The sequence below is a fragment of the Streptomyces sp. NPDC048288 genome (assembly GCF_043201555.1).
Classification (GTDB): Bacteria; Actinomycetota; Actinomycetes; order Streptomycetales; family Streptomycetaceae; genus Streptomyces.
Genome location: NZ_JBICZD010000006.1, coordinates 173,015 through 288,357, shown reverse-complemented (window position 1 = coordinate 288,357; position 115,343 = coordinate 173,015). Strand labels below are relative to the sequence as shown.

The following is a 115,343-nucleotide window of genomic DNA, read 5'->3' as shown; positions in this document are numbered from 1 at the left end:
CAGCAGGGTCGGACCGAGCAGGATGCCGGCCAGGATCTCCCCGATCACCGCGGGCTGTCCGGCCCGGGCCAGCAGCGAGCCGAGCGTCTTGGCCACCACCAGCACCAGGGCCAGTACCAGCAGCAGCGTGACACTCTGTCCGGAGGTCACTCCGTCTCGACGGCCGGTTCGGCCAGCCGCCGGATCCGCAGCCTCGGCTGCAGTTCGAGGTACAGCCCGCCCACCGCCTTGTCCGGCGAGGCCGGCATCGAGTTCATCGCCTCGTTGTGTCCGGCGAGGATGCCGCCCTGGGTGTCGAGATCGCCCTGGGAGCGGATGCGGTCGGCCACCTTGTCCAGCGCCCCGGTGCCGTCCTGGGTGTCGTCCAGGTCCTCGACACCGGTGACGATGTGCAGGAACGACTCGTACAGGTTGAGCATGTGCCGTTCGCGCCGGGTGAGTTTGTCGGCCTCGAAGAACTGCGACTGGCGGTTGTAGCTCTTGTAGAAGAAGGACACCACCACCAGCAGCCGTTCGTACGCCTGCCGGTACGCCTTGGCGAAGAACGAGGTGGCCTCCTCCTCGGACAGGTCGCCCGACACCACGGCGGAGATGGACGCGGCGGCCAGCAGCGCGCTGAACGTGGCCAGGTGCACCCCCGTGGACAGCAGCGGGTCCAGGAAGCAGGCCGCGTCGCCGATCATCAGGTATCCCGGTCCGGTGAAGCGCTCCGAGATGTACGAGTAGTCCTGCTCGACCTTGAACTCGGACTGCCGCTCGGCGCCTTCCACCATCTCGGCGATGCGCGGGCACTGGGCGAGGGCGTCGAAGTAGACCTGCTCGATCCCGCCGAGCCGCTCCCGCTCCTCGGCGAACGTGGTCCGCTTGGCGACCAGTCCGACGGAGTGGGTGCCGTCGTGCAGCGGGATCGCCCAGAACCAGCCGTAGGGCACCGAGCAGACCGCGATCGCGCCGGCCGGCCCCTTGTCCAGCGGCTTGACCCCGCGCCAGTAGGACCACACCGCGACGTTCTTGAAGGCCTCCTGGTAGTGGCGGTTCTTCAGGTACTTGGTCGCCATCACCCCGGACCGGCCGGACGCGTCCACCAGGAAGTCGAAGCCGATCTCACCGGTGACCGACCGGTCCCCGGTGGCGGCCCAGCGGGCCTTGACCGGCCGGCCCTCGGTGAACTCGATCTCGGTGACCCGCACCCCCTGCCGCACGTCCACGCCGAGCTCCGCGGCGTTGTCCAGCAGGATGTGGTCGAACTCGGACCGCACCACCTGGTAGCTGTACCCGCCGGCACCGGTCAGATGGTTGAAGTTGAGGTCCCAGTTCTCCGGTCCCCACTCGAAGTACGCGCCGTCCTTCCGGACGAAGCCGTGGTTGTCGATCTTCTCCCGGACGCCGAGCAGGTCGAGTACCGGAAGCACCGAAGGCAAGATCGACTCACCGATGTGGTAGCGCGGGAAGGTCGAACTCTCCAGCAGGGTCACCTGGATGCCCTGCCGGGCCAGGAGTCCGGCGGCCGTGCTGCCCGCCGGTCCGCCGCCGATCACCAGTACCTGGGTACGTTCCCCCATTACCGATTCCTCGTCTCGGGTTGACGTCCAACTTCAGACGCGGGAGACGCTAGATTTCGGCCGTCGGTACCCGCAACAACCGGAAGAGGGTGGCCACATGTGGCCACCCTCCACTTCTTCCGGCGCCGCCGTCCGGCCCGGATCCGTGGTTAGGGTGATCGGCGCCGATCGGTACGGCAGCGGGTGACCCGCCACCGCGACGGGCATTACGGCCGACCACTTCCCGCAATTGCGAGGGACCGCCGCCTCTTCGGGATCCGGGCGGCACCGACCCGGTGCCGGGCGTGCGTATCCGGAAAGGATCAGCATTTTGACCGCACACGAGAATGCGACGAAGCCGGCCCTGGTGAACACGGCCTCGGGTGTTGTCGCGGGCAAGGTCCACGACGGTGTCGTGTCGTTCAAGGGAATCCCGTACGCGGCGGAGCCCTACGGCGACAACCGTTTCAAACTGCCGCAGCCTCCGCAGCCGTGGGACGGGGTGCTGGAGGCATTCGAGTTCGGCCCCTGCGCCCCGCAACCCCATACCTATTCACTCGTGGACGCCACGCCCCTCTATCCCTGGGGGACGGACTGCCTGAGCGTCAATGTCTACACCCCCGATCCGGGGGCGGTCCGGCTGCCCGTCATGGTCTGGATCCACGCCGGCGGATACATTTCCGGCAGCGCCGCCACCCCCCGCGCCGACGGGTCGGTCTTCGCGCGCGAGGGCGTCGTCGTGGTCGCGATGAACTACCGTCTCGGAGTCGACGGATTCCTCTCCGTGCCGGGCGGCATCCCGAACGCGGGAATGCAGGACGTCGTCGCCGCACTGCGCTGGGTGCGCGAGAACATCGCCGCCTTCGGCGGCGACCCGGACGCCGTCACCGTCTTCGGCAACTCCTCCGGCAGCGCCATCATCGCGGCGATCGCCAGGACCGTCGCCGCCGAGGGGCTCATTCACCGGGCGATCCTGCAGAGCCCGTGCCCCTCGCTGGTCGTCGAGGCGGAGGAGGGACGCGCGGTGGCCGCGCGGGTCCTCGCCGACCTGAACATCGACGCCGACCCGCGCGACATCCCGCTCAAGGAACTGCTGGGCCGCCGCCAGCGTGCCCTGGACGTCCGCTTCCGCGACGCCGCCCGCTGGCACCCGTACACCTACTGGTTCAGCCCCTACATGCCGGTCGTGGACGACAGCCTGTTCACCGATTCCGCGCTGGGCGAGCGCATTCCGCCCTCCGTCGACCTGCTGATCGGCACCAACCGCGACGAGGCCCGCTACTTCCTGATGCGCAACGGGCAATTCACCTCCGGCACCGAACAGGACCTCCTCGACGCACAGCAGGCGTACGACGTGCCCGAGGCCTGCCGCAGCGCCGCCGCGTCCCTCTACGGGCATCTTCCGCTCGGCGAACAGCTCTCCCAGACGGTGACCAACTGGATCTGGCGCGGCCCCACCATCGAACTCACCCAGCTGCACGCCAAGTCCGGCGGTAACACCTACGCCTATGAATTCGCCTGGCGGGAATCCCCCGCCTTCGACGGATGTTACGGTGCGGCCCACTTCCTCGAAGTGCCGTTCCTCTTCGACCAGCTGGACGATCCCGCCTTCGCCCCGCAGGTCGGTCCCGACGCCCCCGTCGAACTCGGCCGCGCCCTGCGCGACGGCTGGATCCGGTTCGCCACGACCGGCGATCCCGGCTGGCCGAGCTACGACGAGGAAAACCGCCGGGTCATGGTTTTCGACACCTCCTGCCGTGTCGAGACGGACCCCCGCGAACACCACCGCGCCGCCTGGGACACGCGATCCGCCGTTCCCGCCCCGTAGGTGACCATGCCGACGCCGCATTCCGACGACCCGTCTGGAAGTATTCCGATGCGCAGCCTGATCATCGACAATTACGACTCCTACACGTTCAATCTCTTCCAGCTGATCGCCGAGGTGAACGGACGGGAACCGGTCGTCCTCAAGAACGACGATCCCGTGCTCACCACGCTCGACCTGACGGAATTCGACAACGTGGTGATTTCGCCCGGCCCCGGAACCCCGCAGGCGGCACGCGACCTCGGACATGTCGGGGAGATCCTGGCCAGGGCGGAACTGCCGGTGCTCGGAGTCTGTCTCGGCCATCAGGCGATCGCCCACGGCGCCGGGGCTACGGTCGACCGCGCGCCCCGGCCGCGGCACGGTCATCTCACCAAGGTCCGGCACCGGGGCGAGGACCTGTTCAGCGGCATCCCGCAGGACTTCACCGCCGTGCGCTACCACTCGCTGTGCGCCGAGGAGCCGCTGCCCGCGGAGATCGAGGCCACGGCGTGGGCGGAGGACGGCGTCGTCATGGCGATCCGGCACCGCACCCGCCCCCAGTGGGGAGTCCAGTTCCACCCCGAGTCCATCGCCTCCGAGTACGGCCGCGAACTCCTGGCCAACTTCCGGGACATCACCCTCGCCCACACCGGGACCGCCGCCCGCGGGGATTCCGGCCAGTCCTACGACCTCCTCGAACTGACGGTCCCGGGCGTCGTGGACACCGAGGCCGCCTACACCGAGCTGTTCGCGCGGTCGGAGTACGCCTTCTGGCTGGACAGCAGCAGGGTCGAGCCCGGCCTGTCCCGGTTCTCCTTCCTGGGCGACGCCTCGGGTCCGCTCAGCGAGGTACTGACCTACCGGCTCGCCGACCGGGCCGTGCTGGTGCGGGACGCGGCGGGCGAGCACACCGAGCACGGCACCGTCTTCGACGTCCTGGAGCGCCGCCTCGCCGAGCGCCGACTGGCCGACCCCGGGCTGCCGTTCGACTTCAGCGGCGGCTATGTCGGCTACTTCGGCTACGAGTTGAAGGGCGACCTCGGCTCTCACAACCGGCACCGGGCCGAAACCCCCGACGCGGCCTGGATGTTCGCCGACCGCCTGATAGCCGTAGACCACGAGCGCGAGCTCACCCATGTGATCGCGCTGCACCGCGGCGACCCGCCGACCAAGACGTCCGCGCAGGAGTGGATCGACGGCACCGCCGCCACCCTGGTCTCGCTGCTCGGCCGGCCCGGTACCGGGGGGACCGCGGCCGGGGCCGCGGCCCGGGCGGCCGACGACACCGTCGATCCGCTCCCCGCGCTGTCCCGGGACGCCGAGGGCTACCTCAAGGACATCGAGGAGTGCCGGCGCCAGCTGGTCGCCGGCGAGAGCTACGAGATATGCCTGACGAACAAGGTCAGGATCCCCTTCGACGACGACGATCTGGCGTACTACCGCAGACTGCGCGCCTCCAACCCGGCGCCCTACGCGGCCCTGCTGCGGGTCGGCGAGGTCACGGTCTTCAGCTCGTCCCCCGAGCGCTTCCTCAGGATCGACGCCGAGCGGGTCGTGGAGACGAAGCCCATCAAGGGCACGGCGCCCCGCGGGTCCGGCCCGGCCGAGGACGCGGAGCTGGCCGCGGAACTCGCGAGCAGCGCCAAGACCCGGGCGGAGAACCTCATGATCGTCGACCTGCTCCGCAACGATCTGGGCCGCGTCTGCGAGATCGGCAGTGTCCGCGTGCCGCGCTTCATGGCGGTGGAGTCCTACGCCACGGTGCATCAACTGGTGTCCACCGTACGGGGATTGCTGCGCCCGGAGATCAGCGCCGTGGAGTGCGTGCGGCACTGCTTCCCCGGCGGTTCGATGACCGGGGCGCCCAAGCTGCGCACCATGGAGATCATCGACGGACTGGAGACGGAGGCGCGGGGGATCTACTCGGGCGCGCTCGGGTACCTCGGGCTGACCGGCACCGCCGATCTCAGCATCGTGATCCGTACCGCCGTCCGGTACCGCGACGAGCTGAGCGTCGGTGCGGGCGGTGCCATCGTCCTCGACTCCGACCCGGAAGCCGAACTCGACGAGATGCTCCTCAAGGCCGGTGCCTCCCTGCGGGCCCTGCCACCGCTGCCCTCGTACACCGGCCGGCGTCCGCTGTGACCGCCGACGGCCCCGCCGCCCCACGCCTGCGCTGGTCCGAGGCGGACGGCACCTTCGCCGCCGTACCGACGGGCGGACGCGTGGACGTCATCGACTCCTGGCTGGTGACCGACGGCAGGACGGTGGCGCCCGACGCGCACACCGACCGGTTCCGCACCGCCTGCGCCACGCTGTTCTCCGTACCGCCGGAACGCACCTCCGCCTTCCTGCGGGCGGCGCTGCGCCGGATCCCGGCCACCGGCCGCTGGTTCCCCCGGCTGGAACTCACCGTCCAGGACGGCCGGCCGGGATTCGGACTGTGGCTCCGGCCGGCGCCGGAGCGCGGCGCGACCGTTCGGGTCTGGGTGTACGACGGCCCCGACACACGGCTGCATCCGACCGTGAAGGGGCCCGACCTGGAGTGGCTGACCCAGGTGCGGTCGGCCGCCCGGGAGCGGGGCGCCGACGAGGCGGTGCTGTGCACCGAGGACGGCCGGCTGACCGAAGGGACCACGACCGGTCTGCTCTGGTGGGACGGCGACACCCTGTACGCCCCCGACACGACCCGTCTTGATCTGCTGCCGAGCGTCACCCGGAAGACCCTCCTGCGGATCGCCGCCTCCCTGGGGACCCGCGTCGCCTACGCCTGTCCCCGCCCGGCCGACCTGGCCGGGCTGGAGACCTGGGCGGTCAACGCGCTGCACGGGATCCGGCCGGTACGGGAGTGGACCGGTTCGGCGTTCGCGGCCGGGCCGGCACCCCGCGCGCCGATCTGGCAGGCGCGGCTGGACGCGCTGGCGTCCGGCCGGCGTCAGGAGCCGGCCGGGCGGTGAGCCCGGGCGCGGGCCGTCGTATGTGACCTATGGGTGAACAGTGCAACGGGTTGATAGTTCGGTCGTCCCGAACTATCGAACTGTGTGCTACTGTCACCGATATGCGACTGCTACCCGAGCCTGCACCCGAGACGCTGACCCTGGCATCGGTGCTTGACGCGCTCGGTGACCCGGTCCGTCTGGAGCTGGTGCGGCGAGCCGCCGTCAACCCCGGGCTGACCTGCGCGGTCGAGGATCTGAACGTGCCGAAGTCGACGCTGACCAATCACTGGCGGACCCTGCGTGAGGCCGGGGTCGTCAGGATGGCCGTCGACGGCCGATATCGGCGGATCTGGCTGCGTACCGACGATCTGGGAGACCGCTTCCCGGAGTTGCTCGATCTGATCCTGCGTCTGGGTGCTGCCGAAAGCGCCGCGGAGCCCGTCGCGCTCAGTGGCCTGACCTAGCGGTAGCACTGCGCCTGCGCCTGCCTTGCAGGACTTTACGGGGGTTTTGCTCATGGAATTTGCCGAGTTAACAGCCACGGACCAGCGCGATCATGAACCGGACTGGCCAGAGGCGTCCGAGGTGCGCCGGGCCCGCGGCGCACTGGCCCGGGCGGCACCCCTGGTGCAGGCCTCCGACATCCGCCGATTACAGGCCCGGCTGGCGGAGCCGGCCTTTCTGCTGCAGGCCGGCGACTGCGCCGAGACCTTCGCGGACAACACGCGGACCTCGGTGGCGAACAGGGTCTCGCTGCTGCGGGCCATGTCCGACGCGATCGAGGCGAGGTCCGGCCGCCCGGTCGTGACCGTCGGCCGGATCGCCGGCCAGTACGCGAAGCCGCGTTCGACGCCGACGGAACGCCGCGCCGGGCTCGCCCTGCCGTCCTATTTCGGCGATGCCGTGAACGGCGCGGACTTCACGGCGGCCGCGCGCACCCCCGACCCCCGGAACCTGGTCCGCGCCCACGAGGAGTCCGCCAGGACCCTCGCCCGCCTGGCGGGATCGGGCGTGTTCAGCTCCCACGAGGCGCTGCTCCTCGACTACGAGCGGCCACAGACCCGCCGTGCCACGGACGAGAGCAGGCTCTACGACCACTCGGCGCATCTGCTCTGGATCGGCGAGCGCACCCGGTCGCTGACCGGGCCCCACATCGACTTCGCCGCCGAGATCGCCAACCCCGTCGCCGTGAAGATCGGCCCGAGCGCCACCCCGACCGTTCTGACGGGCCTGCACGCCGTGCTCAACCCGGACAACGTCCCGGGCCGGCTGGCCTTCATCTTCCGGATGGGCCACCACCGGGCCTACGACCTCGTCTACGCCATGCTGAGCCGCATCCTGGCCGAGGGCTGGGTCGACCGGGTCGTGTGCGACCCGATGCACGGCAACACCGTCGTCAGCCCGGCCGGCGTGAAGACCCGTGTGCTCACCGCGGTCGAGGACGAGGTGCGCGCGTTCTTCGGCGCCTGCAACGACACGGGAATGACTCCGGGCGGCATCCACCTGGAGGTGAGCGGCGACGACGTCACCGAATGTGTCGCCACGCGGGTGGACGACGGATATCTCGCCGTGAACTACCGCAGCGCGTGCGACCCCCGGCTCAACCCGGAACAGGCTTCCTCTCTAGCGCAGCTGGTCGGCGCATTGCTGGTGCCGCACGGGGACTTCGGTCCACGGCGGGAGATGGCGATGTCGGGCCGATAGCGGCTGCCATGTCAGATCCCGCCTCCCCCGGCGGGATTCATCGAGATCGGTAGGGATAAAAGAGGTTCCCCCGTGTCCGCAGAAGTTCGTTCAAGTCGGTCGGTCGTTCTCGCCATGGCCTGCGCAGGGCAGTTCATGGTGCTCCTCGACAGCACCATCGTGGGTGTGGCGCTCCCCGATATGCAGGACCGATTGCACACCAGTCTGTCCGGTCTGCAATGGATCGTCGACGCCTATGTCCTGCTGGTCGCCATGCTGTTGCTCTCCGGCGGCGTCTTCGCCGACCGTTTCGGTCGCAAACGCGTCTATCTCTCCGGTGTGGTGGTGTTCACCCTCGCGTCCGTGCTGTGTGCCTTCGCGCCGTCGCTCGGCTGGCTGATCACCGGGCGGGTGCTCCAGGGCATCGGCGCCGCGGCGCTGAGTCCCGGCTCGCTGGCCCTGCTGGCCGCCGCGTATCCCGTACCGCAGGAACGGGTCAAGGCGATCGGCCTGTGGGCCGGTATCAGCGGTATCGGCCTGGCGGCGGGACCACTGGCCGGCGGCCTCCTGGTGAACGCGTTCGACTGGCGCGCCATCTTCCTCGTCAACGCGCCCATCGGTGTGGTCCTGCTGCTGGCCGCGCTGCCCACCCTGAGCGAGTCCCGCAACCCCCACGCACCCGCCATCGACGTCCCGGGAACGGTGCTGTCCATCCTGGGAGTCGGGGCGCTGACCTACGGGCTGATCGAGGGGGGCGCCAAGGGCTGGACCTCGGGGCCCATCCTGGCCTCCTTCGCCGCCGCGGTGGTGGTCATCGCCGCGTTCATCGTCGTGGAGGGACGCACCCCCACGCCGATGATGCCGCTCAGGCTGTTCCGGAACCCCCTGTTCACGGTGTCCAACGGGGCCATGGTCATGGTCGGGTTCGCGCTCATGGGCTCGGTCTTCTTCTTCTCGCAGTTCTTCGTCACCGTGCAGGGCGCCTCGATCCTGGACTCCGGTCTGGAGACCCTGCCCATCTCGCTCGGCATGGCGCTCGTCAGTCCGTACGCGGGCCGGCTGGCCGCGCGGTACGGCTTCCGGATCGTCGTCACCTCCGGCATGGCGCTGGCCGGGGTGGGGCTGCTGACCCTGGGCTTCGTGCACGCGGAGACCAGTTACTGGAACGTGTGGTGGCGGCTGGCGATCACCGGTGCCGGGTTCGCCCTGTCCATGTCACCGCTGACCGGCGCCGCCATCCAGTCGGTCAGCCCGCAGGAGGGCGGACTCGCCTCGGGCATCAGCAGCACCGCCCGGCAGATCGGCGCGGTGCTCGGCGTGGCGGTGCTCGGCGCCATCGTCACCTCCCGCGAGTCCGGTGGCGCGTCCTTCGAGGCCGGCCTGAACAGCGCCTTCGTCACCGCCGGGGTCGCGTCCCTGCTCACCGCGGTCTGTACCGGCCTGTGGCTGGTGAAGGCGAAGCCCACCGCGGCCCCGGCCCCGGAGCCGCGACCACAGGCGCAGACGGCCGACTGACCTCGGTCGAGCCGTCCTGACACTCCCGGCTCCGCCTCGGCGGCCAGGGCGGCGGACCTCTTCACCGAACCGCCGCCCACCGGCCGCCGCCCAGGGGGCAGCACGGCCCCCCTATCGTACTGACGTTCGAAAATGGTCGTTGGAGGATGCCCGGCCCGGGAAACACGTTCACGGTCAGAGGACTCCAGGTGCTGCGACCCCTCACCGACGGCCGAAGCCGCACATCGGCCGCCCGCTCCCTGAGTATCTCCAGAAAGGCGTCACACGTCCGATGAGTAATGTCATGGCGAATCCGGACCGTCGCAACCGCACGTCGGCCGCACTGTGTGCACTGCTGCCAAGGCTCATCAGGAAGGGAAGTCAGACCGACGACGTTCCCGGGCGGTGTCGGATATGACGCAGGACTCCGCCGTCGCCGCAACGGTGGACCTGGCCGCCCAGGCCGGGCCCCAGTACGCCGATACCGAGATGGACGACGAACTGGTCGTCCGCGTCTACGAATTCACCCTGGCCCACGAGTCCGCCACCCTCTCCCAGGTGGCGACAGCGCTGCGGATCCCGGTGGCCGACGTCAGGCAGGCCGTCGACCTGCTCTGCGAGCTGCGGCTGCTCCGGTTCTCCGAGACCTTCGGCAGCCTCAGGGCAATGTGCCCCGAAGCCGCGCAGAACGAACTGGTCATTCCCCTACAGCAGGCGGTCAACGACAAGCGCAGGGAGCTGGCGGGCATCCACCAGCGACTCCACACCCTCTCCGGCATCTTCAGCACGCTGCGCCGGTCCCGGCAGCCCGATGACAAGGTTGTCTCCCTGCTCGACCCGCAGCAGGCCTGGATGCACCTGGCCGACTCCCTCCACCACTGCACCACGGAGGTCCTGGCCATGCAGCTGTTCGACGGCGGGCCGCGCCAGAGCTTTCCGCCCTGCGAGCTGGCCAAGGCGTCCAACGGGCTGCCGTTCCGGCTGCTCTGCCCGCACTCGGCCCGGGCCAGGTCGACCAGCAGGACCCGGCTGCGTCAGATGGCGGACACGGGCGTCCGGGTCCGCACGACCAACCACGTCTTCGACGACCTGGTCCTCGTCGGCGACGACGCGGCGTTCGTCTCGCACCAGGGACAGGGCGAGGACGTGCCCAGCATCATCGCCGTCTACGAGCCGATGATCATTTCCTTGCTGCACCGCCTGTACGAGTTCGCCTGGCAGTCCGGCACGGACTTCGAATCCGCCGCCGTGTCGTACGGGGAGACGCTGAACGATCTCAACGCCGGCATCCTCAACCTGATGGCACAGGGACTCAAGGACGACGTCGTCGCCCGTCGTATCGGCGTGGGTTCCCGGACCTTCCGCCGCCATATCTCCAACATCATGGACAAGCTGGGCGCCTCCAGCCGGTTCCAGGCGGGGGTCGCCGCGGCCCGGGCCGGGCTCGTCGACGGGCGGCCGCTGGAGGGCTAGCGGCGCGCAGGGCGATCCACGCCGCTGAGCGGGCAACAGCGGAGCTGCTCCGCTGTTGCCCACGGTCACGCCTGGTTACCATGGTTCCTTCACCCAGGAGACCGGAAGCGGACGAGGATGCTGAGAGAGGTCACCGCCACTCGCTACATCGAGCCTCTACGGTCCGGCGGCTCCGTCCCCGGCATCGTCGAGGCCGACGACCTGGGCACCTACGTCGTCAAGTTCACCGGGTCCGCGCAGGGCCGCAAGGCGCTGGTCGCCGAGGTGATCGTGGGGGAGCTGGCGCGGGCGCTGGGCCTGCGCTTCCCCGAGCTGGTCCTGGTGCACTTCGACCCGGCGATCGCCGGGCACGAACCCCACCAGGAGGTGCGGGACCTGCACGTGGCCAGCGGCGGGGTGAACCTCGGCATGGACTTCCTGCCCGGCGCGCGGGACCTCACCCCGGACATCGCCGAGATGTTCCCGGTGCACCCGCTGGAGGCCGGCCGGATCGTCTGGCTGGACGCGCTCACCGTCAACGTCGACCGTACGGTCCACAGCTCCAACCTCATGGTCTGGCCGACCCTCGGCGTCGCGCCCCCGCACCTGTGGCTCATCGACCACGGCGCCGCCCTCGTCTTCCACCACCGCTGGGACACCTCGGCACCCGGGAAGGCGTACGACTTCCGCCATCACGCCCTCGGCCGGTACGGCCCCGACACCCGGGCGGCCGACGCCGAACTCGCCCCCAGGGTCACCGAGAAGCTGCTCCGGGACATCCTCGCCGAGGTCCCGGACGCCTGGCTCACCGACTTCCCGACCCCCGACGAGATGCGCGAGGCCTACGTCGGTTATCTGCTGGCCCGGGTGCGGTCCTCCGCCGAGTGGCTCCCCACCGATTTCCCGGGCCGCGACCAGCTCGCGGCCGAGGAGGCCGCCCGTGCGGCCAGGACCCGACAAGGACGCCCGGGCTGGCTGAAGCAGGTCCCCGACCTGCACGGCAAGCCCGCGGCCCGACAGGATTGGTCGGTGCACCTCGGATGAGCGACAGCGGGCGCGTGGAGATCGAGTACTGCACCCAGTGCCGCTGGCTGCCGCGGGCGGCCTGGCTGGCGCAGGAACTGCTGACCACCTTCGAGACCGAGCTGACGGAGCTGGCGCTGAAGCCGGGCAAGGGCGGCGTCTTCGTCGTCCGGGTCGGTGACGAGGTGGTGTGGGACCGGCGCGACCAGGGCTTCCCCGAGCCGACGGCCGTGAAGCAGGCCGTACGCGACCGAGTGGCCCCGGGAAGGTCCCTGGGCCACTCGGACAAGCCTGCTCCCTGAGGACTCGGCGGGGCTCAGCCCCGCAGCTGCTGGTAAGCGGGCAGCGTCAGGAAGTCCGCGTAGTCCTCGTCGAGCGAGACCTGGAGCAGCAGGTCGTGGGCCTGCTGCCAGTGGCCGGCCGCGAAGGCCTCCTCGCCGATCTCCGCGCGGATGGCGGCGAGTTCCTCGGCGGCGACCTTGCGGGCCAGCTCGGGCGTGGCCTTCTCGCCGTTCTCGAACTGCACCCCCGCGTTGATCCACTGCCAGATCTGCGAGCGGGAGATCTCGGCGGTGGCCGCGTCCTCCATGAGGTTGAAGATGGCCACCGCGCCGAGCCCGCGCAGCCACGCCTCGATGTAACGGATGCCCACCTGGACGGCGTTGACCAGCCCGGGGTAGGTCGGCTTCGCCTCCAGCGAGTCGACCGCGATCAGCTCGGCGGCCTCGACGTGCACGTCCTCGCGCAGCCGGTCCTTCTGGTTCGGCTTCTCGCCGAGGACCCGGTCGAAGGACTCCATGGCGATCGGGACCAGGTCGGGGTGGGCGACCCAGGAGCCGTCGAACCCGTCGTTCGCCTCACGGTCCTTGTCGGCGCGGACCTTCTCGAAGGCCACCTTGTTGACCTCGGCGTCCCGGCGGGACGGGATGAAGGCCGCCATGCCGCCGATCGCGTGCGCGCCGCGCTTGTGGCAGGTGCGGACGAGGAGTTCGGTGTACGCCCGCATGAACGGGGCGGTCATCGTCACGGCGTTGCGGTCCGGCAGCACGAACCGGGGCCCGCCGTCCCGGAAGTTCTTGACGATGGAGAACAGGTAGTCCCAGCGCCCGGCGTTCAACCCCGAGGCGTGGTCCCGCAGTTCGTAGAGGATCTCCTCCATCTCGTACGCGGCCGTGATCGTCTCGATCAGCACGGTGGCGCGGACGGTGCCCTGCGGGATGCCGACGTGGTCCTGCGCGAAGACGAACACGTCGTTCCAGAGCCGGGCTTCGAGGTGCGACTCGGTCTTCGGGAGGTAGAAGTACGGCCCCTTGCCGAGGTCGAGCAGCCGTTGCGCGTTGTGGAAGAAGTAGAGCCCGAAGTCCACGAAGGCGCCCGGCACCTGCTCGCCGTCGACCTCGACGTGCCGCTCGTTCAGATGCCAGCCGCGCGGCCGCATCACGACCGTCGCCAGCTCCTCGTCCGGGCGCAGCGCGTACGACTTCCCGCTCGCCGGGTCGGTGAAGTCGATGCTCCGGCGGTAGGCGTCGATCAGGTTCAGCTGGCCCAGGACGACGTTCTCCCAGGTCGGCGCGGAGGCGTCCTCGAAGTCCGCGAGCCAGATCCGGGCGCCCGAGTTGAGGGCGTTGATCGTCATCTTGCGGTCGGTGGGGCCGGTGATCTCGACCCGGCGGTCGTTCAGGGCCGCGGGGGAGGGGGCCACCTTCCAGGAGTCGTCCGCGCGGATCGCGGCGGTCTCCGGGAGGAAGTCGAGCGTGGAGGTGCGGGCGATCTCGGCGCGGCGCCCGGCACGGCGGGCGAGGAGTTCGGCACGGCGCGGCGAGAACCGCCGGTGCAGCTCGGCCACGAAGGCGAGCGCCGCGTCGGTGAGGACCTCCTCCTGCCGGGGCAGGGGCTCGGCGTCGACGATGGCCAGCGGAGACGGCGCTGGTGCGGACATGAGCTGTCACTTCCTTCAGCGGTGGCACCGGGTGCCAGTCGTTCCGGGTAGAGCGAAGCGCACCCGATCAGGGGCCGGGTGCTTCTGAACAGTGGATACTAGTTTCCTCATTGTGGAAGTTCAATGGTTTGTTGATGTCGAGATTCTCCGGGTCGAGCGAAGGTGGCGCCCGGTGCCACCCCGCTCACTCAAGGTGGCCCAGGTCGGCCTCGGTGTCGATGTCGTACGGCTCGGCGACGTCCCCGCACTCGACGAGCGTGATCGCCTCCTCGTGGGCCTTGAGATAGGCGCGGGCGCCCCGGTCGCCGGTCGCGCTCGCGGCGATCCCCGCCCAGTGGGCCGAGCCGAACAGCACGGGATGCCCGCGCACGCCGTCGTACGCGGCCGACACCAGCGAGTTCCGGTCCCGGTAGCCGCCGAGCACCCGCGCCACGGCCGCGCCCCCGATCCCCGGCTGGTCCACCAGCGAGACGACCACGGCCGGCACCCCGGCCCCCGCCAGCGACTCCAGCCCCACCCGGAGCGAGGACCCCATCCCCTCGGCCCAGTCCGGGTTCTCCACGACCACGCAGCCGTCCAGCCCGGCCCGTTCCCGCACCTCGTCCGCCCGCGCCCCCAGAACCACGTGGACCGGCCCGCAGCCGCCCGCGCGCAGCACCCCGACCGCGTACTCCACGAGCGGCCGCCCCCGGTGCGTCAGCAGGGCCTTGGGCCGCCCGCCGAGCCGTCTGCCACCGCCGGCGGCGAGCAGCAGCCCGGCGATCTGGTCATGCGTGTCCGTCATGCGTCCTGCATACCCGACGCCGGACCGGGCGGCGGGTTCCGCAGGGCTGAATTTCGGTCCGTGCTGTAGCGCTCTCCGTACGTGAGGGCGTTTACTGACCCGCGTCCCCAGGCGCCCGACCAACGCCACGGGACACCTGGCGAGGGGGGAGAGCTGTGTTGCGGAGCTTGGGACAGAGGCCAGTGACCGGCAGCGACGATGATCCGAGGGTGACGGAACTACGCACGGCGGTCTCCCGCCTGCGCCGTGAACTCGCCGCACACCCGGCCGAGTTCCCGGACCGCGTCATAGCGGAGGACGAACTGGCCGCCCTCGCGGCCATGGCCACCGGCGGCATGCCCGAAATCCCCCGCCTGCGCCGCTCCCTGTTACTGATCGCGGGCGCCATCGGCTCCGTCAGCGCCCTGTCCCGCGGCCTCTCGGACGTACGCGAGGCGGTCGACCTGTTCGGGGAGACGCCGAGGACTTGAAGGCGAAGGGCGCGGTCATTCACCTAGGGGCGCGGGGCCCCTGTCGACATGCGGCTCCGCCGCGTGGGCGCGACCAGCCACGCACAACCCGCACCCGCCAACGGTGAACCGGCCCCTACCCCTCAGGCCCCCGAACTCGCCAACGCCTGGGACAACTCCACAGCCACCTGCTGCAGCACCGGCACGATCTTCTCCGTCGCCGCCTCCGTGACCCGCCCCGCGGGCCCGGAGATCGAAATGGCCGCCGCGGTGGGCGAGTCCGGCACGGACACCGCCAGGCACCGCACCCCGACCTCCTGCTCGTTGTCGTCCACGGCATACCCCAGCCGGCGCACCTCCTCCAGCGCGCCGAGGAAGCCGTCCGGTGTCGTAATGGTCTTCTCCGTCGCCGCAGGCATCCCCGTCCGCCCCAGCAACGCCCGCACCTCGGCGTCCGGCACGTTCGCCAGCAAGGCCTTCCCCACCCCGGTCGAGTGCGGCAGCACCCGGCGTCCCACCTCGGTGAACATCCTCATCGAGTGCTTCGACGGCACCTGCGCCACGTACACGATCTCGTCCCCGTCGAGCAGCGCCATGTTCGCCGTCTCCCCGGTCTCGTCGACCAGCCGCGCGAGGTACGGCCGCGCCCAGGTCCCCAGCAGCCGGGACGCCGACTCGCCGAGCCGGATCAGCCGGGGCCCGAGCGCGTACCGCCGGTTGGCCTGCTGGCGCACATAGCCGCAGGCGACCAGCGTGCGCATCAGCCGGTGGATCGTCGGCAACGGCAGCCCGCTGCTCGCGGACAGCTCGCTGAGGCCGACCTCGCCGCCCGCGTCCGCCATCCGCTCCAGCAGATCGAAGGCGCGCTCGAGGGACTGGACCCCGCCGCCGGACTTGGCGGAGTCGGTGGTGCTGGCGCTGGACGTCGGCACGGCGCGTTCCTTTCGGGACTGACAGGAAGGGCAGCAGCCTACCCGGCAGTCGGTTGACTCCCCGGTCGTACATAGCTACGTTCTGCTTGCCGGAATTGTAATTCCGCTTTGTGGAAACGTCCAGAGTGGACGCCCGCGTGGCCCCGAGAAGCAGTGTGCCCTTGACGGCGCGGGGGCGGGAGTGAAGACTCCTTCAACAGAACGTTGAATTCCATTACGTGGGTGTAAATCCCGTTTCCTGGAAGTAAAACGGCGGCAGAGAGAGGGGTCCGGGTGTCCGACGCTGAACTGGTGCTGCGCTCGACGCGCGTCATCACCCCGGAGGGGACACGGGCCGCCTCGGTCACCGTGTCCGCCGGGACGATCACGGCCGTACTGCCCCACGACGCCCCCGTCCCGGAGGGCGCCCGCCTGGAGGACCTCGGCGACGACGTCCTGCTGCCGGGCCTGGTGGACACCCACGTCCACGTGAACGATCCGGGCCGTACCGAGTGGGAGGGCTTCTGGACCGCCACGCGCGCGGCGGCGGCCGGCGGCATCACCACCCTCGTCGACATGCCGCTCAACTCCCTCCCGCCGACCACGACCGTCGACCACCTCCGGGTCAAACAGGAGGTCGCGGCCGACAAGGCGCACATCGACGTCGGCTTCTGGGGCGGCGCGCTGCCCGACAACGTCAAGGAGTTGCGCCCGCTGCACGAGGCCGGCGTCTTCGGCTTCAAGGCGTTCCTGTCGCCGTCCGGCGTGGACGAGTTCCCGCACCTCGACCAGGAGCAGCTCGCCCGGTCGCTGGCGGAGATCGCCTCCTTCGGCGGCCTGCTGATCGTGCACGCCGAGGACCCGCACCACCTGGCAGCCGCCCCGCAGCACGGCGGCCCGAAGTACGCCGACTTCCTCGCCTCCCGCCCGCGCGACGCCGAGGACACCGCGATCGCCCAGCTGATCGCCCAGGCGAAACGCCTCGACGCGCGCGTGCACGTCCTGCACCTGTCCTCGTCCGACGCGCTGCCCCTGATCGCGGCGGCCAAGGCGGAGGGCGTCCGGCTCACCGTCGAGACCTGCCCGCACTACCTCACCCTCACCGCCGAGGAAGTCCCCGACGGCGCCAGCGAGTTCAAGTGCTGCCCGCCGATCCGCGAGGCGGCCAACCAGGACCTGCTCTGGCAGGCACTGGCCGACGGCACCATCGACTGCGTGGTCACCGACCACTCGCCCGCCACGGCCGACCTGAAGACCGACGACTTCGCGACCGCCTGGGGCGGCATCTCCGGCCTCCAGCTCAGCCTCGCCGCCGTGTGGACGGAGGCCCGCGGGCGCGGCCACGGTCTGGAGGACGTGGTCCGCTGGATGTCGGCCCGCACGGCCGCGCTCGTCGGCCTCGACGACCGCAAGGGCGCCATCGCACCCGGCCGGGACGCCGACTTCGCGGTCCTCGCGCCCGACGCGACCTTCACCGTGGATCCGGCGGGCCTGCAGCACCGCAACCGGGTCACCGCGTACGCCGGCAGGACCCTGTACGGCGTCGTGAGGTCGACCTGGCTGCGCGGCGAACGCATCGTCGCGGACGGCGTGTTCACGCCCCCGACGGGCCGCCTCCTCACCCGTACCCCCTGACCTTCCGCTCCCTCCCGCACCCGCAGCGGCCGACACCCGAAAGGAAGACCTTCTTTGACGGCCATCCCGAGCTTCACCGGCGACGCGCACCCCTACTCCGGCGGCGACCCGTACGCGGACTACCGCACCGCCGACTTCCCCTTCACCCGGTACGTCGACCTCGCGGGCAGGCAGCTCGGCGCCGGTGTCATCGCCGCCAACGACGAGTTCTTCGCCCAGCGGGAGAACCTGCTGGTGCCCGGGCGGGCCGAGTTCGACCCCGAGCACTTCGGGCACAAGGGCAAGATCATGGACGGCTGGGAGACCCGCCGCAGGCGCGGTGTCTCGGCCGAGCACCCCTGGCCGACGGCCGAGGACCACGACTGGGCGCTGGTCCGCCTCGGCGCCCCCGGTGTCGTCCGCGGGATCGTCGTCGACACGGCCCACTTCCGCGGCAACTACCCGCAGGCGGTGTCGGTCGAGGGCACCTCGGTCGCCGGCTCCCCGTCCCCGCGGGAACTGCTCGGCGACGACGTGAAGTGGACGACCCTCGTCCCCCGCACCCCCGTCGGCGGCCACGCGGCGAACGGCTTCGCCGTCTCCGTCGAACAGCGCTTCACCCACCTGCGCGTCAACCAGCACCCCGACGGCGGCATCGCGCGGCTGCGGGTGTACGGCGAGGTTGTCCCGGACCCGGGCTGGCTCGCCGCGCTCGGCACGTTCGACGTGGCCGCCCTGGAGAACGGCGGCCGGGTCGAGGACGCCTCCGACCTCTTCTACTCCCCGGCCACCAACACCATCCAGCCGGGCCGCTCCCGCAAGATGGACGACGGCTGGGAGACCCGCCGGCGCCGCGACCGGGGCAACGACTGGATCCGCTACCGGCTGGCGGCCCAGTCCCAGATCCGCGCCGTCGAGATCGACACGGCGTACCTGAAGGGCAACAGCGCGGGCTGGGCGTCGGTGTCCGTCAGGGACGGCGAGGACGGCACCTGGACGGAGCTCCTCCCGCGCACCCGCCTCCAGCCCGACACGAACCACCGCTTCGTCCTGGCCGCCCCGGCCGTGGGCACGCACGCGCGCGTGGACATCTTCCCGGACGGCGGCATCTCCCGCCTCCGCCTGCACGGCTCGCTCACCGAGGCGGGCACCGCCGAACTCGCCGCCCGCCACCAGGAACTGGGCGGCTGACCCCACAAGGCGCACCGGCCCCCGGCGCCGGTGCGCCTCGCTGTGGTTGCTCCCGTCGGCATCGACGAGGCGGGGGCATCCGATGGGCGTGCTGCTGTACTACCCGACGGTGAATCCGCCCACCGGGATCCTCCAGGCCCACCGGGATCCTCCAGGCCGAACGGACCGAACGGACCGAACGGACCGAACGGACCGAACGGACCGAACGGACCGAACGGACCGAACGGACCGAACGGGCCGAACAGGCCGAGCCGGAGGCGCCCGGCTCGGCCCGCTGAACGTCGGCGTCAGGCCGCGTGGCCGCCGTCCACCGCGAACTCCGCGCCCGTGACGTAGTCCGCGCCGGCGAGATACGCCACCGTCGCGGCCACCTCGTCCGCCGTGCCGAAGCGCCCCAGCGCCGTCATCGCGGCCTGCCCGGCCGCGTAGGGGCCGTCCGCCGGGTTCATGTCGGTGTCGGTCGGCCCGGGGTGCACGATGTTCGCGGTGATCCCGCGCTCCCCGAGCTCGCGCGCCAACGCCTTCGTCAGGCCGGCCAGGGCCGACTTGCTGGTCGCGTACAGGGTTCCGCCGGGCCCCGGCACCCGGTGCGTCATGCAGGTGCCGATCGTGATGATCCGTCCGCCGGCCGTCATCCGCGCGGCCGCCGCCTGCGAGGCCAGGAACACCCCGCGGACGTTCACCGCCAGGACCCGGTCGACATCGTCGAGCGACAGGCCGGACAGCGGCCCGAGCACGCCCAGGCCGACGTTGTTCACCAGCACGTCGAAGCCGCCCAGGGCGGCGGCCGTACGCTCCACCGCGCCCGCCGCCTCGTCCGCGTCCGAGGAGTCCGCGCGCAGCGCCACCGCCCGCCGCCCCAGCGCCTCGGCCCGCCGTACGACGTCCTCGGCCGCCTCCTTGCCGTGTACGTAGGTGACGGCCACGTCCGCGCCCTCGCGGGCGAGCCGCAGCGCCGTCGCCGCGCCGATGCCCCGGCTGCCGCCGGTCACCAGGGCCACCCTGCCGTGCAGGGATCCGTAAGTCGTTGTCATGGATCCATCCCAGCGGCCGGGGCACCGGGGTGCTGGCGGGGAACCGACGCCGAGTTCGGGAGACGGGCGAGAGCGCGGGCCGGTGGAACTCTTCGGACCGGTTCCGGCGTTCTTCCCTCGTGACCCTTCAGCAAGAGATCGTCGGCAACGCCATGCAGATGGCGGTCGTCAACCTGTACCCCGGCCAGACCGTGTACTGCGAGGCCGGCAAGTTCCTGTTCAAGACGGCGAACGTGACCATGGAGACCCGGCTCGGCGGCCCGAACGGCGGCGGGCAGCCGCAGGGCGGCGGTGGCGGCGGCATGGGCGGCATGCTGCGCCAGGCCATGGGCACCGCCATGCAGGTCGGCCAGCGCATGCTCGCCGGTGAGTCGCTGGCGTTCCAGTACTTCACCGCCCAGGGCGGCGAGGGCACCGTCGGCTTCGCGGGCGTGCTCCCCGGCGAGATGCGCGCGCTGGAACTGGACGGCACGCGCGCGTGGTTCGCCGAGAAGGACGCCTTCGTGGCGGCCGAGTCCAGCGTCGAGTTCGGCATCGCCTTCCAGGGCGGCCGCACCGGCATGAGCGGCGGCGAGGGCTTCATCCTGGAGAAGTTCACCGGCCGCGGCACGGTGATCATCGCCGGCGCGGGCAACTTCATCGACCTCAACCCCGCCGACTTCGGCGGCCGTATCGAGGTCGACACGGGCTGTGTCGTCGCCTTCGAGGAGGGCATCCAGTACGGCGTCCAGCGCATCGGCGGCCTCAACCGCCAGGGCCTCATGAACGCCGTCTTCGGCGGCGAGGGCCTCTCCCTGGCCACCCTGGAGGGCCACGGCCGGGTGATCCTGCAGTCGCTCACCATCGAGGGCCTCGCCAACGCCCTGAAGAAGGCCCAGGGCGGCGACAAGCAGGGCCCGACCGGCGGGCTGTTCTCGACGCACGCGGGATGAGAAGCCGGGGCGGCGACCGATGAGTCGCGGGCGCCGCGGGGGTCTGAACCGATGACAACGGACCCCGTCCCAGGAAGCAGGAACCCGCCATGGGCAAGCTCGTCTCCACCATGTTCGTCACCCTCGACGGCGTCTACCAGGCGCCCGGCGGCCCCGAGGAGGACCCCAGTGGCGGCTTCACGCACGGCGGCTGGAGCTTCCACTACGGCGACGAGGACTTCGGCCGGTTCGTGACCGAGGTCTTCGACCGGGCCGGCGCCTTCCTGCTGGGCCGCCGTACGTACGACATCTTCGCCGCCTACTGGCCGAAGGAGACCGACCCGGCCGACCTGGTCGCCGCCAAGCTGAACGCCCTCCCGAAGTACGTCCCCTCCGCGACCCTCACCGACCCCGGCTGGTCCGGCACCACGGTCCTCGGCGGCGACCTCGCCAAGGAGGTCACGACGCTCAGGGAGCGCACCGACGGCGAGCTCCAGGTGCACGGCAGCGGCGCCCTGGTCCGCTCCCTGCTGGACCTCGGCCTCCTCGACGTCCTCCACCTGGTGACGTTCCCGGTCGTGCTGGGCTCCGGCCGCCGTTTCTTCCAGGAGGGCGCCGTGCCGACGAAGTTCCGGCACACCGACGGACGGGTCACCGGGGCGGGCGTCTCCATCCAGTCGTACGAGGTCGCGGGCCGCCCCGCCTACGGCTCGTACATCGCGGAGCAGCGAGCGGGGCGGCGAAACGCCTAGTCGCAGGTTAACTCCCTGAAAACGAAAGGGACTTGACGGGAAATTCTTCGGACTTGTCATTGACATGCCACTGTCTACGCGCGTCATCATGGAGCCATGAGATTCCCCCCACGAATCACCCGCATCGGCGCCGCCGGCGCCCTGCTGTCCGCCCTCCTGGTCGGCGGCACCGTCACCGCCGCCACCACGGCGGACGCGGCTGCCGCCTCGGTCGGCAGCATCTGCTACAGCGACCTGCCCTCGCAGGCGTACGACACGCTCGACCTGATCGCGTCGGACGGTCCGTTCCCGTACTCGCAGGACGGGACCGTCTTCCGCAACCAGGAGGGCGTCCTGCCGAGCCAGCCCAGCGGCTACTACCACGAGTACACCGTGAAGACGCCCGGTTCCTCCACGCGCGGCGCACGACGCATCGTGACCGGCGAGGAGTACCAGGAGGACTACTACACGGCGGACCACTACGTCACGTTCGACCTGATCGACTTCGGCTGCTGACACGCTGACCGAACCGACCGGTCGACCGCCAGGAACGGCGCGACCAGCCGGAGGTCCGGTCCGCGTTCAGCCGGACCTCCGGCTCTCCGCGACGGCGAACAGCGCGCACGCCGGCACGATCAGCGTGACGCTCGCGTACACGCCGTAGCCGTCGAGGAGGCCCAGCCGGCGCAGGAGGCCCACCCGCCAGTGGGTGAACTCGTGCAGCAGGCCGAGCACACCTTGCAGCAGAGCGACGAATCCGAGCACTTCCAGCAGCTGTCTCACGGCACGACCCTCGCCCCACGGCTTCCCCCCATGCCATCGGCCGTGGGGCGAGTCGTCGCCGTCACAAGGCCGCGCCCTCGCGCGCGTGGTCCGTCGAAAGTCCACGCGCGCACGACTTTGGTCGACGATCCCGTGCGCGGGGCGGTCCCGCGGACCGGGCCTGCGTAGATTTGTCGACCGTGAGCGGTGACATCCCAGTACGGACGTTCGAGGGCCGACGGTGGCTCTTCCCGTCCTCCGTGCTCCATGAACTCGATGCCGACCCCGACCGGGCCGGACGGCGCCCCCGCCGTACCGCGCGGGACTGGCTCGTCGACTTCAGCTGCTTCCTGCTGGCCGTCCTGGTGGGCGCGGCCGGCGCGAAGACCGTCCGGCAGGAGACGGACCTCCCGCACGCCTTCGCCGTCGCCGACCTGCTGATCGGCGGCCTCGCCTGCGGCGCGGTCTGGCTGCGCCGCCGCTGGCCGCTCGGCCTGGCGCTGGCGATGATCCCGGTCAGCTTCGTCTCCGCCACCGCGGGCGGCGCCTCCATGGTCGCCCTGTTCACGGTGGCCGTGCACCGCCCCTTCCGGCACCTGGCCTGGATCACCGTCGTCAACCTCGCCCTGGTCCCGCTCTTCTACTGGCTCCGGCCCGACCCCGACCTGCCCTACCTCGTGGTCGTGGTGCTGGCCTCGCTGATGACCCTGCTGGTGGCCTGCCTCGGCATGTTCGTCCGCACCAAACGGCAGCTGATGCTCACCCTGCGCGACCGCGCCCGGCGGGCCGAGACCGAGGCCGGGCTGCGCGCCGAACGGGCCCAGCGGCTGGCCCGGGAGGCCATCGCCCGCGAGATGCACGACGTCCTCGCCCACCGGCTGACCCTGCTCAGCGTGCACGCGGGCGCCCTGGAGTTCCGGCCCGACGCGCCCCGGGAGGAGATCGCCCGCGCCGCCGGGGTCATCCGGGAGAGCGCCCACGAGGCCCTCCAGGACCTGCGCGAGATCATCGGCGTGCTGCGCGCGGCCGACGGCGACGAGGCGGGCGGCCGCCCCCAGCCCACCCTGGCCGCACTGGAGGCGCTGGTCGCCGAATCGCGCGGAGCCGGCATGAAGGTGGTGCTGGACAGCCATGTCGGCGACCCGGCGGCGGTCCCCGCCTCCGTCGGCCGCACCGCCTACCGCATCGCCCAGGAGGGCCTCACCAACGCCCGCAAGCACGCCCCGGGCGCCGAGGTCACCGTCCGCGTCACCGGCGCCCCCGGCGACGGCCTGGACATCACCGTGCGCAACCCCGCACCCGAGACCGAGGCCCCGCACGTCCCCGGCTCCGGCCAGGGGCTGATCGGCCTGACCGAACGCGCCACGCTGGCCGGGGGACGCCTCGACCACCGGGCCACCGAGGACGGCGGCTTCGAGGTACGGGCCCGGCTGCCCTGGCCCGCGGCCTGAACGACCCCGTGATGCCCTGCCCGCGTGATTACGTTGGAGCCATGACCGCCGCCACCGCCATCAGACTGCTGCTCGTGGACGACGACCCGCTGGTGCGGGCCGGGCTGTCCCTCATGATGGGCGGCGCCGAGGACATCGAGATCGTCGGGGAGGGCGCCGACGGCGCCGAGGTCGAGGCACTCGTCGACCGCACCCGGCCGGACGTCGTCCTGATGGACATCCGGATGCCGTCCGTGGACGGTCTCACCGCGACCGAGCGGCTGCGTGCCCGCCCGGACGCCCCCGAGGTCGTCGTCCTGACCACCTTCCACGCCGACGAACAGGTGCTGCACGCCCTGCGCGCGGGAGCCGCCGGTTTCGTCCTCAAGGACACCCCGCCCGCCGAGATCGTCGACGCGGTCCGCCGGGTCGCGGCCGGCGACCCCGTCCTGTCGCCCGCCGTCACCCGGCAGCTCATGCGGCACGCGGCGGGCGCCCGGGCCGACACCCGGCAGGCACGCGCGCGTGACCGGCTCACCGCCCTCAACGACCGCGAACGCGAGGTCGCCGTCGCGGTCGGCCGGGGCCTCGCCAACGCCGAGATCGCCACCGGCCTCTTCATGAGCGTCGCCACCGTCAAGACCCATGTCTCCCGCATCCTGGCCAAGCTCGGCCTCAACAACCGCGTGCAGATCGCCCTGCTGGCGTACGACGCCGGGCTGCCGGAGGGCGAGGGCACCAATTGAGGGGCCGGTGCGTTGCGGTAGTACCAGGATGACTTCGGGGGACGCGTCCTGAAGGGGGCAGCGCATGACGCGAGTGATCGACCTGAGCGAGTTCGGCGACGGCTTCCGCACCGATCCGCACCCGGTGTACGCCCGGCTGCGCGAGCGCGGCCCGGTGCACCGGGTCCGGCTGCCGGCCGCCGACCAGTACCACGAGACCTGGCTGGTCGTGGGGTACGAGGAGGCGCGCGCGGCGCTCGCCGACCCCCGGCTGGCCAAGGACACCGGCAGGATCGGCTTCCGGTTCATGGACGAGGAGCTGATCGGCAGATACCTGCTGGTCGCCGACCCGCCCCAGCACACCCGGCTGCGCTCCATCGTCACCCGCGCCTTCACCGCCCGGCGGGTGGCCGAACTGGAGCCGCGGATCCAGGAGATCACCGGCCGGCTGCTCGACGAGATGCTCCCGCGCGGCCGCGCCGACCTCATCGACGCCCTCGCCTACCCCCTGCCGATCACCGTGATCAGCGAACTGCTCGGCGTCCCCGAGCTGGACCGCGAGCGGTTCCGGAAACTCTCCAACGAGGTCGTCGCGCCCAGCGATCCGGGCAGCGAGTACGACTCCTTCGTCGCGCTCGCCGAGTACCTGAAGGAGCTCATCGAGGACAAGCGGTGCGCGGGCCCCGGCGGCGACCTGCTCAGCGACCTGATCCGCACCACCGCCGAGGACGGCGACCGCCTCTCCGTCGAGGAACTGCGCGGAATGGCCTACGTCCTGCTGATCGCCGGCCACGAGACCACCGTCAACCTCATCGGCAACGGCGTCCTCGCCCTGCTCACCCACCCGGACCAACTCGCCGATCTGCGCGCCGACATGAGCCTCCTGGAGGGCGCGGTCGAGGAGGTGCTGCGCTGGGAGGGCCCGGTGGAGAACGCGACGTACCGGTACGCCGCCGAGCCCCTGGAGATCGCCGGCGCCGCCGTCGGCCGGGGCGAACCCGTGATGATCGGCCTCACCGCCGCCGACCGGGACGGCGCCCGCTATCCCGAGCCCGACCGCTTCGACATCCGCCGGGACAACCGCGGCCACCTCGCCTTCGGCCACGGCATCCACTACTGCCTGGGCGCACCCCTGGCCCGCCTGGAGGGCCGCATCGCCCTGCGCGCCCTGCTGGAGCGCGCCCCGCACCTGTCCCTGGACGGCCCGCAGGGGGAGTGGCTGCCGGGCACCCTGATGAGAGGCGTGCGGCGACTCCCCGTCCGCTGGTAGCCCCGTCCGCTGGTGGCCCTGTCCGCTGGTGGCCCTGTCCGCTGGTGGCACCCCGGTCCGCCCCCCTGCGCCGCCGGTCAGGCCAGGCGGTCCGGGATCTCCGCCAGTGCCACCGGTCTTCGCTCGTGCCGGGAGAGTTCGCAGGCCTCGGCGATCCGCAGCGCCTGGAGGGCCTCGCGGCCGTCGCACGGGTTGGCCAGGGCGCCGCGGACCACGTCGACGAAGGCGCACAGCTCGGCCTCGTAGGCGGGCCCGAACCGCTCCAGGAAGCCGGGCCAGGGCTTGTCCGCGGGCGGCGGCCCGGTCGGCTCGGTCGAGGCCACCGGCGTACGGTCGTCGAGGCCGACCACCACGGTGTCGCGCTCGCCGGAGAGCTCCATCCGCACGTCGTACCCGGCGCCGTTCAGCCGGGTCGCCGTCGCCGTGGCGAGCATGCCGTCGTCCAGGGTGAGCACCGCCGCGCCCGTGTCCACGTCCCCGGCCTCGCGGAACATCGCGGGCCCGGCGTCCGAGCCGGTCGCGTACACGTCGACGACCTCCCGGCCGGTCACCCAGCGCAGCACGTCGAAGTCGTGGATCAGGGTGTCCCGGAACAGCCCGCCGGACAGCGGCAGCCACTCCGGCGGGGGCGGCGACTGGTCGGAGGTGAGCGCCCGCACGGTGTGCAGCCGTCCGAGCCGGCCCGAGCGCACGGCCTCCCGGGCGCCGATGTACCCCTTGTCGAAGCGCCGCTGGAAGCCCATCTGCAGGACCGTGCCGGCCTTCTCCACCTCGGCCAGGGCGTGCAGCGTCCCCGGCAGGTCGAGGGCGATCGGCTTCTCGCAGAAGACCGGCAGCCCGGAGCGCGCGGCCCGGCCGATCAGGTCGGCGTGCGCGGAGGTCGCGGTGGTGATCACCACGGCGTCCACGCCCCACTTGAAGATCTCGTCGGTCCCCGGTGCCGCCGTCTCCCCGAGGCGGTGTGCCAGATCCTGGGCCCGCGCCGGGTCCACGTCCGTCAGGATCAGCGATCCGACCTCGCGATTGCGGCTGAGCGTGTTCGCGTGGATGGTGCCGATGCGGCCCGTACCGATGACCCCGATGCGCATGGGAACAAGGTGCTGGTGGACCCCGTGCGCTGTCAATCCGTATGTCCGGACAATCGAACTACACAACTTCCCGTCAACCCGTCACGGAGATACGCTCGGGCCCGTGCCGAAACCAGATGTGGACCCGACCGTCACGCTCGACCTCAGTGTGGACCGGAGCTCGCCGGTGCCGTTGTACTTCCAGCTCGCGCAGCAGCTGGAGGCGGCCATCGAGCACGGCTCGCTCACCCCCGGCAGCCTGCTGGGCAACGAGATCGAGCTGGCCGCACGGCTCGGCCTGTCCCGCCCGACCGTCCGGCAGGCCATCCAGTCCCTCGTCGACAAGGGCCTCCTGGTCCGTCGCCGGGGTGTCGGCACCCAGGTCGTGCACAGCCAGGTGAAACGCCCCCTGGAACTCAGCAGCCTCTACGACGACCTGGAGTCGGCCGGTCAGCGTCCCGCGACGAAGGTGCTGGTCAACACGGTCGTCCCGGCCTCCGCCGAGGTCGCCGCCGCGCTCGGGGTGGCCGAGGGCACCGAGGTGCACCGGGTCGAACGGCTGCGGCTGGCGCACGGCGAGCCGATGGCGTACCTGACCAACTACCTGCCGCCCGGACTGCTCGACCTGGACACCGCGCAGCTGGAGGCGACCGGCCTCTACCGCCTGATGCGGGCCGCCGGGATCACCCTGCACAGCGCCCGCCAGTCGATCGGCGCGCGCGGCGCCACCGGCGCCGAGGGCGAGCGGCTCGCCGAGCCGGAGGGGGCCCCGCTGCTCACCATGCAGCGCACCACGTACGACGACACCGGCCGCGCCGTCGAGTTCGGCGACCACATCTACCGGCCGACCCGCTACTCCTTCGAGTTCCAGCTCCTCGTACGGTCCTGAACGCCGCCCGGAATCCGACATTCCGTCAGTCGTAATGTCCGGACAAATTCACGGTGGAGTGCACCCACCCCTGTCAGGGGTGTACCCCGTGTTCGATACTGATGCTTTTGGGGCAGGCGAGGTCGCCGTCGGTGGTCACCCACGGTGAGCTCGCCCGCCCCTCTCGCACGTATGAGCACGGCAAGAAGGGCACGGCCTCGTGGCACGGTTTCGGACCTGGGTGGGCATCGCGGTGGCGGGGGCGCTGAGCGTCACCCTCGCCGGCTGCAGCAGTACCGGCGGCAAGCGGGCGGAGGACGCCCGCGACGCGGCGGCGGCCCAGGGCAGGGCGGCGGTGAACACCCCCCGCTGGACCTTCGCGATGATCACCCACTCGGGAGACGGCGACACCTTCTGGGACATCGTGCAGAGCGGCGCCGAGCAGGCCGCCCGCAAGGACAACATCCACTTCCTCTACTCGCACGACGACGAGGCCCAGCAGCAGGCGCAGCTCGTGGACGCGGCGGTCGACAAGAAGGTCGACGGCATCATCGTCACCCTCGCCAAGCCCGACGCCCTCAAGGCGGCCGTGGCCCGGGCCGAGAAGGCCGGCATCCCGGTGATCACGGTCAACTCCGGTTCCGCGGAGTCCAAGGCCTTCGGCGCCCTCACGCACATCGGCCAGGACGAGACCATCGCGGGCCAGGCGGTCGGCGACGAGCTGAACCGGCGGGGGAAGAGGAAGGCCCTGTGCGTCCTGCACGAGCAGGGCAACGTCGGCCACGAGCAGCGCTGCGCGGGTGTCGCCGAGAACTTCTCCGGCACGGTCGAGAACCTCTACGTCAACGGCACCAACATGCCCGACGTGCAGTCCTCGATCGAGGCCAAGCTCCAGGCCGACAAGTCCATCGACGCCGTCGTCACCCTCGGGGCGCCGTACGCCGACACCGCCGTGAAGGCGAGGACGGACGCCGGCAGCGAGGCCGAGGTCGACACCTTCGACCTCAACGCCAAGGTCGCCGCCGAACTGGAGAACGGCACCCTCGGCTTCGCCGTGGACCAGCAGCCGTACCTCCAGGGCTACCAGGCGGTCGACCTGCTGTGGCTCTACAAGTACAACGGCGACGTCCTCGGCGGCGGCCGGCCGGTGCTCACCGGTCCGCAGATCATCACCAAGGACCAGGCGGGCGCGCTCGCGAAGTACACCGAGCGGGGCACCCGATGAGCGCGACGCTGGACCAAACTCCTGAAGAGACGTTGGGCGAAACTCCTGAAGAAAGGATTCTGCAGACCTCGGTCCCGCGGAAGCTCCTCTCCCGTCCGGAACTGGGCTCGGTCGTCGGCGCGGTCGCCGTCTTCCTCTTCTTCGCGGTGGCCGCCGACGGCTTCCTGCGCGCCCCCAGCATCAGCACGGTCCTCTACGCCTCCTCGACGATCGGCATCATGGCCGTCCCGGTGGCGCTGCTGATGATCGGCGGCGAGTTCGACCTCTCGGCGGGCGTCCTGGTGACCTCGTCCGCGCTGGTCTCCTCGATGTTCAGCTACCAGATGACGGCGAACACCTGGGTCGGCGTGGGCGTCTCCCTGCTGGTCACCCTCGCCGTCGGCGCCTTCAACGGCTACGTGCTCACCCGCACCCGGCTGCCCAGCTTCATCGTCACCCTGGGCACCTTCCTGATGCTGACCGGCGCGAACCTGGGCCTCACCAAGCTCGTCGACGGCACGGTCTCCACCAAGACCGTCGCCGACATGGAGGGCTTCGCGTCCGCCCGCGCGGTCTTCGCCTCCACCGTCACGGTCGGCGGGGTCGACTTCAAGATCACGATCCTGTGGTGGCTCGCCCTGGTCGCCATGGCCTCCTGGATCCTGCTGCGCACCCGCACCGGCAACTGGATCTTCGCGGTCGGCGGCAACCAGGACGCGGCCCGCGCGGTCGGCGTCCCCGTCGCCAGGACCAAGATCGGCCTCTACATGGGCGTGGCGTTCGGCGCCTGGATCTCCGGCCAGCACCTGCTCTTCTCGTACGACGCCGTCCAGTCCGGCGAGGGCGTCGGCAACGAGCTGATCTACATCATCGCGGCCGTCATCGGCGGCTGCCTGATCACCGGCGGCCACGGCAGCGCGGTCGGCTCGGCGGTCGGCGCGCTCCTCTTCGGCATGACCAGCAAGGGCATCGTCTTCGCCGAGTGGAACCCCGACTGGTTCAAGTTCTTCCTCGGAGCGATGCTGCTCCTCGCGACCCTGCTCAACACCTGGGTCCGCAAGCGCGCGGAGGCCACCGCATGACCCTCGTCCGGCTGACCGACGTCAGCAAGCACTACGGCACCGTCCGCGCCCTGGAAGGCGTCTCCCTGGAGGTCCACGCGGGCGAGATCACCTGCGTCCTCGGCGACAACGGCGCCGGCAAGTCCACGCTCATCAAGATCGTCGCGGGGCTGCACGGCCACGACGGCGGCACCCTGCACATCGACGGCGAGGAGACCACCCTGGCCTCCCCGCGCGACGCCCTCGACCGCGGCATCGCCACCGTCCACCAGGACCTGGCCGTGGTCCCGCTCATGCCGGTCTGGCGCAACTTCTTCCTCGGCTCCGAGCCCCGCAAGGGCCTTCTCAAACGCCTCGACGTCGACTTCATGCGCCGCACCACCCACACCGAACTCCTCCGCATGGGCATCGACCTCCGCGACGTCGACCAGCCCATCGGCACCCTGTCGGGCGGCGAACGCCAGTGCGTGGCCATCGCACGGGCCGTGTACTTCGGCGCCAAGGTCCTGATCCTCGACGAGCCCACGGCCGCACTGGGCGTGAAGCAGTCAGGTGTGGTCCTGAAATACGTGGCGGCGGCACGCGACCAGGGCCTGGGTGTTGTGTTGATCACCCATAACCCGCATCACGCGTACCTGGTGGGGGACAGGTTCGTGCTGCTCAGGCGAGGCACGATGGTAGGGAGCCACACACGTGAAGCGATCACGCTGGACGAGCTGACCCGCCAGATGGCAGGCGGAAGCGACCTCGAGTCTCTACGCCACGAACTGCAGCGGACCTAGGGGCGCGGGGAACTGCGCGACCAGCCACCGACCACCCGCACCAGGCGACGCACGCGCACCCCCCTTTATGTCCCCCGAACGGCACTCGGCGTCGGCGTGCGGCAGAATCGAGCCCGATGAGCACCTACCGCGACCTCACCGCCCCCATCGGCTCCCGCCGTGCCCCGGTCCTGCGAACCGTCGGCACCCGGGAACGCCGCTCCCACCTGACAGCACCCCGTGTGCCAACGGTGGGCATCGACATCGGCGGCACCAAGGTCATGGCGGGCGTCGTGGACGCCGACGGCAACATCCTGGAGAAACTCCGCACGGAGACCCCGGACAAGTCCAAGAGCCCGAAGGTCGTCGAGGACACGATCGTCGAGCTGGTCCTGGACCTGTCCGACCGGCACGACGTGCACGCGGTCGGCATCGGCGCGGCCGGCTGGGTCGACGCCGACCGCAACCGCGTCCTGTTCGCCCCGCACCTGTCCTGGCGCAACGAGCCGCTGCGCGACCGCCTCGCCGGCCGCCTCGCGGTGCCCGTCCTGGTCGACAACGACGCCAACGCCGCCGCCTGGGCGGAGTGGCGGTTCGGCGCCGGCCGCGGCGAGGACCACCTGGTCATGATCACACTCGGCACCGGCATCGGCGGCGCGATCCTGGAGGACGGCCAGGTCAAGCGCGGCAAGTACGGCGTCGCCGGCGAGTTCGGACACATGCAGGTCGTGCCCGGCGGCCACCGCTGCCCGTGCGGCAACCGCGGCTGCTGGGAGCAGTACAGCTCCGGCAACGCGCTGGTCCGCGAGGCCAAGGAGCTGGCGGCGGCCGACTCCCCGGTGGCGTACGGGATCATCGAGCACGTCAAGGGCAACATCAACGAGATCAGCGGCCCGATGATCACCGAGCTGGCCCGCGAGGGCGACGCGATGTGCATCGAGCTGCTCCAGGACATCGGCCAGTGGCTCGGCGTCGGCATCGCCAACCTCGCCGCCGCCCTCGACCCCTCCTGCTTCGTGATCGGCGGTGGCGTCAGCGCCGCCGACGACCTGCTGATCGGCCCCGCGCGCGACGCGTTCAAGCGCCAGCTCACCGGCCGCGGCTACCGCCCCGAGGCCCGGATCGCCCGAGCCCAGCTGGGCCCCGAGGCCGGCATGGTCGGCGCCGCCGACCTCGCCCGGCTCGTCGCCCGCCGGTTCCGGCGCGCCAACCGGCGCCGGGTGGAGCGGTACGAGCGCTACGAGCGGTACGCGGAGGCCCGCCGTACCCGGGACACCGCATGACCGCTTCGCTGCCCCGCCAGGCCGCGCCGCCCGACGAACCGCACCGCCGTCCGTCCGAGACCCCGGGCCACAAGGCCCGCCGCCGGACGCTCACGCTGCTGATCATCGTGCTGCTCATCGGCGTACCGGCCGGCTATCTGGTGATCTCCGCCAACCAGAGCCGCAACAGCGGCAAGGACAAGGAGTCCAAGTACTCGGCGACCGGCCTCACCGAGGGCTGGCCGTCGAAGGTGCAGCGACGCCTGTACCAGGTGCCGGTCCCGCACCCGGCCGACACGATCGCGTACTACGAGACGAACAACTGGAAGACCAGCCGTCTCTACGTCCAGTTCCGCACCAACAGCGCCGGCCTGGACAGCTTCCTGGAGGGCATGGGCGTCAACCGGGACGCCCTCAAGAAGGACGACATCAGCATCAGCGCCCGCGACCAGAAGATCACCGGCTGGAAGTTCACCGGTCCCGGCGCCTGGTCGGGCCTGACGCACAAGCAGAAGAACCCGGCGCCCACCCAGGACGTGGTCGTGAACACGGCCGACCCCGACTACCCGATGATCTACGTGGTCTCGCGCACCGTCCCGTAGTACCCGGCCGTGGCCGTGGCCGTGGCCGTGGCCGTGGCCGCGGCCGGTCGCCAGGGCCGATTGTCAGACCCCGCCCGTACAGTCGGAGACGTCTGATCCGACAACCGGGCGGGAGGTGGCAGAACGTATGAGCGGCACGGTGACCGAGACCCCAGACGGCGTGCCCGTGCGCCTCGCCGCGATCTATCTGCCCGCCGACCTCCCACGCCACGGCCGGATGGCCTTCTGGGACCCGGAGGGCGCCCCACTGCCCGCCGCCGCGACCGGTTCCGCGACCGAGGACCTGACGGTCGTACGACCGCACGGTGCCGGTGTCCGCCGCCGGCAGGTGCCCGCGCTGACCCTGCCGCTCGCCGAGGCCCTCCCGCTGCTCGTCCGGGCCCGCCGCGACCCGGCCGCCCACCCCGCCACCGCCTGCTGGGGAGCCGCCGCCCAGCACGCGCTGCGGCTCGCCGCCCGAGGCCGCCTGCTGCCCGGCCTGACCCCGGCCGGGCACGACGCCTGGCGGGCCGGCCCGCTGGAACCCGCCGACATCGCCCACCTGCGCGCGGTCGCCGCCGCCCTGCCCGCCGAGGGCCACGCCGTCCCGCTGCCCGGCCCCGGTCCGCTGCTGCTGCCCCGGCCGGAGGCGCTGATCCGCTCCTTCCTGGACGCGGTCGCCGACACCCTGCCCCGCACCCCGGCCGCGCCCCACACCTCGGGCAGGCCCTTCGCCGCCCGCGAGGCACAGCGGCTGCCCGACGCCCGAGAGTGGGCCGCGGAGGTCGCCGCCGGCATGGACGCCGGCGTGCGCATCTCCCTGCGCCTGGACCTCTCGGCGTACGACCTGTTCGACGACGGCGAGGGCGCGCCCCGCGCGGGAGCGGCGATCGTCCAGGTGCACAGCCTCGCCGACCCCACCCTGGTGACCGACGCGGCGGCGCTGTGGGCGGGGCGGTCCGACGCCGCCTTCGGCCCCCGCGCGCGCGTGGACGCGGCACTGGCCGTGCGCCGGGTCGCGCGGGTCTGGCCACCGCTGGACCGGCTCGCGGAACAGGACGTGCCGGACGTGCTCGCGCTCTGCGAGGAGGAGCTGGGCGAGCTGCTCGGGGTGGCGGCGACCAGGCTCTCGGCGGCCGGGGTCGCCGTGCACTGGCCCCGCGACCTGGCACAGGACCTGACCGCCTCGGCCGTCATCCGCCCCGCCCCCGGGTCCGCGACCGACGGCACCGGCTTCTTCGAAGGCGAGGAACTGCTCCAGTTCCGCTGGCAGCTGGCGATCGGCGGCGACCCGCTCAGCGAGGCCGAGATGGACGCGCTCGCCGAGGCACACCGGCCGGTGGTCCGGCTGCGGGACAGCTGGGTACTGGTCGACCCGGCCCTGGTCCGCAAGGCCCGCAAACGCGAACTGGGCCTGCTCGACCCGGTCGACGCGCTCTCCGTGGCGCTCACCGGCGAGGCCGAGGTGGACGGCGAGACCGTCGAGGCGGTCCCCGTCGGCCTCCTCGCGGCCCTCCGCGACCGCCTCACCGCCGGCATCCACCCGGCGGAACCGCCCGCCGGACTGCACGCCACCCTGCGCGACTACCAGCTCCGTGGCCTGGCCTGGCTCGACCTCATGACCTCCCTCGGCCTCGGCGGCTGTCTCGCCGACGACATGGGCCTCGGCAAGACCATCACCGTCATCGCCCTGCACCTCAAGCGGGCCCGGACCGAACCGACCCTGGTGGTCTGCCCGGCCTCCCTGCTGGGCAACTGGCAGCGGGAGATCGCCCGGTTCGCGCCCGGCGTCCCGGTCCGCCGCTTCCACGGCCCCGACCGCACCCTGGACGGCCTCGACGGCGGCTTCGTCCTCACGACCTACGGCACCATGCGCGCCACGGCCGCGCGGCTCGCCGAACAGCCCTGGGGCATGGTCGTCGCCGACGAGGCGCAGCACGTCAAGAACCCCTACTCGGCGACCGCCAAAGCCCTGCGCACGATTCCGTCCCCGGCGCGCGTGGCCCTCACCGGCACCCCCGTGGAGAACAACCTCTCCGAGCTCTGGGCCCTGCTCGACTGGACCACCCCCGGCCTCCTCGGCCCGCTGAAGTCCTTCCGCGCCCGGCACGCGCGTGCCGTGGAGAACGGCGAGGACGCGGAGGCCGTGACCAGGCTCGCCCGCCTGGTCCGCCCCTTCCTCCTCCGCCGCAAGAAGTCCGACCCCGGGATCGTCCCCGAACTCCCGCCCAAGACCGAGACCGACCACCCGGTCCCGCTCACCCGCGAACAGGCCGCCCTGTACGAGGCGGTGGTGCGCGAGTCGCTGCTCGCCATCGAGACCGCGGAGGGCATCGCGCGGCGCGGCCTGGTGCTCAAGCTCCTCGGCGCCCTGAAGCAGATCTGCGACCACCCCGCGCTGTACCTGAAGGAGGACGGCCGCCCGGACACCCTGGCCGCCCGCTCCGGCAAGCTCACCCTGCTCGACGAACTGCTGGACACCGTCCTCGCCGAGGACGGCTCGGTACTGGTCTTCACCCAGTACGTCGGCATGGCCCGCATGATCACCGCGCACCTCCAGGCCCGCGCGGTCCCGGTCGACCTGCTGCACGGCGGCACACCGGTCCCGGAGCGGGAGCGCATGGTCGACCGCTTCCAGGCCGGCGCGACCCCGGTCCTCGTCCTCTCCCTGAAGGCCGCGGGCACCGGACTCAACCTCACCCGCGCGGGCCATGTCGTCCACTTCGACCGCTGGTGGAACCCGGCCGTGGAGGAACAGGCCACCGATCGCGCGTACCGCATCGGCCAGACCCAGCCGGTCCAGGTCCACCGCCTGGTCACCGAGGGCACCGTCGAGGACCGCATCGCCGAGATGCTGGAGTCCAAGCGGGCCCTCGCCGACGCGATCCTCGGCTCCGGCGAGGCCGCCCTGACCGAACTGACCGACCGTGAGCTGTCCGACCTGGTCTCGCTGCGGAGGACGTCATGAGCGAGGGCGGCGAACAGCGGCCGGGCGACGCGGCACGACGCGCACTGCGGGCGGCGCGGGAGCGCGGGGCGGAGACCGGGGGCGCCGGGACGACCACCGGCGAGGGCACGGGCCCGGCGTCGGCGGAGTCGGCCGAGGGCACGGCGCACCGCCCGGAGCAGGCGCCCGGCGCGGCCGGATCCGGAGAACAGGCGTCCGGTGCCGGCTCGCGGGGGAGCGGAGCCATGTCCCCGGGACCGGCACCGGGACCGGCACCGAGGCCGGGAGACGCCGCGCGTCTGGCGCTGCGGACGGCCGTCGCCGCGAAGGTGGCGAAGGGGGCTGTGGAAACCGAGGGAACGGAGGAGGAGGCCACCGCCTCCGGCGGCGCAGGCGGTTCCGGCCGTTCCGGTTCCGGCTTCGGCGGTCCCGATTCCGGCTTCGGACCTCACGAGACCGACGCAGAGGAGACCGCCCCGCACGGAGCCCGGGACGCCGCTACGGATGCGATCCGGGACGCCGTTTCCGACGCAGCACGGGACGCCGCTACGGACGCAGCCCGGCCCGAGCCCGGTGCCGGCGGCGCCCGCCCCGGTGACGTCGCCCGGCAGGCACTGCGTGCGGCCCGCGAGGAGCGGCGGCGGGCCGCAGAGGCCGTGGCAGAGGCGTCCTCGGCGGCACCGGCCCGCGTGGTGCGCCCGCTGCCGTCGCCGCACGCGCCCGCCGCGCCCCGCCACAGCACCGCGCGTGACCTGAAGCAGTTCCTGGCCACCGCGTTCCGGATGCCCCCGGCCGACGACGAGCCCGAGGCCACCGCAGAGGCCGACCTCCCGCCCACGATCGGCACACTAACCGGCGATCCGGCGGCCACGAGCGCCTCCGTCTCCCCACCGCCGACCGGCGACCCGGCGGCCACGAGTACCTCCGCCTCCCCACCGCCCGCCACCTCCCGCCCTCCGGAGACCGACACCCCGAACGCCCCCGCCGCCTATGCCGCTCCGGCCACCCCCGCCGCCCCCCACCTCCCCCGCACCATGGCCACCCCCCACCGCGACACCGAACTCCGCCGTACCTTCCCCTCCCTTTCCCTTCCGTCCCGCGCCGAGGCCGCCGCCTCCGGTGCCGACTTCGCCGAGACCTGGTGGGGCAACGCCTGGGTCAGGGCGCTCGAAGAGGGCGCGTTGGACGTCAAGCGGCTCGCGCGGGGCCGGAGTTATGCCGAGCAGGGGCATGTGGACGCGATCACGGTGACGCCGGGGCTGGTGCTGGCGTATGTGCAGGGGAGCCGGCCCCGGCCGTACCGCGTGCAGCTAGGCCTGCGCACCTTCGGCGAGGACGAGTGGGAGCGGTTCCTGGAGGCCGCCGCCGACCGCCCCGGAGACATCGCGGCGCTGCTGGACAAGGAGCTGCCGCAGGCCCTCGCCGACAGCGGGGTCCCGCTGCTCCCGGGCCCGGGCGAGCTCGAACCCCGGTGCAGCTGCCCGGACTTCGGGCACCCCTGCAAGCACGCGGCCGCCCTCTGCTACCAGACCGCGCGGCTGCTGGACGCCGACCCGTTCGTGCTGCTTCTGCTGCGCGGCCGAGGGGAACGCGAGGTGCTCGACGCGCTGTCCCGCCGCAACGCGGCCCGCGCCGCCCGGGAACGGCAGCCGGCGCCGCTGCCCGGCGTCCGCGCCTCCGAGGCTCTCCTGCCCCGCCGACTCCCGCCGCTGCCGCCCCCGTTGCCGGTTCCGCCGCACCCCGAGCAGCCCCCGGTCTATCCGGGGGTGCCCGGCGGCCCCGACCCCTTCGCGCTGGACCAGCTCGCCACCGACGCCGCCGCCCGCGCCCACGCCCTGCTCGCCACCGGGCGCGACCCGGTCGGCGAACTGACCCTCTGGCAGGACGCGGTGCGGCTCGCCGCCGCCCGCCCCGGTTCCGGCCTGACCGCGTCCACCCGCGCCCTGTACGCGTCCCTCGCGGACGCCGTCGGCCGCACCCCGGGCGACCTGGCGCGCGCGGTCGCCGCCTGGCGCCAGGGCGGCCTGGAGGGGCTGGCCGTCCTGGAGGAGCCCTGGGATCCGCCGGCCGGCCGCTTCGACCGGGCCCGGCCGCTGCTGCTCGCCGCCGACCTGCCGGTGTTCCGCCCCTGGCACAACCACCTCACCCACCCCGCCGGCCACCTCCAGCTCCGCCTGGGCCGGGACGGCCTCTGGTACGCCTACGAGTCGGAACCGGGCCACGACGACTGGTGGCCCAGAGGCACCCCGGACCTGGACCCGGTGGGCGCGCTCACCGGCCTCGGCGCGTCGGACGGCCTGTAGGAGCTGGACTGCGGGAGCAGGACTGATCAAGGGTCCGCCGGCGCACACATGGAATGTGGCCGGTTCTCTGCTCCTCTCCTTCATCGGAATCATCGGAACCCTGATCGGCAGCGGTCTGACGGGTTTCCTCTCCCTGCGCTCCGAGCGCGCCAGACAACAGGCTCTGGAACAACAGGAGGAACGCCAGTCACGGCAGCGCGAGCGGCTCCAGGAACTCGATCTCCGCCTGGAGCACCACCGCTGGCGGCGGGAGCACCGCAAGGCGATCTACGAGGAGTTCGCCGAGAAGTCGCAGACCGCCTGGATCGCGGCCCTCGACTATCACCGAAGCTGTCTGCCCGGTGCGTCGGACGCCGTGCAGCGGGAGGAGAGCCGGCTGCGCGGCAGATCGGCGTACCGGGAGGCCCTGCAGACGTCCTACGCGGTCGAGTTGCAGGGGCCCGACGAGGTGGCCGCCCGGGTGGCCGACTGCATATCCAGCCTGCGGTCCCTGCTGACCTGCGCCGAGGAGGAGGAAGCCAGGGTCGCGGCGGGACCGCTGAGCGAGGACGAGGCGGTGGAGCTGGACCGGCGGATCAACGCGTGCCTCGACGACACACAGGACCGACTACGGCTCTTCACCCGCGCCGGCCGGGCCGCCCTGGACCGCCCCACACCGCCCGCCTGACCCGGTGCGGGAGATCTTCGCAAGGCTCCCACAACCGGGTACGGCTTGCACGGGGTTGCGACCCGGGGACGTGGGATGGGGGGAGATGTGAGAGCGTGCAGGGCGTGAGTGAGACACCGACGAACACCCTGCAATACCGCTTTGACGGGCCGGAAGACGCACCTGTCCTGATCCTCGGTCCCTCACTGGGCACGACATGGCACATGTGGGACCGGCAGATTCCGGAGCTGATCCAGCAGTGGCGGGTGTTCCGCTACGACCTGCCCGGGCACGGCGGCGCCCCGGCGTATCCGGCCGGTTCGGTCGCCGAGCTGACCGCGCGGCTGCTGGCCACGCTGGACTCGGTGGGCGTACAGCGCTTCGGCTACGCGGGCTGTGCGCTCGGCGGTGCCGTCGGCATCGAGCTGGCCCTGCGGCACCCGGAGCGGATCGCCTCGCTCGCGCTGGTCGCCGCCTCGCCCCGGTTCGGGACGGCGGACGAGTTCCGCCAGCGCGGGGTGATCGTGCGCACGAACGGCCTCGACCCGATCGCCCGGACCTCCCCCGACCGCTGGTTCACCGGCGGGTTCGCCGCCGCCCAGCCCGCGATCACGGAGTGGGCCGTCCAGATGGTCCGCACGACCGACCCCGGCTGCTACATCACCGCCTGCGAGGCCCTGGCCGGCTTCGACGTACGGCACGAGGTCGCCCGGGTCGGGATGCCCACGCTCGTCCTGGTCGGCTCGGACGACCAGGTCACCGGGCCCGCCGAGGCCCGCACCCTGGTCGCCGCGATCCCGGACGCCCGGCTCGCGGTGGTGCCCGGCGCCTCCCACCTGGTCCCGGTCGAGCAGCCCGCCGCCGTCACCGACCTGCTGGTCCGGCACTTCTCCACCGCCTGGCAGCCCGCCTACGACTCCACCACCGGCCAGATCGCCATCCCGGCCGCCCCGGTGAAGCCGGTGCTGCCCGCCGTGCCCCTGGCCGTGCCACAGGTCGCGCCCCAGGTCACGCCGATCGCCGCGATCGCCCCGGCCGTCGTACCGCCGCAGCCGCTCGGGCGGCCGGACCCGTACGACGCGGGGCTGAAGGTCCGCCGGGAGGTGCTCGGGGACGCGCACGTGGACCGGGCGCTGGCGCAGGCAGACGAGTTCTCCGGGGACTTCCAGGAGTTCATCACCCGCTACGCCTGGGGCGAGATCTGGGACCGGCCCGGCCTCGACCGGCGCTCGCGCAGCTGTGTCACGCTGACCGCGCTGGTCGCGGGCGGCCACCTGGAGGAGCTGGGCTTCCACGTCCGGGCGGCCCTGCGCAACGGCCTCACCCCGGACGAGATCAAGGAAGTACTGCTGCAGGCGGCGGTGTACTGCGGGGTGCCGGCGGCGAACAGCGCCTTCCGGGTCGCCCAGCAGATCATCCGCGAGGAGACCACCCCCGAGGACTGAGGGACGGCATGGGGGCAGGATGGTGACCATGAAGCTCACCAAGAAGTCCCACTCGTGCGTGCGCCTGGAGAAGGACGGGCGCACGCTGGTGATCGACCCCGGCGGGTTCAGTGAGCAGGACGCGGCGGTCGGCGCCGACGCGATCCTGGTCACGCACGAGCACGCCGACCACTTCGACGAGGGCCGGCTGCGGGCCGCGCTGGACGCCGACCCGGCCGCCGAGATCTGGACCCTGAAGTCCGTCGCGGACCAGCTCGCGGCGGCCTTCCCGGGCCGGGTGCACACCGTCGGCCACGGCGACGCCTTCACCGCGGCCGGCTTCGACGTCCAGGTGCACGGCGAACTGCACGCGGTGATCCACCCCGACATCCCGCGCATCACCAACGTCGGCTACCTCGTCGACGGCGGCAAGGTGTTCCACCCCGGCGACGCGCTCACCGTCCCCGACCACCCGGTCGAGACGCTGATGCTCCCCGTGATGGCCCCCTGGAACAAGATCTCCGAGGTCATCGACTACGTCCGCGAGGTGAAGCCGCAGCGCGCCTACGACATCCACGACGCGCTGCTCACCGACCTGGCCCGGCCGATCTACGACCGCCAGATCGGCGCCCTGGGCGGCGCGGAGCACCTGCGGCTGGCCGCGGGAGGCTCGGCCGACGTCTGAGGCGCGTTGTCAGAGGGGCCCGGTAGGTTGTGGGACATGCGCATCGCGACCTGGAACGTGAACTCGATCACCGCCCGCCTGCCGAGGCTCCTCGCCTGGCTGGAGAGCAGCGGCACCGACGTGCTCTGCCTCCAGGAGGCCAAGCTCGCCGAGGCGCAGTTCCCGTTCGAGCCGCTGCGCGAGCTGGGCTACGAGGCGGCGGTGAACGCCACCGGCCGGTGGAACGGCGTGGCGGTGCTGTCCAGGGTCGGCCTGGAGGACGTCGTCAAGGGCCTGCCCGGCGACCCGGGCTACGAGGGCGCCGAGGAGCCCCGCGCGATCTCGGCGACCTGCGGCCCGGTCCGCGTCTGGTCGGTGTACGTACCGAACGGCCGCGAGGTGGACCACCCGCACTACGCCTACAAGCTCCAGTGGTTCGAGGCGCTGAAGGCCGCCGTCGCCGGGGACGCGGGCGGCAGCCGCCCCTTCGCGGTCCTCGGTGACTACAACGTGGCGCCGACCGACGACGACGTCTTCGACACCGCCGCCTTCGAGGGCCTCACCCATGTCACCCCGGCCGAGCGCGCCGCCCTCACCGCCCTGCGCGGGACCGGCCTGTCCGACGTGGTGCCGCGCCCGCTCAAGTACGACCACCCGTACACCTACTGGGACTACCGCCAGTTGGCCTTCCCGAAGAACCGCGGCATGCGTATCGACCTGGTGTACGGCAACGAAGCATTCGGTAAAGCCGTGCAGGACGCCTATGTCGACCGCGAGGAACGCAAGGGGAAAGGTGCTTCCGATCATGCCCCGGTGGTGGTGGACCTGGAGGTGTGAGTGTCAACCTGGGACCATGAACATCCCCTTTCTGGGCAACAGGCACGGCCACACCGGTGACGTCCACCACACCGCGGACCCCGATCTGCTCGCCGAGTGCGAGCTGTTGCGCGCCCAGGCGGCCGAGGAGGGCGTCGCGCTCGACGACACCCCGGCCTCGCTGGAGGCCCTCGACCAGTTGCTGCCGCGCTGGCGGGACGACGAGGAGACCGTGGCCTGGCTCGGCACCGACGCCGGTCTCTATCTGGGCACCGTACTGATCCGGACCGTGCCGGGCGCGGAGTGGGAGATCCGGGCGGACGGGGAGCCGGTCGTACGGCTGGCCTCCGGGCGGGAGTTCGAGGTCGTCGGGTCCGGCCAGGACTGGGCGGCGAGCGGCGTCCCCGAACTCTCCCAGCTCTACGCGGAGGTCGCCGAGGCCTGACCGCCGTAAATACGGCTAATGCCCGAAAAGTGCGTGTCGTGCACCCGGTTCAGTCGTCGCTGGATAGTTTGCGGCAACCACGACACGGCTGAGAGTGGGTAGGGCTGCGGATGGCCGTCGATCCTCTGATCGAACTGCGGGACGTCAACAAGTACTACGGGGAGCTCCACGTCCTGAGGGACATCGCTCTCACCGTCGGCAAGGGCGAGGTGGTCGTCGTCATCGGCCCCTCGGGGTCGGGAAAGTCGACGCTGTGCCGGACGATCAACCGCCTGGAGGCCGTCGAGTCCGGGACGATCACGCTCGACGGGCAGCCGCTGCCCCAGGAGGGCAAGGCCCTCGCGCGGCTCCGTGCCGAGGTCGGCATGGTCTTCCAGTCCTTCAACCTGTTCGCCCACAAGACCGTCCTGCAGAACGTCTCCCTCGCCCAGATCAAGGTCCGCAAGCTCAAGAAGGAACAGGCCGACCGGCGCTCGCGTGAACTCCTGGACCGGGTGGGCCTGTCGGCGCAAGCCGGGAAGTACCCCGCACAGCTCTCCGGCGGCCAGCAGCAGCGGGTGGCCATCGCCCGCGCCCTCGCCATGGAACCCAAGGCCCTCCTCTTCGACGAGCCCACCTCCGCCCTCGACCCGGAGATGATCAACGAGGTCCTCGAAGTCATGCGGCAGCTCGCCCGGGACGGCATGACCATGGTCGTCGTCACCCACGAGATGGGCTTCGCCCGCTCCGCCGCCCACCGGGTCGTCTTCATGGCCGACGGCCGGATCGTGGAGGACCGCACCCCGGAGGAGTTCTTCACCAACCCGCGCAGCGAGCGCGCCAAGGACTTCCTGTCCAAGATCCTCAAGCACTGAGCGGGGAGCACCACCCATGGTCCGTACCACCCGTGTGCCCGCCGCCCAGCCCAGGTCCGCCGCCCGAGCCCGGTCCGTCGCCCGGGTCCTGCTCACGGTCCTGCTCGTCGGCCTCATCGGCCTCACCGCCGGCGGCTGCGGCAAGGAGGGCAGCCCGCCGGGCAAGGGCCCTGCGGCCGACAGGCTTCCCCACTACGAGATCGCGCAGGGCTTCCGGCTGCCCGACTCCCCGACCTGGAACCGGGCGAAGAAGCGCGGCTACTTCGTCGTCGGCGTCAAGGAGGACCAGCCCTACCTCGGCCAGCGGGACCCGGCCACCGGCGTCTACTCGGGCTTCGACATCGAGATCGCCCGGATGATGTCCGCCTCCCTCGGCCTCGACCCCCAGAAGATCCGCTTCCGGACCATCGCCTCCGCCAACCGCGAGACCGCCCTGCAGAACGGCCAGATCGACTACTACGTCGGCACCTACACCATCAACGACAACCGCAAGAAGCTCGTCGGCTTCGCCGGTCCCTACTACATGGCGGGCCAGTCGCTACTCGTGCGCCGGGACGAGAACGACATCCACGGCCCCGAGGACCTCGCCGGCCGACGCGTCTGCTCGGCGGCCGGTTCGACGCCGTACCAGCGGATCAAGTCCGAGTACCCGAAGGCGGTCCTGGTCGCCTACGACACCTACTCCGTCTGCGTCGACAACCTGCTCACCTACCAGGTCGACGCCGTCACCACCGACGACGCCATCCTCATCGGCTACGCGGCGAAGGCCCCGGACGAACTCAAGGTCGTCGGCAGGCCCTTCTCGAAGGAGCCGTACGGCATCGGCGTCCCGCGCGACGACAACGCCCTGCGCTTCGCGATGGACGACGCCCTGGAGGCACGTGAGAAGAACGGCGACTGGAAGCGGGCCTACGAGGCGACGCTCGGCCTCTCCGGCGTACCGGCCCCGCAGCCGCCCCCGATCGACCGCTATCCCGCGAGCTGAGGGAGGACGGCATGAACGTACTGACCGACAACTTCCACACCTACGCCGAGGGTTTCCTCGGCACCGTCGAACTCACGGTCTACGCCTCGCTGCTGGCGCTGGTCCTCGGCTTCCTGATGGCCGCCTTCCGGGTCGCCCCGGTCGGCTCCCTGCGGATCTTCGGCACGGCCTGGGTCACCGTGCTCCGCAACACCCCGCTCACGCTCCTGTTCTTCGCGGTGCTGCTCGGCCTGCCCCGCTTCGGACTGGTGCTGCCCTTCAAGGTGTTCGCGGTCCTCGCCCTCGGCTGCTACACCTCCGCCTTCATCTGCGAGGCACTGCGCTCGGGCATCAACACCGTGCCCACGGGGCAGGGCGAGGCCGCCCGCAGCCTCGGCATGACCTTCGGGCAGACCCTCAACCTGGTGATCCTGCCCCAGGCGTTCCGGTCGGTGATCCCGCCGATCGGCTCCACCCTCATCGCGCTCGCCAAGAACTCCGCGATCGCGGGCGCGTTCAGCGTCACCGAACTCCTCGGCACCTACAAGACGTTGAGCGAGCTCGGCTACAACATCGTCTGGACCTTCGTCTGGATCGCCGTCGGCTACCTGATCATCACCCTCGCCATCAGCGCCCTCTTCCACGCGATGGAACGCACCTGGGGAGTCGCCCGATGACCGAGGCCGCCACCGCGCTCTACGACATCCCCGGCCCCCGCACCCGCAGGCGCCACCGGCTCTACGGCGCCCTGGCCACCGCCCTGCTCCTCGGCCTGCTCGCCTGGATCCTCTATCTCCTCTTCGACACCGGGCAGTTCACGTACACGAAGTGGATGCCCTTCGCGTACAAGGGGATCCAGGAACTCCTCCTGCGCGGCCTGGGCAACACCCTCAAGGCGTTCGCGATGGCGGCCGTCCTCTCCCTCGCCCTGGGCGGACTGCTGGCCACCGGACGGCTCTCGGACCACCGCCCGGTGCGCTGGCTCGCCACCGTCGTCGTGGAGTTCTTCCGGGCGATGCCCGTCCTCGTGATGATCTTCTTCATCTTCGTGGCGCTGAAGGTCCAGCCGCTGCCCGCCCTGGTCGCCGGACTCACCCTCTACAACGGCTCGGTGCTGGCCGAGGTGTTCCGCTCCGGGGTGCTCAGCGTCGAACGCGGCCAGGGGGAGGCCGCGTTCGCGCTCGGCATGCGCAAGACCCAGGTCATGTCGTACGTCCTGGTGCCCCAGGCCGTCCGGGCCATGCTGCCCGCCATCATCAGCCAGCTCGTGGTCGCCCTGAAGGACACCTCGCTCGGCTATCTCATCACCTACGAGGAGTTCCTCCATGCCGGGAAACTGATCGCGTCGAACCTCGACTACGATTTGCCCTTCATCCCTGTGGTGATGGTGATCTCGCCGATCTACATCGGGATGTGCATGTTGCTCTCGTGGTTCGCCGGCTGGGTGGCCCGGCGGGAGCAGCGCAGTCCGCGGACCGAGGCCGTCGAGGTGGCCCCGGCCGAACCAGGGACGCTGTTGCCGTAGGGGGCAGCAGCCAGGGCCAGGCCCGGCCGGCGGCAGCCGGAGATCACTGCTCGCGCAGCGGGACGGACACGTACGACGGGTCGTCCACCGGCGAGGAGAAGGTCAGCTGCGCGCCGGACGGGTTGTGCTCGATGTAGAGCGGGTCCACCGTGTCGACCACCAGCGCGAGCCGGTGCCCGGCCGGCACGTCGTAGGCCGTGGAGAACAGGTCCAGGTCCACGTCGAACGCCTTGCCGGGCGTCCGGCCGTGCCAGGTGTACGGCGCGTTCGTGACCAGCTTGCCGAGGCCGAGCGGGCCCACGTCGTAGAGGTAGGCGACGAGGGTGCCGCTCTCCTTGGTCGGGGTGAGGGTGGTGTGCAACCGGGCGGTGCCGCGCACCTGTTGTGCGCCGGCGTACCGCTCGGACTGCCAGACGGCGGCCCAGCGGCGCGGCAGCAGCGGGATCGAGGCGACCGGGGGCAGCTGGGCGATCTGGTCGAGGATGCTGGACAGGAAGACGATCCCGCCGTCCGCGCCCGAGTCGACGTTCGCGTGGACGGTGGCCGTGCCCGCGAGGTCGAACTTCCGGCGCGTGGCGCCGACCGACTTCCAGTCCGGATAGCCCTCGTAGCCGCCCGTGGAACGGGACGTGAGTTCCACCGGCTGCTCGCGGTCGATCCCGTTGTCCGCGCCCTTGAGGTAGTGGTCGAACCAGCGCTCGGTGTCCGTCCACACGTCGTTGGGCAGCCCGAACAGTCCGGTCAGCTCGGCGGTGGCGTGGTCGCCGGGGCGCAGCTCCAGCCGCTTGGGGCCGGTCAGCCTGCCGTAGAAGTCGGCGATCTGGTTGGGCGGGAAGATCGTGTCGCCCCAGGCGTTGGCGAGCATGATCGCCGCGCCGTTCTTGTTGATCTGGTCGACATAGGTGGCGGCGGATCGTTTCTTTCCCCAGTCGATCAGTTCCTGTTCCTTGGACAGGTCGCCGGCGAAGAAGTCCTTGAAGACCTGGCTGGTCTCCGCGCTCGGGCGGCCGGTGACCTGGCCGACGCCGTCGAGGAGGGCGGTGGCTTCGGAGTGTTCGGTGCGGCCCGAGTAGATCGAGTCGATCAGGTCGGCCCAGCCGCTGAGCGAGGCGACCGCCTTGATCCGCCGGTCGTGCGCGGCCGCGAGCAGGCTGATGCCGGCGCCGTACGACACGCCCGCCATGCCGATGTGCCCGGCGTCGGAGGGGGTGTTGGCGAGCGCCCAGTCGATCACCTTGGACGCGTCGGCCACATCGGGCGGACCCGCCACCTCGATCCCGCCGCCGGACTGCCAGAAGCCCCGGACGTTGTAGGCCACCACCACATAGCCGGAGTCGGCCAGTTTCTGCGCCTGGGCCAGGTACTGGACCTGGGGGAAGCCCCAGCTCGTGGGCATGACGAGCAGCGGGTAGCGACGCGAGCCGTCGGCGCCCGCGGGCGTGACGACGTTCGCCTTGAGGGCCGTACCGCCGTCGCCGCCGATGTCGACGAACCGGACGCTGTTCTGGGCGGCCTGGGCGGCGGGGGTGAACCCGAGGACGCCTCCGGCGATCAGGGTCGCGGAGACGGCGCCCACGGCGGTCGTACGCAGGGCCTTGCGATGGGTTCCCACAGGTCACTCCCCGTATGTGTCAGAGCAAAGTGACCCGACGGTAACCGCGACCTCTTACTGCAAGTAACCCGTCGGTAAGTTACGTGCGGGTAAAGATTGTTGAAGGGTGCAGGTGTTCAGCCGGCGCGGTGCGAGGCGGGTGCGGGGTCGGTCGCGGCGGGCGGCAGCGGGGCCTGCGCGGCGCGGCTGACGTCCGAGACGAGTTCGACCACGTCCGGGCCGTACGCCTGCGAGTTGACGACCTTGAGGAGCAGCACGAAGGTGCTCTTGCCGTGCTTGCGGGCGAGCCGCTCGTGGTTGCGGGCCAGGTAGCGGGTGGCCGCCTGGTTGGTGATCGCGCGCTGCCCGCAGAAGAGGAACACCGGGCGGGCGTCCGGGCGTTGGCCGGCGGTGAGGCGGGCGAGGAGCACGTACTCCGTGATGCCCGGGTCCAGCCGGTAGCGCTCGGCGCCGATCTGGAAGGCGCCGCGGTTCGGACCCGGCTCCGGGTCCACGTTGACGCGCACACCGGGCAGCATCGCCGACATGTGGGCCAGCATCCGGCGGTTCGACCCCGGCCCGCCCACGCAGAACTCCGTGCGCTCGCCGAAGCCCTGCTGCACGTTGTCCTGGGTCACCATCTGGAGGTTCGCGCCGCAGTCCTTGATCAGCGCGGCCAGCTCCAGGAGCGCGAACACGTCGAAACGGTGGACCGCCGGTTCGGAGGTGGCCGGATCACGGTTGACGACCAGCAGCGACTCCGAGTTCTCCGGCAGCCCGAAGAAGGCCTGCTTGCGGCGCAGCTTCCGTCGCCAGACGTAGGTGCGGGCCAGCCAGCCGAGGGCGGCGCTGATGCCGGCCGCCACCACACCGAGGACAATGTTGCGCAGGTCGTCATTCATGGGCGCGCATGCTAGCGGGCACAGGTGGCCGGAACGTACCCGTGTTCGAAGTGTGGCAGTCATATGACAGTGCCCTGAATGTGCCTGTCGGGGCCGTGGCCCCGCCGATACGCTGCGCGGACGTTCCGGAACTGGAGGTGCGGATGCGTCGCCCTGTCACGCGGAAACTGACGGTCCTGGCGGTCTCGGCCGCCGTGGTGTCGGTGGGAGCGGCAGCGCCGCCGGGCGCCTCCGGCGGGAGCGCGGTGACGAAGGTCCCGGTGGCCGTCGGCTACGGCGGTGCGGTCGCCAGCGTCGACGCGGACGCCTCCGCCGCCGGTATCGAGGTGCTGCGCAAGGGCGGCAACGCGGTCGACGCCGCCGTCGCCACCGCCGCCGCGCTGGGCGTCACCGAGCCGTACTCCTCCGGCATCGGCGGAGGCGGCTACTTCGTCTACTACGACGCCAAGTCCCGTACGGTGCACACGATCGACGGGCGGGAGACCGCGCCGCTCACCGCCGACTCGAACCTGTTCGTCGAGAACGGGCAGCCGCTCGCCTTCGCGGACGCCGTGAGCAGCGGGCTGAGCGTCGGTACGCCGGGGACGCCGGCCACCTGGCAGACGGCGCTGAACCAGTGGGGGAGCGAGCGGCTCTCCACCGTGCTGAAGCCGGCCGAGCGGATAGCCCGTGACGGGTTCACCGTCGACGACACCTTCCGGACGCAGACCGCCGCGAACGAGACACGGTTCCGGTACTTCCCGGACACCGCGAAGCTGTTCCTGCCGGGCGGGCAGCTGCCGGTGGTCGGCTCCACCTTCAAGAACCCCGATCTCGCCCGCACCTACCAGGAGTTGGGGAAGAAGGGGACCGGGGACGTCTACCGGGGAGGCCTCGGCAAGGACATCCTCTCCACGGTCGACAACCCGCCGGTGGACCCGGCTTCGGGGTGGAAGGCGCGCGCGGGCAAGCTGTCCGCGAAGGATCTGGCGGCCTACCGGGCCAAGTCGCAGGCGCCGACCGAGACGTCGTACCGCGGGCTGAAGGTGTACTCGATCGCGCCGTCGTCGTCAGGCGGCACGACGGTCGGGGAGGCCCTCAACATCCTGGAGAACACCGACCTCTCCAAGGCCAGCGAGGTGCAGTACCTGCACCACTTCATCGAGGCGAGCCGGATCTCCTTCGCCGACCGCGGACGGTGGGTCGGTGACCCCGCGTTCGAGGACGTGCCGACGAAGGGGCTGCTGTCCCAGCGGTACGCCGACGAGCGGGCGGCACTCATCCACGACGACTCGGTGCTGACCAGCCCGGTCGCGCCGGGTGACCCCGACGACCCGGGCTCCACGGGGACACCGGCGCCGACCACGTACGAGGGCGAGAACACGACGCACCTCACGGTCGCCGACAAGTGGGGGAACGTCGTCTCCTACACGCTGACCATCGAGCAGACCGGCGGCAGCGCGATCACCGTGCCGGGGCGGGGGTTCCTGCTCAACAACGAGCTGACCGACTTCTCGTTCGCCCCGGCGAACCCCGCGGTGCACGACCCGAACCTGCCCGGGCCCGGGAAGCGGCCGCGGTCCTCCATCTCGCCGACGATCGTGCTGGACAAGGCGAACAAGCCGGTGGTCGCGGTGGGGTCGCCCGGTGGGGCGACCATCATCACCACCGTGCTGCAGGTGCTGACCGAGTTCATTGACCGGCATCTGCCGTTGGTGGACGCGATCGCGGCGCCGCGGGCTTCGCAGCGGAACGCTGCCAAGACCGAGCTGGAGCCGGCGCTGTACAACGACCCCGAGTTGAGGGGGAAGTTGGAGGCGATCGGGCATGTGTTCTCGTTGAATGCGGAGATCGGGGCGGCTACGGGGGTGCAGCGGTTGCCGGGTGGGAAGTGGCTGGCGGCGGCTGAGACCGTGCGGCGAGGGGGAGGGTCCGCCCAAGTGGTGGATCCGGTGCGGTAGTCGGGCGGGTGCGGGTGCGTGGGGGCTGGTCGCGCAGTTCCCCGCGCCCCTATCGGGGCGCTTTGTCCGGGCGGAACTCCAAGCGGCCGCTCGCTGCATCCACGGTTACTTCGCTGCCCTCCGCCAGCGTGCCGTCCAACAACAGGCGTGACAGCTGGTTGTCGACCTCGCGCTGGATGGTGCGGCGCAGGGGGCGGGCGCCGTACTCCGGTTGGTAGCCGTGTTCGGCGAGCCAGTTGACCGCCGGGTCGGTGAAGTGGGCGGTGATGCCCTGGGCGTGGAGCATGCGGCGGGTGTGTTCCAGGAGGAGTTCGGTGATCTGGCGGAGTTGTTCGCCGGTGAGCTGGCGGAAGACGACGATCTCGTCGATGCGGTTGAGGAACTCCGGGCGGAAGTGGTCGCGGAGGGGGCGCAGGACCTGCTCGCGGCGGGCCTCCTCGGTGGCCTCCTCGCCGCCCGGGCCGAAGCCGATACCGGCGCCGCGGCGGTTGATCACGTCCGAGCCGAGGTTGCTGGTCATCACGATGACCGTGTTGGTGAAGTCCACGGTGCGGCCCTGGGAGTCGGTGAGGCGGCCGTCGTCCAGGACCTGGAGCAGGATGTTGAAGACGTCCGGGTGGGCCTTCTCGACCTCGTCGAGGAGGAGCAGCGAGTAGGGGTGGCGGCGGACGACCTCGGTGAGCTGGCCGGCCTCCTCGTGGCCGACGTAGCCGGGCGGGGCGCCGACCAGGCGGGAGACCGTGTGGCGCTCCTGGTACTCGCTCATGTCGAGGCGGACCATCCGGTCCTCGCTGCCGAACAGGACCTCGGCGAGCGCGCGGGCCAGTTCGGTCTTGCCGACGCCGGTCGGGCCGAGGAAGAGGAAGCTGCCGATCGGGCGGTGGGGGCTGGCGAGCCCGGCGCGGGAGCGCAGGACCGCCTCGGAGACGGCGGCGACCGCCTCCTCCTGGCCGATGACCCGGTGGTGCAGATGCGCCTCCAGGCCGAGCAGGCGCTCCTTCTCCTCCTGGGTGAGGCTGCTGACCGGGATGCCGGTCTGGCGGGACACCACCTCGGCGATCGCCTCGGCCGTCACCTCCAGGTGCTGGCCCTCGTCGGCCTCGTCCTCGCCGGAGACCTCGGTGATGCGGGTCTTCAACTCGGTGATGCGGTCCCGGAGTTGGGTCGCCCGTTCGTACTGCTCGTCGGCGACCGCCTGGTCCTTGTCCCTGGTCACCTGTTCGATCTCGCGTTCCATCGCCCGGACGTCGCTGCCCTTGGTGCGGGCGCCGAGGCGAACGCGGGCGCCCGCCTGGTCGATGAGGTCGATCGCCTTGTCGGGCAGCCGGCGGTCGGTGAGGTAGCGGTCGGAGAGTTCCACGGCGGCGACCAGGGCCTCGTCGGTGTAGCGGACCTGGTGGTGGGCCTCGTAGCGGTCGCGCAGGCCGCGCAGGATCTCGATGGCGTCCGGGACCGTCGGCTCGGGCACCAGGATCGGCTGGAAGCGGCGGGCCAGCGCCGCGTCCTTCTCGATCTTGCGGAACTCCTCCAGGGTGGTCGCGCCCACGATGTGCAGCTCGCCGCGGGCGAGGGCCGGCTTGAGGATGTTGCCCGCGTCCATCGCCCCGCCCTCACCGCCGCCTCCGGCGCCCACCACGGTGTGCAGCTCGTCGATGAAGACGATCAGCTGGTCGGAGTGGGCGCGGATCTCGTTGACGATGGTGGTCAGGCGCTCCTCGAAGTCGCCCCGGAAGCGGGTGCCCGCGACCACGCCCGGCAGGTCGAGGGCGACGACCCGGCGGCACGACAGCACCTCCGGCACGTCCCCGTCGGCGATCCGCTGGGCCAGGCCCTCGACGATCGCGGTCTTGCCGACGCCCGCGTCACCGATCAGCACCGGGTTGTTCTTGCCGCGCCGGGAGAGCACCTCGATGGTCTGCTCGATCTCGTCGTCGCGGCCGATGACCGGGTCGATCCGGCCCTGCCCGGCCTGCTCGGTCAGATCGCGGCCGTACTTGTCGAGGGTGGGCGTGTTCGTACGGCGCCGGGTGTCCGGGCCGGTGAGGGAACGGTCGGTCTCCGTGGCGTCCGCGGGCAGGCCGGCGGCGGCGAACCGGGCGGCGTTCAGGATGTGCCCGGCGGCCGAGTCCGGGTTCGCGGCGAGTGCGCCCAGGACGTGCTCGGGGCCGATGTAGCCGGTGCCGCTGGCCCGGGCCAGGTCGTGCGCGTCCAGCAGGGCCCGCTTCACGGCGGGGGTGAGCGCGAGCGAGGTCGGCGGGGGCGCCTCGCCGGGCGGGTGCTGGACCGGGCCCGCGCGGTCGTCGATCTCCGTCGCCAGCGAGTCGGGATCGGCGCCGGACCTGCTGAGCAGCGAACGGGTGGGCTCGGCCGTGAGGGCCGCGCGCAGCAGGTGCTCGGTGTCCAGGTCGCGGCTGCCGTGTTCGGCGGCGTACTGGGCGGCGCCCCGGACCAGCTCCCGCGCGGGCTGGCTGAGCAGCCTGCCGATGTCGATCTGGCGGGGACCCTGGCGCCCCCCGCCCTCACCGAAGAAGCGGGCGAGGAACTCGCCGAAGGGGTCCTGTCCGTTGTCGCCCGGTCCGGGGTAGCCGCTGGTCATGAGCGTTCGTTCCGTTCCGGCGTCCCGGCGCCTTGGGGGACGCGCTCGCTGGTCGACGGGCCGGCCCACGCGGGTGCCCCGGCAGGGCCCGGTCACACCACCTTCGCACGCCCGCCGTAGGCGGGCACGTCCAGCGGTTCGGGCGGCGGGCCGACGGACAGGACGGCGTCGGCCTGGGCGGCCAGTTGGGGATCGTGGGTGATCAGGAAGGTGGTGCGGGACGCCATGAGCCGGCGCAGCGGCTCCATCACCCGGCGCGCGGACTCGGCGTCCAGGCCGGTCGTGGGCTCGTCCAGGACGAGGACCGGGGTGTCGCGGACCAGCGCCCGGGCGATGGCCACCCGCCGCTGCTGGCCGCCGGACAGCTGCCGCCCGCCGGGGCCCACCGGAGTGTCGTAGCCGTCGGCGAGCCGCCGGACGAAGCCGTCCACGTCGGCGGCCGCGGCCGCGCGCAGCACGCTCCGCTCGTCGGCGCCGGGACGGCCGTAGGCGATGTTCTCGCGGATGGTGCCGTCGAGGAGCATGGGGTCCTGCGGTACGAGGGTGACCAGCTCGCGCAGCCTGCGCAGCGGCAGGCCGGTGATGTCCCGGCCGTCCAGGAGGATCCGGCCCTCGGTGGGGTCGTAGAAGCGCAGCAGGAGCTTGGCCAGCGTGGACTTGCCCGAGCCGCTGGGGCCGTCGATCAGGACCAGCTGCCCCGGGCGGGCGGTGAAGCCGAGGCCGGTGACGATCCGCCGGTCGCCGCCGGGGTAGGTGAAGCCGACGTTGTCCAGGGTCACCACGCCGGGGCCGGTGCCGTACGCCGGTCGCGCCTCGCTCTGCGCACGGGGGCTCCGGGTGACGGCGGGGCGGGTGTCCAGCACCTCGAAGAGGCGCTCGCAGGCCGCGGTGGCGGCGGAGACGCTCACGGCGAGGCCGCCGAGCGCCTGCACCTGCGGGTAGAGGTAGCCGAGGTAGGCGGCGAAGGCCAGCAGCCCGCCGACCGTCAGCCGGCCCGCCGCGATCTCCCAGGCGCCGACGCCGACCACGGCGAGCACGGACACCGACTCGACGACGTTGGCGAGGGGCAGATAGGCGTTGGCCAGCCGGGCCCGGGCCAGGCTGCTGCGCATCCGGGCGGCACCGCGCCGGTGCACCCGGTCGCGCTCGGTGTCCTGCCGGTTGTACGCCTGGACGACGGGCATGTTCGCGAGGTTCTCGTCGAGCGCGTCGACCAGTTCCCCGTACCGGTCGCGTTCCGTGCGCGACAGCGTCCGGATCGGCCGGGAGAGCCGGCGCGTGGCCAGCCACAGCACCGGGGCCGCGGCGAAGGTGAGCAGGGCCAGCTCCCAGCGCAGCCACAGCGCGGCGCCCGCGAAGAAGAGCAGGCTGACGACGGTGTTGAGCAGTTGCACCGGGCCCGAGGCGACCACGTGCTCCGCCTCGTCGATGTCCCCGGTGAACCGGGCCAGCAGGTCGCCCGGCGGATTGTTCTCGTAGTAGTGCGGAGGCAGCCGCTGCGCGTGCTGGAACACCTCGTCACGGCAGCGCAGCCGGAAACCCTCCTCGGCCCGGCTGGTCAGCTGATGGGCGGCGAACGTTACGGCGGCGCCTATCAGGGCCACCGCGAGCCATAACGCGGCCGGCCTCCAGAATTTCGTCGGCTCGGCCGAGGTGAGTACCTCGTCGGTGAGATAGGAGAAAACCTGGATGGCCGCCGTATCGCATCCGACGGATATCGTCTGGCAGGCCACGGCGGTCCAGAGATGAATTCTTTCCGGCCGGGTGAGCGGCCACAGTCTGCGAAATGCGGTGGCCGGGGAGATTTTCGCGTGCCGCCGGAACATCGCTTTCCTCCCGCCCCGGTTCGGCCCGGGCGCGGACCGGCGAAGGAGGGCATCCCCTCGCCGGTCCGGCTGCCACGGGTGCTGCTATGTCACGAGATCAGCGGCCGGCGGTATTCGGCCGGGGCGGCCGCTGGCCCTGGGGCGGAGGCGGCGGAGGTACCGGGCGCCGCCGCGTGGGCCGGGGGACCGGTACTCGCATGCGCACGTTTTCCATGAGAACTCCTTCGCTGATTTGGGCGGCCTTTTCTCCGCCCGTCACGGATATGTATACGGGCGCATTACGGGGGCTGCTCAGCGGCACAGCGAATTCATGGGTCGGCACGCGGTGATAGGAGACGCTCGGGGATGAGCTGTGTCAGGCCTTTGAATTCCGCTCGGTGAGGATCCGCGGCCCGTCCGCCGTGACGGCCACCGTGTGCTCGACGTGGGCGGCGCGGGAGCCGTCGTCGGTGCGCAGGGTCCAGCCGTCGGGGGCCGCGTGGTAGCCGTCCCGGCCGCTGCCGATCAGCATCGGCTCGATCGCGATGACCATGCCGTGGCGGAGCGGGAGCCCGCGGCCGGGGCGGCCCTCGTTCGGCACCTCCGGGTCCTCGTGCATCCGGCGCCCCACCCCGTGCCCGCCGAAGCCGTGCGGCACGCCGTAACCGGCCTCGCGGCAGACCCGGCCGATCGCGTGCGCGATGTCGCCGATGCGGTTGCCGACGACCGCCGCCGCGATCCCGGCGGCCAGCGCCCGCTCGGCCGTCTCCACGAGCCGTACGTCCTCCGGGCGCGCCCTGCCGACCGTGAAGCTGACCGCCGAGTCGCCGACCCAGCCGTCCAGTTCGGCGCCGCAGTCGATGGAGAGGAGGTCGCCGTCGCGCAGCCGGTAGCCGGTCGGGATGCCGTGCACGATCGCGTCGTTGACCGAGGCGCAGATGACGGCGGGGAACGGGGTCGGCGCGAAGGAGGGCCGGTAGCCGAGGAAGGGGGACGAGGCGCCGGCCTCCCGCAGCACCTCCCGTGCCACCTCGTCCAGCTCCAGGAGCGAGACGCCGACGCCGGCCGCCTCCCGTACGGCCGTCAGGGCCCGCCCCACGACCAGGCCCGCCTCGTGCATCGCGTCGATCGACATGTCCGTCTTCAGTTCCACCATGCCAATTAATATACCGGTTTACTCGACGGGATTAGAATGACGGCATGGTACGCACCCCTCTCACCCCGGAAGAGCGAGAACGCGGCGAGCGGCTCGGGCAGTTGCTGCGCGAGGCGCGCGGCGGCCGGAGCATGACGGAGGTGGCGGCCGTGGCGGGCATCTCGGCCGAGACGCTCCGCAAGATCGAGACCGGCCGGGCGCCGACCCCCGCCTTCTTCACCGTCGCGGCGCTGGCCCGGGCGCTGGGCCTGTCGATGGACGATCTGGTGGAGCGCTGCGCCCTGATCGTCGCCTGACGCGCATCGGTCAAGATCGGGCAATGAGGTCTCTGCGCGCCCGCTGAAAACTCCCCGTAGCAACCCCGTAACACAACTGGTGTTGCCTACGGAGCCGGAGTGTTCCGGTCGGGCGGGAGTCGAGCGATGACTGTGCATCAACTCCCGGGCCGGGTGCGGGAGTTCACGAACTACCTGAGCGCCCTGCTGGCGCGCCTGGACCAGGGCGCAGGCTGGTGCGCGGTGTTCTGGCAGCGCGACCCCGACGGTATGCAGGCCTGCCTCGGCGGCCGGGAGATACCCCCCTGGGACGTCCTGGAGGCACTCCTCCAGGACCTCGCCCCCCTCTACGGCACCGATGCCGTCGCCCGCGAGGCCGCGCGGGCCCGCACGCTCCACGCCGACGCCCTCGCCGCCCACGACGCCCGCCCGGGTGCCCGGGAGGATCTCGGCGACCGCCTCGACACCACCCTCCGCGAACAGCGCTACGCCGCCGAACGGCTGGCCCAGCTCGGCCGCGACCTGCGCGCCGCGCGCTCCCACGAGGAGGCCGAGGCCCTCAACATCGACCTCGCCTGGGCCCGCGACGACCATGAACGCGCCTCCGCCCGGTGCGCCGAACTCCGGTCCCGGCTCGGGGCGCTGGAAGCGCGGATCGGCCTCGCCGGACGGTTGCGGGGCGCACCGGCGGTGCGGCGTGCCGGCGGCGACGGAGCCGTGCTCCGTGCCGACGACGTCTTCTCGGCGGGCGGGCCGCCGCATCCGGACACACCGGCCACGGACGACCTGAGCCCGGCCGGTCCGGCGACGGGGGCGTCCTGGCCGGACGGATCGGGCGGCCGGGGCGGTACACCCTCGACGGGCGCCCCGGCTCCCGGCGACCCGGCGGCGGGCGACCCGCCGTTCCCCGGCCCGGCCGACCCCTGGGCGCCCGAGACGGCGACCGCGAGCGGGCCCCCGACCGGCGACAGCGCCCCCGCATCCGCCCCCACCGAAGCTCCCCAGCCGTCCCCCGCCCCCGCCAAGCAGCGCAAACGGCGACGCGGCAGCGCCCGGTTCGCCGGCCTGGCGGAGGACGAGGCCGCGCCGTCCGTCGTACCGCAGGCCCCGGACGCGGACCTGCCCGCGGCCCCCGCCGGCCGGCGCACCCCGCGCGGAGCCCGGTTCGCCGGGGCCGCCGAGGCGCCGGCGCGACCGCAGCCGTCGACCGCGCGGCCCGACGAGGAGGCGGGGCAGGCCGTCGCCGGGGCCGTGGAACAGCTCGTACGCCTGCGCTCGGAAGGCCGCACCGGCGAGGCGCACGCGCTCCTGGCCGAGGTCGCGCAGTGGCCCGCCCCCCGGTTCCCGCTGCTCGCGGACACCCTCCAGCGCTCCGGGCTCGGCGCCGACTGGGCCACCCTGCTGTGGGAGGCCGCCTCGCTGCCGCCCGTCCGGCTGGTGGCCGCCGCCGACGCCCTGACCGCCGCGGGCCGCACCGACGACGGCCGGCAGATCCTGCGCCAGGGTGTCGTCCGCCCCGCCACCGAGATCGGCGAGGCGGTCCTCGCCCTGGACACCGAGGGCCGCCACCGCGAGGCCCGCGCCCTGCTCGACACCTACGTCCAGGTCCGCACCCCGGAAGAGGCCGCCCACAGCGCCGAACCCGACCCCCAGCGCCTCGTCCCCCTCCTCCTCCGCTCCGCCCAGCACATCTCCGACCAACGCCACTGGGACCTGCTGCACGCACTGCGGGTGGCGGGCCTCGCCGCTTGACCGACCGCCACTGGAGCGCCCCGAAACACTCCCGAGCCCCGACGGCGCCGGCGAACCGGCCCCCGCATCCGCCAGCCAGGTAAGAAACGCGATCGACTCGGCGGCTTAACGACGATGGTCTTGGCAAGGACTCCAAGGAGGCTTACTTTCGACCCTCTACGGGCGTAGAAGGAGCAGCTCATGGCCAACGTCGTACGCGCCGCTCTGGTCCAGGCCACCTGGACCGGCGACACCGAGTCCATGGTGGCGAAACACGAGGTGTACGCCCGCGAGGCGGCCCGCCAGGGTGCGAAGATCATCGGATTTCAGGAAGTCTTCAACGCCCCCTACTTCTGCCAGGTCCAGGAACCCGAGCACTACCGCTGGGCCGAGCCGGTCCCCGACGGCCCGACCGTCGGTCGTATGCGGGAGCTGGCCCGCGAGACCGGCATGGTGATCGTCGTCCCGGTCTTCGAGGTCGAGCAGTCCGGCTTCTACTACAACACCGCCGCCGTGATCGACGCGGACGGCACCTTCCTCGGCAAGTACCGCAAGCACCACATCCCGCAGGTCAAGGGCTTCTGGGAGAAGTACTACTTCAAGCCCGGGAACATCGGCTGGCCGGTCTTCGACACCGCCGTCGGCAAGGTCGGCGTGTACATCTGCTACGACCGCCACTTCCCCGAGGGCTGGCGGCAACTCGGTCTCAACGGCGCCCAGTTGGTCTACAACCCGTCGGCCACCTCGCGCGGTCTGTCGGCCTACCTCTGGCAGCTGGAGCAGCCGGCCGCCGCCGTCGCCAACGAGTACTTCATCGCCGCCATCAACCGGGTGGGTCAGGAGGAGTACGGGGACAACGATTTCTACGGGACAAGCTATTTCGTTGATCCACGTGGGCAGTTCGTGGGGGAGGTGGCGAGCGACAAGGGTGAGGAACTCGTCGTCCGCGACCTCGACTTCGACCTGATCGAAGAAGTGCGGCAGCAGTGGGCCTTCTACCGCGACCGCCGTCCCGATGCCTACGAAGGGCTGGTACAGCCGTGAACGACCTCTTCGCCCGCCACCGCCAGGTCATGCCCGACTGGCTGGCGCTCTACTACGACGAGCCGCTGGAGATCACCCACGGCGAGGGCCGGCACGTCTGGGACGCGGACGGCAACCGCTACCTCGACTTCTTCGGCGGCATCCTCACCACGATGACCGCGCACGCGCTCCCCGAGGTGACGAAGGCGGTGACCGAGCAGGCCGGCCGGATCCTCCACTCCTCCACGCTCTACCTCAACCGCCCGATGGTCGAACTCGCCGAGCGCATCGCCCAGTTGAGCGGCATCCCGGACGCCCGGGTCTTCTTCACCACCTCCGGCACCGAGGCCAACGACACCGCCCTGCTGCTCGCGACGACCTACCGTCGCACCAACACCATCCTCGCGATGCGCAACAGCTACCACGGCCGCTCCTTCAGCGCGGTCGGCATCACCGGCAACAAGGGCTGGTCCCCGACCTCCCTCTCGCCGCTGCAGACGCTGTACGTCCACGGCGGCGTCCGCACCCGCGGCCCGTACGCCGAGCTGAACGACCGTGACTTCATCGCGGCCTGCGTCGACGACCTGCGCGACCTCCTCGGCCACACCCGCCCGCCGGCCGCGCTGATCGCCGAGCCGATCCAGGGCGTCGGCGGCTTCACCTCCCCGCCCGACGGGCTCTACGCGGCCTTCCGCAAGGTCCTCCAGGAGCAGGGCATCCTGTGGATCGCCGACGAGGTGCAGACCGGCTGGGGCCGCACCGGCGAGCACTTCTGGGGCTGGCAGGCGCACGGCCAGAGCGGCCCGCCGGACATGCTCACCTTCGCCAAGGGCATCGGCAACGGCAGTTCCATCGGCGGTGTGGTGGCCCGCGCCGAGATCATGAACTGCCTGGACTCCAACAGCATCTCGACGTTCGGCGGCACCCAGATCACCATGGCGGCCGGCCTCGCCAACCTGTCGTACCTCCTGGAACACGACCTCCAGGGCAACGCCCGCCGCGTCGGCGGCCTCCTCATCGAACGCCTCCGCGCCGTCGCCGCCCAGCTGCCCGGCGTACGCGAGGTCCGCGGCCGCGGCCTGATGATCGGCATCGAACTCGTCAAGCCCGGCACCGACGAGGCCGACCCCAAGTCCGCCTCCACCATCCTGGAAGCGGCCCGCGAGGCCGGCCTCCTCATCGGCAAGGGCGGCGGCCACAACACGAGCGCGTTGCGCATCGCCCCGCCGCTGTCCCTGACGGTGGCCGAGGCGGAGGAGGGCGCGACGATCCTCGAACAGGCCCTGAGGAGTGCCTACTAGGCGCTCCGCGGGAAGCGCTGCGGCACGCCGTGTGGGGATCTGCGGGCCGGTGGGGGCTGGTCGCGCAGTTCCCCGCGCCCCTTACAGGGGCCTCAGGCAGCGCCCCGTCAGGGGCGCGGGGAACTGCGCGACCAGCCACGACGGCGCCGCAGTCGACACACGCACCGAACCCGATCAAGGGACACGCAAGATGACCGCCACTTGGGATCCCCCGAAGTCCACCGACCCCATACTGTCGGTCCGTCAGATCCTGTCGCTGGAGCGGGTCCTCGCCGGCGACCCCGAGGTGGTCGCCGGCGCCACCCACCTCGACCGCCCCGTCCGCTGGGTGCACGTCGCCGAGGCCCCCGACGTCGGCGTCATGCTCACCGGCGGCGAAATGGTCCTCACCACCGGCGTCCTGCTCGCCGGCGACGAGCACAAGCAGGCCGAGTACATCCAGTCCCTGCACCGGGCCGAGGCCGCCGCGGTCGTCCTCGGCCTCGGCCGCGCCTTCCCCGCACCCCCCGACGCCATGCGCCGCGCAGCGGACCGCTGCGGCCTCCCCCTGGTGGTCCTGCACCGCCCCTTCCCCTTCGCCGAGCTGACGGAGGAGGTCCAGTCCCGCCTGGTCCGCAGCAAGTTCGCCGCCGTCAGCCTCTCCGAGGCCGTCCGGACCGCCCTCACCGGACTCATCACGGCCGGCGCCCCCCTCCAACGGCTCCTCGACGAAGTCGCCGTGCACAGCGCCTGCCCGGTCGTCGTCACCAACCTCGCCCACCGGGTCCTCGCCACCGCGGGGGAGCGGTCGGCCGTCGACGACGTGCTGCGGGACTGGGAGCGCATCGCCCGGCAGGCCGGTGGCGGCACCGGCGACGGCTGGATCCGCGCCGAACTGGGCGGACGCGGAGAGCGCTGGGGCCAGATCATGCTGTGCGGCTACCGCGGCGACACCGCCACCGGACGGCTGCTCGCCGACCGTGCCGCCGAGGCGCTCGTGCTGCACCGGATGCTCGGCGGCGGCTCCGCCCACACCTGGGAGGAGCAGTCCGCGCAGAGCCTGCTGACCGACCTGGTCTCCGGGGTCGTACCGGCACGGCAGCTGCTGCCCAGGGCCCGGGCGGCCGGACTGCCGGTCAACCGGCGGACCTTCGTACCCCTGGTGGTACGGGACAGCGAACCGGCCCAACTTGAGAGAATCCTGCGCCTGTTGGGTCTGCCCGGCCTGGTCGCCGAGCTCACCGAGCGCACCACCGCCGTCCTCCTCAGCCTCGCCCGTGACCAGGACGCGGACGCCCTGGCCGCCCACTTCGCCGCCCGGCTGCACGGCGAGTCGGCGGGGCCCCGGGGGGTGGTCGCCGCCGCGGGCTCCCGTACCGCCTGGGACGACGTGCCCGCCGGGCTGCGCGAGGCCCAGCACGTGGCCGACGCGGTCGCCGACTCGACCGCGGCCCTCGACCTCCCGACGGTCGTACGGCTCAAGGACGTACACCTGCGGGGCCTGGTCCGGCTGCTGCGCGACGACCCGCACGTGCAGTCCTTCGCCGAGCGCGAGCTGGACGGACTGCTCTGCGGCACGGGTACCGACCAGGACCTGCTGGGCGTGCTGCGGACCTACCTCGCCACCGGCCGCAACAAGTCCCGCACCGCCCAGCTCCACCATGTCTCGCGGCCCGCGCTGTACCGCCGGCTGGAGGCGATACAGGTCCGGCTCGGCGTCGACCTCGACGACTTCGAGCAGGCGGCCTCCGTGCACATCGCGCTCCTCGCGCATGACGCGCAACAGGGGTGAAACATGCGACGACCTGGGAAAACGGCGGTGAAACATGGGTCATCCGCAGCGTGACACGGTGACACGCCGGGCGCCCGCAGACGTGACACGATGGCAATCGAAGCCCGCTTTCGGACTTTCTAGGCTCCTCCCACATCGAGCGACGCACGCCCGAGCGACCGGAGGTCCCGATGAGCCGAGTGATTCGTGCCGCCCTTTTCCAGACCGCCTGGACCGGCGACAAGGAATCGATGATCCAGGTCCACGAGCAGGCGGCCCGCGACGCGGCCGCGCAGGGCGCCCAGGTCCTGTGCTTCCAGGAGCTGTTCTACGGGCCCTACTTCTGCCAGGTCCAGGACAAGGCGTTCTACGAGTACGCCGAACAGGTCCCCGACGGCCCGATCGTCCAGCGTTTCCAGGCCCTCGCCCGCGAACTGGGCCTCGTCCTGATCCTGCCGGTGTACGAGGAGGAGCAGCCCGGCGTCCTCTACAACACCGCCGCCGTGATCGACGCCGACGGCTCGTACCTCGGCAAGTACCGCAAGCACCACATCCCCCAGGTCCCCGGATTCTGGGAGAAGTTCTACTTCCGTCCGGGCAACGCGGGCTGGCCGGTCTTCGACACCGCCGTCGGGAAGATCGGTGTCTACATCTGCTACGACCGCCACTTCCCGGAGGGCTGGCGGGCGTTGGGCCTCGCCGGTGCCGAGATCGTCTTCAACCCGTCGGCCACCTCGCGCGGACTCTCCCGCTACCTCTGGCAGTTGGAGCAGCCGGCGGCGGCCGTCGCCAACGAGTACTTCGTCGGCGCGATCAACCGGGTCGGGGTCGAGGACCTCGGCGACAACGACTTCTACGGGACCTCGTACTTCGTGGACCCGGAGGGCCGGTTCGCCGGCGAGGTGGCCTCCGACAAGGAGACCGAACTCGTCGTCCGCGACCTCGACCTGGCCAAGCTCCGCGAGGTCCGCGACCGCTGGCAGTTCTTCCGCGACCGCCGCCCGGACGCGTACGGCCCGCTTACGGCGCCTTAATAGCGCCCCGTCGTAAAGCGCCCCGCCAGGGGCGCGGGGAACTGCGCGACCAGCCACGTCGGACCCGCACCTGACCACGAAGGAGAGGACCCCATGACCGGCCGGACAGTAATCCGTGGCGGACTCGTCATCACCGCGTCCGACGAGATCCACGCCGACGTCCTGATCGAGGACGGCCGCATCGCCGCCCTCGCGGCGACCGGCACCCCCGCCGCCGAGGCCTTCACCGCCGAGCGATCCATCGACGCCACGGGCAAGTACGTCATCCCGGGCGGCGTCGACGCCCACACCCACATGGAGCTGCCGTTCGGCGGCACCTTCGCCTCCGACACCTTCGAGACCGGCACCCGGGCCGCCGCCTGGGGCGGTACGACCACCATCGTCGACTTCGCCGTGCAGAGCGTCGGGCACAGCCTGCGCGAGGGGCTCGACACCTGGCACGCCAAGGCCGAGGGCAACTGCGCCATCGACTACGGCTTCCACATGATCGTCTCCGATGTGAACCAGGAGACGCTCAAGGAGATGGACCTGCTGGTCGAGGAGGGCGTGACCTCCTTCAAGCAGTTCATGGCCTACCCCGGCGTCTTCTACTCCGACGACGGCCAGATCCTGCGCGCCATGCAGCGCTCCGCCGAGAACGGCGGCCTGATCATGATGCACGCCGAGAACGGCATCGCCATCGACGTCCTCGTGGAACAGGCGCTGGCGCGCGGCGAGACCGACCCCCGCTACCACGGCGAGGTCCGCAAGGCCCTCCTCGAAGCGGAGGCCACCCACCGGGCCATCAAGCTCGCCCAGGTCGCGGGCGCGCCCCTGTACGTCGTGCACGTCTCCGCGATGGAGGCGGTCGCCGAACTCGCCCGCGCCCGCGACGAGGGGCTCCCGGTCTTCGGCGAGACCTGTCCCCAGTACCTCTTCCTCTCCACCGACAACCTCGCCGAGCCCGACTTCGAGGGCTCGAAGTACGTGTGCTCGACGCCGCTGCGCCCCAAGGAGCACCAGGCCAAGCTCTGGCAGGGCCTCAGGACCAACGACCTCCAGGTCGTCTCCACCGACCACTGCCCCTTCTGCTTCGTGGGCCAGAAGGAACTGGGCCGCGGCGACTTCTCGAAGATCCCCAACGGCCTGCCCGGCGTCGAGAACCGGATGGACCTGCTGCACCAGGCCGTCGTCGACGGGCACATCTCGCGCCGCCGCTGGATCGAGATCGCCTGCGCCACCCCGGCCCGGATGTTCGGGATGTATCCGAAGAAGGGCACCATCACCCCGGGCGCCGACGCGGACGTCGTCATCTACGACCCGCACGCCGAGCAGGTCGTCTCCGCCGAGACCCACCACATGAACGTCGACTACTCGGCGTACGAGGGCAAGCGGCTCACCGGCCGGGTCGAGACGGTCCTCTCGCGCGGCGAACCCGTCATCACCGAGCGGGAGTACACCGGACACGCCGGGCACGGCGTCTACACCCCGCGCTCCACCTGTCAGTACCTCAACTAGGAGTGGCGCCCATGGACTTCGGACTCGTCCTGCAGACCGACCCGCCGGCTTCGAAGGTCGTCAGCCTGATGAAGCGGGCCGAACGCAACGGCTTCCGCTACGGCTGGACCTTCGACTCCGCCGTGCTCTGGCAGGAACCGTTCGTGATCTACAGTCAGATCCTGGCCAACACCACGAAGTTGACGGTGGGCCCGATGGTCACCAACCCGGGCACCCGCACCTGGGAGGTCACCGCCTCCACCTTCGCCACCCTCAACGACATGTTCGGCAACCGCACGGTCTGCGGTATCGGCCGCGGCGACTCCGCGATGCGGGTGGCGGGCCGCAAGCCCAACACCCTGGCCCGGATCAGCGAGGCCATGAAGGTCATCCGCGCCCTCGGCAGCGGGGGAGAGGCCGACCTCGGCGGTACCGTCATCAGGTTCCCGTGGATCAAGCCGGGCGCCGAACTCCCCGTCTGGATGGCCGCGTACGGTCCGAAGGCCCTGAAGATGACGGGTGAGGAGGCCGACGGCTTCATCCTCCAGCTCTCCGACCTCTACCTCACCGAGTACATGGTCAAGGCGGTGAAGGACGCGGCGGTGGCCGCCGGACGTGACCCGTCCGAGGTGACCATCTGCGTCGCCGCCCCCGCCTACGTCACCGAGGACGACTCGCCCGGGGCCCTCGCGCACGCCCGCGACCAGTGCCGCTGGTTCGGCGGCATGGTCGGCAACCACGTCGCCGACCTGGTCGACAAGTACGGCGAGCACTCCGCCGCCGTCCCCGACGAACTCACCGACTACATCAAGGCCCGCCAGGGGTACGACTACTCGCACCACGGGCGCAGCGGCAACCCCGACACCGAGTTCGTACCGGACGAGATCGTCGACCGGTTCTGTGTCATCGGGCCGGTCGAGAAGCACATCGAGAAGCTGAACGCCCTGCGCGAGCTGGGCGTCGACCAGTTCGCGATCTACGACATGCACGACGCGCAGGAGGCCACCATCGACGCGTACGGGACGAAGGTCATCCCGGCCGTCAACGGTTAGCCGGCGCACCGCAGTTGGTCTCCCCCTTCCCGCCGTCCCGGGAAGGGGGCCCGCCCCCCACGGCGAACCCCCCAGGAGCCCCCCGCACGGCCTCTCTCCCGTCCCACCTCACCCCGATTGGCCTGCCCATGACCGACACCGCTCCCTCGGCCATACCCCTCTCCGGTCAAGTCGCCCTCCCCGACGGGCGCGTCGAGCTCACCCCGGGCTCCCCGCCGCCCAGCGGTCCGTACGCCAACGAGGACCTGCTGCCGGTCCCGGTCGAGAAGCGCACCTGGACCACGTACAACTTCTCCGCGCTCTGGGTGGGCATGGCCCACAACACGGCGTCCTGGACCCTGGCCTCCGGCCTGATCGCGGTCGGCATGGACTGGAAACAGGCCGTGTTCACCATCGCCCTGGCCAACCTGATCGTCCTCGTCCCGATGCTGCTCACCGGGCACGCCGGACCGAAGTACGGCATTCCCTTCCCGGTCTTCGCCCGTGCCTCCTTCGGGGTGCGCGGCGCCAACCTGCCCGCCGTCGTACGGGCGTTGGTGGCGTGCGGCTGGTTCGGCATCCAGACCTGGATCGGCGGCGAGGCGATCTTCTTCCTGGCCGGCAAGCTGATCGGCGACAGCTGGGCGAACGCCTCGCACATCGGCGGCTACGCCTGGACCATGTGGCTGTCGTTCGCGCTCTTCTGGGTGCTCCAGGTCGCGATCATCTACCGGGGCATGGAGACGATCCGCCGCTTCGAGAACTGGGCCGCGCCCTTCGTCCTGGTCGGCGCGATCGTGATGCTGGTCTGGATGAGCGACAAGGCCGGCGGCCTCGGCCCGCTCTTCGACCAGCCCTCCAAGCTGGGCTGGGGCGGCGGCTTCTGGAAGATCTTCTGGCCGTCGCTGATGGGCATGATCGGCTTCTGGTCGACGCTGAGCCTGAACATCCCGGACTTCACCCGCTACGGCAGGAGCCAGAAGGCGCAGACCTGGGGGCAGGCACTGGGTCTGCCGACCACCATGACCCTCTTCGCCTTCCTCTCCGTCCTGGTGACCTCCGGTTCGCAGGCCGTCTACGGCCAGCCGATCTGGGACCCGGTCCAGCTGGCCGCCAAGACGGACAACGTGGTCGGCCTGCTCTACGCCCTGGTCACCGTGCTCGTCGCGACCCTGTCCGTGAACATCGCGGCCAACCTGGTCTCGCCCGCGTTCGACTTCTCCAACATCGCGCCCCGGAAGATCAGTTTCCGTACCGGCGCGCTGGTCACCTGCGTCCTCGGGGTGCTGATCTTCCCGTGGAAGCTGTACTCCGACCCGCAGGGCTACATCTTCACCTGGCTCGGTCTGGTCGGCGGTCTGCTGGGCACGGTCGCCGGCATCCTCATCGCCGACTACTGGGTGCTGCGCCGCACCCGCCTGGACCTGACCGACCTGTACCGCACGGGCGGCCGTTACTGGTACGACGGCGGCTGGAACTGGCGGGCGGTCCTCGCCTTCGTCGTCGGCGGCGTCCTCGCGGTCGGCGGCGCCAGCTTCAAACCGCTCATCGACGGCCGGCCCGTCCCGGCGCTGTCCTCGCTCGCCGACTACGGCTGGGCGGTCGGTCTGGGCACGTCCCTGGTGCTGTACCTGGGGCTGACGACGCTGGTGCGGCCCAAGGAGGCGTGAGCGGGAGGCGCCGCGCGCGTACGGAGGGCAGCCGGTACGGCTACTGGCTGCCCTTCAGCGCGGTCACCGCGGCCTTCGCCGCCTGGATGGCACCCTTGTTGATCACGTCCGTGCTGGGCGCCTTCTTGGTCTCGAAGTCGCTGCCGTTGTAGGTGATGATCACCAGCGCGTTGGAGACCTGGGCCATCACCACGCCCTCACGGGTCTGCTGCTTGTCCTCGGTGGTGAGGTTGACGACGGAGTAGCCGCTGTCGCCGAGCCCCGGCACGGCCCCGCCGCCGCTCTTCTCGGCCACCCGGTCCTTGTACTCCTTCGCCGCCGCCGCGTCCGTGTCCATGATCTCGAAGGAGACGTCCAGCCAGCGGTAGTCGTACCCCTTGAGCGCGTTCCAGGAGCAGGTGCGGCGCAGCTTGGTGTCCGTGGAGGGGATCTCCTTGCCGGCCGTCTTCGCGCCGGGCACCAGCGACTTGACGGTGGCCGCGGGGATGCTGCCGCAGGGGGCGGGCGCGGCGGAGTACGTCTTCGTGGCCGTCGTGGAGGACGAGGACGACGAAGGGCTGTCACCGGCGGACTGGGAGGCCGTCTGCTGGGTCGAGGTGTTGCCGGAGGAGGCGGAGCCGGACGTCTTGTCCGGGCCCGACGTCATCGCCCAGCCCGCACAGGCGAGCACGGCGACCGGCGTCAGGCGCGCGGTGAGGGCGAGCGGCAGTGGTAGAGAACGCAAGTCGCACTTCTCGCTGGGGGGACGGTGTGCGGAGGAGTCCGCACTGCGGACGGGACGCCAGTCTCACACGAGTACCTGTGGGGCGGAAGTGGAATCCGTGCCTTGCCTGTGGGGCACGCGTGGGGCTCTGTTGACGCCGGCCGTAGGGCGTCCCCGTACATCCGGATTGTCGTGTGTCCACGGTCCCTGTACATCCGGAATGTCGTGACTGCAGCCGGCCTCCGAAGGTGACCGGAGTCACCGTCGCGTCCGCCGGGGGCCCGCAAAGTCGTTTGCGCACCCGAATTTCCGGCCGCCGGCCTTTTCGTATGACCACGACCTCAACGCCCGATGAGCCCGTATCCACCGCCGCGGACGAGCCCGCCACCACCCTGCGCGAGGACGTCCTCGCCTACTGCAACGAGGGCAAGGAGGACGCCCGCCTGCGGAAGGGGGCGGGGCTCCTGGAGTTCTGGCGCACCCAGGACGTGCTGCTGCCGGCTGCTGCCGGCAGCACCCGCGCGGGTGCCGGACGTGGGCGGCGGCAGCGGGGCGCACGCCGAGTGGCTGGCCGCGGACGGGTACACCGTCGACCTCGTCGACCCGGTGCCGCTGCACGTGGCCCAGGCGGCCCGGCTGCCCGGCGTCACGGCCCGGTCCGGAGATGCCCGGGACCTGCCCGCCGCCGCTGCCTACGACGTCGTACTGCTGCTGGGGCCGCTCCACCACCTGCCCGAACGGCCCGACCGGGTACGGGCGCCGGCCGAGGCGCGGCGGGCGGTGCGGCCCGGGGGAGTGGTCGTCGCGGCCACCGTCGACCGGTACGCCGCGCTGCACGACCTCCTCCACGAGGAGCGCTGCTTCGAACCGGTCCGGCGTGGAGTCGCCGACGCCGTTTCCGAGGACGGGAGGCCGGCCTCCCAGCGGGACGGCAGCCTCTTCACCACCGCCTCTCTGGCCCGGCCCGCCGAGACCCCGGCGGAGTTCGCCGAGGCCGGTCCCGCCGTCGACGGGCGGTACGGCGTCGAGGGCGTCGCCCGGCTCATGGGCGGGGTGGAGGAGTGGCTGGCCGACCCCGGGCGCCGGGCGGCCGTCCTCGCGGCCACCCGGCGCATCGAGTCCGAGCCGTCACTGCTGGATGCCGGCGGGCATCTGCTGACCGCCGGACGCCCGGTCGCGTGGGTTTCAGTCGCGTGAGTTGCCGAACAGCACCCGGTACCCGATGAGGAGGACCAGGGAGCCGGCGATCGCGGCTCCCCAGGTGTACAGGTCGAAGAAGTGGTTCTGCACCGGGCGGTCGAGGAAGCGGGCGGAGAGCCAGCCGCCGACGAAGGCGCCCGCGATGCCGATGAGGGTGGTGCCGATGAGGCCACCCGGGTCGCGACCGGGCAGCAGGATCTTGGCGATGGCTCCGGCGAGGAGTCCGAGGATGATCCAGCCGATGATGCCCACGTTCGTTGTCCTCCCAGTACGGGGTGTTGCCAGGCTGAGTTGCCTTGTTGCGCAAGCTTATGAACGACTGCGGGCTCCGGCGGTGCCTGACGACGAGTCGTCGATGATCTGTCACGCGCTCATGACAATGCGGGGAACACGTGGAGGACACTGCGGGGAGGCCGTTCAGGGCCCGGTGACCGCACGCCTACACTGAGTGGGCATCTGTGCGGCGACTGTGATGGGAGGGAGCGGGCTGTGGGGGAGAACATCGATGGCTTCACGGACCCCTCCGACGGGGTGCTGACCGAGGCGGCCGCGGTGTTCGGGCTGCTCGCCTCGCCGGCCCGGCTGCACCTCGTGTGGGTGCTGTCCCAGGGTGAGAGCGATGTGACCCGCCTCGCCGACCGCGTGGGCGGCGCCCTGCCCGCCGTCAGCCAGCACCTGGCCAAGCTCAAGCTGGCAGGTCTGGTGCGCTCCCGCCGGGAGGGGCGGCGGCAGATCTACTACGTGGACGATCCGGACATCGTGACCGTGGTGCGGGTGACCGTCGGGCAGCTGACCGCGCGCACGCGCCAGGTGCCCGCACCGGTGAGCCGGTTGCGCGGGGTCGGCGTCTGAGGACGGTGCCCGAGGACGGCGGGACGGATCGGTGCGGGGTGCTTGGATGGCGGGGGCGCCCCGAAGGTTCACATGACATCCCTCACCTGTGAATTCGGGTGGGGTCTGTGCTGCCGGGGCTGTGAGTTTGTTAGATTGCGCAATCACGCAACCTAAGTGGGCCCACCTCACGCCTGCCCGTACACCGCCGAGTACCGGCCGACCGTACCGCCCGGGGGCCCGACCGTTCATGGGAGTGGAAGATGACCGACCCGTGGGACGGCCCGGGGGGCCAGGCCACGCGCAGCCGCACCGACCGGGTGCCCGGACAGCGCGGTGCCCTGCCCGACGGGACCCGGCCGACCGGTGGCCGCGCCGCGGCCCGGCAAGCGGCCAAGTCCCGCGGCGGCAGAGGCTCCCGGCGGGCCAGGCCGGCCGGGCGCGGCAAGCGGGTCCTGAAGGTCGTCGGCCTGGTGACGGCCGTCCTGGTGCTGGTCACGGCCGGTGCCGGCTGGTGGTTCTACCAGCACCTCAACGGCAACATCAACAGCGTCTCCCTCGACGGCAAGGGCGGCACGGAGAAGGCCGACGCGTTCGGCCGGACCCCGATCAACATCCTGGTGATCGGCTCCGACGGCCGCACCAGCGCGGCCGACTGCAAGCTCGGCGGCGGCTGCAAGACGACCGGCGTGCAGACCGGCAACGGCAACGCGGACGTGGAGATGGTCGTCCACATATCCGCCGACCGTTCCAACGCCACGGTCATGAGCATCCCCCGCGACACCATGGTCGACGTCCCCGCCTGCAAGGACAGCAACAGCGGCGAGTCGACCTCCGGCTACTACGGCCAGGTCAACAGCGCCCTCCAGTACGGCCCCTCCTGCCAGGTGGCGACCATCCACCAGCTCACCGGCATCCCCATCGACCACTTCGTGAAGCTGGACTTCTCCGGCGTGGTCAAGATGTCCGACGCGGTCGGCGGTGTCTCCGTGTGTGTCAACGGCAACGTGTACGACACCTACTCGCACCTGAAGCTGTCCAAGGGCACCCACACCCTCAAGGGCGAGGCCGCGCTGGAGTTCGTCCGTTCCCGGCACGGCTTCGGCGACGGCAGCGACCTCGGCCGTACCGTCTCCCAGCACATCTTCCTCAGTGCGATGATCCGCAAGTTCAAGAGCGCGGGCACGCTGACCGACCCGACCGCGGTCTACGACCTCGCGGACGCCGCCACCAAGGCGCTCACCGTGGACGACGGCCTCGGCACCGTGAAGAAGCTGATCTCGCTCGCGGCCGACGTGAACAAGGTCCCCACCAAGCGGATGACCTTCACCACCATGCAGACCGCCCCCGACCCGAACAACAGCAACCGGGTGGTGGTGGGCTCCGGCGCCAAGGACCTGTTCGCCACCATGGCGAACGACCAGTCGCTGACCACCGGTTCGGGCAAGAAGTCGTCGGCCGCCTCGGCGACCGCCAAGCCGACGCCCACCGCGACCGTCCCCGCGGCCCAGATCGCCGTGACCGTCGAGAACGGCACCACCATCACCGGCCGCGCCTCCGCCATCGCGAACTCCCTGATCTCGCAGGGCTTCAGCACCGGTACGACCACGGCCAACGCCCCGACCTCCGCGACCACGACCACCCTGACCTACGGCAGCGGCGACAAGGCCGAGGCACAGACCGTCGCCAAGGCCCTGGACCTGCCCAGCTCGCACATCAAGTCGGGTACCGGCACCGGTGTGGTGCTGGTGATCGGCAGCGACTGGTCGAGCGGCACCTCCTATCCGGCGAGCTCCGGCGACACCAAGGCCGCCGTCTCCAACGCCAACGCCTCGACCGCCAGCGACTCCAAGACCTGCGCCAAGGTCAGCCAGTACAAGACGGTCAGCCTCAACGGGGTGCCGATGACCCCGGCCCAGGCCTACGCGGCGGCGAGCAGCAAGCCCGACTCGGACAAGTGAGGGCCGCCCCCTCCGCGGCGATCGTCACGGAGGGGACTGCGCGGCGGAGCGGACCCGGTGCCGGGGCGCTGACCTGGGCTTTCGGTACCCTGTGAGCTCTTGACCTGTGGGGAGACGAGAAACTCCCCGGCGGAACATTGCTCACCTGCGGGTTTGAGGCCGGGGACTGATGGAGCGACCTTCCGCGGGCCGGTTCGGCCGAGGTCTGAGGAGGTCAGCCGCGAGCGCCGATCAGGGTGCTCCGTCCGCCGGCCGTCATGGGGGTGAACCGCCTGCCAGCGCTCTCGCAGAACCGAACACCCACCAGTCCCGCGGGCGAGGCACCATGAGCGCATGGAAGGCGATCTCCCGACCGGTCGCGGTGCGCCTGTGGCGTGCGGATGCCATCGTGTTGTTCGACTGGCTGATGAGCGCGGACCTCAACTCCGTGCCGGTCACCCATCCTGCTCAGAAGCAGGCCCTGGCCGACCTGCTGTCGCGCCTGGAGGGGGCCGCTGACCCCGAGGTCACCGGGGCGGCTGCGGAGGACATCGCCGCGGCTCAACAGGAGGTTGCCCGGGACATGGGCTGGTGGTTCAGCCGTGCTGGGTGCGGTTCCCCTTCGCCGGCGGGTCAGGTGGGAGTCTTCGGCCAGGGTGAGCACCTCAGCGTCGTGGACCAGGCGGTCGATCGTCGAGGCGGCCACGACCTGCTCCGCGCCCAGCCGTCCGGCCTGCATGGCCGCGACCCCGAGCCGGATGGCCAGATGTGTCCTGCCTGTCCAGGGCGTTGCCAACGGGGCCTGAGCTTGCCGTTCAGCGACTCCGCCGGGCAGGCGACGGTGCTGGGGCACTGGCGATGTAGAGGTCGTCGAGCGGTTTCACCAGCCGCCGCAGTCCACGCGCCGCCTGTGGCGGAGGAGCGTGCCTCGCCGCTTGCGCCGAACCGATGCCGTCCAGCTCCATCGTGCGGCCCGAGGGATGCAAGTGGCTCAACTGCGAGGGCGAGGTCGCCATTGTCATCGGGAGTACATGGCCGGCTACACCGTCGCCGACGACTACGGGCTGCACGACTTCCGGGACACCGACGCCGGGTCCATGCTGCGGGTCAAGGGGTCGGACACGCCGTGCCCGCTGGGCCCGTGGCTGGTGACCGACTGGGACTTCCACGGCAAGCGGCTGCGGACGTATGCCAACGGCGAGGTCGTGCAGGACGGTTCGACCGACGAGACGAAGTGGGACATGCACTGCCTCGTCGCCGGCATCGCCCGCACGATCACCCTCTGCCCCGGTGACGTGCTGCTGTCCGGCACCCCCGCCAGCTCACGCCCCGTCCAGCCGGGCGACGTCGTCGAGGTCGAAGTCGAGGGCCTCGGCCGGCTCACCAACCACATCGTCACCGCTCCCACCCCCATCCGTATCGACGTCGGCGCCCAGCCCACCGGATCGGAGGAGGTGCTGTCCACCGCGCTCGGCGGCGACCGGGAGTTCCGTGGCATCCGGCCGGCCGAGGCGATGAGGCACGGCGGCGGCCTGCGGGTTCCGACGGGTAGGGTCGCGCTCATGAGCGATTCCTCCGAGAAGCACCCCGCCAAGCCCCGCAAGCGCGTGGACTACGGGACCGGCCGTGAGGCCCTGCTCAACGCCGCCGTGCGCGTGGTGGCCCGGGGCGGGCTGCGCAAGCTCACCTACCGCGCGGTCGCGGAGGAGGCCGGTGTCACGCACGGTCTCGTGGTGCATCACTTCGGCTCGCGGGACGCGCTGATCGAGGCCGCCCTCGAACACACGGTGCGCACCAGCGCGAGTACGAGCTCCCTGGAGCCCGGCACGGGTGACATCGCGGACTTCGCGGCGGGACTGGCGGACATGGTCACCCGCGAGCCGGCCATGCAGACGTTCCAGTACGAGCTCATGCTCGAGTCCCGGCGCAGACCCGAGCTGCTGCCGCAGATCCGCGCACAGTACGACGAGTACTTCAAGGCAACGGAGAGGGAACTGTCCCGCAGCCTGCCCGAAGGGACCAGCCCTGCTCTGACCCGGCTCGTCTTCGCAGCCCTGGAGGGTCTTGTGCTGCACCAGCTGGTCCTCGACGAGCCGGATGTCACTGAGGGCGCGCTGAAGGAACTGCGGTCGCTGCTGATACGGCGGCGTGGAGACGCAGAGCAGTCTCCCAAGGTGTAGCCCCTGCCGTTGTGGCAGGTCAGGGTGAGTCTTCGTCGCACGGCGACGGAGACTCACCTTTTTTGTCGGCGTAAACAGTTGATTACGTGCGCGCGAGGTATTGACGAAATTATCCGAGTGGATAATTCTCACGGTACGGGACCACCGGCTGCCCTCCTGCTTCCATCCCGGCTTTCCCTTCCGCCTCGCGCCCGAGGAGTGTCACGTCATGACCGTCGCCACCGCCCGATCCGCGTCCGTCACCGAGGATCTGTTGCCGTTCCGGGATCCCGGCTTCCGTGCGGATCCGTACCCCTACTACGCGCGGTTGCGGCAGGAGCACCCTGTCTACCGGCATCCGAGCGGCCTGTACGTGGTTTCCCGGTATGAGGACGTCGCGCGGCTGATCCGCAACCCGACTCTGAGCGTGCAGGAGCTCGATTTCGGGCCGGCCGCTCCCATCCATCACACGATGCTCGGCAAGGACGCTCCCGCCCACACCCGGCTGCGGCGGATCACCAATCGCTGGTTCACGCCCAAGGCCGTCGAGGAGTGGTCCAAGGTGATGCGTGCCTGTGTGGGGGCCGTGCTCGACGAGGTCGAGAAGGGCGACGGCACTCTGGACGCGGCCGACGGCCTCTCCTTGAAATGCACTTTCGAGACCACGTGCCACATATTCGGCATCGAGCCGACCGAGATGGACACCGTCCAGCGCAAGACCTATGAGATCGGGCTGAGCCTCGGTCCCGGAGGCAATGACGAGGAGGCGGCGGCCACCACGGAGGCGCTCGCCTGGTTCGCCGGGCATATCCGCCGGCTCGTGGCGGACAAGCGCGCCCGCCCCGGCGGGGGACTGATCGACGCTTTCATCGCCGCGCAGGACGAGGGCAGGATGACCGAGGAAGAAGTCGTCTACACGATCTTCCTGTTCTTCGCCGTGGGCCACCTCGACGTCAAGCACCTGATCAACCACGGTATCTGGCTGATGACGCAGCGGCCCGAGCTGTTCGCCGCCTACCGGGACGAACCGGAGGCCCGGCCGGGGATCATCAACGAGATCCTGCGGATCGACACACCCGAGTCGATGGTGGTGCGCCTGGCCACGCAGGACACGGTCGTCGGTGACACCACCGTGCCGGCCGGGGGGGCGCTGGCTCTCCTCATCGCCTCCGCCAACCGCGACCCCGAGGTGTTCGCCGACCCCGACACCTTCGACCACGCCCGCCCGGTCGCCGCCAGCCAGCACCTCGCCTTCGGCTCGGGCATGCACGGCTGTGCCGGCCAGGTCCTGGCCCGCGCCGAAGCCGACATCGTCTTCAGCTCCATCGTCGATCGGTTCTCCGGCATCGAGCTCGCGGGCGACCCCGCCTACGCGCACACCGAGTTCCTGCGCACGATCACCCGCCTCCCCGTCCGCTTCCTCTGATCCCCCGACCCGTCCTTCCTCGTCCCGCCCCCGACCCCCTTCCGACATCCAGGAGCCGTCATGAAGGTCGAAGTCGACCTCAACAAGTGTCAGGACCACGGCCAGTGTGTGTACGCGGCCCCCGCTCTCTTCGCGCTCGACGACGAGGGTCGCCTGTCCCTGCGCTCACGAGCGACGGACATCTACGTGGCCGACGTGGACGAGGAGAGCGCCGAAGAACTGTACGAGGCTGCCGAGGTCTGCCCGCTGCAGGCCATCACGGTGCGTGACTAGGCAGGAACACGGCATTCAACAAGAGGACCGGGTCCCACTGTCCCGCCTGGACATCGTCGGTGGCCGAGGAGACCGCGCTGCGCCGCCTTGCCCGGCGTTCTTCGCCGAGCACGCTCTGACCGGGCCCGCTGGAGCGCAGCGACTACCGCCTCGTCTCCCGGAGCCCGGCATCACACGCAGGTGAGCCGGGATCGGGTGTACGACATCGTGGCCGGGGAACCGGCGCGATGACTCGCCGGACGCAACTCGATGAACTCGGTGTACGCGTTCTGCGGCGCACGAAACCCGATGGCCTCGTCCTGCCGCACGGGCCGCGGGACGAACGGCACTTCCCGACGGCCGACCGTAAGGCCCGCTCCACCGTCAACACGCTCACCGTGGTGCGGGTGCCTCCGGGGCGGCTCCATCTGCGGACAGTCCGCTGCCGCGGCATCCACTGAGGACGCCGGGCGGTCTTCGTCCCTCCCCGGCGACCTGGGCGCGCTCCCGGTCCGGCCGTCGACGACCGGACCGACCTGGCCGGCGACCGCGGCAGCGCAAAAGGATCTCTCCGAATCCCTTGTCAAACGGATAGTTTGAGCCCACCATTAGGCAACTTGTTTGGCCCAAAACAAACTCCCCGCCCCTTCCCGTCCCCGGCAGGTGATTTCGAGTGGACAGTCAGACAGCGGTTCCGGCGCAAACGGGTCATGACGTATCCGTGGCAGGCCGGCTCAAGCCCGATTCTCTCGGTGTCCTGGGCATTCTCTTCTTCGTTCTCTCCGGCCAGGCGCCGCTGACGGGCATCGCGGGGGCAGTCCCCATCGCGGTCGCCATCGGCAACGGCGCGGGTGCGCCTGCCGCCTACCTCGCGGCCGGCGTCATCATCCTGTTGTTCTCCGTCGGATTCGTGGCCATGGGCCGCCATGTAGTGGACGCCGGAGCCTTCTACACGTACATCGGCAAGGGGCTCGGCCGCCCGACCGGTTCCGGCAGCGCCGGTGTCGCCCTCTTCGCCTACTGCACGGTCCAGGCCGCCATGTACGGGCTGTACGGCGCCACGGTGAGCGCCCTGGTCGAGCACTACGCGGGCGTCCATGTGGCGTGGTGGGTATGGGTCCTCGTCACGATGGTGATGGTGCAGGTACTCGGCGCCTCGGGCATCGAGATGGGCGCCAAGATTCTCGCCGTCTTCGTGCTTGCGGAGTTCAGCATCCTGATCGTCTTCGCCCTCGTAACCCTGTTCAAGGGCGGTGGCCCCGAAGGCCTCGGCTTCACCGGCAGCTTCTCCCCGTCCGCCGCGCTCAAGGGCGCTCCGGGCGTGGCGCTGATGTTCGCCGTGGCGTCGATGTTCGGCTTCGAGGCCACCGCCATCTACGGGGAGGAGGCCCGCGAGCCCCGCAAGACCGTCCCCCGGGCCACCTACCTGTCGGTCGCGGTCATCACGGGCTTCTTCGCCTTCACTTCGTGGATGCTGGTCTCGGCGCACGGCGCGTCCCGGGCGACCGGCGACGCGGGCAAGGCGCTGCAGAGCGGGGACGCGACCAGCTTCGTCTTCGCCCCGATCGCCGCCCAGTTCGGCGACTGGGCGAGCGACGTGCTGCCCATCCTGCTGGCCACCTCCCTCTTCGCGGGCATCCTGGCCTTCCACAACTCCGCCAACCGCTACCTGTTCTCCCTCGGCCGGGAGGGCCTGCTGCCCCATGGGCTGACCGCCATCAACCGGCGCCACTCGCCCTGGGCCGCGGGCACGGTGCAGACCGTGATCTCCGTGCTGCTGGTGATGCCCTTCGCGATCCTCGGCAAGGACCCGGTGCTGACCCTGTTCTCCTGGTTCAGCGGGGTCGCCGTCCTCGGCGTCATGCTGCTGTACTTCCTGACCTCGGCCTCGGTCGTCGTGTACTTCCGCCGCTCGCGCGTCGACACCCGCCTCTGGAACACGCTGATCGCCCCCGTCCTCGGCGTGCTCGGCATCCTCGGTGCCATCTGGATCATCGTGGAGAACTTCACCACCCTCATCGGCGGTGACCAGGCCACGGCCGTATGGCTGCAGCTCACCGTTCCGGCGGTGCTGGTCCTCGGCGTCGTCGCCGCCCGGCTGAGGCGGGCCCGGGTGGAGACCACCGACTGAACAAGGCGATGTCGCGCCGATACGGCCGGAGCCTGCGCTCCGGCCGTATCGGGCCTTCCGCCGAAGCGCGAGTCGTTCGTCCTCGAATGGAACGGATGGGACGGAGATGGTGAGCGCGTGCTGAACGCCACCCATGAGGAACTGCTGCGCCGCGACAGGTCCGTACACGCCATCGAGAAGTACACCGAACTGAAGACCACCTGGATCCAGCTGTGACCCGTACGCACCCGCGCCCCCTGATCGCGATTCCGGCCCGGTTCGCCGCGACCGCGTCCGCGCTCCGCTACGCCGCGGAGGTGAACGCCCGCGCGCTGGTCGAGGCGGGGTGGCGCGCCGGAGCCGACGTGGCCGGGCGGCTTGTCCGCTTCGACGACGTGCTGCTCCCAGGCGGCGGAGACCTGGCCCCGCACCGCTACGGCGCCACCGACACCCATGACAGCGTCTACGACGTCGGCGATCTCCAGGACGTGTTCGACCTCGAAGCAGCACGCCGGGCACTGGACTCGGGACTTCCCCTGCCGGCGATCTGCCGCGGGCATCAGGTGGTGAACGTGGCCCTCGGTGGCGAGAAGACGGAGGCTTCCCGCCACCACCACCGGCGAGTCGACCGCATCGGTGCCGGGCTCCACCGCACCGCGCGCGCCGCCGACGGCACGGTGGAGGAACTCGAACTCAGGGACACTCAGGACGGGTTGACCGCCGTCCAGTGGCATCCCGAGGACACGGCCTCCGAAGACCCCGCCCAACAGGGCTTGTTCGACGCACTCGTCCAGTCCGCTCTCGACAGGCACTGACACTCATATGGCTCTCTTCGGTAGCAAGCCTCAAGGGCCGCGCCTCGCCCCCGAACTCGATGACGTCCCGCTGGGGCGGGTGCTGAGAAACGTCGTCTCAGCCCGCGGCATCGGACCGCAGGACCTGGCCGTGGCCCAGGTGGAGCGGCTCCTGCGGGACACCGGACACGACTGGGACCGCCGCTTGCACCGGATCGGTGTCCTCGCGCAGGCGGCGCCCTCGCTGGCCCGGACCTGGCGCGAGCAGCGACCGCGTGACCCGGATGCGCTGCTCCTGGCCGCCTGGTCGGAGCTGGCGACCGATCCGTGGGGAGCCCTGGCGACCTGCCGCCTCGCCGCCGAGCGCCGCCCGGCTGATCCGACTCCCTGGGTGGGCGCGCTGGCAGCCGTCCGGATTCTGGGACGGCCGACCTCCGAACTGGCGCCCCTCTGGCATGAGATCCACGCGCGCGATCCGTGGCACAGGGAGGCACACTTGCAGATCCTCGGTTACCTGTCCCCCGAGGAGCACGGAAGTCAGACCGCTCTGCGTGACTTCCTGGACGACGTCATGGCGGTGATGCCGGTGGACGCGCCCACGGCATGCCTGCCGTTGACGGCCGCCGTGCGGCAGTACCACCGAGACCTGGACGCCGGCGGCACGCGGACGCTCGGGATCAGCCAGTACTGGACACAGCCGCACATCGTGCGGGTACTCGACCAAGCCCTGGCACGCTGGCCGAATCCAGGTCATCTGCGCCACGCCGCGAGCGTCGCCGACCTGGGACTGCTCGCCTACGCCCTGGCGCGTGCGGGTCGGCTGCGTGATGCCCAGCCGGTCTTCGCGGTGATCGGCGGCCTGGTGACCTCCTGGCCCTGGGGCTACGACGGCGACCCGGTGGAACGCTTCGCCCACTGGAGCCGCCGCTAGGGCGCGACATCCTTGGGTCCGTGGACGGCGGGCATCCGGGCGTAGTCACTCGCCCGGTACGTGCCGACGGCGCCGGCCGGGACCAGAACGAGGTCCCCGGCGTGCGCTGGGGCCGTGCTTCCGTCGCACTCCACGAACGAACGGCCTTCGAGGACGTAGTCGAACTCGTCGTGGGGATGCTCGTCGCTCCCTGACTCACCGCGCAACTCCCATTCCACAAGGGCTGGTTGCTGCGATTGTCCAGCCAGGGCGGCGAAGGCATGGCCGCGGGGGCCGTCGCCTCGTCGCGTGAGTGGGGCCGCGGGGAACTTTCGTGGAGGCAAGGGACCGTCCTTTCGGCGGAGGAGTGCGCAGTGCGATGCGCTGCCTCGGGGCCGGTACCACGCGAGCGGTACCGGCCCCGAGGTCTCAGACGCGTTCGGCGGCTTCGACGATGTTGGTGAGGAGCATGGCGCGGGTCATGGGTCCTACTCCGCCGACGGGTGGGGCGAGGGAGCCGGCGATCTGGTCGACGTCGGGGTGGACGTCCCCGAGGATGCCTTCGACGGTGCGGGTGATGCCTACGGACAGGACGGTGGCGCCGGGTTTGATCCAGTCGGGTTTGACGAGGTGGGCGACGCCGGCCGCGGCCACGACGACGTCGGCGACGCGGGCATGGGCTGCGGTGTCCTGGGTGGCCTCGTGGCAGAGTGTCACGGTGGCGTGTTCGGTGCTGCGGGTCAGCATCAGGCCGAGCGGGCGGCCGACGGTGATTCCGCAGCCGATGACACAGAACTGCCGCCCGGTGATGGGCACGTGGTGGCGGCGCAGCAGGTCGATGATGCCGCGCGGGGTGCAGGGCAGGGCGCCGGGGATTCCCAGCACGAGTCGGCCGAGGTTGGACGGGTGGAGTCCGTCGGCGTCCTTGTCCGGGTCGACGAGTTCGAGTACGGCGTGGGTGTCGATGTGGGGTGGCAGCGGCAGTTGGACGATGAACCCGGTACAGGCGGGGTCGGTGTTGAGTTGGCGTACAGCGGTCTCGACGTCGGTCTGGGTGGCCGTGGCGGGCAGTTCGACGCGGATCGACGCGATGCCGACCTGGGCGCAGTCGCGGTGTTTGCCGCCGACGTAGGAGTGGCTGGCCGGATCGTCACCGACCAGGATGGTGCCCAGGCCGGGGGTGATGCCCCGGCCCTTCAACTCCTGCACCCGCTGGGTGAGTTCGTGTTTGATCTCGGCTGCCGCGGCCTTGCCGTCGAGCAGTGTCGCGGTGGTCATGTCGTACGTGCCTCTCGGTGCGGGTGTCAGGAGAAGACGACGGTGCGGGAGCCGGTGAGTACGACGCGGTCCTCGGCGTGCAGCCGGACCGCTCGGGCCAGCACGATCCGCTCGACATCCCGGCCGATCGCGACCAGTTCGGGGGCGGTGTGGCGGTGTCCGACGCGGACGACGTCCTGCTCGATGATCGGACCTTCATCGAGGTCGGCCGTGACGAAGTGGGCGGTGGCGCCGATGAGTTTGACGCCCCGGGCGTGGGCTTGGTGGTAGGGCTTGGCGCCCTTGAAGCCCGGCAGGAAGGAGTGGTGGATGTTGATGACCCGGCCCGACAGCTTGCGGCACAGGTCGTCGGAGAGGACCTGCATGTAGCGGGCGAGCACCACGAAGTCGACCTGGTGCTCGGCCACCAGCCGCAGCAGTTCGGCCTCGGCCTCGGGCTTGGTGTCGCGGGTGACGGGGAGGTGTACGAAGGGGATGCCGTGCCGCTTCGCGGTGGCAGCCAGGTCGGGGTGGTTGGAGACGATCAGCGGGATGTCGACGGGCAGTTCGCCCAGGTCCCAGCGGTAGAGCAGGTCGACCAGGCAGTGGTCGAACTTCGACACCATCAGCAGCACCCGGCGGCGCTGCTGTTCGGGTCGGACGGTCAGCAGCGGGTCGAAGCGGGCGAGCCGCAGGGCGAGTTCGTCCCGCAGACGCTCCGTGTCGGCCTCGGGTGTCTCCAGGCAGACCCGCATCGTGAAGATGCCGGTGTCGGGGTCGGAGAACTGGGCGCTCTCCAGGATGTTGCCCTTGGCCTCCGCGATGCCGGCGGCGAGTGCGTGGACGATGCCCGGCTGGTCGGGACAGCGGAGGGTGAGGATGTGGCGTAGCACGTCAGGATCTCCGTGGGGTCAGGCCCGTACGCGGGCGCGTTCGGGGTCGTACACGGGCGTGGGCCGGACCGTGGCGTCGGCCTTGGTGCCGTCGCCGGCGACGGCGGTCAGCGCGGTGCCGGACTTCACGGCGTCGCGGTGGACCCGGGCCAGACCGAGGGTGGCTCCGTCGAGGGCGGGGGACGGCAGCGCCATCGTCACGTAGCCGATGTCCCGCCCGTCCAGCTCCAGCCGGGCGCCCTCGGCCGCCTCCGGCGCGGCCTCCACGACGACGCTGACGACGCGTCCGGTGACGTTGTCCTTCTTGGCCAGCAGCGCGTCCCGGCCCTGGAAGGGCCCCTTGTCGAAGTCGAGCGCCCAGCCCATGCGGCACTCGAACGGGGTGACCGTGTGGTCGTACTCCAGCTCACCCATGATCATCCCGGCCTCGGTGCGGCAGGTCAGCAGGGCGATCGCGCCGAAGGCCCTGATCCCCAGGTCGGCACCGGCCTCGAAGACCGCGTCCCACAGCTGCAGCGCGCGCTCCCGCGGGACCTGGATCTCGTATCCGAGCTCGGCGGTGAACCCCAGCCGGCTCACCTGCGCGGGGATGCCCGCGACGAGGATGTCGCGCAGGAAGCTGTAGTAGGGGAACGCGGCGTTGGACACGTCGATCCGGGTGAGGCGCTGCAGGACGTCGCGGCTGCGCGGGCCCTGCAGCGTCAGAACGGCGGACTCGTCGCGGCGCTCGGTGGCCGTGGTCCCGGCGGGGGCGTGAGCGGCCAGCGCCTGTTGGGTGCCCGGGTTGCCTCCGGTGACGACGACATGATCCGGCGCGAGGACGGCCACGGTCACGTCGTCCAGCATCATCCCGTCGGCGTCGACCACGACCCCGTACGCGATACGGCCGGCACCCAGCCCCTTGACACTGCGTGAGAAGACGGCGTCAACGGTGGAGACCGCATCCGCGCCCTCGACGTGCCACTTGTAGAGCATCGAGTACTCGGAGGCGCCGACAGAGGTGCGGATGGCCTCGTACTCCTCGGCGGGATCATCGATGGCCAGCGGTACGGCGTTGCCGTAGATGTCGATCCACTCCTCCACCTGGTCGGCATAGCGGGGAGCGAACGGGGTGGTGCTCAGTCCTTCGGGGATGGCCATGGGGGACTCCAGTGGAGAGAGGAGGTGTGCACTGCAGCGAGAATCTATCCACATGGATAACTTGTCAATAGGATAGATTAAGATAGGTGGAGTGCTGGAGTGGGGAAGGGTGGCAAGTGGCTGTCGAGGCGGGTAAGGAAGGCGAGGCCGGTCTGGAGGCGCGGCCCGGTTACGGCGAGGGGCGTGAGGCGCTGCTCGCGGCCGCGGTGCGGGTCGTGGCCCGTGGCGGACTGCGGAAGCTGACCTACCGGGCTGTGGCTGCCGAGGCCGGTGTTACCCACGGGCTGGTCGCCCACCACTTCGGATCGCGCGACGTCCTCCTCGAACAGACGCTGCGATGGTGTGTCCGGCGCAGTATCGAGACGTCGTCGCTCGTCCCGGCCAGTGGAAGGCTGGAGGATTTCGCGGCGAAGCTGCCTGCCTTCGTCGCCGCGGACCCGGAGCTGCAGGCCTTTCAGTACGAACTCAAGCTTGAGTCGACCCGCCGCCCCGAACTACGGCCGCACCTCGACGCGCTCTACGACGCCTACCGTGCTGCCGTCCGTGAGGCGCTGGTCTGTTTCGAGGTCTCTGCGGACCTGGCGGAAGTCGTCTTCGCGGCTCTGGAAGGACTGGTTTTCCACCAGACCACCGTCGGTGATCCGAAACCCACCGAGCAGGGCATCGAGGCATTGCGCCGACTCCTCGCCGCTCACCGGGGCTACGGGCCGGAATAGTCGTACGGGCAGTACTGGTCATCCGCCTTCCGACTTCGATGGCTTCTTGCCGAAGCCGCACGACGCGCCGTGCCGGCAGCCGCGGAGTGAAGACCGCCGTGCGCCTGGGTGGGGGCTTTGACCGCGGAGTTCCTCGCCGAACGGAGCATACGCAGCGCTTCCACGTGCCCATCGCCGCTCTTCGGCAGTGCCCGTGCGGCACCCTCGGCATCAACGGCGTCCGTCTTGTCAGGGCGGCGCGGGGCCGATCGGCCGGGCTGTCCACCTCCACCACCGGAACCTGCTCTGCCGCGAGGCAGCGAGTCAGGCTCGCACGTGTGGGAACCAGTGCCCCGCGCCCCGGTCCGCGCTTGTGTGCCCGGTCAAGGAGGTTGCGGTGGCCGGGAACTCCCCTGTGCCCAGCAGCCGGCGACCGTGGTCAAGCACCGCGGCGAGGTGCATGTCCTTGTGAAGGTCGACGCCCAGCGCCCCCACGATGCTTCTGCAAGCGACCAGCGGGAAGACGAGTCAAGCCGTGATCGGAACGACACGGTCACCATCCTCGCAGCGTCATGTCGACAGGCCCTGCGACGCTCACCGCCGTTCCTTTGCAGGCCTCGACGGCTTGGCGCTCCATCGGGTCACCTCCGGAGAACCGGGCCGCACCAAGGAGGGGGCGAGGCGCTGTGCCCACTGCTCAGGCGTTTCTGACGAAGGCGCCTCGTCACCTCAAGTACTGACGTGACAAGGCTCCTCAAGAGGTCCGACCAGCAGGTTCGGCTGCAAGAACCCTCTCCGTGGGCGACCCAGCGCGATCGCCGGATCGTCCGCGCGCGGAGACGCAGCTCCACGGTAAGAACCACAGAGCCCTCGGCACGCTGCGTGCCAGCGGCGCTGAGGGCCTGGGTTCCGGAGAACAGCCGGTCGCGGACGGGACCGTCAGCTGCTGGGCTGCACCGGGGGCGGCGCGGACGACATCGAGACTCCCCGCGTGTCGTCGTCCTCCCAAGCGGTTGCCTCGATGGTTTCGCCGTCGTCCGCGCCGCCCTGGCCGAGAAGGGCGAAGTCGTCCGGGCGGGCGTGTCGCAGCCACAGGCCGTAGGCGATGCCGGCAGCGGTCACCGCCACCAGCAGCCACGGCAGGGCGCCGACCCAGGGGCTGTTCTTCCCCGAGACGAAGGAGAATTTGTCGATCATCAGGACCACTGACGCCCCCAGGCCCAGCAGGCCGAGCGTGGGCGCGAGGAGCGTCCTCCACCAGTGGAACGACGCGTCCTTGCGGAAGTAGAGGATCACGGACAGGCAGGCGGCCGCCTGGATGGCGACGATGCCGATGATCCCGACGCCGAACAGGACCGAGCTCATGTCGAGGTACGGATCGAATCCCATGGCCCAGCCGACCCCGATCAGAGCTGCGGACAGCAGGAGCAGGGTGACGACCGAGACGTGAGGCGACTGGTAGGTCGGGTGGGAATGGGCGAGCCGCCGGGCCAGGAGGCCCTCCTGTGCCAGGGCGCGGGTGTAGCGAGCGGTGGCGTTCAGGATGGCCAGCGCCACGGCCCACTGGGACACCAGCATCAGCAGGGCGATCGCAGTGGTGAGCCAGCTGCCGACGTAGCGGTCGGACAGGCCGAAGAAGAAGGTGCCGAAGGTGCGCAGGGCGGTGGGCTGGACCTTGCCGATGCCGTAGGCGCCGGTGGCCAGCCACGTGGTGAGTCCGTAGATGAAGGCGATGACGACGGCCGCGGCGTAGGTCGCCCGGGGGATGGCTCGCTTGGGGTTGCGGGTCTCGGGGGCGTACAGGGCGGCGGACTCGAACCCGACGTACGACATGATCGCGAACACCAGGGAGACGCCGAAGCCCGGACTCAGCGCGACGGACGGGGAGAAGACCTCCGCAGGCAAGGCGTGCAGTCCATCGCGGCCGAGGATGGCGACGTCGAGCACGAGCAGGACGGCAAGCTCCAGCGAGACGAAGACGGTCAAGGCTTTCGCACTGAAATCGATCTTGTGGTAGGCGGCGGCGCCGACGGTGACGAACAGGAAGAGCGCGTAGAGCGGCCAGGGGATGTGAATGCCGAACTGCTGGTCGATGATCAGGCTGCCGTAGTAGGGGGCGATGCCGAAGCAGCCCGCCAGGAAGGTCGTGTAGCCGAGCATCGCCAGCCATGCCGATCCCACGCCGGCGGTGCGGCCCAGGCCGGCGGTGATGTAACTGAAGAAGGCTCCGGGGCGGTTGATTCTCCGGCTCATCTGCGTGTAGCCGATGCAGAACAGCAGGATCAGCAGCCCGGAGGCGACGTACATGGCGGGCAGACTGGCGCCGCCGAAGGCGAAGCCGAGCGGGGCCGTGCCGATGACGCTGGCCAGCGGCGTCGACGCGGACACGATGAGAATCGTGATGCGGGTCGCGGTCAGCGTTCGCGCGGGGGCGATGGACGGGTGCGGCTCTGGGGGCATGGAGACGTCCCTGAATGTCTGGAGCGAAGAACGCTCAGGACGGGGTGTGCGGTGCGAGGCAGTTGTTCGCCGGCCTAGGGGCGCCTCCATGGCCAGACGCGCCGGCCGTGAGCGGGCCAGGCGTTTTCATACGTTCGTAATGTAGAGAACTGCCCCTCCGTGTCAACCCTTTGGACAACCGCTCTTGGTCTGGCTCCCGGATGTCGCGGCCGGATCGTCCGGTCACGCGCCGTCGCGGCGGTCGACGTCTTGACGTGTCGCACCCCGGGGTTCTAGCGTCCCTGGCATAGCAATACGTTCGTATGGAAAAACGCTGGGAGAGCCCGTGAGTTTGCTGACCGACACATCCGCGACCGGGCGCTGGGACGGCAAGCAGCCCCTCACCGCCCAGGAGATCCTCCACCGCGTCGAGGCACTCGCCCCGCTGATCAGCGAGCAGGCGGACGAGCTGGAGAACCGGCGCCACCTCACCGAGGCGGTCAAGGCCGCGCTCGCCGAGACCGGTGTCTACTCGATGGGTTTCCCCAAGGCATGGGGTGGTCCCGAGGTCCGCATCGACGACCAGATCCGGATCATCGAAGCGGTCGCCCGGCTCGACGGTTCGGTGGGCTTCGCCGTCAACATCATGGCCGACAGCGGCCTGTACGCCGGGCGCCTGACGCGCGAGGCGGCTCAGGAGATCTATCCGTCGATGGACATGTCGACGGCCGGCTCCTTCAACCCGCCCGGTCGTGCCGAGGTCGTCCCCGGCGGCTACAGGCTGTCCGGCCGGTGGCGCTTCGGCACGGGCAACATCGACGCCGACGTCATTCTGGGCCGTTTCCGCCGTCACGTCGACGGAGAGCCGCAGGTCGACGAGAACGGTGACCCGGACCTCATCGTGGCCTGGTTCCCCAATGAAAACATCACGCGCCACGAGAACTGGGCCACCACCGGCATGGCGGCCACCGGAAGCTGCGACTACGAGATCACCGACGTGGTCATCCCCGCCTCCCACAGCTACCGCTACGCCGACCAGTTCTATGCCTCTCCGGACGTCCCCCCGCTGTCGCGGCACTACGGAACCCTGACGGGCAACCAGGTCGGAGTCGTGCTCGGAGTCGCCCAGCACGCGCTCGACCTGCTGTACATGCACCTGGACAGGGCCAGGACCAAGTGGGGCGCGCAGGTCAAGGAGTCGTCGTACATCCAGATCAAGGTCGCCAAGATCGACGCCCGTATCCAGGCGGCCCGCGCCTACGCACTCGCGACCTTCGCCGGCATCACCGACAGCCTCCTCGCCGGCGAGGAACTGACCGTTCAGCAACTTGCCGACATGCAGAGCGCCCCGGTCCTGGCCGCGGAGATGTGCCTGGAGTCGGTCAACGAGATCCTCGACCTCGTCGGCGCGACCGCGACCCTCAAGTCGCTGCCCTACGACCGGGTCTGGCGCGATCTGAGCAGCGCCGTGCGCCACTTCTACTACCGCGAGATCCACCTCGAGCTGCCCGGCAAGCGGCTGCTCGGGGTTCCCGTGGACATGTCCCAGTCCGACTGACCCGCCCCTACCCGCACTCCCTGGAGCCCTCGTGAGCACTCACACCGCCGACTACCGCCCGGCCAGCGACGTCACCATGGCCGAGCTCTTCCCCAACCACGACGGGCTGCGCCCCGCCGCGGTCGACGCCCTGGCCGGATCGACCCTCGACCTGCACTGGGTCGGCGGCGGCGTCACCACCCTGTCCTTCACCGCCGACGCGGCCGAGGTCACCACCGTCACGCCCGCCGGGGAGTGGATTCTGCTCGACGGCACCCTCACCGCCGAAGTGGTGGAGCTGCGGGCCGGGTTCCTCGGTGCCGCGCTGCACGACCCGCGCACCCAGTCCTCCTACTTCCTCGTCGTCGGCGGCGACCACGCCGTCCTGGTCCACACCCGCATGTCCGCCGGACCGACCGGCGCCACCGAGGACACCCGCGTGCTGCAGGCCGGAATCGGCGGGCCCGCCGCCTCCGTACTCGCCCGTACCGACGACCTGGTGGGCAAGCGGGTCTTCTGGCGCTACTCCGACACCCACTCCTTCGAGCACATCTACCTGGAGCCGAACCGGTACTGCTGGCACGGGCTGACCGGGCCGGAGGCCGGGATGGGCGGCGTCGAGCCGACCTCGGCATACCGGCTGGCCGACGGCCTCGTCCTGTTCACCTGGTCGGACACATCGGTCGCCTTCAACGGAACCATCGTGATCGACTTCGACGGGGACACGGTCACCTCCAAGGGAAGGCTGTTCGGCTGGGAGGCTGCCGAACGAACCGGGCAGCAGATCATCGTCGGGGCCGGCGGCCGCGTCCTGAACTCGACAGACCACGCCGGTCTGTGAGCGGGCCCAGGCCCGGCGCACTCGGGCTCTACGACCTCACCGGCCGCGTCGCGCTCGTCGTCGGCGGCAGCAGCGGCATCGGGGCCGCCACAGCCCGCCGGCTCGCCGCACACGGCGCCACCGTCATCGTCGGATACCGGTCGGGCAAGGACCGTGCCGAGGAGGTGGTGAGCGGCCTCGCGGGAGACGGCCACCACGCCCTGCAGGCGGACGTCCTCGGCGGCGACACCCTCACCCGGGCCGCGGAGTGGATCGCGGCCCGCCACGGCCGGCTCGACGTACTGGTGAACTCGGCAGGCACCACGGTACGCGTCGCCCACGACGACCTCGACGCTCTGGACGACGCGACCTTCGACCAGATCCTGGCCGCGAATGTGCGAGGCCCCTTCGCCACCGTGCGCGCCCTGCGGGCTCTGCTGGAGAGATCCGGAGACGCCGTCGTCGTCAACGTCTCTTCGATCTCGGCGTTCACCGGCTCCGGAAGCAACGTCGCCTACTGCGCTTCGAAAGCCGGACTGGACAGCCTCACCCGCTCCCTGGGACGCGCACTCGGCCCGGCGGTCCGCTTCCTCAGCGTGTCACCGGCCGCTGTCGACACGGATTTCGTGCCCGGCCGCAGCCGGGACGCGGTCCGGGCCCAGGCCGCGTCGACGCCGCTGCAGACCATGGTCGATCCCGACGACGTCGCCGTGTCGATCCTCGGTGCGGTCACCCATCTGCGGCTCACCACCGGCGCCGTCGTGATCGCCGACGGGGGGAGGTTTCTGTGAGCTCTCCGCGGAACCGGCGTGCCGTGCGGCTGCCGGCCACCGACTTCGGGATCCGGGTGCTGCCTTTCGGTGTCTTCCGGCCGCCCGGCGGGTCGGCCCGGGTCGGGGTCGCCGTCGGCACGGATGTCCTGGACCTGGCAGCCGCGCTCGGCGACCGCACGTTCGCCGCCGACACGCTCAACCCGTTCCTCGCGCAGGGGCCCGAACGATGGCGACAGGTGCACGAGCAGGTGGCCGCCCTGGTCACGGACGGTCTCGGCGCGGAGCGGGCCGACCTGTACAGGCAACAGGACGTGGAGCTCCTGCTGCCCGTCGAGGTCGCCGACTTCGTCGACTTCTTCTCTTCTGTGGAACACGCGGTCAACGCGGGCAAGATCCTGCGCCCGGGGGAGGAGCCGCTCAAACCCAACTACCGGCACCTGCCGGTGGGATATCACGGCCGCAGCGGAACAGTCGTGGTCTCCGGCACCCCCGTCGTGCGCCCGTGGGGACAGGTACGGATCGACGGTGATCCCCCCAGGAGCGTGGAACAGCCTTCCGAACGCCTCGACATCGAGGTCGAACTCGGCTACGTCGTCGGCACCGGTTCCGAACTCGGCACGCCGGTGACAGCATCGGAGTTCGCCCGGCACGTCTTCGGCGTCGTGATCCTCATCGACTGGAGCGCACGCGACATCCAGGCATGGGAGTACCAGCCGCTCGGTCCCTTCCTGGGCAAGTCGTTCGCCACCACGATCAGCCCATGGGTGGTGCCGCTCACCGCGCTCACCGACGCCTGGGTGCCCGGACCGGTCCAGGACCCGGCCGTGCTTCCCTACCTCCAGGTGCCCGAGCCGCGGAACCTGTCGGTCGAGCTGGTCCTGGAAGTCAACGGAACACAGCTGTCCCGGCCGCAGGCCGACGCACTGTACTGGTCGCCGGCGCAGCAGCTGGCCCACATGACCCGCAACGGGGCATGCCTGCGTGTCGGCGACCTGTACGGCACCGGGACCGTGTCGTCCTTCGACCCTGCGGCGCAGGGATCGCTTCTGGAACTCAGCCACTCCGGCCGCGTTCCGGTGCCCCTGGACGACGGAAGCGCGCTGGGCTACCTGCGCGACGACGACGAAGTGGTCATCCGGGCCTGGGCGGGCCCGGGGCGGCTGCCGCTCGGCGACGCACGCGGCCGGGTCGGCAAGGCCACCGGGTGACCCACGGGTGCGGCGGGACCGGCTCGGCCCGCCGCGCCACGTACCAAGGAGACAACCACCTGTGAACGTTCTTGTTCTGGGCGCCACCGGAACGATCGGCCGGCACATTGTCGCCGAGTTGGCGCATCGGGGACATCACACCCTCAGTGGCCTGCGGACCGGATCCGAGGCGTCCCCACCGCCCGGCGACACGGTCGTGGTCGATCCGCTCTCGCCGGACTCGGTGGCGGCGGCGGCTCGCGGTGTCCACGCGGTCGTCAGCGCGTTGGGAGGGAGCCGCCACGGTCACCCCGGCCTGGTCCGCGAGGCGATGCCAGTCGTGGTCCAGGGCCTCGAAGGCGCCCATGTCCACCGGCTGTTGGTGGTCGGCGGTGCCGGCAGCCTCCTCGACATCGACGGCCGCCGCCGGGTCGACGCGACCGACTTTCCCGCCGCCTGGCGCGCCGGTTCCCTCGCCCAGGCCGACGCGCTGGGTTTCCTGCGGGCCTACACGGGCCCGGTGAACTGGAGCTATCTGTCACCGTCGGACCGCATCGGTGACGGCCCGCGCGGTGGCGTGGAACTGGGGGAGAACCACCTGCTGCGCGCACCCAATGGCGAGAGCTGGATCAGCCTGGGGGACTATTCCGGCGTGCTCGTCGATGAACTCGAGCGCAATCACCATCCTCGGCGCCGCTTCACCGCCCGCAGCGAGCGCTCTGCCGCCTAGCCAGGCGTCGGGTGCCGCGGGGGCAGCATGGGGGCGGCCGGTCGACTGACCGGCCGCCCCCTGCCGTTGTCCTACGGCCAAGAGCGTGTGCGGGGTCGGGCAGATCGGCCCCGCACGCGTCACGTCGTGCGAATGGACTGTCAGTCCCAGTGGTCCGGCACGTTCTTGAGAGAGACGCCGGCGGGGGAGGCGAACCCGCCGGGGGCCGTGAACCGCTTGCCGATGCCCTGCCAGACCGCGTCGTAGTCGTGCTGGCGATGTGCGGCGGCCATGGCCTGCTCGGACACGACCACCGGCAGCCGGGTCTCGAACATGAAGGCCAGGGTGTTGTCGACCTTCTGTGGGCTCAGCTCCACTGTGCTGGCCCGCTCGTAGGTGGTGGCATCGGCGCCGTGCGAGGTGAAACAGTTGTGCAGGCTGGCGCCCCCGGGCACGAACCCCTCTGCCTTGGCGTCGTAGACGCCATGGACCAGTCCCATGAATTCACTCATCACGTTGCGGTGGTACCACGGCGGCCGGAACGTGTCCTCGCCCACGAGCCAGCGCGGCGGGAAGATGACGAAGTCGGCATTGGCGGTGCCGGCATGCCCGCTCGGTGAGGTCAGCACGGTGTAGATCGACGGATCGGGGTGATCGAAGCTGACTGTTCCGATGACCATGAAGTTGCGCAGGTCGTACTTGTAGGGCGCGTAGTTGCCGTGCCAGCCCACCACGTCCAGGGGCGAGTGGTCGTAGTCCGCGGCCCACAGGCCGCCCAGGTACTTCTGCACGACCCTCGCCGGCTCGTCCCGCTCCTCGAAGGCGGCCACCGGAGTCAGAAAGTCACGGTGGTTGGCCAGCCCGTTGGAGCCGATCGGACCGAGCTCGGGCAACGTGAACATCCGGCCGTGGTTCTCCAGCACGTATCCGCGGGCGCGGGCGTCGCGCAGCCGCACCTGGAAGCGGATACCGCGCGGCACGACCGCGATCTCCTGCGGAGCCACATCGAGGACGCCCAGTTCGGTGCGGAGCTCAAGGCCTCCCTCCTGCGGCACTATCAGCAGCTCCCCGTCCGCGTCGACGAAGTAGCTGTCGGTCATCGAGGACGTGGCGGCGTACAGGTGGATCGCCACGCCCTCCTGCGCGCGGACGTCACCGGTGCCGCCGTAGGTGAACAGACCCGCGACGAAGTCGACCTCCCCTTCGGGGAAGGGGAGCGGGTCCCAGCGCAGCCGGTTCGGCTCCGGACAGTCATTGACGACGGGACTGGCCAGCAGGCTCCTCCGGCTGATCCTGCGGAAAGGCGTGTGGGCCGCGGACGGCCTGATGCGGTACACCCACGTCCTGCGGTTCTCGGCCCGGGGAGCGGTGAACGCCGTACCGCTCAGTTGCTCGGCGTACAGACCCAGCGGCGCCTGCTGCGGACTGTTGCGCCCTTCCGGCAGGGCCCCGGCCACCGCCTCGGTGACGTGCTGGTTGCCGAAGCCCGGCAAGTACGTCCGGTTGGTGACTGAGGCGTTCTCAACGCGCTCTGCGCGCTGAGGATTTGTCGTCATGGCGGCCTCCGGGATCTGTGTTTCTCGGCAACGGGTCTTGTCACGGGTCGCTCCGTGTCCTACGTTTCTATACGATCGTATTGAAACGGTCTCGTCAAGGGACAGGAGACCCGATGTCATACCCGGCCCTGCCGGACTGCCGACTACAGATCGGCGGCCGGCACGTGGATGCCGCAGAGGGCGCGACCTTCAAAGTGATCAGCCCGAGCGACGGGTCCGTGATCTGTGAAGTCGCCTCCGCTTCGGCGACGGACGTCGACCTGGCCGTACGCGCCGCCCGGGCGCAGTTCGACGCGGGAGAGTGGTCCACCCTCTCAGGAGCCGACCGCGGGCGAGTGCTGCACCGGCTTGCCGACCTGGTCGAGGCGCACGCCGCCCGGTTCGCGGGCCTGGAGGCCTGGGACGTGGGCAAGCCCTACCAGGACACCCTGCACGTGGACGTGCAGCTCGCCGCGGACACCTTCCGCCACTTCGCCGGCTGGGCCGACAAGCTCACCGGCAGTGCCGTCCCCGTGCCGGACTTCGTCGGCCGTCCCCGCTTCTCCTTCACCGAACGGGTGCCCGTCGGCGTCATCGCGGCGATCACTCCGTGGAACGCACCCACGATGATCGCCTCGTGGAAGCTCGCCTCCGCGCTCGCCGCAGGATGCACCGTCGTCCTGAAGCCGGCCGAGGACGCTCCCCTCACCGCCCTGCTCCTCGGGGAACTGGCGGCCGAGGCGGGACTTCCCGCCGGGGTGCTGAACATCGTCCCGGGCACCGGCACGGTCGCCGGCGCGGCCCTGACGGCCCACCCGGGTGTCGACAAGATCTCGTTCACCGGCAGTCCCCAGGTCGGACGGGCCATCGCCGCCGAGGCGGCCCACAGGCTCATACCTGTCACGCTCGAACTCGGCGGAAAGTCCCCGCAGATCGTGCTCCCGGGCGCCGACGTCGACCAGCTCGCTCCCACCGCCGCCTTGTCCCTGTTCGCCAACAGCGGCCAGACCTGCGCCGCCGGCACGCGGATCCTCGTGCACCGCTCGCTGGTCGGCGACGTCGCGGAGGCACTCGCCGAGCAGGCCCGCGCACAGCGCCTGGGTGACCCGTTCGACGAGAACACCACTATGGGCAGCCTCATCAACGCCCGTCAGCGCGACCGCGTACTGGATTACATCGCCGTGGGCAGGCGGGAAGGCGCCGAACTCATCACCGGCGGGCGGGGAGTGCGGCGGCCCGGCTTCTACGTCGAACCCACCGTCTTCATCGGCGGCAACCGGCTGCGCATCTCCCAGGAGGAGATCTTCGGCCCGGTTGGCACGATCATCCCGTTCGACGACACCGAGGAGGCCGTCGCCCTGGCCAACGACACCGAATACGGGCTCGCCGCCGTCGTCTGGTCCCAGGACATCGCCGCGGCCATGAACGTCACTCGTCGGCTGCGGGTCGGTGCGGTATGGGTGAACGCCTGGGGACCCCCCGATCCCCGCCTGCCCTGGGGCGGTATGAAAACCAGCGGAATCGGCAGGGAGCTGGGCCTTTCCGGCCTGCACGCCAATACGGAGGAACGCGTTGTCAACATCGTCTACTGAAGCCGCCGCCCGCGACGGCGCCGTTCCGGACGCGCAACTGGCCGAACAGGTCAAATCGGTCCACCGCAGCTATCCCACCGGCGTCACGATCGTCACCGGTTTCTCCGGCGTCGCCCCGGTGGGGCTGGCCGTCAACGCCTTCTCCAGCGTCTCGCTGGACCCGCCGCTCGTCCTGGTCTGTCTGGCCGCGACCTCGGCCTCCTACCCGGCGTTCTTCGCCTCCGACCGCATGGCCGTGAACATCCTCGCCCATGACCAGGAGGATGTCGCGGCCGCGTTCGGACGCTCCAACCCGCACAAGTTCCGCGACGTCACCTGGAGCACCGGGGAACACGGGGCTCCGCTGCTGGACGGCGTGGCCTCGGCGCTGGAAGTCGTCATCGAAAGCCGCCTGCCCGCCTTCACCCACACCGTCTTCATCGCCCGGGTCGTCAATGCCGTCTGCAACGGGAAACGCCCGCTGGTCTACCTCGACCGGCGCTTCTTCGACAGCACCACACTGCCCGGACTCGACCCTGACGAGTGACTGGAGACCTCCACCATGAACACCACCGTCCCTCCCCGCGACATCGTTCTGTCGATGTGGCGCGCATTCGAGGCCGATCACGACCTGGCCGTGCTCGACCGCTACTTCGCACCCGGCTACCAGCGATTCGTGGGCCGCTCACCCGCCGTCGACCTCAAGGGCTGGAAGGCCACCCTGCAGTCGCTCTACACGGCCTTCCCCGACTTCCACACCGCCATCGACGTGGTCGTCGCCGAAGGCGACTGGGTCACCTACCGCTGGACGGCTACGGCCCGGCACCTCGGCGACTACCTCGGCGTCCCCAGCACCGGAAAGTTCATAGAGGCAGTGGGCATCTCGATGATCCGCTTCGAGGACGGCCGCATCCGAGAGGAACGCTCCTCATGGAACAAGGTCGACGTGCTCCACCAGCTGGGCGTCCTGCCCATCTCCCCGCTCTGAGTGCCGGCCGCCCGGGCCGAACGCGTAAGATCAGCGCATGCCACGCGCAGTTGATCACGCCGAACGACGGGCACAGCTTGCCCGCGCCGTCTGGCAGATTGCCCGTGACGAGGGGGTCGATGCCCTCTCGGTCCGGCGCGTCGGGGAAGCCGCGGGATGGAGCGGCGGGGCAGTGCAGTACTACTTCCCCACCAAGAACGCCCTCCTCCAGCACGCCTTCGGTCTCGTCAAGGAACGCACCGTCAGCCGCATCCACGACATCGCGCGCAGCAGCCCCGAGGACAAGGCGTTGCGTGCGGCCGTGATGTCGCTGCTGCCGACGGACGCGGACATCGCCGCCGAAAGCGAGATCTGGTTCGCCTTCATGGGGCTTGCGCTGGGTGAGCCCGGGCTGCGCAGCATGGCGGAGGAGGGACACCGCACCATCGCCGCCGAGCTGCGACAGCAGATCACGCGAGCTCAGACGATCGGCGTGGTACATCCCGACCGAGACCCGGAGGATGTCACGACCGAGCTGCTGGCCATCTGCGACGGGTTGTGCGTCCAGCAGCTGTACCGGCCTCAGGATCTGTCGACCGAGCGGATGATCCGCGTCCTGGACCGCAGGCTGGCCGACCTGGTCGGCCCTTCCCACGAGTAGTCGCGGCCGTCCGGCACGGCCCCACACCACCGCGGTGAGGGCACAACGACTCGGTGCACATCAGATGGTGATCGGCCATCACCCTCGACACCGACCCGCCAGCCGTCCCGGAGCGGCCACGGTGCCGGGCACCACGGAATGAGGCGAGCTCTCGCCCGCGTCGCCTCCCTCGGATGACGGAAGGCTGGGCCCTGCCCAGCTGAAGGCCGTCATCACACCGCTGTGTCGATGTCGGCAGACCGTTCCTCGGCCTTGCCGTCTCCCCGCACTCGGCACGCGGTCCCGCCCCGTCCCCGAATACGGCCCGAGCCGTATCAGACACGCATCCGCGTACGTGACCTCGCGGGTACTGCCCCGCTCTCTCCCCACCGCCTTGCCGCGAAAGGAACCGACATGGCCGCCCACTTTCCCTCTGCAGCCGAGGCGCTGTACGACGTGCTCTTCGACGGAATGACCGTGGCCGTCGGTGGATTCGGTCTCTGTGGAATTCCCGGCGACCTGATCGCAGCGGTACGGGACTCCGGCGTCACCGATCTCACCGTGATCTCCAACAACATGGGCGTGGACGGGATCGGACTCGGCGTCCTCCTGGAAGCCGGCCAGGTTCGCAAAGTCATCGCGTCCTACGTCGGCGAGAACAGACTGTTCGCCCAGCAGTACCTCGACGGCGCACTTGACGTGGAATTCAACCCCCAGGGCACGCTCGCGGAGCGCCTCCGCGCCGGCGGCGCCGGTATCCCCGCGTTCTACACCCGGACCGGAGTCGGCACCGAGGTGGCCCAGGGCAAGGAGACCAAGACATTCGACGGAGTCGACTACGTGCTCGAACGCGGACTCGTCGCCGACGTCGCACTGGTGAGAGCGCATCGCTCGGATCGCCTCGGCAACCTCGTCTACCGCTACACGGCGCGCAACTTCAACCCCGTCGTCGCAACCGCCGGTCGGGTCACCGTGGCCGAGGTCGACGAGGTCGTCACCGATGGACAGATCCACCCGGACGAGGTGGTGACACCCAGCATCTACGTGCAGCGCGTCGTGCGGACGACCAGCAGTGAAAAGCACATCGAGCAACGGACCACCCGGCCGCGCGCCGCGGCATCCGCCTGAACGCTTCCGAGCGCCACATAAGAGGAGCAGCCAGTGAGCTGGAACCGCGACGAGATGGCGGCCATGGCCGCATCGGAACTGCACGACGGTGCTTACGTCAACCTGGGCATAGGCATCCCTACTCTGGTGGCCAATCACATACCCGACGGCGTGAGAGTCACGCTGCAAAGCGAGAACGGCCTGCTGGGCATGGGGCCATTTCCCTACGAGGGCGACGAGGACGCCGACCTCATCAACGCCGGAAAGCAGACGGTCACCGTCCTCGCCGCCGGCAGCATCTGCGACTCAGCGGCGTCCTTCGCCATGATCCGCGGCGGGCACGTCGACGTCACCGTCCTGGGCGCCATGCAGCTGTCGCAACGCGGAGACCTTGCCAACTGGAGCATCCCGGGAACCATGGTCAAAGGCATGGGCGGAGCCATGGACCTCGTCGCGGGGGCCCGGCGCGTCATCGTTCTGACCTCCCACACGGCCAAGGACGGCACTCCGAAACTGGTGAAGGAATGCACGCTCCCACTCACCGGTACGGCCGTGGTGGACCGTGTCATCACCGACCTGGCGGTCTTCGACATCGCCGAGGGGCGGTTGACCCTCGTCCGCAGGGCCCCGGGCGTCACTCTTGAACACCTTCGCTCGGTCACCGAGGCCTCTTTCACGGTCCTCGAACACGCAGGGAAGGAACGGTGACCGCCACCGGGATCAAGCCCGTGCCGAGCCCACCCGCGGATGCCCGAAACAGCCCGGACAGACGCCGCCGGCCGAGCAGGGAGCGTGCCGACGCGACGCGTAACCGCGAGCAGCTCCTGCGCACCATCCGCTCGATGATCGAACATGACGGGGCGGAGAAGGTGACCATGGAAACCCTCGCCGAACAAGCCGGCGTGGGAAAGGGAACCGTGTTCCGGCGTTTCGGCACTCGAGCCGGCATCTTCCAGGCACTTCTCACCGAAGAGGAGAGCCGCTTCGAGAAGGAGGTCGAATCCGGACCACCCCCGCTGGGACCGGGCGCCGACCCGGTACAGCGCCTCGTCGCCTACGGTCGCGCCCGCATCGAGTTCCTCCTGGCTCACAAGGCGATCGTGCGGGAGTCGATCGAGCATTGCCGGCCCACGCCTCAGGGCGGACTCACCATGACTCTCCCGCACATTCGCGCGCTGCTGGGACAGACCGGCACTCCTTGGTCCGTGACGGACCTGGACTGTCTTGCCATGCAGCTCACAGCGGCGCTGGAAGGACCGCTCCTGTTGCACCTGGAGGCCGAATCCGTACCGGCGCCCGGGTCGAACAGCCATGCGCTTGCGGCGAGTTGGCAGTGGTTGATCGAACGGCTTCTCCGTGATTGACGCCACCGCTCGCACGGAGACCGTCCGGTGTCGATGGGCCCGGCAACGGAACGCGCGGATCCGACACCACAGTTCCGGTGCGGAGAAGCCGACTTCGGTCTTTCTGGCACCTTCGTCGAGGAGATGGGGATCTGTTGGGGGCGGCCTGCGAAGAGGCACAAGAACGTCTCGGGACGTGGCCGACACGCTTCCACTGTGGCTGGAACTACACGCTCCGCTCCTGGCGTCCGATGGACATGACGACTACCGGCAGAACACCGGACGGGGTCCTGGCGGGCAGACCAGGTCGCTTCACCCGGCGTTCGCTCCAGGACCCGGAACGGACTGGGATGACCTGCCGGCAGTTCGGCGAGCTCATCGACTCGTCAGCGCCTGGAAGACTGCGTTTGCACAGGTCGGCTTCCGGCGGGGGTCATGTTGCGGTGTTGTCTCCCGTGCCGGTGATCGGGCCGTGGGGTCCGGCCACCGGTGTACGCGGGGTGCTGTCGGGTTGCCCGTGCGGCGTGTGCGGCCGTGGTGCTCGGAGGGCCGGCGCGGGTAGCGGATGCGGGATGTGGTCGTCGATGCCGGCGAGGGAGCGACGGGCGCCGACGACGAGCTGGAACGGTGAGTGTGCAGGGTCGCCGGCGTACGCCTCGATCTGGCCCGACGCGGTCGGCGGTGGCCAGGAGGCGCGCCGCAGGGCGCGTTGCTGGGCCTCCCACAGGACGGTGACGGGGTCGACGGGCTCGTTGCGGCGGGCGAGGGCGGTGAGGCACTGCCGCAGTCCGGCGTACAGGGGGTGGGTGAAGTCCTCGGGGATCAGCCACCGCACGGAGACGATGTCGGCTGGGTGGGCGGTGGAGGTCGCCAGCAGCAGTTACTCCTCCTCGACCGCCTCCGTGCAGTCGGGGGCGAAGGGCGTTGGAGGGGCCGCAGGGCGCGGCAGCATGCCTGAGCGGTGCGGGAATCGGGCTGCCATGTCATGCACGACTGCGGCGAGCGCGTCGGCCTCGGCGAGCACCGTCTGGACGGGGTGCGGGCGGGAGGGATCGTGGACGGCTTGGACGAGGCGCCCGGCGGCCGTCTGCGGACGGCGACGGGCGCGTTCGGGCTCGACCGTGCGCGCGTACGCCGCCGAGTGACGGGTCCACGGACAGACCTGGATGAAGGCGTGCAGGTCGGAAGCGGTCAGCTCACGCGCCTTCTCACGTCCCCTGGCCAGCACATGGTTGAGCCATGTGGTGTTCTTCGCGTGCCCGGCGGGGTCGGGCGGAGGCAGGGTGCCGATCGCGGCGAACACGGCGGCATACGCGGCGTTGGAGAACGATTCGGCGGCGATCCCTGTCACGTTGGCGAGACGGTGTGGATCGAGGAGGAGGGCACCGAGGAGGGCCCGCTCGACGTAGCGCACGGGCGGCGTACGCGTGTCGGGCGGGTCGTCGCGGTCGCGGCCCTCGGTGGGCACGGAGGCAGGGGGCACCAGGCGACGAGGGCGAAGTCGTCGGGGTCGAGGGTGACGCCGAGGTGCGGGGCGAGGAGGCGGCCGGCGAGCGACGGCGGTACGGCGTCGCCGCTCTGCGATAACTGCTGTCCCTTGTAGCCGGCCCAGGGGCAGTCGGCGGGGAAGGTCTGCAGGAGGCCGGCCTCGCGCGCGGTGATCCGGATCGGCTCCGGCACCCCTGGTACGCCCGGGACCGCGTCCGTCGTCGGCGCCGGGTCCGGTTCGGGGATCCGGGTGCACTCGTTGGCCCGGTGACCGAAGAGTTGCCGCGCAGGGACCAGGACCAGCGGTGTGCCTCGGTGGTGGACGCCGTTGTTGGAGCATCGGCGGTCTGGTTCTGGCGGGTGCCGTGCCGCACCGGCCGTCCGGAGCTTTCGCGGCGGGACTGCCCGGTCAGGCCCTCTGGTCGGGGAGTCCGGATGTCGCGGCCGAGCGTCGGACAGCGTCTTGCGGGAGCCCGACGGGAAGGGTTCGGGTCCGCCGATAGGGAGGGTCGGGGCGGCAGGCGACAACGCGGCCATGGAGTCCCTCTTCAGTCTGCTGCAGAAGAACGCCCTCGACCGCCGCTCGTGGGCCACCCGTCAGGAATTTCGGATCGCGACCGTGACCTGGATCGAGTGGGCCTCCCACCGACGCCGCCGACAGACCCCCATGGCCGCAAGTACTTCACGCTTCCCAAGGGCGGGAAGACACGCGTCGTAGACATGCCGCGTTCGGCCTGCCAGGGGAACAAGGTCGAGCTTCCGTGCGGCGGTCCTGAACCAGACCGGATGCGGAAGAAGTTCGGCCTTGTTCTGACAACGAAGTACGGGAACGTGGTCGCGGCCAATACTGGGAGCACGGAGATATGGAAGCCTGCGCTGGCCAAGGCGGGAGTAATCCCCCCCACGGGCGACGGGTGCGAAACCGTGGCAATGGCTAGCGGCGCCGAAGGACGGGTCGGTCGTAACCCTCGCCGAGTGGCTGGGGCATTCGTCGCCGACCATCACCCTCGACCACTGCGCCCACTTCGTGCCGGAGGCGGGTAGGAAGGGGCGCAGAGCGATCGTTAGCCTGCTGGGGGAGCGGACGGAGGAGCGCTCCCACTCGAACTCCCCAGATTCTCCCCAGGACCGGTCCTGAGCGCTGACCGATCCGGCCGATGCGCGGAAACAGCGAGGTGAGAGGCCCTATGTTCACCACCCGTCCCACCCTCCAGGGCACCTTCGGCATGGTGTCCTCCACACACTGGCTGGCCTCCCAGTCGGCGATGGCGGTCCTGGAGACCGGCGGCAACGCGTACGACGCGGCCGTCGCCGGCGCCTTCGTCCTGCACGTGGTCGAGCCGCACCTCAACGGCCCGGCCGGCGAGGTGCCGATCCTGCTCGCCCCGGCCGGCGGCGAGGTACGGGTGCTGTGCGGCCAGGGTGTGGCCCCGGCCGGCGCCACCGTCGCCCACTACCGGGGGCTGGGCCTGGACCTCGTCCCCGGCACCGGCCCGCTGGCCGCGGCCGTTCCCGGCGCCTTCGACGCCTGGCTGCTCCTGCTGCGCGACCACGGCACCAAGCCCCTCGACGAGGTCCTGCGGTACGCCATCGGGTACGCCGAGCACGGACACGCGCCCGTGGAGAACGTCGGTGCGACGGTGGAGAGCGTCCGCGAGCTGTTCGAGACCGAGTGGACGTCCTCGGCGGAGCTCTACCTGCCCGGCGGACGGGCACCCCGCCCCGGCGCGCTCTTCCGCAATCCCGCCCTCGCCGCCACCTGGAAGCGGCTGCTCGCCGAGACCGCGGGCGCCGGGGACCGGGAGGCCCGGATCGACGCGGCCCGCGAGGTGTGGCGCACCGGTTTCATCGCCGAGGCCCTGGTCCGGCAGGCCGCCCGCCCCGCCATGGACACCAGCGGTGAACGGCACACCGGCACCCTCACCGCCGCCGACCTGGCCGGCTGGTCCGCGAGCTACGAGAGCCCGGTGTCGTACGACTGGAACGGCTGGACCGTGTGCAAGGCGGGCCCCTGGAGCCAGGGGCCCGCCCTCCTCCAGCAGCTCGCACTGCTGCCGCCCGAGCCGTCCGAGCTGCCCGGGTACGGCTCCGCCGACTACGTCCACCTCCTCGTCGAGGGCTGCAAGCTCGCCATGGCCGACCGGGAGGCCTGGTACGGGGACGCGGCCGAGGTACCGCTGGCCGAGCTGCTCTCCGACGCGTACAACGCCGAGCGGCGGGGCCTGATCGGCGTCCTGGCCTCCGAGGAGCTGCGGCCCGGCAGCCCCGGCGGACGCGTGCCGCGACTGCCCGGGTACGCGCGCGTGGAGGCCGGGAGGAGCACCGCCTTCGACCCGCTGGGCGCCGGTGAGCCGACGGTCGCGCAGGTCGCCGCCGACGGCAGCACCCGGGGCGACACCTGCCACCTGGACGTGGTCGACCGCTGGGGCAACATGATCGCGGCCACCCCCAGCGGCGGCTGGCTGCAGTCCAACCCCGTCGTCCCCGAGCTGGGCTTCCCGCTCGGCACCCGGCTCCAGATGGCCTGGCTGGAGGAGGGCCTGCCGAACTCCCTCACGCCCGGCCGGCGCCCCCGCACCACCCTCACCCCCTCCCTCGCGCTGCGCGACGGGGTCCCGGTACTGGCCTTCGGCACACCCGGCGGCGACCAGCAGGACCAGTGGCAGCTGCACTTCTTCCTGGCCGTCGCGCTGCGCGGCCCGGTGCGCGGCGGGCTCGACCTCCAGGGCGCGATCGACGCCCCGAACTGGCACAACGACAGCTTCCCCAGCTCCTTCCACCCGCGCGGAAGCCGCCCCGGAAGCGTGACCGTCGAGTCGCGGACGGACCCCCGGGTGGTGGCCGGGCTGCGGCTGCGCGGCCATGACGTGACGGTCGGGCCGGACTGGTCGGAGGGGCGGCTGTGCGCGGTCGCGCGGGACCCGGAGACCGGGGTGCTGTCGGCGGCGGCCAATCCGCGCGGGATGCAGGGGTACGCGGTGGGGCGCTGACTCCGGGATGCCGCGCCGTCTGTTCGTCCGGATTCCATCGGCCGTACACCCCGGCGGCGGGGATTGTCAGTGGCGCGTGCTCTCATGGGGGACATGATCGAAGCAACGGAGACCATCGACGAGTTTCTCCTCCAGCACGCCGGTGACGTCGAGGACGCCATCCGCAAGGCCGCCCGCACCGAGATCATGCCGCGCTGGCGGCGGCTCGCCGATGACGAGGTCGACCAGAAGGCCGGGCCGCACGATCTGGTGACGGACGCCGACCGGATGGCCGAGAAGTACCTCACCGGGGCGCTCGGCGCCCTGCTGCCGGGCTCCGTCGTGGTCGGCGAGGAAGCGGTGCACGCGGACCCGTACACCTACGAGGCGATCCAGGGCGACGCGCCGGTGTGGATCGTCGACCCGGTCGACGGCACCCGCCAGTTCGTCCGGGGCGAGGACGGCTTCTGCACGCTGGTCGCGCTCGCCCACCGGGGCGTCCTGCTCGCCTCCTGGACCTACGCCCCGGCCCGCGACCAACTGGCCACGGCGGTACGCGGGAAGGGCGCCTTCCTCGACGGCGTACGGCTGCTCGCCGGGGCGCCCGCGCAGGGCCGGGACCTCCGCATAGCCACCTCCCACCCGGACTATACGACCGACGCGCAGAAGCGCGCGCTGCACGCCCTGTGGGTCGACGGCGTCGCCCCGCGCGCCTGCGGCTCGGCGGGCCTGGAGTATCTCGCCGTCGCCCGGGGCGAGTTGGACGCGACCGCGTTCTCCTGGGAGGCCGCCTGGGACCACGCGGCCGGGCTGCTGCTGGTCGAGGAGGCGGGCGGCGCCCACCTCACCCTCGGCGACGAGCCGTTCCGCATCACGGGCGGCAACACCCTGCCGTTCACCGCGGCCCGCGACGCGGCGACCGCCCGTCGGGTGGTGGACCTGCTGCAGAACCCGCACTGGTAACCCCGAGCGAGGAGGGTGTCAGTCCTGCGGCATATCCTGAAGCCGAGTGGCCATCGGCTGACGAAGGGGTCCGAAGGTGCCGTCGATGCTCGATGCGGTCGTGGTGGGGGCGGGGCCGAACGGCCTGACGGCCGCCGTGGAGCTGGCCCGGCGCGGTTTCTCGGTCGCCCTCTTCGAGGCGAAGGGCACCGTCGGCGGCGGCGCCCGCACCGAGGAGCTGACGCTTCCCGGCTTCCGGCACGACCCGTGCTCCGCCGCGCACCCGCTCGGCATCAACTCGCCCGCGTTCCGCGCGCTGCCGCTGGAGCGCTACGGCCTGGAGTGGCTGCACCCCGAGCTGCCGATGGCGCACCCGTTCCCCGACGGCCGGGCCGCCGTGCTGGCCCGCTCCGTCGCGGAGACGGCGGCCTCGTTCGGACCGCGTGACGCGGGCACCTACCGCAGGCTGGTCGAGCCGTTCCTGCCCCGGTGGGACACCCTGGCCCGGGACTTCATGTCCCTGCCGCTGACCGCGCTGCCCCGCGACCCCGTCACCCTCGCCCGCTTCGGCCTGGTCGGGCTGCCGCCCTCCACCCTGCTGCTGCGCCGCTTCCGCGACGAACGGGCCCGCACCCTCTTCGCCGGTCTCGTCGCCCATGTCATGGCCCCGCTCAGTGGCTTCGCGACCGGCGCCATCGGCCTGGTCTTCGCGCTCGCCGCGCACGCCCGCGGCTGGCCGGTGGCCAGGGGTGGCTCCCAGTCCATCTCCGACGCCCTCGCCGCCTACCTGAAGGACCTCGGCGGCGCGATCCACACCGACTACGAGGTCAAGCGCCTCGACGACCTGCCGCCCGCGCGGTCGTACATCTTCGACACCTCGCCCACCGCGCTCGCCCGTATCGCCGGCCTCGGCAACTACTACCGGGACTACCGCTACGGCCCGGGCGTCTTCAAGATCGACTACGCGCTGGACGGCCCAGTGCCGTGGACGGCCCCCGAGGCCCGCCGCGCGGGGACCGTGCAGATCGGCGCGGACAGCACGGAGATCGGCACCGCCCTGCGCGCCGCCTCCCGCGAGGGCCGCGCCCCCGACCGGCCGTTCATGATCACCGTGCAGCCCAGTGTCGTGGACCCGGCCCGCGCCCCCGAGGGCAAGCACGTCTTCTGGGCGTACGCCCATGTGCCCAGCGGCTGGACCGGCGACCTCACCGAGGTGATGGAGCGTCAACTGGAGCGCTTCGCCCCGGGGTTCCGCGACCGCGTCCTGGCCCGCGCCACCGCGGGCCCTGCCGAACTCGCCGCCCGCAACGCCAACTACGTCGGCGGCGACATCGGCACCGGCGCGGTCTCCGGCCTCCAGATCCTGCTGCGCCCCAAACTCTCCCTGTTCCCGTACGGCACCCCGCACCCGGCCGTCTTCATCTGCTCGTCGGCCACCCCGCCGGGCCCGGGCGTGCACGGCATGTCGGGACACAACGCGGCGAAGGCCGTGTGGAGGAGGCTGAGACAGTCATGACCCCCCGCATCACGCTCGCCCAGGGCGACATCACCCGGCAGACCGCCGACGCGATCGTCAACGCGGCCAACTCCTCCCTGCTCGGCGGCGGAGGCGTCGACGGCGCCATCCACCGGCGCGGCGGCCCCGCGATCCTGGCGGAGTGCCGCAAGCTGCGCGCCGGGCATTATGGCAAGGGCCTGCCCACCGGACAGGCGGTCGCCACCACGGCCGGGGAACTCGACGCGCAGTGGGTCATCCACACCGTCGGCCCCGTCCACTCCGCCACCGAGGACCGCTCCGCCCTCCTCGCCTCCTGCTACCGCGAGTCCCTGAAACGCGCCGACGAACTCGGCGCCCGCACCGTCGCGTTCCCCGCCGTCTCCACCGGCGTCTACGGCTGGCCCATGGACGACGGCGCCCGCATCGCCGTGACCACCGTCCAGGACACGGACACCGCCGTCGAAGAGGTCCGCTTCGTCCTCTTCGACCACCACGCGTACGAGGCGTTCGCCCGACGGCTGGCCTGATTCGCCCGACGGCCGGCTTGAGGCGAGCGCGGCGGGAGGGGTTTCTCATGCGGTCGGCGTGGGGCGCTCCGGCCTACGGGGGCGTCCGGCGGGCGGTCTCGGGTGACTTGGCCTGCGAGGCGTTCCTCCGGCGGCTGGCTTGGGGCGAGTGGGGCGGGAGGGGTTTTCCGGCGGCTGGCCTGGGGCGCTCCGGCCCACGGGGCGTCTGGCGGTCGGTTTCGGGTGAGTCGGCCTGTGAGGGGTTTGTCCGGCGGCTGGCCGGGGTGATTCGGCTTCGTGGGGATGCGTCCGGGGGCGGCGTGAGATGAGTCGGTCCGCGAGGGGTTTGTCCGGCCATGGCTTGTGGCGACCCGGCCTACGAGGGGTCTGCCCGGCGTTGGCTTGTGGCGACCGTGCTCACGAGGGGATTGCCCGGCGCCGGTCTGGGCGAGCCTGGCTCCTGGGGCGGTGGCCGGCGGCTGTCCCGTCGGCAGGCACAGGGTGCCGCCCCGTCGTGTGCCCCTCACCCTGGACGGCAGGGAAAGGAGCGGGCCATGCGGGTCGGTGGGCGGGAGGGGTGTGGCGGGTCGCGGTTCGGTGTGGCCCGGTGGCGGGAGCGGACCGCTCGGCTGGTGGTCGCCGCGAAGGCCGCGCACCGGCGGGCGGAGGCCCGGTTCCCGTTCCTCACCCACCTCGCGGACCGAGTGGTGTCCGTGAACCTCTTCGACACCGGCACCCGGCTGGCCGCCCAGTGCTTCCTGGCCGCCGTCCCGCTGCTCTTCGTGTTCGCCGCCTACGCCCCGACGGCGGTCCGGGACCAGCTGATCCGTTCCATGCGCTCGGTGTTCGGACTGACCGGTCCGGCCGACGCCCAGCTCCAGCAGCTGATGCAGCCGCAGGCCGAGAACCTGCGGGAGACCACCGGGGTGATCGGCGGGCTGATGGTGCTGATCTCGGCCACCGCCGTCAGCCGGGCCGTGCAACGGCTGTGCAAACGCGCCTGGGAGATCCCCCGGGCCGGCACCCGGATCGCCCCCTGGCGCTGGGTGGCCTGGCTCGGGCTCTGGATCGGCGTGCTCCTCCTGCAGGGCGCACTGCACGACGGCTTCGGCCTGGGCCCCTGGCTGGGCATCCCGGTCACCCTCGCCTGCCAGACCGGCCTGTGGTGGTGGACCCAGCACTTGCTGCTCGGCGGCCGTATCCCCTGGAAACCGCTGCTGCCCGGCGCCCTGATCACGGCGATCGCGCTCACCGCCCTGACCGTGACCGCCCGGCTGTACATGCCGCTGGCGCTCGACCGCACCCTGGCCGAGTACGGCTCGCTGGGCTCGGTGTTCGTGCTCCTGACCTGGCTGATCGTGGTCTGTCTCGCGGTCACCGGCAGCGTCAGCGCCGGCGCGGTCCTCGCCCAGGAGCCGTTCCTCGCCGGCCACCTCGGGAGTCCTCCACCGCTCCGGGACCGGGACGCGCGGACGGCGGGAACGACGGGTACGGCGGGGAAGGCGCGCACGTCCTGACGCCGGGTGCCCGTCGCCCGTTCGGCACGCCGGGGCGCGCGGCCCGGCGCCGGGACTGAGGCAATGGGGATGACCAGGCATCCCCGTACCCCGGAGGTCTCGTGGCCGAGCCGCCCGCCCCGCAGACCCCCGCCCCGGACGCCGCCGGGAGCGGGAGCGGGCCGGACGGGCACCGGGGCCGCACCGCCGGCCGGCTCGCACGCACCGTCTCCTCGGCCGCCCTCACCGTGCTGACCTGCGTACTGGTGCCCGTCGCCCTGCTCGCTGTCTGGGTGCACGACATCGCCCTGGACACCGACCGGTACGTGGCCACCGTCGCCCCGCTGGCGACCGAACCCGCCGTCCAGGACGCGGCCGCGCACCGGATCAGTGAGGCCGTGGGCGCCCATGTGGACGGCCCCCAGGTCGCCGGGGACCTGGCCGGCTGGCTGCAGTCCAAGGGGCTGCCGCCCCGGGCCGCCGACGCGCTCCGGGGCCTCGGACCGCAGATCGACGCCGCCGTCGACCAGACGGTGACCAAAGTCGCCACGCGGGTGGTGCGCAGCGACGCCTTCGCCGACCTGTGGCGCACCGCCAACCGCGCCGCCCACCAGGCCGTCGACCACGCCCTGACCGGACAGGGCCGGGGCGCCGTCGGGGTCAGCGAAGGCACTGTCACCCTCGACCTGGGCACGGCCGTGGACCGGGTGAAGCAGGAACTGGTCGACGCCGGTCTGAAACCCGCCGACAAGATCCCGCAGGTGGACAGGCAACTGGTGCTCTTCCACTCCGACCAACTGGCCAAGTTCCGCAAGGGCGCGCACCTCCTCGACATCGTCGGGAACTGGTTCCCCGTCCTCGTCGTGCTGCTCGGCGCGGCCGGCGTGTTCCTCGCCCGGGGGCGGCGCCGGGCACTGGCCCGCACCGCGCTGGGCGCCGCCTTCGCCTGCCTGGTGGTGGCCGTCGGCCTGGTCGTGGCCCGCCGCTACTACCTGGACCATCTGCCGCCCGAGGTGCAGTCCAAGGCGGCCGCCGCGGACGTCTTCGACACCCTGCTGCGGTTCCTGCGGGTCAGTCTGCGCACGGCCGTCGTGCTGGGCGTGGTCATCGCCCTCGGCGCGTACCTCATCGGCCCGGGACGGCTGCCGGTCGCCCTCCGGGGCACGTCGGAGCGTACGGCGGACTCCGCGGCCCGCTGGGCGGCCGCCCACCAGATCCGCACCGGACGGGCCGGAACCTGGGCCCTTGCCTACCGCCGCTGGATCACCCTCGGCGCCCTGCTGATCGTCGCCCTCGTCTTCGCCCTCTGGAACCACCCGACCGTCCTCACGGTCCTGCTCCTCGCGATCGTGCTCCTCGCCGTCCTGGCCGTCCTGGCCCTGCTCGCGGCAGGCGGCCGCGTCCCGGACGCCCCCGAACCAGCCGCACCGCCCGCACCCGGCGGGCCCGGCGCACCTGGCGGGCCCGGCATCCGGTAGCCGACGGCCCCGGTCCCCGGGACGGCCCCGGCCCGCGGGACCTCAGGGCCCCGCACGACACCGTGATCCCACCGCCTCGGTGGCCCGGCGCCCCGGCGCCCCACCGCCCTGCCGCCCCGGCGGCCTGCCGCCCCGGCGGCCTGCCGCCCCGGCGGCCTGCCGCCCCGGCGGCCTGCCGCCCCGGCGGCCTGGCGCCCCGCGTCCCGCCGCCCCACTGCCCCGCCGCCCCGGCGTCCCAGCGGCCCGGCGCCCCGCGTCCCGCCGCCCCACTGCCCCGCCGCCCCGGCGTCCCAGCGGCCCGGCGCCCCGCGTCCCAGCGGCCCGGCGGCCAGGACTGACAGTCGCGGCCACCGGGACCCGAGGTCCGACCCAGCACAGCCCCGTGATCCCTGCGCGGCCGACCCCTTGCGCCACGCACGCCCCATGCCCCCCCCGCGCTTGCTCGCCCTCCCGCTTGCTCGCCCTCCCGTCTGCCCTCCCTCCTGCGTCTGCCTCGCCCCCCCCGGCGCCTGCCCCACCCCCCGCGCCCTGCGCCGACGCCGCAACACTGGGATGCTGATCGCGTGGAGTTCCGACCACGGTCGGCCGGACACGGGTGGTGATCTCTGTGGCCGCGAGGGACGACAGCACGCGGGGACCGGCGCTCGGGTACGCCGATCCGCTGGGGGAGCCGTTTCTCCGTACCCGGCTCGCGGTGCCGGCCAGGCCCGCCACGTTCGTCCGCAGGCCGAGGCTGACCGCGCACCTCGACCAGGCGCTCGACACACCGCTGACCCTGGTCAATGGGGCGGCCGGTGCGGGCAAGACCCTCCTCGTCGCGGACTGGGCGGCCGGGCTCGGACGGCCGGTCGCATGGCTCACCACCGAGGCGGGCGACCAGGGCCCCGGCATGTTCTGGGCTTATGTGCTGCACGCCCTGCACTCGGCCGGAACCCCGCTGCCCGCCGGACTCACCGGTCCCGGGGGCGTCGGCGGGGACATCGGCATGGTCGGCAACCGGCTGCTGGCCCGCCTCGCCGACGAGCTGGGCGGACTCGACCGGCCCGCGATCCTGGTCCTCGACGAGTTCGACCGGATGGCCGCCCCGGAGACGGCCGAGCAACTGGAGTTCGTGCTGCACCACGCCGGGCGGGGACTGCGGCTGGTCCTCGTCACCCGCACCGAACCCCTGCTGCCCCTGCACCGCTACCGGGCGGCGGCGGCCATGACCGAGGTCAGGAACGACGAGCTGGCCTTCACCCCCGACGAGGCGGCCGACCTGCTGGTCCGACACGGTCTGCGGCTCTCCGGCGACGCCGCCCGCGCCCTGGTGGAGCGCACCCGGGGCTGGGCGGCCGGGCTGCGCCTGAGCGCCCTCGCCGCCCAGCAGAGCACGGATCCGGAGACGTACCTGAAGGAGTTCGAGGCCGGGCACAGCGTCATCGCCGACTTCCTGCTCGCCGAGGTGCTCACCCGGCAGCCGCCCGGGACCCAGGACCTGCTGCTGCGGGTCAGCGTCCTGGACCGGTTCTGCCCCGAACTGGCCGAGGCGCTGACCGGCCGCCCCGACGCCGGGCCGCGCCTGGCCGGGCTGTGCCGGCAGAACGCCTTCGTCGAGGACCTCGGGCACTCCTGGTACCGGCTGCACCCGCTGTTCGGGGAGATCCTCCGGGTCCATCTGCGGGCGCGCTCGCCGGGGCTCGAACCGGAACTGCACCGGCGCGCCGCGTGCTGGCTGCGGGCCCACGGCGCCGTCCCGGAGGCACTGGCCCACGGCGCGGCGGCGGCCGACTGGGAGTTCACCGCCGGTGCCGTCGTCGACGACCTGGCGATCGGCCGGCTCCTCACCGGCCCGCGCGCCGACGACCTCGCCGAACTGTTCGCCGGGATGGGCCCGGAGGCCACGGGCACGGCCGTGGAGCTGGTGCGCGCGGCCCGCGAGCTGTCCGGGCACGACCTCGACCGCGGCCTCGCCCACCTCGGCCACGCCGAAACGAGCCCGGCCCCGGGGGCTTCGGCCGCCGCGAATCGACTGAGCCGGGTGCTCCTGGAGTCCCTGGCGGCCCGGCTGACCGGCGCCCCCGCCCGTGCCGAGCAGGCGACGGCGGCGGCCGGGGACCTCCGCCAGGAGGTGCCCGCCCGGCTGCTCGCGAAGCATCCGGAAGTGACCGCCCTGCTGCTCAGCCACCTGGGCTCGGCCCGGGTGTGGGCCGGTCGCCTCGACGAGGCGCGCGCCGCCCTGGACGAGGTGGCCGGGCTGCCCGCCGATGCCGCGACCCAGCTGCCCCGGGAGGACTCCCTCGGGCACCTGGCGCTGCTCGACTACTTCGAGGGCCGCCTGGGCAGCGCGGAGAGCCGGGCGCTGGCCGCGACGGACCTGACCCGGCACCGCGGCGGCCGTCCGTTCCCCGGTGCCGGACTCGGCCAGCTGGTGCTGGCCGCCGTGGCCGTGGACCGCGACGAGCTGGGGCGGGCCCGGGCCCTGCTGGACGAGGCCGCCGAGTCCGGTCCGGGTCCCGGCGTGCCCGACCCGGTGACCGAGGGCTGCCGCGCCCTGGTCACGGCCCGGCTGCTGCTGGCGCTCGGCGACACCGAGGCCGCCGTGAGCGCGGCGGTCCCGGCCGTACGGACGCGGGTGCCCTCGCCCTGGGTGCGGGCGGGCGCGGCCCTGACCGCCGCGGCCGCCCAGCTCGCCGGGGGCCGCTCCGACCGGGCCGCCGAGACACTGGACGGGACACCCTGCCCCGGCGTGCCCGTGTACACGGCGGAACTGGCGTGGGCGCGGCTCGCCGCCGGCCGGCGCGAGGAGGCGGTCGAGACGGCCGGCCGGCTCTGCGCGGACGGCGGCACCGGTCCCGGGGTCACGGTCCGCGCCACCCTGGTGCGTGCCCGCGCCGCGGCCGAGGCGGGGGACGAGGACACCGCCCGCAAACTGCTCGCCAGGGCGCTCCTGGAGGCCCGCCAGGACCGGCTGCGGCGCCCGTTCCTGGACGCCGGCCCACGGATCCGGCACCTCCTGGACCTGCCGCCGCTGCACGGCCTGGCCGCCGGCTGGCTGTACGGCGACGGCACCGGCGCCGATCCCGCGCCCCTGCTCGTCGAGGAGCTCAGCGGACGCGAGCGCGAGGTGCTGAGCCGGCTGGCCCAGATGATGTCCACCCAGGAGATCGCCGCCGACCTGTACGTCTCCGTGAACACGGTGAAGACCCACCTCAAGAGCGTCTACCGCAAGCTCGGCGTGGGCCGGCGCGGCGACGCCGTACGCCGGGCCCGCGAACGCGGACTGCTCTGACCCGGGCGGGGCCTCGGATCCGCGGATCCCCACATCCCTGGATCCCCGGTTCACCTGTGCCGGGTGAGGCCGGGCGGCCCCCGCCGGGCGCACGATCGCGGAACAGACCGCAGCACACCGCGGCGGGAGACGGCTCATGCACTACGAGATCCGCGTCGAAGGGACCATGTCGGAGACGCTCACCCAGGCCTTCCCGGAACTGGAACACGTGACGATGTCCGGCCAGACGGTCCTGTTCGGTCCGGTCATCGACGAGGCGCAGCTGTACGGCCTGCTGAACCGCTGTCTGTCGCTGGGGCTGCGGGTCGTGGAGATGCGCCGCCGGCCGGAGTGACGCCGTCGGGCTCCGGCCCGCGCACGATCACCCGCACCGGGTGAGGAAGCCCGGCGTTCGTCGTGCGCACGCTGAGACGGCAGAGCGCGGCCGACCGGCCGATGCCGTGGACGGAGGACACAAATGAGCGCGCAGAACTACCTCGCGTACGACTATCCGCTGCTGAGCGCCTTCTGGACCATGCTGTGGCTCTTCCTGTGGATCATGTGGCTCGTCCTGCTGTTCCGCGTCATCGTGGACATCTTCCGGGACGACACGATGGGCGGCTGGGCCAAGGCCGGCTGGCTGGCCCTCTGCATCGTGGTCCCCTTCCTGGGCGTCCTCGTCTACGTGATCGCCCGAGGCAAGGGCATGGGACAGCGGGAGATCTCCCAGGCCCGCGACCAGCAGAAGGCGTTCGAGTCGTACATCCGGCAGACCGCCCAGGGCGGTACCGGCCCGACCAGCAGCGTCGACGAACTGGCCAAGCTCTCCGAGCTGAAGTCCCGCGGTGACATCTCCGACGAGGAGTTCCGCAGGGCCAAGCAACTGGTCCTCAGCGACGCCGGACCGGCCGGACGTCCCGGCTCGGTGCCCACCGCCCACGGGCGCTGAGCACCCCCTCCGAGAACGAATCGAGGCAGCCGTATGACCGCCACACACCCCGCGCACCACCCGCGCCAGCACACCGCCAAGATGCAGTGGGCCGGAGGGCTGACGGCCTTCGCCGCCGTCATGCTGATGCTCACCGGACTGCTCGCCGTGTTCCGGGGCATCATGGCGATCGCCCAGGACGACGTCTTCGTCACGACCCCCAACTACGTGTTCAAGTTCGACCTCACCAGCTGGGGCTGGATCCACCTGGTCCTGGGTGTGATCGCGGTGGCCGTCAGCATCGGCCTGTTCCAGCCGGCCGCGTGGGCGCGCGGCGCCGGCGTGGCGATCGCCGCGCTGGTGATCATCGCCAACTTCCTGTCCCTGCCGTACTACCCGGTCTGGTCCGTCGTGATGATCGCGCTGTCCGGATTCATCATCTGGGCGCTGTGCGTGGCCCGCGGCGACGACTCCACGGACACGGCCTGATCCTTCCTCCGGGGCCCCGGTAGCCGCCCTCGCGTACAGCGCGTGGGCGGCACCGGCCTAGACCGCGTAGGCGGGGACCAGATGGGTCTCGGCCGCGCGGCGGAAGGTCGGGAACAGGTTGTGGCGGTCGCCGGCCCGGGTGGCCAGGACGACCTGGACGGGGTCCGCGTCCTCGATCGGGACGGCGGCGATGTCCGGCCGCAGACTGCCCCGGAACCCGGCCGGCGCCAGGGACACCACCTCGCCGCTCGCGACCAGTTCCAGCTTGTCCTCCAGCGTGTCCACCAGGGCGCCCAGGTTGGTGTGGCCGGGCGGGTTCGCCCCGGCGCGGTCGGCGCCGGTGAAGCGGGGGAGCGGCTCGTCGGCGAAGTCGGCGAGGGTGACCGACTCCTGGTCGGCCAGCCGGTGGCCGAGCGGCACCAGGAGCACCCGCGGCTCGTCGTAGAGGACCGTGATGTCGAGGTCGTCGGAGATGAACAGGAACCGGGTCACCACCACGTCCACCCGGTGGTCCAGCAGCGCGGCGCGCGGTTCGCTCCAGTCCACGTGCAGGGTGCGGACGTCGGCCTCCGGGTGGCGCCGGCGCACTTCCCGGACGGCCGGGGTGACGATCTGGTGGGTGGTGTAACCGACGGTGAACGGGCCCTGCCCGGCGGCCGAGCGCGCGCTGGCGGCGGCCCGTCCCGCGGTCCGCAGCAGGTCCCGTGCCTGGGGGAGGAAGACCTCCCCGGCCTCGGTGAGCCGTGTCCCGCGCGGGGTGCGGTCGAGCAGCCGGGCGCCCAACTGCTGCTCCAGGCGCCGGATCTGACGGCTCAGCGAGGGCTGGGCGAGGTGCAGCGCGTCGGCCGCGCGACCGAAGTGCAACTCCTCGGCGACCACGGTGAAGTAGCGCACCAGGCGCAGCTCCAGGTCCACCGGAGGCACGGGGGATACGGGAGATGGGGTCACCCGTCGACTGTAACTCCCGCCCGCCGCGGTGAGCTGCGGTCATGACCGGACGGGCATCGCCCGGTGCGGAACAGGTCTTGGACCCGGGGTCCGGGCCGGGCGCACGCTGAGGTCATCCCAGAACTCGCACTCTTCACGAGGTGATCTGTCATGCGTGTGTTCGTCACCGGCGCCACCGGGTTCATCGGCAGCGCGGTGGTCCGCGAACTGCTCGGCGCCGGGCACCAGGTGCTCGGCCTCGCCCGCTCGGACGCGGCCGAGGCGGCCCTGAAGGAGGTGGGAGCACAGGCGCACCGGGGCGACCTGAACGACGTCGACGGGCTGCGGGTCGCGGCGGACTCGGCGGACGGCGTGGTCCACACGGGCTTCGTCCACGACTTCTCCGACCTGCACGGCGCCCTGCGCACCGAACTCGCGGCCCTGGCGGCCTTCGGCGACGCGCTCGCCGACTCCGGCCGCCCGCTCGTCATCAGCTCCGTGACCGGCCTGCTCACCCCGGGCCGGATCGGCACCGAGGCGGACGGCACCGACCCCGCCGCGCCCGGCGCGCACCGGGGCGAGCCGGAACGCGCCGCCCTGGCGCTGGCCGAGCGCGGGGTACGGGTCTCCGCGATCCGGCTCCCTCAGGTGCATGGCGCCGGCGACCACGCCTTCGTCCCCTACCTGATCGGTGTCGCCCGCGACAAGCGGGTCGCCGCCTACCTCGGAGACGGCACCGACCGCTGGTCGTCCGTGCACCGTCTCGACGCCGCCACCCTCTACCGCAAGGCCCTGGAGGCGGCCCCGGCCGGCGCCGTGCTGCACGCCACCGCCGACGACGGCGTCCCGCTCCGGTCCATCACCGAGATCATCGGCCGCCGCCTCGACGTGCCGGTCGTCTCCCTCGCCCGGGAGGCGGCGGCCGCCCACTTCGGCTGGATGGCGGCCTTCGTCGGCAACGACAACCCCACGTCGAGCGCCGCGACCCGCGAGCGCTACGACTGGCGGCCCGCGCAGCCCGGGCTGCTGGCCGACCTCGACCAGGACCACTACTTCACCCAGGAGTCGTAGGGTTCTCGCAGGAGCCGTGGCGGCCCGGAGGTCAGCGCACCTTCGTGTCGGATTTTCGCCAGCATCGGCCGCCGCGGTGGCCGATGCTGGAGTCATGCAGAAAGCGATGCACCTCGACCGCGAGCACTGCGTACGGGCCGTGCAGTCGAAGGACGCGCGGTTCGACGGCTGGTTCTTCACGGCGGTCCTGACCACGCGGATCTACTGCCGGCCCAGCTGCCCGGTGGTACCGCCCAAGCCCGAGAACATGACGTTCTACCCGAGCGCGGCCGCCTGCCAGCAGGCCGGCTTCCGGGCCTGCAAACGCTGCCGCCCCGACACCAGCCCCGGGTCCCCTGAGTGGAACCAGCGCGCGGACCTGGTCGCCCGCGCCATGCGGCTGATCGCCGACGGGGTCGTGGACCGCGAGGGCGTGCCCGGCCTCGCCGCCCGCCTCGGCTACAGCCCGCGCCAGGTCGAACGCCAGCTGCTCGCCGAACTCGGTGCCGGTCCGCTGGCCGTCGCCCGCGCCCAACGCGCCCAGACCGCCCGCCTGTTGATCGAGACGACCGCCCTGCCGATGGCCGAGATCGCCTTCGCGGCCGGTTTCTCCTCGATCCGCACCTTCAACGACACCGTCCGCGAGGTCTTCGCGCTCGCCCCGAGCGAGCTGCGCGCCAGGGCCCCGAAGAAGGCCGCGAGCGCCCCCGGCGCGCTGACCCTCCGGCTGCCCTTCCGCGCCCCCCTCAACCCGGACAACCTCTTCGGCCACCTCGCGGCCACCGCCGTACCCGGCGTCGAGGAGTGGCGGGACGGCGCCTACCGGCGGACCCTGCGGCTGCCGTACGGCCACGGCATCGTCGGCCTCACCCCGAAGCCCGACCACATCGCCTGCCGGCTCACCCTCAGCGACCTGCGGGACCTGCCCGTCGCGATCAGCCGCTGCCGCCGCATGCTCGACCTCGACGCCGACCCGGTCGCCGTCGACGACCAGTTGCGTACGGACCCCTTCCTGGCACCG

104 protein-coding genes and 3 pseudogenes (2 of these 107 running past the window's edge) are annotated in these 115,343 nt (G+C 71.4%); 82 read left to right on the top strand and 25 right to left on the bottom strand.

From position 1 onward, the window contains the following. Positions 1-150, bottom strand: the 5' end (the start) of a protein-coding gene (locus ACGFZS_RS23255) for a cation:proton antiporter (RefSeq protein ID WP_393796734.1). Its footprint begins 1,137 nt before the window's first position; only the first 150 of its 1,287 coding nucleotides appear in the window; it begins with the start codon at positions 148-150; its stop codon lies beyond the left edge, outside the window. Beyond that, a complete protein-coding gene (locus tag ACGFZS_RS23250) occupies positions 147-1,562 on the bottom strand; it encodes an NAD(P)/FAD-dependent oxidoreductase (RefSeq protein WP_393796733.1) in 1,416 nt (471 codons plus the stop codon). Before ACGFZS_RS23250 ends, ACGFZS_RS23255 begins: the two co-directional genes overlap by 4 nt. A 310-nt stretch (positions 1,563-1,872) precedes the next feature. Between ACGFZS_RS23250 and ACGFZS_RS23245 the strand changes: the two genes are divergently transcribed. The 9 genes from ACGFZS_RS23245 (at position 1,873) to ACGFZS_RS23205 (ending at position 12,241) form a co-directional block, all read left to right on the top strand. After that, entirely contained in the window at positions 1,873-3,369 is a 1,497-nt protein-coding gene (locus tag ACGFZS_RS23245; RefSeq protein ID WP_393796732.1) for a carboxylesterase/lipase family protein, read from the top strand. A gap of 48 nt (positions 3,370-3,417) precedes the next feature. Then, the gene (gene pabB, locus ACGFZS_RS23240; RefSeq protein ID WP_393796731.1) at positions 3,418-5,493 is read left to right on the top strand and encodes an aminodeoxychorismate synthase component I; all 2,076 of its coding nucleotides are present in this window, start codon (positions 3,418-3,420) and stop codon (positions 5,491-5,493) included. Then, positions 5,490-6,305, top strand: a complete 816-nt coding sequence (locus ACGFZS_RS23235; protein ID WP_393796730.1) for an aminotransferase class IV — start codon at positions 5,490-5,492, stop codon at positions 6,303-6,305. The genes pabB and ACGFZS_RS23235 overlap by 4 nt, the downstream gene beginning before the upstream one ends. A 101-nt stretch (positions 6,306-6,406) precedes the next feature. Then, a complete protein-coding gene (locus ACGFZS_RS23230; RefSeq protein ID WP_393796729.1) occupies positions 6,407-6,751 on the top strand; it encodes an ArsR/SmtB family transcription factor in 345 nt (114 codons plus the stop codon). Positions 6,752-6,803: 52 nt separating this feature from the next. After that, positions 6,804-7,991: a 3-deoxy-7-phosphoheptulonate synthase gene (locus ACGFZS_RS23225; protein ID WP_393796728.1), complete on the top strand. Its 1,188-nt coding sequence runs from the start codon at positions 6,804-6,806 to the stop codon at positions 7,989-7,991. A gap of 114 nt (positions 7,992-8,105) precedes the next feature. After that, positions 8,106-9,485, top strand: coding sequence for an MFS transporter (locus ACGFZS_RS23220; protein ID WP_393796727.1), 1,380 nt, complete (start codon positions 8,106-8,108; stop codon positions 9,483-9,485). A 393-nt stretch (positions 9,486-9,878) separates the two neighbouring features. After that, entirely contained in the window at positions 9,879-10,937 is a 1,059-nt protein-coding gene (locus ACGFZS_RS23215) for a response regulator transcription factor (protein ID WP_393796726.1), read from the top strand. A gap of 117 nt (positions 10,938-11,054) precedes the next feature. Then, complete coding sequence (locus tag ACGFZS_RS23210) at positions 11,055-11,960, top strand: HipA family kinase (RefSeq protein WP_393796725.1); 906 nt, start codon at positions 11,055-11,057, stop codon at positions 11,958-11,960. Next, a complete protein-coding gene (locus tag ACGFZS_RS23205) occupies positions 11,957-12,241 on the top strand; it encodes a SelT/SelW/SelH family protein (RefSeq protein ID WP_355715070.1) in 285 nt (94 codons plus the stop codon). The genes ACGFZS_RS23210 and ACGFZS_RS23205 overlap by 4 nt, the downstream gene beginning before the upstream one ends. Positions 12,242-12,255: 14 nt before the next feature. Here ACGFZS_RS23205 and aceB read toward each other — a convergent pair whose 3' ends face one another. Together aceB and ACGFZS_RS23195 are read right to left on the bottom strand one after the other, a co-directional pair. Next, the gene (gene aceB / locus ACGFZS_RS23200; protein WP_393796724.1) at positions 12,256-13,878 is read right to left on the bottom strand and encodes a malate synthase A; all 1,623 of its coding nucleotides are present in this window, start codon (positions 13,876-13,878) and stop codon (positions 12,256-12,258) included. A gap of 184 nt (positions 13,879-14,062) precedes the next feature. Continuing rightward, complete coding sequence (locus ACGFZS_RS23195) at positions 14,063-14,662, bottom strand: NTP transferase domain-containing protein (protein WP_393796723.1); 600 nt, start codon at positions 14,660-14,662, stop codon at positions 14,063-14,065. Between the two features lie 155 nt (positions 14,663-14,817). Here ACGFZS_RS23195 and ACGFZS_RS23190 point away from each other — a divergent pair, with 155 nt between their 5' ends. After that, positions 14,818-15,132: a DUF5955 family protein gene (locus tag ACGFZS_RS23190; RefSeq protein ID WP_359225275.1), complete on the top strand. Its 315-nt coding sequence runs from the start codon at positions 14,818-14,820 to the stop codon at positions 15,130-15,132. 122 nt (positions 15,133-15,254) lie between these two features. Here ACGFZS_RS23190 and ACGFZS_RS23185 read toward each other — a convergent pair whose 3' ends face one another. Next, on the bottom strand, positions 15,255-16,043 hold the full coding sequence (locus ACGFZS_RS23185; RefSeq protein ID WP_393796722.1) for an IclR family transcriptional regulator: 789 nt from the start codon (positions 16,041-16,043) through the stop codon (positions 15,255-15,257). Between the two features lie 273 nt (positions 16,044-16,316). Between ACGFZS_RS23185 and allB the strand changes: the two genes are divergently transcribed. Both allB and alc read left to right on the top strand, forming a co-directional pair. After that, a complete protein-coding gene (gene allB / locus ACGFZS_RS23180; protein WP_393796721.1) occupies positions 16,317-17,657 on the top strand; it encodes an allantoinase AllB in 1,341 nt (446 codons plus the stop codon). 54 nt (positions 17,658-17,711) lie between these two features. Further along, entirely contained in the window at positions 17,712-18,827 is a 1,116-nt protein-coding gene (gene alc, locus ACGFZS_RS23175) for an allantoicase (protein ID WP_393796720.1), read from the top strand. 287 nt (positions 18,828-19,114) lie between these two features. On the opposite strand, the gene ACGFZS_RS23170 is transcribed toward alc, so the two are convergent. Then, the gene (locus tag ACGFZS_RS23170; RefSeq protein ID WP_393796719.1) at positions 19,115-19,861 is read right to left on the bottom strand and encodes an SDR family oxidoreductase; all 747 of its coding nucleotides are present in this window, start codon (positions 19,859-19,861) and stop codon (positions 19,115-19,117) included. Positions 19,862-19,980: 119 nt separating this feature from the next. Between ACGFZS_RS23170 and ACGFZS_RS23165 the strand changes: the two genes are divergently transcribed. The 3 genes from ACGFZS_RS23165 to ACGFZS_RS23155 all read left to right on the top strand — a co-directional run bounded on the left by ACGFZS_RS23165 (position 19,981) and on the right by ACGFZS_RS23155 (position 22,019). Further along, on the top strand, positions 19,981-20,793 hold the full coding sequence (locus ACGFZS_RS23165; RefSeq protein ID WP_393796718.1) for an AIM24 family protein: 813 nt from the start codon (positions 19,981-19,983) through the stop codon (positions 20,791-20,793). Positions 20,794-20,882: 89 nt separating this feature from the next. Continuing rightward, positions 20,883-21,524 carry a dihydrofolate reductase family protein gene (locus ACGFZS_RS23160; protein WP_393796717.1) on the top strand — a complete coding sequence of 214 codons (642 nt, stop codon included), beginning with the start codon at positions 20,883-20,885 and terminating at the stop codon, positions 21,522-21,524. Positions 21,525-21,620: 96 nt separating this feature from the next. Continuing rightward, on the top strand, positions 21,621-22,019 hold the full coding sequence (locus ACGFZS_RS23155) for a ribonuclease domain-containing protein (RefSeq protein ID WP_393653821.1): 399 nt from the start codon (positions 21,621-21,623) through the stop codon (positions 22,017-22,019). Between the two features lie 66 nt (positions 22,020-22,085). Here ACGFZS_RS23155 and ACGFZS_RS23150 read toward each other — a convergent pair whose 3' ends face one another. Continuing rightward, positions 22,086-22,286: a hypothetical protein gene (locus ACGFZS_RS23150; protein ID WP_393796716.1), complete on the bottom strand. Its 201-nt coding sequence runs from the start codon at positions 22,284-22,286 to the stop codon at positions 22,086-22,088. Between the two features lie 170 nt (positions 22,287-22,456). Here ACGFZS_RS23150 and ACGFZS_RS23145 point away from each other — a divergent pair, with 170 nt between their 5' ends. The 3 genes from ACGFZS_RS23145 (at position 22,457) to ACGFZS_RS23135 (ending at position 25,690) form a co-directional block, all read left to right on the top strand. Next, a complete protein-coding gene (locus tag ACGFZS_RS23145) occupies positions 22,457-23,716 on the top strand; it encodes a histidine kinase (protein WP_393796715.1) in 1,260 nt (419 codons plus the stop codon). A 41-nt stretch (positions 23,717-23,757) separates the two neighbouring features. After that, positions 23,758-24,441, top strand: a complete 684-nt coding sequence (locus ACGFZS_RS23140; protein ID WP_393796714.1) for a response regulator — start codon at positions 23,758-23,760, stop codon at positions 24,439-24,441. A 64-nt stretch (positions 24,442-24,505) separates the two neighbouring features. Next, a complete protein-coding gene (locus ACGFZS_RS23135; protein ID WP_393796713.1) occupies positions 24,506-25,690 on the top strand; it encodes a cytochrome P450 in 1,185 nt (394 codons plus the stop codon). 77 nt (positions 25,691-25,767) lie between these two features. Here ACGFZS_RS23135 and ACGFZS_RS23130 read toward each other — a convergent pair whose 3' ends face one another. Beyond that, entirely contained in the window at positions 25,768-26,778 is a 1,011-nt protein-coding gene (locus tag ACGFZS_RS23130; RefSeq protein WP_393796712.1) for a Gfo/Idh/MocA family oxidoreductase, read from the bottom strand. A gap of 118 nt (positions 26,779-26,896) precedes the next feature. Here ACGFZS_RS23130 and ACGFZS_RS23125 point away from each other — a divergent pair, with 118 nt between their 5' ends. The 17 genes from ACGFZS_RS23125 (at position 26,897) to ACGFZS_RS23045 (ending at position 45,082) form a co-directional block, all read left to right on the top strand. After that, positions 26,897-27,646 (top strand): GntR family transcriptional regulator, encoded by a 750-nt coding sequence (locus ACGFZS_RS23125; RefSeq protein ID WP_393797008.1) that lies wholly within the window; start codon positions 26,897-26,899, stop codon positions 27,644-27,646. Between the two features lie 199 nt (positions 27,647-27,845). Next, positions 27,846-28,850, top strand: coding sequence for a sugar ABC transporter substrate-binding protein (locus tag ACGFZS_RS23120; protein ID WP_393796711.1), 1,005 nt, complete (start codon positions 27,846-27,848; stop codon positions 28,848-28,850). Beyond that, complete coding sequence (locus ACGFZS_RS23115) at positions 28,847-29,911, top strand: ABC transporter permease (protein WP_393796710.1); 1,065 nt, start codon at positions 28,847-28,849, stop codon at positions 29,909-29,911. Before ACGFZS_RS23120 ends, ACGFZS_RS23115 begins: the two co-directional genes overlap by 4 nt. Continuing rightward, positions 29,908-30,672 carry an ATP-binding cassette domain-containing protein gene (locus ACGFZS_RS23110; RefSeq protein ID WP_393796709.1) on the top strand — a complete coding sequence of 255 codons (765 nt, stop codon included), beginning with the start codon at positions 29,908-29,910 and terminating at the stop codon, positions 30,670-30,672. The genes ACGFZS_RS23115 and ACGFZS_RS23110 overlap by 4 nt, the downstream gene beginning before the upstream one ends. Before the next feature lie 116 nt (positions 30,673-30,788). Continuing rightward, on the top strand, positions 30,789-31,934 hold the full coding sequence (locus tag ACGFZS_RS23105) for an ROK family glucokinase (protein WP_351729869.1): 1,146 nt from the start codon (positions 30,789-30,791) through the stop codon (positions 31,932-31,934). Further along, positions 31,931-32,515 carry a sugar kinase gene (locus ACGFZS_RS23100; protein ID WP_393796708.1) on the top strand — a complete coding sequence of 195 codons (585 nt, stop codon included), beginning with the start codon at positions 31,931-31,933 and terminating at the stop codon, positions 32,513-32,515. The genes ACGFZS_RS23105 and ACGFZS_RS23100 overlap by 4 nt, the downstream gene beginning before the upstream one ends. A gap of 127 nt (positions 32,516-32,642) precedes the next feature. After that, positions 32,643-35,462 carry an SNF2-related protein gene (locus tag ACGFZS_RS23095; protein ID WP_393796707.1) on the top strand — a complete coding sequence of 940 codons (2,820 nt, stop codon included), beginning with the start codon at positions 32,643-32,645 and terminating at the stop codon, positions 35,460-35,462. Then, the gene (locus ACGFZS_RS23090) at positions 35,459-37,744 is read left to right on the top strand and encodes an SWIM zinc finger family protein (RefSeq protein WP_393796706.1); all 2,286 of its coding nucleotides are present in this window, start codon (positions 35,459-35,461) and stop codon (positions 37,742-37,744) included. The genes ACGFZS_RS23095 and ACGFZS_RS23090 overlap by 4 nt, the downstream gene beginning before the upstream one ends. A gap of 55 nt (positions 37,745-37,799) precedes the next feature. Beyond that, positions 37,800-38,411, top strand: a complete 612-nt coding sequence (locus ACGFZS_RS23085; protein WP_393653796.1) for a hypothetical protein — start codon at positions 37,800-37,802, stop codon at positions 38,409-38,411. A 104-nt stretch (positions 38,412-38,515) separates the two neighbouring features. Continuing rightward, the gene (pcaC, locus tag ACGFZS_RS23080) at positions 38,516-39,835 is read left to right on the top strand and encodes a 4-carboxymuconolactone decarboxylase (RefSeq protein ID WP_393796705.1); all 1,320 of its coding nucleotides are present in this window, start codon (positions 38,516-38,518) and stop codon (positions 39,833-39,835) included. 28 nt (positions 39,836-39,863) lie between these two features. Further along, positions 39,864-40,499 carry an MBL fold metallo-hydrolase gene (locus ACGFZS_RS23075; protein ID WP_393796704.1) on the top strand — a complete coding sequence of 212 codons (636 nt, stop codon included), beginning with the start codon at positions 39,864-39,866 and terminating at the stop codon, positions 40,497-40,499. 36 nt (positions 40,500-40,535) lie between these two features. Beyond that, positions 40,536-41,315 (top strand): exodeoxyribonuclease III, encoded by a 780-nt coding sequence (locus ACGFZS_RS23070; protein ID WP_393653789.1) that lies wholly within the window; start codon positions 40,536-40,538, stop codon positions 41,313-41,315. A gap of 16 nt (positions 41,316-41,331) precedes the next feature. Next, positions 41,332-41,739, top strand: a complete 408-nt coding sequence (locus ACGFZS_RS23065; protein ID WP_355721905.1) for a DUF6278 family protein — start codon at positions 41,332-41,334, stop codon at positions 41,737-41,739. A 110-nt stretch (positions 41,740-41,849) separates the two neighbouring features. Further along, complete coding sequence (locus tag ACGFZS_RS23060; protein WP_393796703.1) at positions 41,850-42,593, top strand: amino acid ABC transporter ATP-binding protein; 744 nt, start codon at positions 41,850-41,852, stop codon at positions 42,591-42,593. A gap of 16 nt (positions 42,594-42,609) precedes the next feature. Further along, complete coding sequence (locus ACGFZS_RS23055; protein ID WP_393796702.1) at positions 42,610-43,578, top strand: glutamate ABC transporter substrate-binding protein; 969 nt, start codon at positions 42,610-42,612, stop codon at positions 43,576-43,578. A gap of 11 nt (positions 43,579-43,589) precedes the next feature. Further along, on the top strand, positions 43,590-44,234 hold the full coding sequence (locus tag ACGFZS_RS23050; protein ID WP_393653780.1) for an amino acid ABC transporter permease: 645 nt from the start codon (positions 43,590-43,592) through the stop codon (positions 44,232-44,234). After that, positions 44,231-45,082, top strand: coding sequence for an amino acid ABC transporter permease (locus tag ACGFZS_RS23045; protein ID WP_393536205.1), 852 nt, complete (start codon positions 44,231-44,233; stop codon positions 45,080-45,082). Before ACGFZS_RS23050 ends, ACGFZS_RS23045 begins: the two co-directional genes overlap by 4 nt. Before the next feature lie 43 nt (positions 45,083-45,125). Here ACGFZS_RS23045 and ACGFZS_RS23040 read toward each other — a convergent pair whose 3' ends face one another. Together ACGFZS_RS23040 and ACGFZS_RS23035 are read right to left on the bottom strand one after the other, a co-directional pair. Further along, positions 45,126-46,694, bottom strand: coding sequence for an alpha/beta fold hydrolase (locus ACGFZS_RS23040; RefSeq protein ID WP_393796701.1), 1,569 nt, complete (start codon positions 46,692-46,694; stop codon positions 45,126-45,128). A 116-nt stretch (positions 46,695-46,810) separates the two neighbouring features. Then, complete coding sequence (locus ACGFZS_RS23035; protein ID WP_393796700.1) at positions 46,811-47,575, bottom strand: hypothetical protein; 765 nt, start codon at positions 47,573-47,575, stop codon at positions 46,811-46,813. Positions 47,576-47,718: 143 nt separating this feature from the next. Here ACGFZS_RS23035 and ggt point away from each other — a divergent pair, with 143 nt between their 5' ends. Continuing rightward, positions 47,719-49,515 (top strand): gamma-glutamyltransferase, encoded by a 1,797-nt coding sequence (gene ggt / locus ACGFZS_RS23030; protein WP_393796699.1) that lies wholly within the window; start codon positions 47,719-47,721, stop codon positions 49,513-49,515. 49 nt (positions 49,516-49,564) lie between these two features. Here ggt and ACGFZS_RS23025 read toward each other — a convergent pair whose 3' ends face one another. From ACGFZS_RS23025 to map, 3 genes are all read right to left on the bottom strand, one after another. After that, positions 49,565-52,111 carry an ATP-dependent Clp protease ATP-binding subunit gene (locus tag ACGFZS_RS23025; RefSeq protein ID WP_393796698.1) on the bottom strand — a complete coding sequence of 849 codons (2,547 nt, stop codon included), beginning with the start codon at positions 52,109-52,111 and terminating at the stop codon, positions 49,565-49,567. A 92-nt stretch (positions 52,112-52,203) separates the two neighbouring features. Further along, the gene (locus ACGFZS_RS23020; RefSeq protein ID WP_393796697.1) at positions 52,204-53,844 is read right to left on the bottom strand and encodes an ABC transporter ATP-binding protein; all 1,641 of its coding nucleotides are present in this window, start codon (positions 53,842-53,844) and stop codon (positions 52,204-52,206) included. A 448-nt stretch (positions 53,845-54,292) separates the two neighbouring features. Further along, positions 54,293-55,072, bottom strand: coding sequence for a type I methionyl aminopeptidase (gene map, locus ACGFZS_RS23015; protein WP_393796696.1), 780 nt, complete (start codon positions 55,070-55,072; stop codon positions 54,293-54,295). A 44-nt stretch (positions 55,073-55,116) separates the two neighbouring features. Between map and ACGFZS_RS23010 the strand changes: the two genes are divergently transcribed. The 9 genes from ACGFZS_RS23010 (at position 55,117) to ACGFZS_RS22970 (ending at position 66,363) form a co-directional block, all read left to right on the top strand. Further along, entirely contained in the window at positions 55,117-55,368 is a 252-nt protein-coding gene (locus ACGFZS_RS23010) for a helix-turn-helix transcriptional regulator (protein ID WP_355721933.1), read from the top strand. 126 nt (positions 55,369-55,494) lie between these two features. After that, a complete protein-coding gene (locus ACGFZS_RS23005; protein ID WP_393796695.1) occupies positions 55,495-57,099 on the top strand; it encodes a hypothetical protein in 1,605 nt (534 codons plus the stop codon). 180 nt (positions 57,100-57,279) lie between these two features. Beyond that, positions 57,280-58,122 carry a nitrilase-related carbon-nitrogen hydrolase gene (locus tag ACGFZS_RS23000; protein WP_393796694.1) on the top strand — a complete coding sequence of 281 codons (843 nt, stop codon included), beginning with the start codon at positions 57,280-57,282 and terminating at the stop codon, positions 58,120-58,122. Positions 58,123-58,151: 29 nt separating this feature from the next. Continuing rightward, positions 58,152-59,402: an aspartate aminotransferase family protein gene (locus ACGFZS_RS22995; protein ID WP_393797007.1), complete on the top strand. Its 1,251-nt coding sequence runs from the start codon at positions 58,152-58,154 to the stop codon at positions 59,400-59,402. Positions 59,403-59,592: 190 nt separating this feature from the next. Further along, positions 59,593-61,173, top strand: coding sequence for a PucR family transcriptional regulator (locus ACGFZS_RS22990; protein WP_365684756.1), 1,581 nt, complete (start codon positions 59,593-59,595; stop codon positions 61,171-61,173). Positions 61,174-61,343: 170 nt separating this feature from the next. Further along, the gene (locus ACGFZS_RS22985) at positions 61,344-62,186 is read left to right on the top strand and encodes a nitrilase-related carbon-nitrogen hydrolase (RefSeq protein WP_393653754.1); all 843 of its coding nucleotides are present in this window, start codon (positions 61,344-61,346) and stop codon (positions 62,184-62,186) included. A 93-nt stretch (positions 62,187-62,279) separates the two neighbouring features. Beyond that, on the top strand, positions 62,280-63,683 hold the full coding sequence (gene hydA, locus ACGFZS_RS22980) for a dihydropyrimidinase (protein WP_393796693.1): 1,404 nt from the start codon (positions 62,280-62,282) through the stop codon (positions 63,681-63,683). Positions 63,684-63,694: 11 nt separating this feature from the next. Then, the gene (locus ACGFZS_RS22975; protein ID WP_393796692.1) at positions 63,695-64,714 is read left to right on the top strand and encodes a TIGR03842 family LLM class F420-dependent oxidoreductase; all 1,020 of its coding nucleotides are present in this window, start codon (positions 63,695-63,697) and stop codon (positions 64,712-64,714) included. 128 nt (positions 64,715-64,842) lie between these two features. After that, positions 64,843-66,363 (top strand): NCS1 family nucleobase:cation symporter-1, encoded by a 1,521-nt coding sequence (locus ACGFZS_RS22970; RefSeq protein WP_393653748.1) that lies wholly within the window; start codon positions 64,843-64,845, stop codon positions 66,361-66,363. A gap of 40 nt (positions 66,364-66,403) precedes the next feature. Here the strand turns inward: ACGFZS_RS22970 and ACGFZS_RS22965 are convergent, their stop codons facing one another. After that, a complete protein-coding gene (locus ACGFZS_RS22965; RefSeq protein ID WP_393796691.1) occupies positions 66,404-67,087 on the bottom strand; it encodes a hypothetical protein in 684 nt (227 codons plus the stop codon). A 513-nt stretch (positions 67,088-67,600) separates the two neighbouring features. Between ACGFZS_RS22965 and ACGFZS_RS22960 the strand changes: the two genes are divergently transcribed. Continuing rightward, the gene (locus ACGFZS_RS22960; protein WP_393653744.1) at positions 67,601-68,263 is read left to right on the top strand and encodes a class I SAM-dependent methyltransferase; all 663 of its coding nucleotides are present in this window, start codon (positions 67,601-67,603) and stop codon (positions 68,261-68,263) included. On the opposite strand, the gene ACGFZS_RS22955 is transcribed toward ACGFZS_RS22960, so the two are convergent. Continuing rightward, positions 68,252-68,518, bottom strand: a complete 267-nt coding sequence (locus ACGFZS_RS22955; RefSeq protein WP_362335370.1) for a GlsB/YeaQ/YmgE family stress response membrane protein — start codon at positions 68,516-68,518, stop codon at positions 68,252-68,254. The two genes, ACGFZS_RS22960 and ACGFZS_RS22955, sit on opposite strands and share 12 nt — an antisense overlap. A gap of 237 nt (positions 68,519-68,755) precedes the next feature. Here ACGFZS_RS22955 and ACGFZS_RS22950 point away from each other — a divergent pair, with 237 nt between their 5' ends. From ACGFZS_RS22950 to ACGFZS_RS22905, 10 genes and pseudogenes are all read left to right on the top strand, one after another. Then, a complete protein-coding gene (locus ACGFZS_RS22950) occupies positions 68,756-69,118 on the top strand; it encodes an ArsR/SmtB family transcription factor (RefSeq protein WP_393653741.1) in 363 nt (120 codons plus the stop codon). A gap of 242 nt (positions 69,119-69,360) precedes the next feature. Beyond that, entirely contained in the window at positions 69,361-71,058 is a 1,698-nt protein-coding gene (locus ACGFZS_RS22945) for an LCP family protein (protein ID WP_393796690.1), read from the top strand. Between the two features lie 939 nt (positions 71,059-71,997). After that, positions 71,998-72,542, top strand: a pseudogene (locus ACGFZS_RS22940) (fumarylacetoacetate hydrolase family protein); the annotation flags it as partial. A gap of 57 nt (positions 72,543-72,599) precedes the next feature. Beyond that, positions 72,600-73,217, top strand: a complete 618-nt coding sequence (locus ACGFZS_RS22935) for a TetR/AcrR family transcriptional regulator (protein WP_393654813.1) — start codon at positions 72,600-72,602, stop codon at positions 73,215-73,217. Between the two features lie 208 nt (positions 73,218-73,425). Next, the gene (locus tag ACGFZS_RS22930) at positions 73,426-74,622 is read left to right on the top strand and encodes a cytochrome P450 (protein ID WP_393653737.1); all 1,197 of its coding nucleotides are present in this window, start codon (positions 73,426-73,428) and stop codon (positions 74,620-74,622) included. A gap of 60 nt (positions 74,623-74,682) precedes the next feature. Beyond that, complete coding sequence (locus tag ACGFZS_RS22925) at positions 74,683-74,895, top strand: ferredoxin (RefSeq protein ID WP_393653735.1); 213 nt, start codon at positions 74,683-74,685, stop codon at positions 74,893-74,895. Between the two features lie 227 nt (positions 74,896-75,122). Continuing rightward, the gene (locus ACGFZS_RS22920; protein WP_393653733.1) at positions 75,123-75,335 is read left to right on the top strand and encodes a hypothetical protein; all 213 of its coding nucleotides are present in this window, start codon (positions 75,123-75,125) and stop codon (positions 75,333-75,335) included. 212 nt (positions 75,336-75,547) lie between these two features. Then, on the top strand, positions 75,548-77,005 hold the full coding sequence (locus tag ACGFZS_RS22915; RefSeq protein WP_393653731.1) for an APC family permease: 1,458 nt from the start codon (positions 75,548-75,550) through the stop codon (positions 77,003-77,005). A gap of 212 nt (positions 77,006-77,217) precedes the next feature. Next, a complete protein-coding gene (locus ACGFZS_RS22910) occupies positions 77,218-77,799 on the top strand; it encodes a gamma-glutamyl-gamma-aminobutyrate hydrolase family protein (protein WP_393796689.1) in 582 nt (193 codons plus the stop codon). Between the two features lie 7 nt (positions 77,800-77,806). After that, positions 77,807-78,709, top strand: a complete 903-nt coding sequence (locus tag ACGFZS_RS22905) for a hypothetical protein (protein WP_393796688.1) — start codon at positions 77,807-77,809, stop codon at positions 78,707-78,709. Here the strand turns inward: ACGFZS_RS22905 and ACGFZS_RS22900 are convergent. From ACGFZS_RS22900 to ACGFZS_RS22885, 4 genes are all read right to left on the bottom strand, one after another. Beyond that, positions 78,706-78,915 (bottom strand): cupin domain-containing protein, encoded by a 210-nt coding sequence (locus ACGFZS_RS22900; protein WP_393653725.1) that lies wholly within the window; start codon positions 78,913-78,915, stop codon positions 78,706-78,708. The genes ACGFZS_RS22905 and ACGFZS_RS22900 overlap by 4 nt on opposite strands. 202 nt (positions 78,916-79,117) lie before the next feature. After that, a complete protein-coding gene (locus ACGFZS_RS22895) occupies positions 79,118-79,966 on the bottom strand; it encodes a bifunctional methylenetetrahydrofolate dehydrogenase/methenyltetrahydrofolate cyclohydrolase (RefSeq protein WP_393653723.1) in 849 nt (282 codons plus the stop codon). Positions 79,967-79,992: 26 nt separating this feature from the next. Continuing rightward, the gene (gene purU, locus ACGFZS_RS22890) at positions 79,993-80,838 is read right to left on the bottom strand and encodes a formyltetrahydrofolate deformylase (protein WP_393653721.1); all 846 of its coding nucleotides are present in this window, start codon (positions 80,836-80,838) and stop codon (positions 79,993-79,995) included. 18 nt (positions 80,839-80,856) lie between these two features. Beyond that, the gene (locus ACGFZS_RS22885) at positions 80,857-81,978 is read right to left on the bottom strand and encodes an aminomethyltransferase family protein (RefSeq protein ID WP_393653719.1); all 1,122 of its coding nucleotides are present in this window, start codon (positions 81,976-81,978) and stop codon (positions 80,857-80,859) included. A 116-nt stretch (positions 81,979-82,094) separates the two neighbouring features. On the opposite strand from ACGFZS_RS22885, the gene ACGFZS_RS22880 reads away from it, so the two are divergent. Next, the gene (locus ACGFZS_RS22880; protein ID WP_393653717.1) at positions 82,095-82,694 is read left to right on the top strand and encodes a TetR/AcrR family transcriptional regulator; all 600 of its coding nucleotides are present in this window, start codon (positions 82,095-82,097) and stop codon (positions 82,692-82,694) included. 918 nt (positions 82,695-83,612) lie between these two features. Here ACGFZS_RS22880 and ACGFZS_RS22875 read toward each other — a convergent pair. Continuing rightward, complete coding sequence (locus ACGFZS_RS22875) at positions 83,613-85,133, bottom strand: APC family permease (RefSeq protein WP_393653715.1); 1,521 nt, start codon at positions 85,131-85,133, stop codon at positions 83,613-83,615. Positions 85,134-85,458: 325 nt separating this feature from the next. Here ACGFZS_RS22875 and ACGFZS_RS22870 point away from each other — a divergent pair, with 325 nt between their 5' ends. The 5 genes from ACGFZS_RS22870 to ACGFZS_RS22850 all read left to right on the top strand — a co-directional run bounded on the left by ACGFZS_RS22870 (position 85,459) and on the right by ACGFZS_RS22850 (position 90,159). Next, positions 85,459-86,670: an acyl-CoA dehydrogenase family protein gene (locus tag ACGFZS_RS22870; protein WP_393653713.1), complete on the top strand. Its 1,212-nt coding sequence runs from the start codon at positions 85,459-85,461 to the stop codon at positions 86,668-86,670. Positions 86,671-86,701: 31 nt separating this feature from the next. Beyond that, entirely contained in the window at positions 86,702-87,490 is a 789-nt protein-coding gene (locus tag ACGFZS_RS22865; protein ID WP_393796687.1) for a MoaF C-terminal domain-containing protein, read from the top strand. Further along, entirely contained in the window at positions 87,487-88,260 is a 774-nt protein-coding gene (locus tag ACGFZS_RS22860; protein WP_393796686.1) for an SDR family NAD(P)-dependent oxidoreductase, read from the top strand. Before ACGFZS_RS22865 ends, ACGFZS_RS22860 begins: the two co-directional genes overlap by 4 nt. Next, positions 88,257-89,450 (top strand): fumarylacetoacetate hydrolase family protein, encoded by a 1,194-nt coding sequence (locus ACGFZS_RS22855; RefSeq protein WP_393653706.1) that lies wholly within the window; start codon positions 88,257-88,259, stop codon positions 89,448-89,450. The genes ACGFZS_RS22860 and ACGFZS_RS22855 overlap by 4 nt, the downstream gene beginning before the upstream one ends. 61 nt (positions 89,451-89,511) lie before the next feature. Then, positions 89,512-90,159, top strand: coding sequence for an NAD(P)-dependent oxidoreductase (locus ACGFZS_RS22850; protein ID WP_393796685.1), 648 nt, complete (start codon positions 89,512-89,514; stop codon positions 90,157-90,159). A 140-nt stretch (positions 90,160-90,299) separates the two neighbouring features. On the opposite strand, the gene hmgA is transcribed toward ACGFZS_RS22850, so the two are convergent. Further along, a complete protein-coding gene (gene hmgA, locus ACGFZS_RS22845) occupies positions 90,300-91,694 on the bottom strand; it encodes a homogentisate 1,2-dioxygenase (RefSeq protein ID WP_393796684.1) in 1,395 nt (464 codons plus the stop codon). Positions 91,695-91,807: 113 nt separating this feature from the next. Here hmgA and ACGFZS_RS22840 point away from each other — a divergent pair, with 113 nt between their 5' ends. From ACGFZS_RS22840 to ACGFZS_RS22810, 7 genes are all read left to right on the top strand, one after another. Continuing rightward, positions 91,808-93,265, top strand: a complete 1,458-nt coding sequence (locus ACGFZS_RS22840; RefSeq protein ID WP_393653700.1) for an aldehyde dehydrogenase family protein — start codon at positions 91,808-91,810, stop codon at positions 93,263-93,265. Beyond that, positions 93,246-93,791: a flavin reductase family protein gene (locus ACGFZS_RS22835; protein ID WP_393653698.1), complete on the top strand. Its 546-nt coding sequence runs from the start codon at positions 93,246-93,248 to the stop codon at positions 93,789-93,791. Before ACGFZS_RS22840 ends, ACGFZS_RS22835 begins: the two co-directional genes overlap by 20 nt. Positions 93,792-93,806: 15 nt before the next feature. After that, positions 93,807-94,232, top strand: coding sequence for an ester cyclase (locus tag ACGFZS_RS22830; protein ID WP_393796683.1), 426 nt, complete (start codon positions 93,807-93,809; stop codon positions 94,230-94,232). A 37-nt stretch (positions 94,233-94,269) separates the two neighbouring features. Then, positions 94,270-94,872, top strand: a complete 603-nt coding sequence (locus ACGFZS_RS22825; protein WP_393653693.1) for a TetR/AcrR family transcriptional regulator — start codon at positions 94,270-94,272, stop codon at positions 94,870-94,872. Between the two features lie 393 nt (positions 94,873-95,265). Further along, positions 95,266-95,979: a CoA transferase subunit A gene (locus ACGFZS_RS22820; RefSeq protein WP_393653691.1), complete on the top strand. Its 714-nt coding sequence runs from the start codon at positions 95,266-95,268 to the stop codon at positions 95,977-95,979. Positions 95,980-96,012: 33 nt separating this feature from the next. Next, on the top strand, positions 96,013-96,666 hold the full coding sequence (locus ACGFZS_RS22815; protein ID WP_393653689.1) for a CoA transferase subunit B: 654 nt from the start codon (positions 96,013-96,015) through the stop codon (positions 96,664-96,666). Continuing rightward, positions 96,663-97,322, top strand: coding sequence for a TetR/AcrR family transcriptional regulator (locus ACGFZS_RS22810; protein WP_393796682.1), 660 nt, complete (start codon positions 96,663-96,665; stop codon positions 97,320-97,322). The genes ACGFZS_RS22815 and ACGFZS_RS22810 overlap by 4 nt, the downstream gene beginning before the upstream one ends. A 412-nt stretch (positions 97,323-97,734) precedes the next feature. Here the strand turns inward: ACGFZS_RS22810 and ACGFZS_RS22805 are convergent, their stop codons facing one another. The 3 genes and pseudogenes from ACGFZS_RS22805 to ACGFZS_RS22795 form a co-directional block, all read right to left on the bottom strand. Beyond that, positions 97,735-98,136, bottom strand: coding sequence for a hypothetical protein (locus ACGFZS_RS22805; RefSeq protein WP_393653685.1), 402 nt, complete (start codon positions 98,134-98,136; stop codon positions 97,735-97,737). A 45-nt stretch (positions 98,137-98,181) separates the two neighbouring features. Continuing rightward, positions 98,182-98,769, bottom strand: a complete 588-nt coding sequence (locus ACGFZS_RS22800) for a DnaB-like helicase N-terminal domain-containing protein (protein WP_393653683.1) — start codon at positions 98,767-98,769, stop codon at positions 98,182-98,184. Between the two features lie 17 nt (positions 98,770-98,786). After that, positions 98,787-99,293, bottom strand: a pseudogene (locus ACGFZS_RS22795) (DNA cytosine methyltransferase); the annotation flags it as partial. On the opposite strand from ACGFZS_RS22795, the pseudogene ACGFZS_RS22790 reads away from it, so the two are divergent. The 11 genes and pseudogenes from ACGFZS_RS22790 to ACGFZS_RS22740 form a co-directional block, all read left to right on the top strand. Next, positions 99,289-99,507 (top strand): annotated as a pseudogene (locus ACGFZS_RS22790) (hypothetical protein); the annotation flags it as partial. The pseudogenes ACGFZS_RS22795 and ACGFZS_RS22790 sit on opposite strands and share 5 nt — an antisense overlap. 469 nt (positions 99,508-99,976) lie before the next feature. Then, on the top strand, positions 99,977-101,779 hold the full coding sequence (locus tag ACGFZS_RS22785) for a gamma-glutamyltransferase family protein (protein ID WP_393796681.1): 1,803 nt from the start codon (positions 99,977-99,979) through the stop codon (positions 101,777-101,779). 93 nt (positions 101,780-101,872) lie between these two features. Further along, positions 101,873-102,721, top strand: a complete 849-nt coding sequence (locus ACGFZS_RS22780) for an inositol monophosphatase family protein (RefSeq protein ID WP_393653679.1) — start codon at positions 101,873-101,875, stop codon at positions 102,719-102,721. Between the two features lie 85 nt (positions 102,722-102,806). Further along, complete coding sequence (locus tag ACGFZS_RS22775; RefSeq protein ID WP_393653677.1) at positions 102,807-104,216, top strand: phytoene desaturase family protein; 1,410 nt, start codon at positions 102,807-102,809, stop codon at positions 104,214-104,216. Further along, entirely contained in the window at positions 104,213-104,725 is a 513-nt protein-coding gene (locus ACGFZS_RS22770; protein WP_393653675.1) for an O-acetyl-ADP-ribose deacetylase, read from the top strand. Before ACGFZS_RS22775 ends, ACGFZS_RS22770 begins: the two co-directional genes overlap by 4 nt. 533 nt (positions 104,726-105,258) lie before the next feature. Further along, positions 105,259-106,221: a YhjD/YihY/BrkB family envelope integrity protein gene (locus tag ACGFZS_RS22765; RefSeq protein ID WP_393796680.1), complete on the top strand. Its 963-nt coding sequence runs from the start codon at positions 105,259-105,261 to the stop codon at positions 106,219-106,221. Positions 106,222-106,322: 101 nt separating this feature from the next. Then, the gene (locus ACGFZS_RS22760; RefSeq protein ID WP_393796679.1) at positions 106,323-107,678 is read left to right on the top strand and encodes a hypothetical protein; all 1,356 of its coding nucleotides are present in this window, start codon (positions 106,323-106,325) and stop codon (positions 107,676-107,678) included. A 598-nt stretch (positions 107,679-108,276) separates the two neighbouring features. Further along, positions 108,277-110,949, top strand: coding sequence for a LuxR C-terminal-related transcriptional regulator (locus tag ACGFZS_RS22755; protein ID WP_393797006.1), 2,673 nt, complete (start codon positions 108,277-108,279; stop codon positions 110,947-110,949). A 136-nt stretch (positions 110,950-111,085) separates the two neighbouring features. After that, positions 111,086-111,283, top strand: a complete 198-nt coding sequence (locus ACGFZS_RS22750; protein WP_355729719.1) for a hypothetical protein — start codon at positions 111,086-111,088, stop codon at positions 111,281-111,283. Between the two features lie 123 nt (positions 111,284-111,406). Next, complete coding sequence (locus tag ACGFZS_RS22745) at positions 111,407-111,877, top strand: SHOCT domain-containing protein (RefSeq protein WP_393653667.1); 471 nt, start codon at positions 111,407-111,409, stop codon at positions 111,875-111,877. A 33-nt stretch (positions 111,878-111,910) separates the two neighbouring features. After that, a complete protein-coding gene (locus ACGFZS_RS22740) occupies positions 111,911-112,345 on the top strand; it encodes a hypothetical protein (RefSeq protein ID WP_393653665.1) in 435 nt (144 codons plus the stop codon). Positions 112,346-112,402: 57 nt separating this feature from the next. Here the strand turns inward: ACGFZS_RS22740 and ACGFZS_RS22735 are convergent, their stop codons facing one another. Then, positions 112,403-113,293, bottom strand: a complete 891-nt coding sequence (locus ACGFZS_RS22735; protein WP_393796678.1) for a LysR family transcriptional regulator — start codon at positions 113,291-113,293, stop codon at positions 112,403-112,405. A 150-nt stretch (positions 113,294-113,443) separates the two neighbouring features. Between ACGFZS_RS22735 and ACGFZS_RS22730 the strand changes: the two genes are divergently transcribed. After that, a complete protein-coding gene (locus ACGFZS_RS22730) occupies positions 113,444-114,343 on the top strand; it encodes an SDR family oxidoreductase (RefSeq protein WP_393796677.1) in 900 nt (299 codons plus the stop codon). 106 nt (positions 114,344-114,449) lie between these two features. Beyond that, positions 114,450-115,343, top strand: the 5' portion of a protein-coding gene (locus tag ACGFZS_RS22725) for an AlkA N-terminal domain-containing protein (RefSeq protein ID WP_393654811.1). 573 nt of this gene lie beyond the right edge of the window; 894 of the gene's 1,467 nt are visible here — the first part of the coding sequence; its start codon is at positions 114,450-114,452; the stop codon falls past the right edge of the window.

Bases quoted from the DNA above. Each gene is read 5' to 3' on its own strand.
- ACGFZS_RS22785 (WP_393796681.1), top strand. From the start codon at position 99,977: ATGTTCACCACCCGTCCCACCCTCCAGGGCACCTTCGGCATGGTGTCC.
- ACGFZS_RS23205 (WP_355715070.1), top strand. From the start codon at position 11,957: ATGAGCGACAGCGGGCGCGTGGAGATCGAGTACTGCACCCAGTGCCGC.
- ACGFZS_RS23090 (WP_393796706.1), top strand. From the start codon at position 35,459: ATGAGCGAGGGCGGCGAACAGCGGCCGGGCGACGCGGCACGACGCGCA.
- ACGFZS_RS22895 (WP_393653723.1), bottom strand. From the start codon at position 79,966: ATGACCACCGCGACACTGCTCGACGGCAAGGCCGCGGCAGCCGAGATC.
- ACGFZS_RS22975 (WP_393796692.1), top strand. From the start codon at position 63,695: ATGGACTTCGGACTCGTCCTGCAGACCGACCCGCCGGCTTCGAAGGTC.
- ACGFZS_RS23050 (WP_393653780.1), top strand. From the start codon at position 43,590: ATGAACGTACTGACCGACAACTTCCACACCTACGCCGAGGGTTTCCTC.
- ACGFZS_RS22830 (WP_393796683.1), top strand. From the start codon at position 93,807: ATGAACACCACCGTCCCTCCCCGCGACATCGTTCTGTCGATGTGGCGC.
- ACGFZS_RS23110 (WP_393796709.1), top strand. From the start codon at position 29,908: ATGACCCTCGTCCGGCTGACCGACGTCAGCAAGCACTACGGCACCGTC.
- ACGFZS_RS23105 (WP_351729869.1), top strand. From the start codon at position 30,789: ATGAGCACCTACCGCGACCTCACCGCCCCCATCGGCTCCCGCCGTGCC.
- ACGFZS_RS22985 (WP_393653754.1), top strand. From the start codon at position 61,344: ATGAGCCGAGTGATTCGTGCCGCCCTTTTCCAGACCGCCTGGACCGGC.
- aceB (WP_393796724.1), bottom strand. From the start codon at position 13,878: ATGTCCGCACCAGCGCCGTCTCCGCTGGCCATCGTCGACGCCGAGCCC.
- ACGFZS_RS22935 (WP_393654813.1), top strand. From the start codon at position 72,600: ATGAGCGATTCCTCCGAGAAGCACCCCGCCAAGCCCCGCAAGCGCGTG.
- ACGFZS_RS23070 (WP_393653789.1), top strand. From the start codon at position 40,536: ATGCGCATCGCGACCTGGAACGTGAACTCGATCACCGCCCGCCTGCCG.
- ACGFZS_RS23115 (WP_393796710.1), top strand. From the start codon at position 28,847: ATGAGCGCGACGCTGGACCAAACTCCTGAAGAGACGTTGGGCGAAACT.
- ACGFZS_RS22825 (WP_393653693.1), top strand. From the start codon at position 94,270: ATGCCACGCGCAGTTGATCACGCCGAACGACGGGCACAGCTTGCCCGC.
- ggt (WP_393796699.1), top strand. From the start codon at position 47,719: ATGCGTCGCCCTGTCACGCGGAAACTGACGGTCCTGGCGGTCTCGGCC.
- ACGFZS_RS23010 (WP_355721933.1), top strand. From the start codon at position 55,117: ATGGTACGCACCCCTCTCACCCCGGAAGAGCGAGAACGCGGCGAGCGG.
- ACGFZS_RS23045 (WP_393536205.1), top strand. From the start codon at position 44,231: ATGACCGAGGCCGCCACCGCGCTCTACGACATCCCCGGCCCCCGCACC.
- ACGFZS_RS22730 (WP_393796677.1), top strand. From the start codon at position 113,444: ATGCGTGTGTTCGTCACCGGCGCCACCGGGTTCATCGGCAGCGCGGTG.
- ACGFZS_RS23140 (WP_393796714.1), top strand. From the start codon at position 23,758: ATGACCGCCGCCACCGCCATCAGACTGCTGCTCGTGGACGACGACCCG.
- ACGFZS_RS22925 (WP_393653735.1), top strand. From the start codon at position 74,683: ATGAAGGTCGAAGTCGACCTCAACAAGTGTCAGGACCACGGCCAGTGT.
- ACGFZS_RS23130 (WP_393796712.1), bottom strand. From the start codon at position 26,778: ATGCGCATCGGGGTCATCGGTACGGGCCGCATCGGCACCATCCACGCG.
- ACGFZS_RS23100 (WP_393796708.1), top strand. From the start codon at position 31,931: ATGACCGCTTCGCTGCCCCGCCAGGCCGCGCCGCCCGACGAACCGCAC.
- ACGFZS_RS23215 (WP_393796726.1), top strand. From the start codon at position 9,879: ATGACGCAGGACTCCGCCGTCGCCGCAACGGTGGACCTGGCCGCCCAG.
- ACGFZS_RS23230 (WP_393796729.1), top strand. From the start codon at position 6,407: ATGCGACTGCTACCCGAGCCTGCACCCGAGACGCTGACCCTGGCATCG.
- ACGFZS_RS23155 (WP_393653821.1), top strand. From the start codon at position 21,621: ATGAGATTCCCCCCACGAATCACCCGCATCGGCGCCGCCGGCGCCCTG.
- ACGFZS_RS23135 (WP_393796713.1), top strand. From the start codon at position 24,506: ATGACGCGAGTGATCGACCTGAGCGAGTTCGGCGACGGCTTCCGCACC.
- ACGFZS_RS22995 (WP_393797007.1), top strand. From the start codon at position 58,152: ATGCCCGACTGGCTGGCGCTCTACTACGACGAGCCGCTGGAGATCACC.
- ACGFZS_RS23225 (WP_393796728.1), top strand. From the start codon at position 6,804: ATGGAATTTGCCGAGTTAACAGCCACGGACCAGCGCGATCATGAACCG.
- ACGFZS_RS22945 (WP_393796690.1), top strand. From the start codon at position 69,361: ATGACCGACCCGTGGGACGGCCCGGGGGGCCAGGCCACGCGCAGCCGC.
- ACGFZS_RS23220 (WP_393796727.1), top strand. From the start codon at position 8,106: ATGGCCTGCGCAGGGCAGTTCATGGTGCTCCTCGACAGCACCATCGTG.
- ACGFZS_RS23065 (WP_355721905.1), top strand. From the start codon at position 41,332: ATGAACATCCCCTTTCTGGGCAACAGGCACGGCCACACCGGTGACGTC.
- ACGFZS_RS23210 (WP_393796725.1), top strand. From the start codon at position 11,055: ATGCTGAGAGAGGTCACCGCCACTCGCTACATCGAGCCTCTACGGTCC.
- ACGFZS_RS22875 (WP_393653715.1), bottom strand. From the start codon at position 85,133: ATGCCCCCAGAGCCGCACCCGTCCATCGCCCCCGCGCGAACGCTGACC.
- ACGFZS_RS22750 (WP_355729719.1), top strand. From the start codon at position 111,086: ATGCACTACGAGATCCGCGTCGAAGGGACCATGTCGGAGACGCTCACC.
- ACGFZS_RS23095 (WP_393796707.1), top strand. From the start codon at position 32,643: ATGAGCGGCACGGTGACCGAGACCCCAGACGGCGTGCCCGTGCGCCTC.
- ACGFZS_RS22745 (WP_393653667.1), top strand. From the start codon at position 111,407: ATGAGCGCGCAGAACTACCTCGCGTACGACTATCCGCTGCTGAGCGCC.
- ACGFZS_RS22840 (WP_393653700.1), top strand. From the start codon at position 91,808: ATGTCATACCCGGCCCTGCCGGACTGCCGACTACAGATCGGCGGCCGG.
- ACGFZS_RS23060 (WP_393796703.1), top strand. From the start codon at position 41,850: ATGGCCGTCGATCCTCTGATCGAACTGCGGGACGTCAACAAGTACTAC.
- pabB (WP_393796731.1), top strand. From the start codon at position 3,418: ATGCGCAGCCTGATCATCGACAATTACGACTCCTACACGTTCAATCTC.
- ACGFZS_RS22905 (WP_393796688.1), top strand. From the start codon at position 77,807: ATGGCTCTCTTCGGTAGCAAGCCTCAAGGGCCGCGCCTCGCCCCCGAA.
- ACGFZS_RS23025 (WP_393796698.1), bottom strand. From the start codon at position 52,111: ATGACCAGCGGCTACCCCGGACCGGGCGACAACGGACAGGACCCCTTC.
- map (WP_393796696.1), bottom strand. From the start codon at position 55,072: ATGGTGGAACTGAAGACGGACATGTCGATCGACGCGATGCACGAGGCG.
- ACGFZS_RS22740 (WP_393653665.1), top strand. From the start codon at position 111,911: ATGACCGCCACACACCCCGCGCACCACCCGCGCCAGCACACCGCCAAG.
- ACGFZS_RS23250 (WP_393796733.1), bottom strand. From the start codon at position 1,562: ATGGGGGAACGTACCCAGGTACTGGTGATCGGCGGCGGACCGGCGGGC.
- ACGFZS_RS23075 (WP_393796704.1), top strand. From the start codon at position 39,864: ATGAAGCTCACCAAGAAGTCCCACTCGTGCGTGCGCCTGGAGAAGGAC.
- ACGFZS_RS23160 (WP_393796717.1), top strand. From the start codon at position 20,883: ATGGGCAAGCTCGTCTCCACCATGTTCGTCACCCTCGACGGCGTCTAC.
- ACGFZS_RS22765 (WP_393796680.1), top strand. From the start codon at position 105,259: ATGCGGGTCGGTGGGCGGGAGGGGTGTGGCGGGTCGCGGTTCGGTGTG.
- ACGFZS_RS23170 (WP_393796719.1), bottom strand. From the start codon at position 19,861: ATGACAACGACTTACGGATCCCTGCACGGCAGGGTGGCCCTGGTGACC.
- ACGFZS_RS22775 (WP_393653677.1), top strand. From the start codon at position 102,807: ATGCTCGATGCGGTCGTGGTGGGGGCGGGGCCGAACGGCCTGACGGCC.
- hydA (WP_393796693.1), top strand. From the start codon at position 62,280: ATGACCGGCCGGACAGTAATCCGTGGCGGACTCGTCATCACCGCGTCC.
- ACGFZS_RS23035 (WP_393796700.1), bottom strand. From the start codon at position 47,575: ATGAATGACGACCTGCGCAACATTGTCCTCGGTGTGGTGGCGGCCGGC.
- ACGFZS_RS23000 (WP_393796694.1), top strand. From the start codon at position 57,280: ATGGCCAACGTCGTACGCGCCGCTCTGGTCCAGGCCACCTGGACCGGC.
- ACGFZS_RS22970 (WP_393653748.1), top strand. From the start codon at position 64,843: ATGACCGACACCGCTCCCTCGGCCATACCCCTCTCCGGTCAAGTCGCC.
- ACGFZS_RS22820 (WP_393653691.1), top strand. From the start codon at position 95,266: ATGGCCGCCCACTTTCCCTCTGCAGCCGAGGCGCTGTACGACGTGCTC.
- ACGFZS_RS22885 (WP_393653719.1), bottom strand. From the start codon at position 81,978: ATGGCCATCCCCGAAGGACTGAGCACCACCCCGTTCGCTCCCCGCTAT.
- ACGFZS_RS23005 (WP_393796695.1), top strand. From the start codon at position 55,495: ATGACTGTGCATCAACTCCCGGGCCGGGTGCGGGAGTTCACGAACTAC.
- ACGFZS_RS22780 (WP_393653679.1), top strand. From the start codon at position 101,873: ATGATCGAAGCAACGGAGACCATCGACGAGTTTCTCCTCCAGCACGCC.
- ACGFZS_RS23055 (WP_393796702.1), top strand. From the start codon at position 42,610: ATGGTCCGTACCACCCGTGTGCCCGCCGCCCAGCCCAGGTCCGCCGCC.
- hmgA (WP_393796684.1), bottom strand. From the start codon at position 91,694: ATGACGACAAATCCTCAGCGCGCAGAGCGCGTTGAGAACGCCTCAGTC.
- ACGFZS_RS22990 (WP_365684756.1), top strand. From the start codon at position 59,593: ATGACCGCCACTTGGGATCCCCCGAAGTCCACCGACCCCATACTGTCG.
- ACGFZS_RS23195 (WP_393796723.1), bottom strand. From the start codon at position 14,662: ATGACGGACACGCATGACCAGATCGCCGGGCTGCTGCTCGCCGCCGGC.
- ACGFZS_RS22920 (WP_393653733.1), top strand. From the start codon at position 75,123: ATGACTCGCCGGACGCAACTCGATGAACTCGGTGTACGCGTTCTGCGG.
- ACGFZS_RS22930 (WP_393653737.1), top strand. From the start codon at position 73,426: ATGACCGTCGCCACCGCCCGATCCGCGTCCGTCACCGAGGATCTGTTG.
- ACGFZS_RS22770 (WP_393653675.1), top strand. From the start codon at position 104,213: ATGACCCCCCGCATCACGCTCGCCCAGGGCGACATCACCCGGCAGACC.